The following is a 110025-nucleotide window of genomic DNA, read 5'->3' on the forward strand; positions in this document are numbered from 1 at the left end:
CGGCCGCGCGGATCGCATTGTCCAGCTCGCCGCGACGGGCGGTGGCGGCGGCCACCGCGTCGGTCGCTTCCTTGCGGGCGGCGGTCTGGCGGGTGATGTCGGCCTGGAGCTGCTGCAGCTCCTGCCGGCGCTGCGCCAGCGTGGCCTCCTCGCGGGTCAGGTTCTCCCGCACGCCATCAGCCCGCTGGCGCAGGTCGTTCAGGCGCTGCTCCTGCTGCGAGGCCTGCCCGGTCAGCTCGGTCCACTGGCGCTCCAGCGCCTGCAGGCGGGTGGTGGACTGCTCGATCTGCCGCGTCGCCTCTTGCAGCTTGTTCTGCGCCTCACCGACCGAGGCGGTGCGACGGCTCAGCTCCGCCTGGGCGGCCTCGGCGGATTGTTGCGCCTGCCGCAGCCGCGCCTCGATCTGCGACAGCGCGTCACGGCGGCTGGCCAGGTCCGACTCGGCGCGCGAGCGGTCCTCGCCCAGGCGCTGCAGGCGGCCCTGCTCGGTTTCGCTGCCCTGGGAAAGGGTGCTGAGCCGCTGCTCCGTCGCGGCGATCTCCGCGCGGAGCGAGGCAACCCGCTGCGCCGCATCGGCGCGGGCGCGCTCGGTGGCGCTGCGCGCGTTGCGGACCTGGGCGAGCTGCGCGTTCAGCGCGTCGAGATCCTGCGCCGCCTGCCGCTGCGCCGCCAGCGTGGACTCCATCTCGGCCACGCGCTGCTCCAGCGTGGCAACGCGGCGCTCCGCCGTCGCCAGCGCCTGCTCGCGCGCATTGACGGTGGCGGTCCGCTCGATGGTGATGCCGCAGCCGGCGGTGGCGAGCGAAAGAGAAAGCGCAAGTGTCAGGGAAAGAGGCTTTCGCAGCCACTGAGCCGTCATCGTTGTTGCATCCCCCATCATCGGCGCTCGAAGCCCAAGCCGCAGGACCCGGTCGCTGGTTATCGGCCGCTCGACCGTAGACGCCTTCCTCCGGCTCGGGAATGCCAGTCATGCGTCTTGGGCAGGAGCATTGGGGGGAGGAGCGAGGAATACCGGCCAGGCGCGATGTCCTGGCCCTCGATCTTTCTTCCTCAAGTTGCATTTCCGGTGGAAGCCACCGGGAAAGACGAGAAGCGGAAGGCGGAATCAATCTGCAGGTTCTGCCGCGCGATCTCCCTCATCGGCCCTTCTAGGACAGCCCGGCCAAGGCCAGCCCTTCGGCGTAGTGGGCGCGGTCAGCCTCGCCGCGAACCGGGGTGCGCCGCAGGGCCTTGGCGACGGTGAAGTCCGGCTCGATCGCCATCAGCCGCGCATGCAGGCTCGCCGCCTCCTCCCGTTCACCGAGATGGCCGAGGGCGGAAAGATAGGTCTTGTAGGGGTAGCTGAACTCCGGGCGCAGCGCGACGCAGGCGCGGCCCACCGCCGCCGCCTCCGCGTGGCGCCCGAGCAGCAGCAGCGGGATGCCGCGCGCGGCGTCGAAGAAGAAGGCATGCGGATGGCAGGGCGAGAGCGCCGCGTAGCGGTCGAGCTGCACCAGCGCCGCCGCGTGGCGGCCAAGATAGCTTTCCGCCATGCCGGAGAAGACCCACGCCATGGCGAGGTTGGGGTTCAGCGTCAGGGCGCGGGCATGCAGCTCGGCCGCCTCCTGCACTTGGTGGTGCAGGAAGGCCCGTACATGGCCGTGGATGGTGAGGGCCTGCGCGTCCATCGGGTCGAGCGCGCTGGCATGGCGCGCCAGCCGCTCCGCCGCCTGCATGCTGGCGGCCTCGTCCGCCGCCCAGCCCTGCCCGACCAGGAAGAGGTGCCAGTAGGCGTGCCAGGCATGCGCCTGCGCGTAGTCCGGCTCGATCGCCGTGGCCTCGGCAAGCCACTGCCCGGCGGCCAGGAAGTCCTGGCGGTCGAGCCGGTGGATCGCCGGGATGGCGCGCAGCAGCAGGTCGTAGGCGCCGCTGCGGGTAGGGCGGGCGGCAGCGCGGTTGGCCTCGATGAGCAGGATTTCGGGGTCGATCCGCGCCACCACGGCGGCGGCCACCTCGTCCTGCAGCGCCAGCAGGTCGCCCGCCGGGCGGTCAAAGCGCTGGCTCCAGACCAGGCCAGGCGGGTCCCGCAGGTCAGACAGGCGCAGGGTCACGCGCAGCGTCTCGCCGCCCCGCTGCACCGTGCCGCTGAGCAGGTAGTCCAGCCGCAGGCCACGCGCCGCCGCCTCGGTCCCTTCGCGCGCGGCCTGCCCGGCGAGGGAAACGCTGTCCGCCACGAACACCCAGCGAAAGCGGGACAGCGCCGCGCCGATCTCCTCCGCCAGGCCGATTCCAAGATGGGCGGCGACCCCTTCGCCAAGCAGCGTCAGGGGCGCCACGCCAAGCCGCGCGCCACGCTGTGCCGGCTGGCGCCGGGCAGGAGGAGCGGCGAGGGGCGGGCCGGCCTCGGCGCGGAGGGCATGGGCCAGCGCCTCGGTCTGCGGCGAGGGAGGCGCGCCGAACCGGCTGATCAGCAGCGCGCGGCAGGATTCGTAGGCGGCGAGGGCGGCGCCGCGGTCGCCCTGGGCCAGCCGCAGCCGGATCAGCGCCTGCCAGCCGACCTCCCGCGTGGAGTCGATGCGCAGCAGGCGCTCGGCGGCTTCCAGCTCGGCTTCCGGAGTGAGGGCGGTCGCCAGCAGGACGGCGGCGCGAGCGGCGGCGCTCTCCTGCAGGCCCGTGCGCTGCTGCGCCAGCCAGGCGTCGAAGGCGGGGTCGAGTCCGTCGAGATCCGGCAGCAGCGTGCCCGAGAGCAGGTCGAGCGCGGCAGGTTCCGCCTCGGCGCGCAGCACGGCCAGGGCATCCACCCAGACCTGCTCGCCGCGCAGGACCAGCGTGTCCCGCCCCGGCTGCAGCAAGGGGGCGCCTTCTGCCGTGGCAAGGCCGGACAGCGCCGCCTGCAGCTCGTGCAGCGCCTGGCGCAGCGAGCCACGCTGCTGGTCCTCGCCGCGGCGGGACCACAGCAGCTCGGCAAGGCGACTGCGCGGAACCGGCTGGCCCAGCGCCATGCCAAGCACGGCGAGCAGGGCGCGCGCCTTGCGCGAGCGCGGCAGCACGGCGCGGCTGGACAGGGTCCATGCCTCCATCGGGCCGATCAGCCCCAGCCGCAGAAGCGGACCTGCCGGGCGCGCCGCAGCCCAGGGCCCTGCCGGCGCCGGCGCCGCCCCATGCCCGTTCTCAACCAGCGTGCCGGAAACCATGCACGCGAGAGTAGCGGATGAGAGCCTTCTGTCACGTCAGGAAACGCGCCCGGCCTGGCGGCACGCGGTGTGGCCGCGGATCTTCCCGGCGCCGCGCGAGACTTCGGCCGAATGAACCGCGGCGGACAGGGCGCGCTCCGCATCCTCCAGCTCGAAGGCGATGAAATCACGCTCGATCGCTTCGGCCAGGCTCTCCGGAGCCTCCTGGCTGCGCGACTGCAACGCATGGGCCCGTTCGCGGCAAAGCACATAGTGGCGGGCGTGGGTGTAGACGGCCAGCAGGCTTTCCAGGTTTTGCCGGATGGCGGGAGGGGTGAGGTTTTCGGTCATGGTCGGGAGGTCCGCTTGGCCTTGGTGGTCTGGCGGGAGCCTATCGGCGACGGTGCGCAGAGGCGCGTCATTCCGGCGGGGCAAGCGTCAAAGCAGCGTCAAATCGCGGGAGCTCCGCAGGAAGAGGGAGAAATAAGAAAAAAATCCTTGCAGCCGGAAAATATGCGTATACAGTTCTTCACGCCAAGGGCGAACTGCGCCTTGGTGATCCCCTCCCCTCCCCTCCCCTCCCCTCCACGGCCTTCCTTTGTCCGCCCTGCCCTTCCGGGGCGGGAAGGAAAGCCCATGACCATGGAAGAACCGCATGCAGAAGCTTTCCTCCACCGACCTCCACGATGCGGGCCGGGTGCGCTTCGGCGCTGGCATGCGCGCCTCCTCCGGCCCGGCGACGGGCCTGCCGGCTCTGCCGACCGCGAGCCGGCGGCCGGCTTCCGGCTCCTCCGCCCTGCGGCTGCCGCCGGCGGCGGTGGCGGATGCGGGCCGCGTGCGCCTTGGCGCAGGAATGCGCCGCGGCTGAGCCCCGCCTGACCTGAATGGGCCGGGGCATGCTGTCCCCGGCCCTTTGCGCCGCCTCGCCGCAGGGTTTTCCGCCATGAGCTTCGCCACTCCGTGCGTCACCTTCCACCGCATGATCGAGGCCGCCCCCTTGCCGGTGCGGGCCGACCGTTCCGGCCTGGGCAGCCTGCCCATCCGCGCCATGCGGCACTGTGATGCCCTCGCCAGCGCTTCCGGGTTCGGCTGGCACCTGCACGCGCCGATGGATTTCCGGCTGCTCTGGGATGGGGCGCAGATCTGGTGGCATTGCGACGGGCTGGAGGACTGGCTGCCGCTTGGCGCCGCGCAGTTCCCGCATTTCGCCGCACAGTTCGATGCCGCCGCGCCGGAAGCGGTGCGCGGCTATGCGCCGCCCTTCCTGACCGCCTTGCAGGAGCCGGGCCTGGTGCAACTCTGGACCGGGCTGGCCGCGCGCACCGCGCCGGGCTGGAGCCTGCTGCTGCGGCCGCTCGCCAATGTGCCGCGCCATCCCTGCTACGAGCCGTATGAGGGGCTGGTCGAGGCCGACCACTGGTTCGGGCCGCTTTTCACCAATCTGCGCCTGACCCGAACGGGCATCCCGATCGAGTTCCGCCGCGCCGAGCCGCTGTTGCAGGCGCAGCCGGTGCCGCAAATGGCCTATTCCGAAACCGTGTTGGGCGGTGCCGGCGTGACGGTTGCGATGGACGCCCTCACGGACACCGACTGGGCCGACTACCACCGCGCCATCGTGGCGCCGAACCAGGATCCCGCGCACCGCTTTGGCGGCTATGCCGCCGAGGCGCGGCGGCGGCGGCGCGGCGGCTGCCCGCATCTCGCGCGCATGGCGGCCGAGGCGCTGCCCGTCGCCCCCTAATGTTCTGATCGCAAAGTCCCCGGACTTCGGGATCAAGGCATTAGGTTTATTTTCAGGGGCCTGCTGGTCCGCTGCGTTTGCGGGCAGGACACCAAGTCCTGCGGCCGGAGCCGATCAGGAGGGCGGCGGGGATCCCAAGCCCGCACGGCCCCGATGGACCTCGGCGCGACGGGCGGGGGCGCTGCGCGCCCGCCTCTGAGCGGCGGCGTCCTGGGCGGCGCTGGCGGTGAACGCCATGCCGCCCCGCCCGCGCCCGCCACACCCCGCGAGGCGCGGGAAACGCCTTCGCGGCCCCCTCCCTCGCAGGATCTGCCCGTCACCCCTCCAGGCGCACATTCGCGTCCTGGGCGACGCCGCGCCATTTGGCGATCTCGCCGCGAATGAAGCTGGCGAACTCTTCCGGCGTGCCGGGGGCGGGGAAGCCGCCCATCTCCACCATGCGGGCGGCAACGGCGGGATCGCGCAGGATGGCGACCGCATCGCCGTTGATGCGGCGGATGATGGCGGCTGGCGTCGCGGCCGGCGCCACCAGTCCGGACCAGCCCAGCGCCTCGTAGCCGGCGAGGCCGCTCTCGGCGACGGTGGGCGTGTCGGGCAGCTGCTTCACCCGTTCGCGCCCGGTGATCGCCAGGGCCCGCACCCGGCCGGACTGCACATGCGGCAGCGCGCTGGCCAGGCTGTCCATCATCAGCGGCACGTTGCCGGCGATCAGGTCGGCCATGGCCGGGCCGCTGCCGCGATAGGGCACATGCGTCATGCGCACCCCGGCGCGGTGCGTCAGCATCTCCATCGCCAGGTGCTGCGCCGTGCCCGGTCCGGCGGAGGCATAGTTCAGCCGCCCCGGCGCTTCCTTCGCGCGCGACAGCACGGTGCCCAGGCTGTCCAGCCCGGCGCCCGGATGCGCCGCCAGCACCAGCGGCAGGGTGAAGATGTTGGTGATGGCCGCGAAATCGCGCTCCGCGTCATAGGGCAGGTTCGGCATGACCGAGGGATTGATGCCGAGCGTGCCGGAGGTGCCGACCACCAGCGTATAGCCGTCCGGTGCCGCGCGCGCGCCCGCCTCCATGCCGATGGCGCCGGCGCCGCCCGCCCGGTTCTCGACCACCACGCGCTGCGGCCAGCGCTTCGAGAGCTCATCGGCCATCAGGCGCGCGAAGAGGTCCGCCGCCTGCCCGGGGGGGAAGGGCACGATGAACCGCACGGGACGGTCGGGGTAGCTCGCGGCCTCCGACTGCGCCGCCGCGAGCCGCGGCGCCAGCCCGGCCAGGGCGGCAGCGCCCAGCAGGCCGCGTCGGGTTGCTCCTTCACATTCCTGTCGTCCTCCCATCGGCGCGGCGCTTGCGGCCGCCTTCCCTCTTGACGGCGGCATCCTCGCACCCTCAACAATGCATACGCAAACGAATTCCTAAAGGCGGATTTGACCCTGATCCGGTCGGCCGCCGGTGTCAGGGAGGCGCCGTGAATTCCGCTCCGACATCCCGCCCGCCGGAGGCCGCGCGCGCCCCGAGCGCCGCCGAGCAGGCGCACGCGCAGCTCAAGGCGCTGATCCTGGACAATGCCCTTCCGCCTGGCGCGCAGCGGCTGGAAAGCGAGCTGGCGCTGCAGCTCGGCCTCTCGCGGACGCCGGTGCGCGAGGCGCTGGTGCGGCTGCAGCAGGAAGGGCTGGTGGAGATCACGCCGCGCCACGGCATGCGCGTGCAGCCGATCGCCGCCGCCGACATGCGCGAGATCTATGAGGTGCTGAACAGCCTGGAGCCGGCGGCGGCCGAGCTGCTGGCGCGACGGGCCGATCCCGCCGCCGGGCTGGAGCGGCTGGACGCGGCCTGCACCGCCATGGAGCAGGCGCTCGCCGCGCAGGACCGCCGCGCCTGGGCCGCCGCCGACGAAGCCTTCCATCGCGGGCTCGTGGAACTGTGCGGCAACCGGCGGCTGGCCGCCATGGTGATGCAGGTCTGGGACCAGTCGCACCGCGCCCGCATGTTCACGCTGCAGCAGCGCCCGCTGCCGGCGCGCAGCACCGCCGAACACCGCCGCGTGCTGCAGGCCATCGCCGCGGGCGAGCCGGAGCGCGCGCGCGAGCTGTACCGCCGCCACCGCCATCGCAGCGGGGCGGAACTCGTCTCCCTCATTGAACGGAGTGGCGTGGCATGGCTGTGAGCCGCAACGCGATGCACATCGCCCTGATGCCCGGCGACGGCATCGGCACGGAAGTCACCGAGGCCTGTGTCGCGGTGCTGCAGCCGCTGGCGCGGCGGCACGGGCTGGGGCTCGACTTCGAGATGCTGCGGGCCGGCGCCATCGCCTATCGCGACACCGGCTCCGCCATGGACGAGGCGACCTTCGGACGCGCCCGCGCCGCCGACGCCATCCTGCTCGGCGCCATGGGCTGGCCCGGCATCCGCTATCCCGACGGCACCGAGATCGCGCCGCAGCTCGACCTGCGCTTCCGCCTCGGCCTCTATGCCGGGGTGCGGCCGATCCGCGCGCTGCCCGGCGTGCCGGTGGCGCTGGCCGATCCGCGCGCCGCGGGGATCGACATGGTGATCCTGCGCGAGAGCACCGAGGGGCTGTTCGCCGCGCGTGGCAAGGGCGAGGTGATCGAGGACCGCGAGGCGCGCGACACCATGGTGATCACCCGCGCCACCACCGAGCGCCTTTCCCACTTCGCCTTCGACCTGGCGCGGCGGCGCGCGGCGAAGCGCGGCCGCCGCGGCCTGGTCACGCTGGTGGACAAGGCCAACGTCTTCACCGGCTTCGCCTTCATGCGGAAGGTGTTCCACGAGGTGGCGGCGCATCACCCGGACGTGACGGCGGCGCACCACTACATCGACGCCATGGCGCTCGACATGGTCCGCCGCCCCTGGGACTTCGACGTGCTGCCGACCGAGAACATGTTCGGCGACATTCTTTCCGACCTCGGCGCCGGGCTGATCGGCGGCATGGGCTTCGCGCCCTCGGCCGATATCGGCGATGGCCATGCCGTGTTCCAGCCGAGCCACGGCACCGCGCCGGACATTGCCGGCAAAGGAGTCGCCAACCCGACGGCGATGCTGCTCTCCGCGGCCATGATGCTGGACTGGCTCGGCACGCGCGGCGCGGGCGAGGCGTGGTGCGAAGCGGCGGCGGAGCTGGAAGCTGCCGTGGACGCGGCCTTCGCCGCCGGCCTGCGCACGCCCGACATCGGCGGGCGCGCCGGAACGGCCGAAGTTGCGCGGGTGGTCGCCGGCAACATCGGGGCACGGCTCCACGCCGGCCGCACGGCCTGAGCGCGGGCGTTCCGCGCCCCCGCACGGCGCGGCGCCGAACGGCCCGGCGGACGTTGGAGGGATTTTCTCCGGCGGCTCCTTTCCCTCGCGCCGCCAAGGGAACCCCGCTCAGGGGATGCCGGTTAATCCAGGGCGGCGCGGCCGGTGCTCCACATCGTGGTTCATCATGGCAGTCCCGGGCAGGTGGTGGATGCGCTGCGGAGAAGCTGCGCGCATCGTGGCGTGGCGCCGCTGCGGTTATGGCCCGAGGCGCACCGCATCAGCAGAAATGGGAGGCCGAGGATGAAGGTGAGTGACAGGATGACACGCACCGTTCGGCTCGCCGGTCCGGACGACACCCTCCAGCAGGCGGCCCGCAGCATGGCCGAATGCGATGCCGGCGCGCTGCCGGTGACGGACGGCGAGCGGCTGCTCGGCATGGTGACCGACCGCGACATCGTGCTGCGCGGGGTGGCCGAGGGCAAAGGGCCCGACACCCGGCTGCGCGAGGTGATGACCCCCGAGGTGAAGTACTGCTTCGAGGACGAGGATCTCGACCACGTGGCGCGCAACATGGGTGAGCAGCGGCTGCGCCGCCTTCCCGTGCTGAACCGCGAGAAGCGGCTGGTCGGCATCCTGTCGCTGGGTGACATCGCCCTGGGCGTGGCGCCGATGCCCGCCGGCGCCGCGCTCGCGGGCATCTCGCAGCCGGGTGGCATCCCCTCGCAAACAGGCGCTCCAAGGCCCTGAGCGACGGCGGGGCAGGCACACGCCACCGACGTGCCCGCCCCGTGCTCCTGCGGCACGGCGAACCGAGGCCATGGAGGCATGCCTGCGATGAACCGGACATCCCGCACCGTCGCCATTCCGCCATTGGGGCTGCGCGGCATCCTCATGCCGCCGGCGGCGGGGCGGGGCGTTGTCGTTTTCGCGCATGGCAGCGGCAGCAGCCGGCTCAGCCCACGCAACACCGCCGTTGCCGCCACGCTGTGGCAGCGTGGCCTCGGCGCCTTGCTGTTCGACCTGCTGCTGCCGGAGGAAGGGGAGGACCGGAGCAAGGTCTTCGACATCGCCCTGCTTGCACGGCGCCTGGTCCAGGCCACCGACTGGCTGCTCTCTCCCGCCGGGGTGGGAGGTGCGGTGCCGGTCGGCTATTTCGGCGCGAGCACGGGGAGCGCGGCCGCGCTGGTTGCCGCCGGAGAGCGGGCGCAGGTGGTGCGGGCGGTGGTCTCGCGGGGCGGCCGTCCTGACCTCGCCCGGCCCGAGGCCCTGCGCCGCGTCACCATGCCGACCCTGCTGCTTGTCGGCAGGCTGGACGGCGAGGTGCTGGCGCTCAACCGTGCGGCGGCGGCCGAGCTCGGCGGCGAGCACCATGTCGCGGTGGTGGAGGGCGCCAGCCATCTTTTCGCGGAGCCAGGCACGCTGGAGACGGTGGCGCGGCTGGCGGCGGATTGGTTCGACGCCCGGCTGCAACGGGAGGAGCAGGCATGATCTTCCGGGACCGCGCGCAGGCGGGCCGCGCGCTGGCGCAGCGCCTGATGCATCTGCGCAGCGCCAGGCCTGTCGTGCTGGCGCTGCCGCGCGGCGGCGTGCCGGTCGCGGCGGAGATCGCGGAGGCGCTCGCCGCGCCGCTTGATCTCCTGCTTGTCCGCAAGATCGGCGCGCCCGGCATGCCGGAATTCGCCCTGGGCGCCGTGGTGGAAGGCACCACGCCCGAGATGGTGCTCAACGAGGAGGCCGTGCGCCGGCTCGGCGTTCCCCGCGAATACCTGGAGGGCGAGGCGGCCCGGCAGTATGCGGAGATCGGGCGGCAGCGGGAGCTTTATCTGCGCGGGCGCCCCTTTCCCGGCTTGCAAGGCCATACCGCCATTGTTGTGGATGACGGCATCGCCACCGGCGCCACGATGCGCGCCGCCTTGCGGGGGCTGGCACAGGCCGGCGCGGCACGCAGCATCGTGCTGGCAGCCCCGGTGGCGCCGCCCGAAACCGCTGCGGCCTTGCGGGACGCCTGCGACGAAGCGGTATTCCTTGAGGCGCCGGAGAACTTCGCCGCCGTCGGCGCCTTTTACGCCGATTTCAAGCAGGTCGAGGACAACACGGTGATGGCGCTGCTTGAGCGCGCGGCATCGCGCGGCATGCCATGGCCGGGGGAATGAATTCCCCGAACGCCCTTCGCCTATCTTCCGGTTCGCCGCCCGGCTTCGCCGCGCAGCCGCGCTGACAGAAAGAAAGTGGGGCTTCGGCGGGAACCCTTCCCCTGGCCTTTCCTGCAAGCCGAAGCCGATCAGCGCCGCGGCCGCGCCGAAGCGCTGGCGGCAGAGCTGGCCGGTGGCCAGCTCGTCCCGCGATCCGCCCGTCTCGGTCCTGGAGGCGTCGCCGATATGCGCGTTATGCGCCCGGACCACTGCCTTCGCCTCCGGTTCCCGCGCCTCCAGCAAGGCGCAGAGGCTCTCGAACATGTGGGCGCCGCGCAGGCTCCAGCTCTCCGGCTGCGGGATGGCCGCGCCGCTGCCGGGGATCAGGATCGCCGCGAAAGGCCTGGCGCGGCGGCACGGGCGGAACCCGGGTGCTGACCACGGCGGCTTGCGCGGGTTCGGCATCGGAGCGAGGCGATGTGCAACCGCGAGCGTGGCGCTGTGTTGGCTGCACGTGGACATTCAGCCCCTCCGGCCGCTGCGTGGCGGCCCTGCCTCCGCCCTGCCGTCGCCCCCCGACGCGGCGGCGGAGGTCGCGCGCCTGGCCCGTGGGCGCGGCGCCCTGCTCGACGTGGACGAGGCCTTTCCCGAAGCCGAGCTGATCGCGCTGGCCGAGACCGGCCTGCTGCGTGCACCGCTGCCCCTGGCGCTGGGCGGGGCGGATCTCGGCCGGGGAGGGGAAGGCGCGGCGGCGCTCGCCGAGGTGCTGACGCGGATCGGCGCCGGCAGCCTGCCGCTGGGCCGGCTCTACGAAGGCCATGTCAACGCGCTTGGCCTGATCCTGGCCTACGGCAACCCGGCGCAGCAGGCGCGCGCGGCGGAGGATACCCGCGCCGGGCGCCTGTTCGGCGTCTGGAACACCGATGACCGCGCGGATCCGCTGCGGATCGAGGAGGGCACGGAGGGACCGGTGCTGCGCGGCCGCAAGGTGCTGGCCTCCGGCGCCGGATGGGTGGAGCGGCCGCTGGTGACCACCGCCACGCCGGAGGGGCCGCAGATGCTGGTGCCGGCGCTGGCGCGGGGCGAGCGGGCCGATCTCTCGGGCTGGCGCGCGCAGGGAATGCGTGCCTCGGCCACCGGCGCCGTGGCGCTGGACGGATTGCCCGCCGGCCCGGCGGAACGGATTGGCGCGCCCGGCGACTACCATCGCGAGCCGCTCTTCTCCGGCGGCGCCTGGCGCTTCCTGGCGGTGCAGACGGGCGGCGCGGCGGAACTGTTCGACCTGCTCTGCCGCCATCTGCGCGAACTCGGCCGGGATGGCGACCCGCATCAGCGCGCCCGCGTCGGCGAGGCGGCGGTGGCGCTGGAAACCGCCCGGCTCTGGGTCGGGCAGGCAGCGCGCCGCCTGGCGGACGGGGAGATGGAGCCGGAGGCCACGGTCGCCTATGTGAACCTCGCCCGGCGGGCGGTGGAGCAGGCCGCGCTGGACATCCTGGCGCTGGCGCAGCGCAGCGTCGGGCTGGCGGCCTTCATCCGCCCGCATCCGCTGGAGCGCGTCGCGCGCGACCTCGCCACCTATCTGCGCCAGCCCGCGCCGGACCGGGCGCTCGATCTCGCCGCCGCGCACCTCCTGGGGCGGGAGGGATGGCCGTGGTGATCGAGGCCCGACGCTTCCTGGAGCAGGCCGAGGCACTTCCCTTCGCGCCGCTGGCGGAGATCGTCGGCGCCGGCGGCGTGGTGGTGCTGGCGCCGCATCCGGACGACGAGAGCCTGGGCTGCGGCGGCCTGCTCGCCATGGCGCGGGAGGCGGGCCGGGCGGTGGCGGTGGTCTTCGTCAGCGACGGTGCCGCCTCGCACCGCAACTCCCGCCGCTACCCGCCCCCGGCCTTGCGGGACCTGCGCGCCGCGGAGGCGCTGGCGGCGCTGGCGGCGCTCGGCCTGCCTGCCGACGCAGCGCATTTCCTTGGCCTGCCCGACGCCGCGGTGCCGGATCACGGGCCGGGCTTCGAGGCTGCGGTGGCCGCCATCCACGGCATCGCCCGGTCGGTGGGCGCCAGCGCGCTGCTCGCCACCTGGGCGCACGACCCGCATTGCGACCATCAGGCCACCCATGCCATGGCGGCCGTGGTGGCGCGGCAGCGCGGCGGGCTGCGGCACCGCGCCTATCCGGTCTGGGGCCATAGCCTGCCGGCGGGGGCGATGCTTCCCGGCGGGGCGCCGCGCGGCGCACGGCTCGACATCGCCGCGCAGCTTCCGGCCAAGCGCCGGGCGGTCGCGGCGCACCGCTCGCAGACCACGCCGCTGATCGACGATGACCCGGAGGGCTTCTGCCTGGACGCGGCGATGCTCGCCCGCTTTGACCGGCCCTTCGAAGTGTTTCTGGAGCCCGCCGCATGAACCGCGCCGTGCAATCCCTCCCGGCCGCCTATTTCGAGGCGCTCTACGCTGGCGATCCCGACCCCTGGAAGTTCCGCACCAGCCCTTACGAGGCGGAGAAATACGCCGCCACCCTGGCCGCGCTGCCGCGTGCGCGTTACGGCAGCGTGCTGGAGATCGGCTGCTCGATCGGCGTGCTGACGCGGATGCTGGCGGCCCGCTGCGAGCGGCTGGTGGCGCTGGACGGCTCCGCCCGCGCCATTGCCACGGCGCGCCGGCATTGCGCCGGCCTGCCGCAGGTGGAACTGTTGCAGCGCGAGGTGCCACGCCAGTGGCCGCGTGGCCGGCACGACCTGATCCTGCTTTCCGAGGTGGTCTATTACTGGGACGAGGCCGACCTCGCCGAGGTGGCGGCGCAGACGCTGCGCGCGCTGCGCCCGGATGGCGATGCGCTGCTGGTGCACTGGACCGGCACCACCGACTATCCCCTTTCCGGCGACGCCGCCGTGGAAGGCTTCATCAGGGCCACGACTCCAGGGCTTCAGGTGGTGCGGCAGGAACGCACGGAACGCTACCGGCTGGATCTGCTGCGCCGGGCCTGACCATCTCCGCCAGCAGGGCGCGCGCATGGGCGATTTCCTCCGGCAGTTGCGCCGGATGGAGCGGCCGCCGCATCAGCAGCAGGCTTTCCCTCTCCGCAGCCTCCCACAGGCTGCCGAAGGGGCGGCCGAGCCAGCTTTCCGCCTCCCGCCAGTGCAGCCGGAGGTGCCTTGCCATGGCCAGCAGGCCCAGGGCGTCACCCGCGGCATGATGCCGTCGCAGCGCGGCGCGGACCTGCCAGCGGCGTCGGGCCAGACCGGCCGGCTCCAGCATCGGATCGCAGGCCAGCCCAGGTTCCGCCAGTTGCCGCCGCAGCGTGTCGGCGGCTCCACCGGTGGCGCGTCCTTCGGTGCGGCAGGCGGTCCGCACGCGCACGGCGAGGGAATGGCGCAGGCGGATGTCCGCGGCGGCAAGGGCGGCGCAGAAGGCGCGGTCCTCGCCGGCCGGAACCCGCGGCAACCCGCCCACCCGGCGGAAGGTGGAGAGCCGCACCGCCAGGCTGGCGCCGGAGGACATGCGGTGGCGTGGCCACAGGTCGCCGGGCAGCGGGTCGAGGCGGGCCTCCAGTTCGGCCAGCAGGGCTTCGTAGGCATTCTCCAGCGCGATCCGGCCGGCCAGGGCAGGCGGAAGCCGCGCCGCTTCCTGGGGTTCATGCTCCACCCAACCCGCCACGGCTTCGGCGCCGGCGCTGATCTCGGCGCGGGTGGCGGCCAGCCAGTCGGGAGCGACCCGGCTGTCGGCATCCGTGGTCAGCAGCAGCCCCTCTCCGCAGCCGCCGCGCTCCAGCAGCGCCGCCGCGGCCTCCATGGCGCGCGCGCGCGCCTCGCCGGCATGCGCGTAGGTTGCGGGCAGCCGCGCGCGCCGCAGCACAAGGCGGAACGGCAGAGCCGCGGCGCGGGCGCGCACCACCGCCTCGGTGGTGTCGGTGCAACCATTCAGCAACAACAGCACGGCGAAAGGCCCCGCCTCCCGTTGCGCGGCAAGGGCATCGAGGCAGGCGCCGATGCGCTCGGCCTCGTTGCGCACCGGGATGGCCACCGCGGCCAGGCTGCCCAGAGCGGGAGGGAAGGGCAGGGAAGGGGGCCGCAGCGCGTTCATGCGGCCAAACAAACGCCGAGCGCGCGGCTCTGTTGCGCTCAAGCCGGAAAAATTATCACGGCTCTTCCGGGCGCACAACGGAAGCCCCGCCCCGGCGTTGTCCCGCCATGGCTGCCCCGCCGCTCCCCTGGCGGAGGCGGCGCTCGAGCATGGACGGAGACCTCCCTCGATGGCTGACAAGATGCACGCCGAGGAGTTGCGGAAGGCCCGCATCGGCGAAGACAGCATTCTGCGTGGACAGGGTGGCGAAACCCACCAGACGGCCGGCGGCGAAGTGCCGGTGCTGACCACCCAGCAGGGCGTGCCCGTCTCGGACGACCAGAACACGCTGAAGGTCGGCCCGCGCGGGCCCTCCCTGCTGGAGGACTTCCACTTCCGCGAGAAGATCTTCCACTTCGACCACGAGCGCATCCCCGAGCGTGTGGTGCATGCGCGCGGCTTCGGCGTGCACGGCTTCTTCGAGACCTACGAGTCGCTCTCCGACATCACCAGCGCCGACCTGTTCCAGCGCAAGGGCGAGCGGACGCCGGCCTTCGTGCGCTTCTCGACGGTGGCGGGCAACAAGGGCTCGCCCGACCTGGCGCGCGACGTGCGCGGCTTCGCGGTGAAGCTCTACACGAAGGAGGGCAACTGGGATCTCGTCGGCAACAACATCCCGGTCTTCTTCATCCAGGACGCCATCAAGTTCCCGGACCTGATCCACGCCGCCAAGCAGGAGCCGGATCGCGGCTTCCCGCAGGCGCAGACGGCGCATGACAACTTCTGGGACTTCATTTCGCTCTCACCAGAGGCCATGAACATGGCGCTCTGGATCATGTCCGACCGGACGATCCCGCGCTCCTTCCGGTTCATGGAAGGCTTCGGCGTGCACACCTTCCGGTTCGTCAACGCGGAGGGCAAGGCCACTTTCGTCAAGTTCCACTGGAAGCCGAAGCTCGGCATGCAGTCCGTGGTGTGGAACGAGGCGCTGAAGATCAACGGCGCCGACCCGGATTTCCATCGCCGCGACCTGTGGGACGCCATCCAGGCCGGCGACTACCCGGAATGGGAGCTGGGCCTGCAGCTCTTCGACGAGGACTTCGCGGACAAGTTCCCGTTCGACGTGCTGGACGCCACCAAGATCATCCCCGAGGAAGTGCTGCCGGTGCGGCGCATCGGACGGCTGGTGCTGGACCGCACGGTGGACAACTTCTTCGCCGAGACGGAGCAGGTGGCCTTCTGCACGCAGAACATCGTGCCCGGAATCGACTTCACCAACGACCCGCTGCTGCAGGGCCGCAACTTCTCCTATCTGGACACGCAGCTGAAGCGGCTCGGCAGCCCCAACTTCACGCACATCCCGGTCAACGCCCCGAAGACGGACGTCTGCAACTTCCAGCAGGATGGCCACATGGCCATGCGCAACCCGAAGGGACGCGCCAACTACGAGCCGAACTCCTGGGGCGGCGCGGCGGGTGGCCCGCGCGAGGCGCCGCAGCGCGGCTTCCGCAGCTACCCCGCCATGGAAAGCGGGCCGAAGCGCCGCATCCGGCCGGAACTGTTCGCCGACCACTACAGCCAGGCACGGCAGTTCTACCTGAGCCAGACGCCGACCGAGCAGATGCACATCCAGCGCGCCTTCACCTTCGAGCTGAGCAAGGTGGAGACGCCCGCCATCCGTGCCCGCATGGTCTCGCACCTGCGCAACGTGGATGAGACCCTCGCCAAGGCCGTGGGCGACGGCCTGGGCCTGAAGGCCATGCCGGAGGCGGCGGAGCCGGCGCGCCCGGTGCTGAAGGATCTGCCGGTCTCCCCCGCGCTCAGCATCCTCCAGAACGGGCCGAAGGACTTCGCGGGCCGCAAGATCGGCGTGCTGGTCACCGACGGCACCGATGCCAAGCTGTTGGCGGCGGTGGAGAAGGCGGCCAAGGCCGAAGGCGCCATGGTGGAGCTGGTGGCGCCCCGTGTCGGCGGCGTGACGCTGAGCGACGGCAAGGAGATGCCCGCGAAGCAGAAGATCAACGGCGGACCCTCGGTGCTCTACGACGCGGTGGTGCTGCTGCCCTCGGCGGAAGGCGCCACGCTGCTGGGCAAGGAAGCCACGGCGCATGACTTCGTGGCCGATGCCTTCGCGCATGCCAAGTTCATCGGCTATTGCGAGGCGGCGAAGCCGCTGTTCGACAAGGCGGGCGTGCCGGGGATGGATGGCGGCTTCATCGCGCTGAAGGCGCCCGACGACGCGACGGCCTTCGTGGAAGCCTGCCGCGCCGTGCGCTTCTGGGACCGCGAGCCGATGGTCCACGCGGTTTGAGGAAGAGGGCTGGGGGAAAGAATTCCCCCAGCCCCCCGTCTTCTTTCTTGGCACTACCCACGCGGGCGGAAAGCGCAGCCTGAAACGGACAGAAAGAAGATGGGGGCTCGGGGGAATTCGTTCCCCCGGCCTTTTTTCTACCTGTCGAGCCGAATCAGCGGCAGCCCGGTCTCCTTGTCCTGCACGCGCTGCAGGTGCGCCGGCGATTCCGTGATGATCACCTCCAGGGTGGGCCGGACATGGCCTTCCTTGAGGTCGCCGCCCAAGGCGGCGCCGTCGCGCCGCGCGAGCACGGTGTGGAGGTGAAGCATCGGCTTGCCATCCTCGCCGAGAGCGATGTCGCCGTTCAGCGAGACGACCTCCACCTGCTCCTCGATCGGGATCGGCTCGTACTGCTTGCTTTCCCAGTCGAAGAAACGGACCGTCGCGCGCTGGAAGGCGCCGATCGCCGAGACCTGACCGGCCGTCAGTCGGTTCTGCGCGGCGAAGGCCTCCAGGCTGGCGCGCACCTCGTCGCCGGTGCTCAGCACCACGACAAAGGTGCGCTGGCCATGCGCCTCGTGGATCAGCTTGCTCTTCATGATGGCTCTCCTGTGCTCACTCGGAGAAGGCGATGGTGCTCAACAGCGCCAGGGCCGGCTGACGGGAATCCAGCCGCGTGTGCTGCGCCACCACCGGAACGTCCGAGCGCAGCAGGCTGGCATAGTCGGTGTCACGCGGGACCGGCTCGGGGTCGGAGAGGTCGTTGAAGCGGAAATGCCGGGTGCGCCTGGCCGGGACGGTCAGCGCATAGGGACCGGCCGGCTCGCGGTCGGCGAAGAAGATGGTCAGTTCCATTCTCGCGTCCTGGTCGTTGGGGTTCAGGACGGAGATGGTCTCGTGGCTTTCGAGCGCGCGGCCCTCGCCGGTGCTCTGGCCGGGGATATAGCCCTCCGGTATGGCCCATGTGGTCTTGCCGATCATCGGTTCCTCCTTGCCTGCCAGGAGAACCGCCGTCGGAGATGCGCGTTTCCGCCAAGGCTGCCAAAGATCCGGGCAGCGGCGCCACCCTTCCTGAGGACAGCAACATGGCTTGGCTGGTGCAGCCCCGGCTCGTCAACGACCCGTTCTCCGACCCCACCCTGCTGCTCGACTTCGCCTTCGCGCGCCGGGCACTGCTGTTCGACCTGGGCGACCTCGCCGCCCTTTCCGCGCGCGAGATCATCCGGACGACGCATGTCTTTGTCTCGCACATGCACATGGATCATTTTTCAGGGTTCGACCGACTGCTGCGGCTGAACCTCTACCAGCCCCGCACGGTGCACCTGATCGGGCCGCCCGGCCTGTGCGACGCGGTGGCGGCCAAGCTCGCGGCCTATACCTGGAACCTGCTGGGCCCGAATTCGGCCGATTTCCGGCTCATCGCGGAGGAATGGCTGCCGGGCGCGCCGGGCGGCCGCAGCCTCTTCGCGGCACAGGAGGCGTTCCGGCGGCGGGAGCTTGCGCCGCCTGCGCGGACGGGCCGCATCCTGCTGGAGGAGGGGGACTTCACGGTCGAGGCCGCGCTGCTGGATCACGGCATCCCCTGCCTCGCCTTTGCCTTGCAGGAGACGCTGCGGGTGAACGTCCACCGGCCTGCCCTGGAGGCGGCGGGGCTGCCGGTCGGCCCCTGGCTGACGGCGGCCAAGCAGGCGATGCGGCGCGGCGCGGCGGAGGGGACGGAAATCGCCATCGATGCGGGCCGCGGCGTGAGGCTGGAATGGCTGCGGGAGCGGGGCGTGCTGCGGGCCGGGCCGGGCCAGCGCATCACCTATGCGACCGATCTCGGCGCCTCGCCAGGCAATGTCGAGGCGCTGGTGAGCCTCGCCCGGGGTTCGGACATGCTGTTCATCGAGGCCGGCTTCCTGGCGGAGGATGGCGCCATGGCGGCGCGCAAGAACCACCTCACCGCCGCGCAGGCCGGTGGCATCGCGCGCGCTGCCGGGGTGGTGCATGCCCGGCCGATGCATTTCTCCTCGCGCTACGCCGGGCGGGAGGAGGCGCTGCGGCAGGAGTTCGCGGCGGCCTTCGGAGCCGCCGCCTGAGCGCGAGGTGGCGCCGCTACTTGTTGTGCCGGCCGGTCTGGCCGGGATCCACCCCGCCCTGCGGCGTTGCGTCGTTCATCGTGTCGCCTTCATCCGTGTTCTCGCCGCGCAGCACGGCGGGATCGGTGCCGCGCCCGAAGGTGCCCTTGGAGGCGTTGATGCCGGGATCGCGCTGCAGGTCATCCGGCGGACGGGGGGTGTCCTGCATCAGCCCCTGCTCGCGATCCTTGCCGCCCTTGGCGTGTTTCGAGGCCGTCATCTGGCGTCTCCCGGTTGTACCCTCGCGTAACCGACAGGACCACCGCGGGGTTCCGCCGGGATGTCAGCGCGCCCGGATCAGGTCCGCGCCCTTCTCGGCGATCATCAGCACGGCGGCCTGGGTGTTGCCCGAAACCTCGGTGGGCATCACCGAGGCGTCCACCACGCGGAGGCCCTGCAAGCCATGCACGCGGAGCCGGTCGTCCACCACGGCGTCCGGCCCCTGGCCCATGCTGCAGGTGCCGACCGGATGGTAGATGGTCTGGCCGTTGCGCCGCGCGAAGTCGAGCCATTGCGCGTCGGTCTGCACCTCCGCGCCGGGGCTCAGCTCCCGCTCGACCAGGGGCGAAATGGCCGGTTGCGCCATGATGCGGCGGGCGACCTGCATGCCGCGCACCATGGTCTCCTGGTCCAGCGGGCTGGCCAGGAAGTTGGGGCGGATGGCGGGTGGCTGGCGCGGATCGGGCGAGCGGAGGTGGATGGTGCCGCGCGATTCCGGGCGAAGCTGGGTCACGCCGACCGTCATGCCCGGCAGCTTGTCGAGCACGCGGTCGGCGGCGTTGGCGTAGCTGGCATGCATGAAGAAGTACTGCACATCCGGCGTGGCGAGCTCCGGCCGGGTGCGGACGAAGCCGTGCGCCAGGCCGGTGCCCAGCGTCAGGATGCCCTTTCGCGTCAGGAAGTACTGCGCCACGGCCTTGGCCAGGCGCCAGCCGCGCGCCAGCTCGTTCAGCGTGATCGGCTGCGTCACGCGCCAGTTCATGCGCGTGCAGTAGTGGTCGCGGTAGTTGCGGCCGACGCCCGGCAGCGCGTGCGCGACCGGCACGCCGGCCGCCCCCAGCACTTCCGGATTGCCGATGCCGGACAGCTCCATCAGGTGCGGCGACTGCACCGCGCCGGCCGCCAGGATCACCTCGCCGCGCGCCGTGACCTGCTTCTCCGCCTCGCCCTGACGATAAACGACGCCGGTGACGCGGCTGCCCTCCAGCACCAGCCGGGTGGCGTGCACCTCCGTCCAGACGGCGAGGTTGGGGCGGGAGAGGACCGGGCGCAGATAGGCCTCGGCGGCGCTCCAGCGGCGGCCGTTCTTCTGGTTGACCTGGTAATAGCCGAAGCCTTCCTGCTCGGCGCCGTTGTAGTCCGGGTTGCGCGGGAAGCCCGCCTGTTCGCCGGCCTCGATGAAGGCCTCCGCCAGCGGGTTGCGCTCGGCGACGCGGACGATGTTCATCGGCCCCTCGCCGCCGCGCCATTCGTTGCCGCCGTCCTCGAAGCGCTCCAGCTTGCGGAAATACGGCAACACGTCGGCATAGCTCCAGCCGCGGTTGCCGAGCTGCGCCCAGTTGTCGAAGTCCATCGCCTGGCCGCGCACGAAGATCATGCCGTTGATCAGCGTGGAGCCGCCGAGCCCCTTGCCGCGCGGCACGACGATGCGGCGGTCGAGCGTGCCTGGTTCGGGATCGGTCTCGAAGCGCCAGTTGAAGCGCTCGTTCACCAGCAGCTTGCTGAAGCCGGCGGGGATCGGGATCCAGAAGCCGCTGTCCTTGCCGCCCGCCTCCATCAGCAGCACGCGGTTGCGCGGGTCCTCGGAGAGGCGGTTGGCCAGCACGCAGCCGGCGGTGCCGCCGCCGACGATGACGTAGTCGAAGCTTTCCATGGGCAGGGGTCCGATCACCGCGGCCCGGGGGCCGCGAGCCTTCTTGCGGTCAGGCGGTCATGCCGAGGTACTCGGCCATCAGGTTGAGCTGGCTGGTCAGCATCGGCATGCCGGGATGGGTGCGGCAGCCGCGCTTCGTGGCTTCCGCCAGCAGCGGCGTCACCGTGGGCTGCATGATGACTTCCGCGACGGTCTGGCTGGGGCCGATGTTCTCGACGGCGAAGGGCAGGGCGTCGCCTTCGGCCAGGCCGAGCGAGGTGCCGTTCACCAGCAGGTCATGCCCCGCCGGGTCGGCGCCGCCGACCTCCACGGGAACGCCCGGATAGGCCGCTGCCACGCGGTCGCGCAGCGCCTCGGCCTTGGCGCGGGTGCGGTTGGCGAGCGTCAGTCGCGCCACGCCCGCCTCGGCCAGGGCGAAGGCGATGGCGTTCGCCGCGCCGCCCGCCCCGGCCAGGTAGGCGCGCATCCCCCTGGGTTCGATGCCGCCCGCGCGCAGGCCGCCGACGAAGCCGGCGCCGTCGAGCATGGTGCCGGAAAGGCGGCCATCGGCGATCCGCACCGCATTCACCGCGCCGCTCTGCTTCGCGGCCGCGCTGGTCTCGTCGCAGAGGTCAAGCATGGCGGTCTTGTGCGGAACGGTGACGATCAGCCCGTGCAGGTTGCGCATTTGCCGGAGGCCGGCGACCAGCGCAGGGAGGTCCGCCGGGCCGACATGAATCGGCACCATCACGCCGTCCACGCCGCGCTCGCGCATCATCGCGTTCAGCGCCTGCGGCGTCTTCACGTGGTGGATCGGGTCGGCGAGGATGCCCCAGATCCGCGTCCGCCCGGTGATCTCGGTCATGCTCGCGCGCTCCCTCAGAGGCCCAGATAGGCGGTCTTGACGTGCGGGTCGGCCAGCAGGCCCGGCCCGGTGTTCTCGATCGAGATCTGGCCGTTCTCGATGACATAGGCGCGGGCGGCGATCTTCAGCGCGTGGAAGGCCTTCTGCTCGACCAGCAGCACCGTGGTGCCCATCGCCGCGATGCGCTCGACGATGCCGAACATCTGCTGCACGATGATCGGCGCGAGGCCGAGCGAGGGCTCGTCCAGCATCAGCAGCTTGGGGTTGGCCATCAGGCCGCGGGCGATCGCCACCATCTGCTGCTCGCCGCCCGAGAGGGAGCCCGCCATCTGCGAGAGCCGCTCGCGCACGCGGGGGAAAAGGTCGAGCACCTCCTCCATCCGCTGCGCCGCGCCCTCGCGCGCGGCGGGGTGGTAGCAGCCCATCAGCACGTTGTCGCGCACGGTCATCACCGGGAAGAGCTGGCGCGCCTCCGGCACCATGATCAGCCCGCGGCCGACGATCTCGGCCGGGCCGAGCCCCTCCAGCCGCTCGCCATTCAGCTCGACCTTGCCGGCGGTGGGCCGGATCAGGCCGGAGATGGCGCGCAGCAGGGTCGTCTTGCCCGCGCCGTTGGCGCCGATGATGGTGACGATCTCGCCCGCCTCCACATGCAGCGAGAGGCCCTGGAGGATGGTGGTGCGGCCGTAGCCCGCGGCGAGGTCAGTGACCCTGAGCATCGACGAAGTCCTCCCCGAGATAGGCCTCGATCACGGCGCGGTCCTGCACCACGGCGCGCGGCTCGCCCTCGGCGATGACGCGGCCGGAGTCGACCACGACGATGCGGTCCGAGATGCTCATGATGGCGTGCATGTTGTGCTCGATGGCGATGATGCTGACCCCGCTGTCGCGGATGGTGCGGATCAGCTGCACCATTCTTTGCGTGTCGGCCTGGCTCTGCCCGGCCATCACCTCGTCGAGCAGCAGGATGGAGGGCTCGGTGGCCAGGGTGCGCGCCACCTCCAGCCGCTTCAGCCCGCCGATCGGCAGGTTGCGCGCCTCCACCTCGGCGACGTCGTCCAGCCCCACCAGCTTCGCGGTGCGCAGCGCCACGGCGCGCGCCTCGGCGACGTCGGCGTGGCGCATGAAGGCGCCGATCATGATGTTCTCCAGCACCGTCAGCTTGCCGAAGGGCTGCACGATCTGGAAGGTGCGGCCGACGCCGAGCCGGGCGAAGGCGTCCGGCGCGCGCGGTTCGACCAGCTTGCCGTCCGGCCCGCGCACCGTCACCGTGCCGGAGGAGGGCGCGAGGAAGCCGGAGAGCTGGTTGAACAGCGTCGTCTTGCCGGCGCCGTTGGGGCCGATGACGCCGAGGATCTCGCCGCGCTTCAGCGTGATGGAGACGTTGTTGGTGGCGATGAGGCCGCCGAAGCGGCGCACCAGGTCGCGCCCCTCCAGCATGGTCTCGCCCGGCGTGCCTTGCGGCCTGGCCACCGGCGGCGGCGCCAGCGCCGGCGCGAGGTTGCCGCCCCCCGGCAGCCGGTCGAGCCAGCCGGTGACGCGCCGGCCGAAGGTGCCGACAAGGCCGGCCGGCATGGTGAGCGTGATGACCACCAGCGCCGTGCCGTAGACGAAGCCGTGCAGGCCGTTGGCGCTGGCGCCGAGCCAGACGCGCGCCGCCTCGGCCAGGGGCACTACCAGCAGCGCGCCGAAGACCGGGCCGGCGACGGTGCCGAGGCCGCCGATCAGCGCGTACATGGCGATCTCGATCGAGGTCGGCAGCGAGAACATCGTCGCCGGCTCCAGGAAGGTCAGGTACATCGCGTGGAAGGCGCCGACCACGGCAGTTAGGCCGGCCGAGACCATCACCGCGCGCAGCTTAACGCCGGTGTTGTCGATGCCGGCGGCCAGCGCCGCGTCCTCGCGTTCGCGCACCGCTGTCAGCGCATAGCCCAGCCGGCTGCCGCGGATCCACCAGGCGACCAGCACAGCGAAGACCAGCAGGCCGAAGGCAATGTAGAGGTAGTTCGTCTTGTCATAGAAGATCATCCAGGCCCAGCCCGGATTGAGCGGCACGATCAGCCCCGCCGAGCCGCCGGTGATCCAGTCGAAATGGATGAAGAGCAGCCGCGTCACTTCCAGGAAGGCGATGGTGGCCAGCGAGAAGAACGGACCGCGCAGGCGGAAGCAGGGGTAGCCGATGGCGGCACCGACCAGCGCCGCCAGCGCCGCCGCCGGCCACATGCCGATCCAGGGCGAGAGGCCGAAATGCTGGATCAGCAGCGCCGTGCCGTAGCCGCCGATGCCGTAGAACACGGCATGGCCCAGCGAAAGCTGCCCGGCATAGCCGCCCATGATGTTCCAGGCGGAGGAGAGCGCGGCGAAGACGCAGATGGTCACCGCCACATGGGTGAGGAAGGGCGAGTTGATGGCGAGCGGAACCACCAGCAGCAGCGCCATGCCCAGCGCGGCGCAGTAGAAGCGCGGGTGCAGCAGGCGCGTGGCGAGGCCAGGCTTGCGCGGCGAGGGGCTGGCGGTCGCGATGACGGAGGCGTCCATGCTCCTCACTCCGTGCCACGGCCGAGGCCGAACAGGCCGGTCGGCTTGAAGATCAGGATGGCGATGAAGATGGCGAAATAGACCACCTCCTTCAGGTCGGGCGCGATGTAGTAGCCGGAAAGGCTGTCCACCAGGCCGATGATCATGGCGCCGAGAAAGGCGCCGTAGAGGCTGCGCATGCCGCCCAGCACCACGACCACGAAGGCGGTGAGCACGAAGTAGCTGCCGATGCTCGGCGTCACCGGGATCAGCGGCATGATCAGCGCGCTGGCGAGGCCGACGCAGGCGGCGCCGAGCCCGAAGGCGAAGACGTAGATCCGTTCCACCGGCACGCCCATCAGCAGCGCGGCGTTGCGGTTCTGCGCGGTGGCGCGCACGGCGCGGCCGAGCGGCGTGGTCTGCATGAAGAGGTGCAACCCGCCCACTAAGGCGACGGCGCAGACCAGCATCACCGCCTGCCCGACCAGCAGCGAGTAGCCGCTGAAGCGCAGCGAGTGATGCACCGAGGGCACCTGCAGCGAATAGAGATCGGCGCCGAAGACCAGCAGCGCCAGGTTGATCAGCGCGATGGAGAGGCCGACGGTGGCGAAGATCTGGATGTGCTCCTCGGCGCCCAGCAGCGGCTGGATGACGAAGCGCTGGATCAGCGCGCCGATGACGAAGAGCAGCACCACCACCGGGACCGCGGCGACATAGGGATGCAGGCCGAGATGCGCGCCGAGCAGGTAGGTGGCATACATGCCCACCATCAGCAGTTCGCCATGCGCGAAATTGACGACGCGGACGATGCCGAAGATCAGCGTCAGGCCGACGCTGATGATGGCGTACATGCTGCCCAGCAGGATGCCGTTGATGATGAGCTGGACGAGAATGTCCATGCGCGGAAGTCCTTCAGGCGGTCGGAGGGCCGGGGTGGGGTGGAGGGGTGGCGCGGCCGGCCGGGGCGGGCGCCCGTGCCCGATCTGCAGCGTGGGCGCCCGCGCATCGGGCTCAGGTGCCGAGCACCGCCTTCAGCTCCTTCACCGCCGCCTTCTTCGGGAAGACGGTGACCAGCTCGCCGCCCTGCCACTGCATCAGGAAGGGATCGGCCCGCTGGTTCTGGCCGGCCTCATTGAACTTGGCGCCCCAGCCGGTGGCGGTGCTGCCGGCCGGCTTGTCCACCGCCAGGACGGCGGTGCGGATGGCGGCGGCGCTGAGGTCCTTCGCCGCCTCCATGGCGTCGAGGAAGACGAGGCCGCCCATGTAGTTCGCCAGGCTATGGCCCGAGCGCGGCGCGGTGCCGTACTTTGCCTGGTATTTCTTCAGGAAGTCCGGCATGCCCGGCGCCGCTTCCGGGTTGGTCTGGTACTGCGTGAAGTCGACGTCGAGCGCGCCCTCCATGGTCTCGGCGCCGATCGCCTGCATGGTGTCGCGCAGCGAGTAGCCGCCGCCGGCGCCGATCGCCGCCTTGGGCTTGTAGCCCTGCTCGCGCATCTGCCGGAAGAACAGCACCGTGTCGTTCTGGTAGGAGGTCTGAAGCACGACGTCCACCCCCGCCGACTTCAGGCGGAGCACAACCGGCGTCAGGTCCACCGATTTCGCGGAATAGGGCAGCGTCTCGACCAGGTTCAGCCCGATCTCCTGGATGCGCTTCTTCTGGTAGCCGGCGACGGTCTGCCCGTAGAGCGAATCCTCGTGGATGATGCCGAGCTTCAGGCTCTTGGGATCGGCGTTGAAGGCGGGGGCGATGGCGTCGTGCACCGCGTCCACCATGGCGGCGGCGAAGCTCGCCGCCGTCGGGTTGGTGCGGAAGATGTACTTGAAGCCGCGCTCGGTGATCGGGTCGGAGATCGCGCCCAACTCGAAATAGGGGATCTGCGCCAGCTCCGTCACCTGCGAGGCGGCGAGGCAGAGCGAGGAGGAATAGGTGCCGAAGACGCAGGTGACGCGCTCGACCGAGGTGAGGCGCCGCGCCTCGCCGACAGCCTGGTTGGGGTCCACCGCGTCGCCGCGCACGATCTGCAGCTTGCGGCCCTTCACGCCGCCGGCGGCGTTGCGCTCCTCGATGGCGATCTCGAGGCCGCGGAAGCTCTCGTCGCCCAGCAGCGCGAGGCCGCCGGAGAAGGGGTAGAGCGCGCCGACCTTGATCGGGCCGGACTGCGCCAGGCTGCGGGAGATGCCAAAGGGGGTTGCCGCCAGGGCGATGCCGCTGGCCAGCGCGCCACGCCGGGTGATGCCCGTCATCATTCCTCCTCGCGCCCCATTGGCGGGGCGTTGCTTGCTTTCGTGGACATGCGACGTCCGCTCCGGATGAAGCGGCGTCATTGCGGCAAGAATGCAGGCAACCAAGTTGCCTGACAAGTCCATCCTCGCTAGGAATCCGGCAAGGCGCCGTCACGCCGCGCCGCGCCATGAGGAAGACGCCCGATGCCTGCAAGCCACCGCCACAAACGCCTCGCCCTTCTCCAGGAGGGATGCCGATGAGCAGCCATGCCGGACGGGTGGCCGTCGTCACCGGCGCCGGGCGCGGGATCGGCCGCGCCATCGCCGATGCGCTGGCCGCGGCGGGTGCGGCCACCGCCTATCTCGACACCGAGGCCGCCCTCGCCGAGGCCGCCGCCGCCGCCGCGCAGGAACGCGGCCTGACGGCCATGGCGCGCGCTGTGGACGTTGCCGACGAGGCGGCGGTTGGCGCCGCCTTCGCCGCCGTCGCCGCCGCCTTCGGCCCGGTGGACGTGCTGGTGAACAATGCCGGCATCTCGCCCAAGAGCGGCGCCGATGGCCGCCGGGCCGAGGCCCGCGCCGTGAGCCTCGGCGAGTGGCAACGCGTGCTGGACGTCAACCTGACCGGCGCCTTCCTCTGCACCCGCGCCGTGTTGCCGGGCATGCAGACGCTGGGACGCGGGCAGATCGTCAACATGGCCTCGGTGGCGGGGCGCACCTACTGCGACATCGTGGCCGTGCACTACGCCGCCACCAAGGCGGCGCTGATCGGCATGACCAAGCACCTGGCGGGCGAGCAGGGGCCCTACGGCATCTCCGTCAACGCCATCGCGCCCGGCCGGATCGACACGCCGCTGATGCGCGGCTCGGCGCCGGAGGCCAATGAGGCGGCGCGCCTCGCCACGCCGCTGCGCCGGCTCGGCACCCCGGAGGATGTGGCGGCGGCCTGCCTCTTCCTCACCTCCCCGGCCGGCGCCTTCGTCACCGGCCAGGTCTGCGACGTGGCGGGCGGATGGCTGCTGACCTGAGCAACGCCCGCGGCGCCGCGGCGCGGCAGCGGGGCGCGCGGGAGGGGGACGCCCCCGGCCTGCTCGACCGCGCCCCCTCGCTCGCCGCCACCCTGGCGCAGCGCCTGCGCGAGGAGATCCTCTCCGGACGCTTCGCCATCGGCGACAAGCTGCCCACCGAGCAGAGCATGGCGGCCAGCTACGGCGTCAGCCGGCCGATCGTGCGTGAAGCCATCGGGCGCCTGAAGCACGATGGCCTGGTCACCACCCGCCAGGGCGCCGGCGCCTTCGTCGCCGAGCGGCGGGAGGTCGCCAGCTTCCGCCTCGACGTCACCGACTTCGGCAATGCGGAGGAGATCCGCAACATCGTCGAGCTGCTGATGGCGGTGGAGGCGGCCGCCACCGGCCATGCCGCCACCCGCCGCAGCGCTGCCGAGCTGGCCGCCATCAGGCGCAGCCTGCAGGCGATGCAGGCCGCCATCGACCGCGGCGAGCCGGGCGTGGACGAGGACGTGGCCTTCCACCGCGCCATTGTCGAGGCCAGCGGCAATCCCTTCTTCCGCGACCTTTCGGAGTTCCTCGACCGCCGTGTGCGCGCCTTCATCCGCGCCGCCCGCGCCAACACCGCGCGCCGGCACGGGCTGACGCAGGTGGTGCAGCGCGAGCATGAGGCGATCTTCGAGGCGGTTGCGGCGGGCGATGCGGTCGCCGCGCGCAAGGCGGCGGAGAACCATCTGGTGCAGGCGGCGGAACGGCTGGCCATCTATCTTTCCGGCAGCGAGGAAAGGCCGGGGGAATGAATTCCCCCAGACCCGCTTCTTTTTTCTTTGAATTGCCCGTGCTGGCCTGGCGCACGGCGCCGGACCGACAAAAGAAAGATGGGGGTTCGGGGGAATTCTTTCCCCCGACTTATTCAGACGTATCCGTAGGCGGTCCAGCCGCCATCCACGCCCAGCACATGCCCGGTGATGAAGGCGCTGCGCGGCTCGCAGAGATAGAGCACCGCGTCGGCGATCTCCTCGGCCGTGCCGAGCCGGCCCTGCGGCGTGCGGCGCGTCAGCGCGGCCAGGTCCACCTTGCCGATGGCCGCCAGCTCCTCCAAAAGCGCCGTGCGGATATAGCCCGGCGCCACCGCGTTGACGCGGATGCCGAAGCCGGCCCACTCCACGGCGAGCGACTTCGTCATCATCACCACGGCGGCCTTGGAGGCGGTGTAGGCGATCCGGTTCGGCGCGGCGACGACGCCGTACATCGACGCCATGTTGACGATGCAGCCGCTGCCCTGCGCCTGCATCCGCCGGCCGGCCTCGCGCGCGCACCAGAACACGCCGTCCAGGTTGATGCTCATGCCGCGGCGCCATTCCTCGTCCGTGACCTCCAGGGTGGGGCGGTTGGCGCTGATGCCGGCGTTGTTGATGAGGATGTCCAGCCGCCCGAGCCGTGCGTCCAGCGTGGCGAAGGCGCCGCGCACCGCGCCGGGATCGGCCACCGAGGCGATGACCGTCGTCGCCTGCGCGCCCTCGGCACGCAGCAGCGCGGCGGTTTCCTCCGCCGCGGCGGCATCGATGTCCCACACCGCGACATGCGCGCCAGCGCGGCCCAATGCGAGGCAACTGGCGCGGCCGATACCCGCACCCCCGCCGGTGACAACCGCCGTGCGGTCCTTGAGAACAGCCATCTCCATCTCCCTCAGCCGGCCATGTAGAGGCCGCCGTTCACCTGCATTACCTCGCCGGTGACGAAGCTGGCGGCGCCCGAGCACAGGAAGGCGATGACGGAGGCGACCTCTTCCGGCTGGCCGAGCCGCGCCAACGGCGTCTGCGCCAGGATGGCCTCGCCGCGCGCCGCCATCAGCTCGTTGATCATGGGCGTGTCGATGATGCCGGGAGAGACGGCGTTCACCCGCGTGCGCGGCGCGAGCTCCAGCGCCAGGCTGCGCGTCAGGCCGAGCAGCGCGCTCTTGCTGGCGGAGTAGTGCGCGTGGCTGTGGCTGCCGCGATGCGCCGCCAGCGAGGCGAGCAGCACGATGGCGGCCCTTTCGCGCAGCGCCGGCAGCACGGCGCGGCAGAGATGAAAGACGCCATCCAGGTTCACCGCCATCACCTGCCGCCAGGCGGCCTCATCCATCAGCTCGAAGCGGGTGCCGGGATAGATGCCGGCGGCGGGCACCAGGAAGTCCACCCCGCCGAAGCGCTCTTTCGCCAGGGCCACGGCGGCGGCGGCATCCGCGGGCTTCGTGGCGTCGTAGCGCAGGGTGGCGATGCGGTCGCCGCCGAGCTCCTTCGCCAGCGTTTCCATGGGCGCCTCCTGCAGGTCGGCGAGCACCAGCGCGGCGCCGGCGGCATGGAACAGCTTGGCGGCTTCGCGCGCGATGCCGCCGCCAGCGCCGGTCAGCAAGAGGCAGCGGCCGGTGAAGTCGGTGGTGAGCATGATGTTTCCTCCGTCCTTGTTCAGAAGATGTCGGTCCGCGTCGCCAGCTCGCGGCGGGTGCGGCGGATATGCAGACGCAACAGCTCCTCCGCGCCGTGCCGGTCGCGGCGTTGGATCGCCTCCATCAGCAGGCGGTGCTCGTGATGCACGGCCCAGCGCCCCTCGGTGCCGATCAGCACGGTATAGGCGCGGCGATACTGCTGCATGGTGTTCCAGAAGCGCTCGATCATCGCCATCAGCCGCGGCATGTTGGCGCGGCGGTAGCTGCGGAGATGAAATTCCCGATCCAGCCGCAGGAAGTCATCCACCTCGGGCGTCTGCTCGATGGCCTCCGCGAGCCCGGCCAGTTCGGCAATGTCTTCCTGCGTGAGGGCGCCGACGCTCTCGCCCAGCGCCATCGGCTCAAGCCGCTCACGGATGCGGTAGATCTCGACGCATTCGGCGCGGTCCAGCCGCGCCACCCATGCGCCGCTGTGCGGCACCAGCGTCACCAGCCCCTCGGCCTCAAGCTGCCGCAGCGCCTCGCGCACGGGGATGCGGCTGGTGGCGAAGCGCGTCGCCACCTCCTCCTGCCGGATGCGGCTGCCGGGGGCGAGGTCGCCCGTCAGGATTGCCCGGCGGAGCGCCTCGGCGACCCGCCCGCTGCTCAGCGAATCCCCGCCATCCATGGTTCATCCTCTCGCCACTTGATTGGATACAATTCAGCCGGAATCCGCCCGGCAGCTCCATAGTGCATGCGCTAGGATACCCTCCTTTGCTTGCGATTGGATACGATCCTCGCCAGAATGCCGGTCACGAGAAGGCTCGCCCCGGTATGCGCGGGCCAGGGAGAGATCCGTCATGCATCCAGCCGCGCCCCGCCAGCCATCCCGCGCCCGGTGCGGAGGCCATCATGCCTGAGCTGCGAAGCCTCTCGCCCGCCCAGCCCTGGGTTGAGCTGCGGGCCACGGAAGCGGACTGGGACACCGTGCCCGCAGGGGAGCTCGACCGGCTGCTGACCGGTCTGCACCTGATCCGCGCCTTCGAGGAGGAGGTGCTGCAACTGGCAGGCGAGGGGCTGGTGCATGGACCCGCGCATTCCTCGATCGGCCAGGAGGGCGGCGCGATGGGCGCCATCCTCCCCCTGCGCGGCAGCGATCAGGTGAACGGCTCGCATCGCGGCCACCACCACTTCCTGGCCAAGGCGTTGCTGCATGTTGCGGAGGCGCAGAAGCTCGCGCCCGGCGCCGCTTTCGACGGCGGCATCCACCGCACGCTGCATGGTGCCCTGGCGGAGATCATGGGGCTGACACCGGGCTTCTGCCGCGGGCGGGGCGGCTCCATGCACCTGCGCTGGCGCGAGGCCGGCGTGCTCGGCACCAATGCCATCGTCGGCGGCGGCGTGCCGCTGGCGGCCGGCGCCGCCTGGGCGCACAAGCGCGCCGGCACCGGCGATGTGGCCGTCAGCTTCTTCGGCGATGGCGCCACCAATATCGGCCCTGTGCTGGAGACGATGAACCTCGCCGCCGCCTGGAAGCTGCCGCTGGTCTTCTTCATCGAGAACAACCGCTACGCCGTCGCCACGGCCGTGGAGGAAGTGACGGCGGAGCCGCGCCTCTCCGCGCGCGGCCTCGGCTTCGGCATCCCGGCCTGGCGGGTGGACGGCATGGACCCGGTGGCGGTCTCCCTGGCCATGCGGCAGGCGCTGGCGCGCGCCCGGGCGGGGGAGGGGCCGGCCATCATCGAGGCCGAGCTGTACCGCTATTTCCACCAGAACGGCCCGCTGCCCGGCAGCGCCTTCGGCTATCGCAGCAAGCAGGAGGAAACGGCCTGGCGCGCGCGCGACCCGCTCGACCGCGTGGCCGCCGAGATGCAGCGGCGCGGCCTGATCGGTGCCGAGGAGGTCGCCGCGCTCCGCCGGCGCGCGGTGGAAACGATGGCCGCCATCGCCGGCGAGATGACGGAGCGGCAGGGCAACCGCCGCGCCGTGCGGCCTTCGCTCTGGCCCTCGCCGGGCTTTCGCGACGTCGGCATCCGCGGCGACCTTTCCGAGCTGTCCGGCCTGCGGGTGCTGGAAGGCGACGGGCCGCGGGGCGGGACCACGGAGCAGAAGTTCGTTGACGTGGTCGCCGATGTGATGGGCCGCCGCATGGAGCGGGACCCGCGCATCGTGCTGATGGGCGAGGACATCCACCGCCTGAAGGGCGGCACCAACGGCGCCACGCGCGGCCTCGCCGACCGCTTCCCCGGCCGCGTGCTGGGCACGCCGATCAGTGAGGCGGGTTTCTGCGGCCTCGGCGGCGGCATCGCCATGGACGGGCGCTTCCGCCCCGTCGTCGAGTTCATGTATCCGGACTTCATGTGGGTCGCCGCCGATCAGGTCTTCAACCAGATCGGCAAGGCGCGCCACATGTTCGGCGGCGACATCGACATGCCCTTCGTGCTGCGCACCAAGGTGGCGATGGGCACCGGCTACGGCTCGCAGCATTCCATGGACCCGGCCGGCATCTTCGCCACCGCGCCGGGCTGGCGCATCGTGGCGCCCTCCAACCCGGTCGACTATGTCGGGCTGATGAACGCCGCGCTGGCCTGCAACGATCCGGTGCTGGTGATCGAGCATGTGGACCTTTACCAGCGCAGCATGCCGGCGCCGGCGGAGGACCTCGACTACATCATTCCGCCCGGCCGCGCGGCGTTGCGGCGTGAGGGCAGGCGCGCCACGGTCATCACCTATCTCTCGATGGTGCATCGTGCGCTGGAGGCGGCGGAGCAGCGTGGCGCCGACGTGGACGTCATTGACCTGCGCTGGCTCGACCGCGCCAGCCTGGACTGGGAGACCATCGCCGCCAGCGTGCGCAAGACCAACAACGTGCTGATCGTCGAGCAGGGCGCCCAGGGCACCGCCTACGGCACCTGGCTGGCCGACGAGATCCAGCGCCGCCTCTTCGACTGGCTCGACCAGCCGGTGCAGCGCGTCGCCGGCGGCGAGGCCTCGCCCAGCATCTCCAAGGTGCTGGAGCGCGCCGCCTTCGCCGGCACCGAGGAGGTCGCCGAGGCGCTCGGCCGGCTGCTGCTGCACGCGGCCTGAAGGCGGCGGGGAGATGCGTCCCCCATGCCCCTTCTTCCTTGCTCAAGCCGCATGCCGCGCCCGCCCGTCACGGCCACGCGCAACGTGTGGCCGCCGGCGCGGTTGGGCACTCCATGGCGCCGTTCAGCTTGGACGTACTCCGCAAGCCGACCCGCTCCGACCTTTGGGCGGCTTCGCGCTTCACCCTCCAGACCGTGGCCGCCGTCCTGGTCTCCTACGGGCTTGCCAAAGCGCTGGGCCTGCCGGACGCGTCCTGGGCCGTGTTCTCCGCGCTCTTCGTCATCCAGGGCAGCATCGGCGGAACCGTGACCGCGGCCGCGGACCGTGTCCTCGGGGCGTGTCTCGGCGCGTCGCTGGCCCTGGCCTGCATCTTCGCGATCGGGCTCGGCGAATGGCGGACGGTGGCTTCGCTGGTGGCAGGCATCAGCGTCATGGGGATTGTTGCCGGCATTTGGCCCAGGTTCAGCTACGGCCTGGTTCCGGTCGCCATTCTGGTCCTCGCGCCCGGCATCGAGGTGGTGGAGGACGCCCTCCTCAAGGTGATCGCCATCGCGCTTGGCTCCGGGGCAGGCGCCCTGTCGAGCCTGCTGGTGCTGCCCCAACGGGCGCATCTGGCCGCCCAGCGGCAGCTGGGCCATGCCGTTGCGGACTGCGGGGCGCTGCTTTCGGCCTGCATGACGAAGATGCTGACTCGGGATGCGCCGGACCTGAGCGCCGCTCATGCCCGCATCTCCGATGCGCTGGCGCAGGCGGGGAAGATGGCGCGGCAGAGCCATCCATGGCTGCGCCGCGGCTCGCCGCCGCATCGTCCCGCCGAGATTCTCCGCCAGGTGGAGCGGCTGTGGTACACGCTGGCCATGGTGGACCGCCTGAGCGGCCAGCCCTTGTCGGAGCGGGCCGGCGCCTTTCTGGCCGAACCCGTCCACGACGCGGCGCGGGAAGCGGAGTGCTTCCTGCGCGAGACCGGAAAGGCGCTGGCGCGGATGCAGCCGCCGCCGTCGTCGGAGCAGTTCCATGCCTGCATCCACGCCATCACCGACGCGATGGACCGGCTGCACGCGGAGGGCGGCCTGACGCGGCCGGAGGCGGAGCGCACCTTTGGGCTTTCCTTTGCCTGGGAGCAGGTCAGCCACGGCGTCGATGAGCTGCTGGCGCTGCTGCCGGAGCGCGCCTGACGCGTCCGCCGCCGTGCCAGGGATCTTTCCTCGCGCATGGGGTCGCGATGCGGCGCTCGCCGGCCACGGGAGCGGCGGGGCCAGGAATCCGGCCCGCCCGCAGGCGAAGGACGCAAGGGGAAGGATGAGTTCTCCCGCAACCCCCCGCCTTTCCCCGCAGCTTCTTCCCGCATTCCGGTGCGGGCGTGCTCAAGCGGCGGGTCGAGGCCCGCAAGGCGGCTCACCGCCTCCCGGCCTACAGCTCGCCCCGCGTCGCCATCTGCTTGATGCGGTCACCCGTGCGGCAGGCGATCGCCTGGATCGTCAACGACGGGTTCACCCCGCCGACGGTCGGAAAGACCGAGCCGTCGCAGATCCAGAGGTTGCGGATGTCCCAGCTCCGGCAATCGGCATCCACGACGCTGGTGCGCGGATCACCGCCCATCCGCGCGCCGCCGTTCAGATGGCAAGTGTCATCCTCCTGGCGCCAGATGTCCGTGGCGTCGATGGCGCCGAGCGCCTTCTCCATGAAGCCGAGCGAGTGGGCGATCAGCGCCTTGTCGTTGTCGCACCAGGAATAGCTGACGCGCGGGACGGGCAGGCCATACTGGTCCTTGTCCTCCGCGAGCGTCACGCCGTTGCGCTCCTGCGGCAGCATCTCCCCCACGATCTTGAGGCCGACCTGATGGTTGTAGTCCTGCATCTCCTGCATCAGCGGCTCGCCCCAGAGGCCGTGAGCGTTGATCTGCGTGTTGGCCCAGAGCTGCGGCAGCGGGCCCTGGCTCATGTAGCAGTAGCCGCCGAAGAAATCCTTGTTGTCGTCATAGTTCCAGTGCTCGGTGATGGCGAGGGAGGGCGGCGCCTTGTAGGAGCGCACCTCCGCTTCCATCTTGCCCCAGACCGCCTGGTTGGCCTGCACCATCAGGTACTTGCCGACCAGCCCGGAGCTGTTGGCGAGGCCCTGCGGGTAGCGCGCGGTGGCGGAGTTCAGCAGCAGGCGGGGCGTCTCGATCGAATAGCCGGCGACAACCACGTTGCGCGCCTTCTGGAAGCGCCAGCGCCCCTCCCGGTGATAGTGCACGCCGGTGGCCAGGCCGTCAGGCCCGGTTTCCACCCGCCCCACCATGGCGAGGTCGCGGATCTCGGCGCCCGCGGCGATGGCGCGCGGGATCCAGGTGACCAGCGCGCTCTGCTTGGCGTTGGTGGAACAGCCGGTGACGCAGAAGCCCCGGTAAACGCAGGGATGCGCCAGCCCGCGCGGGGCGGAGAGGGTGGCGATGGGCGTTTCGGTCCAGGCGACGCCCATGGCCTCGCAGCCCTTGGCGAGCGCCATGGCGGCGGCGTTCAGCGGGTGCGCGCGGTAGGGATAGCGCGGCCTCGGCGGGCCCCAGGGATAGGTGATGGGGCCGGCGATCTTCAGCGCCTCCTCCACCTCGTGGTAGTAGTGCCACATCTCCTGCCAGTCGAGCGGCCAGTCGAAGCCGTAGCCCAGCAGCGTGCGGGACTTGAACCATTCCGGCCGGAAGCGCAGCGAAACCATGGCGAAGTGCACGGTGCTGCCGCCCACCGCCTTGCCGCTGTTGTTGCTGCCGAGCTGGATCGGGTTCTCGCCGGTGCTGATGCGGTCGTCGGTCCAGTAGAGCTTGCTCTGCTCCGCCTCGTCCGAGGCGAAGTCTTCCAGCGGGCGGAAATAGGGGCCGGCATCCATGGCGACAACGGAGAAGCCGTGCTCGGCCAGCTTGCAGGCAAGGGTGCCGCCCCCGGCACCGGTGCCGACAATGACGAAGTCCACCGCCTCGTCCTCGCCATACTCCCGCATTGGCACCCAGGCGCCGGGGCGGAACACGTCCGGCGCGCGGCCGTGCCCGGCACGCGGGGCGTGGCGCGGATCATCCGACATTGCGGTTCTTCCGCTGCGCGTCGCCGGCGTCGCCATCCCTGGCTTCCGCCGCCTCCCAGGGGTCGCGTTCGTCGTAGCCGAGGCGCACATAGCCGCGCGGGCTGGCCGGGCCGCCGAAGCCGATCTCGCTCCAGGCCGTCGGGTGCGCGTAGTAGGCGAAGACAATGTCCTTCGCCATGCGCTGCTTGAAGAAGGTCTTGCTGGGCATGCCGCCCCAGGCGGGCCCGCTCAGCCCACCCTGTTCCATCCGCTTCAGCAGCGCATCCTGCTGCGGACCGGGCAGGCCGGCGAAACCGGCGCCATGGCGCGCCCGCGCCTCGGCATCAAGCGCGGCCAGGCCCCGGCGCCAGGCCTCCCGTTCGCGCGGCATGCCGTCGCCGCGGAAGCCATCCTCATGGCCCTTGTGCAGCTTGTCGTCGATCAAGGCTGCCACGGGAACAGGCGGGCGGCTGCGGGGCTGCGGCACCAGCCGGTCGGCGATGGCGGTCACCATGGCCATCTCTTGCCCGGTGAAGAAGCGCGGCTCGCGCGGGACGGCCAGGCGCGCATCCACGACCTGGCGCGTCTTGTCGTTCCAGGAGGGCGTGTGGCGCTTGCGCAGGACGTCATAGCCGGGATAGCGGCCGGGGTCAGGCATCGGGCTCATCCTCCAGCAGGTCGAGGGCAGCGAGGCCGGCGAGCGCCAGGCCGGTGAAGGAGGGAGGCGCCGGCAGCGGCGGCCCGTTCAGCACGTTCTGGCTCCAGTTGCGCCAGCCGCCCATGTTCCGCTGCACGCCATAGGCATGGAAGCCGACGCCGGCGAAGCCGAGCAGGGCGGTCAGGCGCAGCCACCAGCGGGTCAGCCAGCGGTCGCGCCGGGCCGGGGCGGCGGCCGTGTTGAGCAGCAGCGCGGCGGCGACCGGCGGCATGGTGACCGGCAGGAACATGGCGGGGTTGTGGAAGGCGCCGCGGAAATGCAGCAGCCCGGCCTCGCCCACCGTGCCGAGGATGCCGCCTCCCGCCATCGCCGCCAGCATGCGCCCGGCAGGCAGGCCAAAGACGCGCGGCGCGGTGCCGGGCCGGTCGTCGCGGACATGCTCGGCCGCACTGCCCATCAGCCCGGCGAGCGAGATCGCCATCGGAGCGCCGAGCGGCGCGCCATAGAACAGGTTCTGCCACACGAACCCGCCAGGGCGGCGTGTGATGTTGTAGATGTGGAAGCCGGTGCCGACGATTCCGGTGACGGCGGCGGCGGCGTAGAGGGCGCTGCGGAACGGGTGCCGGCCCGAACGGGGATCGCCGGTGCCGTGCAGGCTCGCGGCGAGGCTGAGCGCCGAGACGCCGAGCGGCGTGTACATCGCGGGGTTGCGGAAGGAGCCACGGTAGTGCTCCAGGGCGCTGTCCAGCAGCACCGAAGTGGCCAGCAACCCGGCCGAGCGGTTCAGCCGGCGCGCCGCCCGCACCCGCGCCGCACGGCTGACGGCAGGGGAGGAAGGCAGTCCGAGCCAGCGCTGGAAGGGGCTGCGAGGCGTGTCGCCGCGGCGCAGGCCGCGCAGCCGTTCCGCCCCTCGCTGGTCCGGGAGCGGCAGGGCCAGCCTGTCCGGCAGTTGCCGCCGCGGCGGGAAGGCCTCCCGCTCGCGCCCGAACAGCGCGATGCCGATGGCTCCCAGGGCGAGGGAGCCGAGCAGCCCCAACCCCGCTTGCTTCGTCTTCATCCTGTGCGTCTCCTCAGGCGGCGTAGCGCTCCGCGTCCTGCCGCCTGAAGGCGATGCCCAGGCCGGGCCGGGACAGGTCGGGGCGGATCATGCCCTCGCGCGCGACGGGCGCGCCGTCGAACAGCATCTGCTCGATGCGGACATGGTCGTGGAACCATTCGAGGTGGCGGAAGCGCGGCGCGGCGCAGGCGGCATGCAGGTGCAGCGTCGGCGCGCAGTGGCCGGAGATGTCCACGTGGTGCGCGTCGCACAGCACGGCGGCGCGCAGGAAGCCGGTGATGCCGCCGCAGCGCGAGGCGTCGGCCTGCTGCACGTCCACCGCGCCGGCATTGAGCATCCGGCGGAAATAGTCGATCTCGTAGCCGTACTCGCCGGCCGCGATCTCCAGCGTGGCGGGGGCGTGCTGGCGCAGCAGCTGCAGCCCTTCGAGATCGTCGGAGGAGACCGGCTCCTCGTACCACATCACGCCGAAATCGCGTGCCAGCCAGCCGGCGGTGGCTAGTGCCTGCTTGGTGTTGAGCGCGCCGTTGCTGTCCACGAAGAGGCCGCGGTCGCCGACCGCCTTCCGCGCGACGGCGACGCGGTGCGGGTCCTGCCCGGGATGGGTGCTGATCTTCATCTTCACCCACCGGCAGCCATCGCGCTCCACCCAGCCGGCAAGCTGGTCGCGCAGCTGGGTGTCGGAATAGGTGGTGAAGCCGCCGCTGCCATAGACCGGCACGGATTCCCGCGCGCGGCCGAGCAGCAGAGCCAGCGGCAGGCCGAGCAGCTTGGCCTTCAAGTCCCAAAGCGCGGCATCCACCGCCGATATGGCGGTGGCGGCGAGGCCCTGGCGGCCGATGTTGCGCACGCGGCGCTGCATCTCCCGCCAGAGCGCCGGCACGTCCAGCGCATCCTGGCCCCCCACCGCCTCGGCCAGCATGCCCCGGATCAGCGGCACGGCCGAGGCATCGGTGTAGGTGTAGCCGAGCCCGGTCTGGCCGCCGCCATCCACCTCCACCACGATCAGCGTGGTGGAGGTCCAGTGCATGGTCCCGTCCGCCTCAGGAGCATCGGTCGGGATCACGAAGGCCTGCGCACGGACCGCCTGCACCGACGCGGCGTTTCCCGTGCCGGCCATGGTCAGTGGCTCCGGCCCGGCAGGACGCCGCTCAACACCTCGCGGGCGGTGTTGACCAGCACGCTGCCTTCCTCCGGGTCCGGGCTGAGCAGGCTGGAGGCGAAGCTCTTCATCTGCGCCAGCGTGATGTGTGGCGGCAGCGGCGGCACGTTCGGGTCCGCCTTGACCTCGACCACGACGGGGCGATCGGAGGCGAAGGCCTCGTCCCAGGCGCTGGCGAGGCGCTCGGGATCGTCCACATAGATGCCGCGCAGGCCCACCAGTTCGGCGAAGCGATGGTAAGGCACGTCGGGCAGGCTCTGCGAGCCCAGGAACTTGGGGTCGCCGGCCATCACGCGCTGCTCCCAGGTCACCTGGTTCAGGTCGCGGTTGTTGAGCACCAGCACCACAAGCCGCGGGTCGCGCCATTTCTGCCAGTACTTCGAGACCGTGATCAACTCGGCCATGCCGTTCATCTGCATCGCGCCGTCACCGCAGATCGCCAGCACCGGCCGGTCGGGATGGGCGAACTTGGCGCCGATCGCGTAGGGCATGCCGGAGCCCATGGTGGCCAGGCCGCCGGAAAGCGAGGCCATCATGCCGCGCCGCAACTTCACGTCGCGCGCATACCAGTTGGTGTGCGAGCCGCTGTCGCCGGCGATGATGCAGCGCTCCGGCAGGCGCGGCGAAAGCTCCCAGAAGATGCGCTGCGGGTTCACCGGGTCGGCCGCGTGCATGGCGCGCCCTTCCAGCGTCTTCCACCAGTCCGCGATGTTCTTCTCGATTCGCTCGCGCCAGGAACGGTCGGACTTGGGTTTGAGCAGCGGCAGCAACGCTTCCAGCGTGGCGCGGCTGTCGCCCTCCAGGCTCACCTCCATGGGATAGCGCAGGCTCAGCATGGCGGGCGAGAGGTCGATCTGCACGCCGCGCGCCTGGCCCTCCTTGGGCAGGAACTCGGAATAGGGGAAGCCGCTGCCCACCATCAGCAGCGTGTCGCACTCCATCATCATGTCCCAGCTCGGCTTGGTGCCGAGCAGGCCGATGGAGCCGGTGACGAAGGAAAGGTCGTCGGGCACCGCGGCCTTGCCGAGCAGCGCCTTGGCAACACCGGCGCCGAGCCGCTCCGCCACCGCGATCACCTCGTCGGTGGCCTGCAAGGCGCCGGCACCCACCAGCATGGCGACCTTCTTGCCCGCGTTCAGGACCTCGGCCGCCTGCTGCAACTGCTGCTGCGTGGGAATGACGACAGGGCGCGAATAGCCGATTCCCGAATGGATCGTGCCATGCTTGTGCGGCGGCTTCTCGACCGCCGGCAGTTCCTGCAGGTCGTTCGGCATGATGATGCAGGTGACCTTGCGTTCCGCCTTGGCGATGCGCATGGCGCGGTCGATCAGGTGGCGCACCTGGCCCGGAACGGAAGCCTGCTGCACGAAGGCGCCGGCGACGTCCTTGAACAGGGTCTGCAGGTCCACTTCCTGCTGGTAGTGGCCGCCAAGCGCAGCCCGCGCCTGCTGCCCGACAATGGCGAGCACCGGCATGTGGTCCAGCCGCGCGTCGTAGAGGCCGTTCAGCAGGTGGATGGCACCCGGCCCCGAGGTGGCGATGCAGACGCCCACCTCGCCTGTGAACTTGGCATGCGCGCCCGCCATGAAGGCGGCCATTTCCTCATGGCGTGCCTGCACGAAGTCGATCTTGTCCTGCGCCCGGTCCAGTGCGCCGATCAGGCCGTTGATGCCGTCGCCCGGATACCCGAAAACGCGGCGCACGCCCCAGTCATGGAGCCGCTGCCAGAAAAAATCGCTGACGGTTTCGGCCATCCCTCGTCCTCCTGCTCAGCCGCTGGCGGCGGCCGGATTCGCTCCGCTTCTGTCGGACCGAACGCGAGGGATGCGAAGCTGTTTCGGCAGATTGCGGCTTTTTCAGGCCGGAATCGCGGAGCGGCGGCACGACTTTGGCAGCTTGCCTTTGCGAAGCCGAAGCTTGCGAGGGCGGCTTCCTCCATCCTTCTTCCGCGCGAGGGCCGGCATCATGGGCGGCTGGCGAAAGCAGCTCCAGAGCTGCGGCGACGCATCGCCACCGCCGGGAAGCAGGAACCGCGCGCGACCGTGCGCCTCGTCCGCGGGGTCCCTGCCGCCGATCAGGACAGGTGGAAGTCGCGCGCGGTGAGGTGAGTCACGCCGAGCAAATCGATCTCGCCATCAATCGGGATAAACCAGGTATCGTTCACGGCGCTGCGGAACTGAACGATGGTGTGGCCGCCGATGATGTCGTAGCGGACCTGCAGGTCTCTGCCCTCCTCGAATGGCTGGGTGCCAAGGAAGATCGGATGGCCCGAGCCGTTGTAGAAGGTCTGGTAGCTTACAAGGTCGATCACGTCCTCGCCTTGCCGGAAGTCGAGGATCACGTCCCGGCTGCCTGCTCCGCGGCCGGTGGTGGGTGCCGGGGCCGGGCCGGTGATGCCGATGGAGAACTGGAAGACGTCATTTCCCTGGCCGCCGAGAAGGATGTCGCTGCCTTTGCGCCCGTCCAGCACGTCGTCGCCGGCCCCGCCGTTCAGGAAATCCCTTCCATGGTCGTATTCGAGGTCGCCGCCGAGCAGAACGTCGTTGCCCCTGCCGCCGTCAAGGAAGTCGTCGCCGGTCGAGCCGAACAGAAGGTCGTTGCCGTTGCCGCCGAACAGGTAGTTGGAGCTGAAGCTCACGCTTGTGCTGCTGCCCGACAGGGTGTCGTCGCCATCGCCGCCGAAGATGACGTCCTCGGCATCGCCTCCAGCGATCGTGTCGTCTCCACCGCCGCCCTGGATGAAATTGGGCGCCGTGTTGGAAGGGCTGCCGCTCACGCCGGCTGAAATCCGGAAGGGCGAAATCTCATCCCTTCCCTGCGTGCCGAAAACGACGGGCATCCTGCCGCCTCCCTTGGGGTCTCTGACGAGGCGCGAACTCAAGCTTCGCGACTTCAGCTCGCTATTTCGGCTTCTGACTCGCCCCACCACAAGCGCCACGACGCATTACTCCCCCGGAGCGATGTCGCCGGATGTGCGGATGAGCCGGCATCGCGCCTACCGGGCGGAAAGGCGGCGCTGTTCGACCTCTGGGGGGCGGAGACCTCTGGGGGGCGGAGAAAGGAATGAAGCGCCGGTGCCTGCGAGCGGGACCGCCGCACCCGCCACCGCCTCCTCCTGGCCGCGCGAGCCATGCCGGCCGTTCCGGCAAGAGGCGGCCGTCCGGTTGCCTCCCCGCCGGCGGAATGAGCGGTCCGCTCTGGCGTGCCGGAGCGGTATGCGGTCTTCTGGCGGGCCGGGAACGATGAAGGAGGCGACACCATGCCAATGCCCGCCCTGTTGCAGGGCCGACTTGCCCTGCCCGCCGTCGCGGCGCCGATGTTCCTGGTCTCCGGCCCCGACCTGGTGGTCGAGACCTGCCGCGCCGGGGTGGTGGGCACCTTCCCAAGCCTGAACCAGCGGGAGAGCGCGGGTTATGCGGGCTGGCTGGAGGAGATTGCCGCGCGGCTGGCGGAGCGCCCCGGCGCCGCGCCCTTCGGCGTCAACCTGATCGTTCACCGCAGCAACAGGCGGCTGGAGCCGGATCTCGCCGCCACCGTGGCGCAGCGCGTGCCGCTGGTGATCACCTCGCTGGGCGCCGTGAAGGAGGTGGTGCAGGCCGTGCACGGCTATGGCGGGCTGGTCTTTCACGACGTCATCAACATGCGCCACGCGGCCAAGGCCATCGAGGCCGGGGTGGACGGGCTGATCGCGGTCTGCAACGGCGCGGGCGGCCATGCCGGCACGCTGAACCCCTTTGCCTTCCTGACCGAGTTGCGGGAGGCCTTCGATGGCGCATTGCTGCTGGGAGGCTCGATCAACACCGGGCGGCAGGTGGCGGCGGCACGGCTGATGGGAGCGGACCTCGCCTATATCGGCACGCGCTTCGTCGCCACCCGCGAGAGCATGGCGCCTCCCGAATACCGCCGCATGATCCTGGAGGCCCGCGCGAGGGACGTGGTCTATACCTCCGCGATCAGCGGGGTGAAGGGAAACTTCCTGCGCGCCAGCATCGCCGCCGCCGGGCTCGACCCGGATGCGCTGGACGAGGCCGCGGCAATGAACGTCTCGGATCACGAGAGCCGCCCCTGGAAGAACATCTGGTCGGCCGGGCACGGGGTGGGCGGCATCAGCGACGTTCCGACCGCCGCCGAGCTTTGCGCCCGCCTGGCCACCGAATACCGCACCGCCACTCCTGCCTGAGCGCCGGGCGGAAACGCGCCTGCCTCAGCGCTGGCTTTGCAGCAGCCGCTCGCGCAGACGGATGACACTTTCGCGGAGAGCCTTGGCCTCCTCCGTGTTGCCGCCGAAAGCCTGCTCCAGCCAGCCGGGGGTGTGGTGGGCCTTCTCCCGCAGGGCGCGCCCTGCCTCCGTGAGGCGGACGCGCACCTGCCGCTCGTCGGTGGCGTCGCGCACCCGACGGACATAGCCCGCGGTCTCCAGGCGCTTCAGCAACGGGGTGAGAGTGCTGCTCTCCAGGAACAGCCGCTCGCCAATGCTGCCCACCGTCTGGTCATCCTGCATCCAGAGCACGACCATGACGAGGTACTGTGAGTAGGTGAGCCCCAGTGCCTCCAGTTGCGGCTTGTTGGCGCGCTGGATGGCATGCGCCGTCGAGTGGATGGCGAAGCAGAGAAACTCGTCGAGGTCGAGGCGCGCGTCGCGCATAAGGACTCCTGTGGGCGGGGTGGGGGCGTCCGCATTGTATCGTGGGCGATCGGGACGTGCTCGTTCAATTCGCATGGCGGGTATGTTGAAGATATGATCGCGCACGATCTAATCGCGGGCTATATGGGGATCAGCACCGGCGCCGACGCGGCGCCGAACCCTTTGAAAGGACCTCCCCATGATCCGCTCCCGCACCCTTCTGGCCACCGCCGCCCTGCTGGGCCTTTCCGGCGCCAGCGCCCTGGCGGCCCCGCTGACGGTCACCGGTCAGGGCGAGAACTTCGCCGTCGCCTATGCCGACGACTACACCGGCAACATCCTGGGTGGCGGCACCGTCCGGACCGAGGGCAACAGCCGCAACCTGCGGATCATCCATGACGATGCGCGGTTCGCGCAGCGCCCGGCCGGCCTTCCCGTCTTCCAGGGCGGTTCCGAGGGCGACGTGGCCTATCTGCCCGCCCCGGCCACGGCCGGCCTGAGGGCCGCCCGCTGAGCGGCAGCCGTCCCGCGGGCGGAAGGACCGGCCCGTGCCGCGCCATCCGCCCGAGGTTGGAGAAGCCGGCCGCCGCAAGGCGCGCCGGTTGCTGGCGCGGCGGCCTTATCCCCGGCCGTCGCCCATGCTGCCCGGCGCATCGCGGCGCCCTGCCGCCAGGCGGCGAAGCGAGGCCAGAAGGAGTTGCGCCGGCCGGGAAAGCCGCCTTTGCCGCGGCACCAGCGCCAGGGCATTCACCGGCACCCCCGGCCGGAGCGGCAGGCAGGCCACGCCGTGGCCGCGCGGCTCGCTGAGCAGGAAAGGGTCGATCACCGCGACGCCCGCGCCGGCACGCACCATGGCACAGGCGACCGAGGACTGGTTCACCTCGATGGCGATGCGGCGCTTCACGCCCGCCGCCTGGAAGCAGCCCTCGATCAGCTCGCCCAGCGGATGCACCCGGCTGAAGGAGATCAGGGGATGGGGGGCGAGGTCGGCCGGGGTGACGTGCGGCCGCCCGGCCAGCGGATGGTCCGGCGCCACCACCGCCACCAGGGTTCCGCCATAGAGCGGCAGCAGCCGCGCATCGGCATGGCCAATCGGCGCCAGGACCAGCCCGAAGTCCACGCGCTCCTGCGTCACCATCTCCGTCACGCCGAGGATGTCCAGGCTGTCGATGGCGACCTGGATGCCAGGACGGCTGTGCAGCAGCCGCGCCACGGCGCGGGGCAGCAGGCCTTCCGTCAGCGCCGGCGTCACCGCGACACGCACGGAGCCGACGCTGATGTCGCGCATCTCCTCGATCAGGCGGTTGATGCGCTCGACGCCTTCGAAGACGCGTTCCAGGTCGGTCAGCAGCGCGCCGGTCTCGGCGGTGGGCTGCAGGCGGCCCTGCTGCCGGCGGAACAGCGGGAAGCCCGCCTGCGCGCTGCATTCGCGCAGCATCATGCTGACGGCGGGCTGCGAGATGCCGAGCGCCATGGCGGCCATGGTGACCGAGCCGTGACGACTGACCGCCCGAACCACCTCAAGCTGCCGGAAGCTGAATGCCATAAGGTGATCTTATGATGTCTTAAGCGGCACGCAATTGAAGTTATCTTTCCCGGAGCCTAGCCTTCCCTTGGAAGCGCGGTGCCGCATGTCCCCGTAGGCCGGAACCAACCGGAAGGGCGCCGCCGGGAGGACTGTGCTTGCAGATCACCGCCATCGAAACCGTGGTCGTGTCGTTGCCCTTCACCATGGGCGGGCCGTATTCCAGCTTCGCCGGGCAGGTCTGGGACCACCTCGACATCCTGCTCGTGCGCGTCGAGACGGAGGATGGGCTGGTCGGCTGGGGCGAGGCCTTCGGCCATGTCGCCATCCCCGCGACCCGCGCCGCCATCGACAGCGTGCTGGCGCCGCTGCTGCTCGGGCGTGACGCGACCGACATCGAGGGCCTGTGGCGCAGGATCCCGCACGCGGTGCACCTGCTCGGGCGCAACGGCCCCTTCGTCTATGGCTTCTCCGGCATCGAGATCGCGTTGTGGGACCTCGCGGGCAAGCGTGCCGGGCAGCCGCTGCACCGCCTGCTCGGCGGGCGCGACCCCGGCCCGATGCCGGCCTATGCCAGCCTGCTGAACTACGGCGACCCCGAGCTGGTGGCCCGCAACTGCGCCGAGGCGGCGGCGCGCGGCTACCGCTCCCTCAAGCTGCACGAGACCACCGTCGAGGCGGTGCGGGCCGCCGCCCGCGCCGCGCCCGGCGCCGAGATCATGCTGGACGTGAACTGCGCCTGGTCGCCGGTCGAGGCGCGGGCCATGGCGCGCGCGCTGGCGGGCGAGGGGCTGCGCTGGCTGGAGGAGCCGGTCTGGCCGCCGGAGGACACCACCGGCCTGGCCAGCCTGCGCGAGATCGGCATTCCGCTCTCGGCGGGGGAGAACGTGGCCGGGCTGCACGGCTTCCGGCGGCTGATCGAGGCCGGCGCCATCGACATCGCGCAGCCCAGCGTCACCAAGATCGGCGGGGTGGCCGAGATGGTGCGCACCATCCATCTCTGCCAGGCGGCGGGGATCGAGGTGGCGCCGCACAGCCCCTATTTCGGCCCCGGCCTGATCGCCACCATGCAGATCGCCGCCGCGCTGGTCGAGAAGCCGCTGATCGAGATCCTCTGGCTCGACATGGAGGCCAACCCCTTCGACCCCTGGGTCCGCGCCGAGGGCGGCATGGTGCGCCTGCCGCCGGGGCCGGGCCTGGGCTGCGACCCCGATCCCGAGGTGCTCGCCCGCTACGGCCGCGGCGCGCCGAACCGGCAGGAGCTGAAGGCATGAAGGTCGAAAGCCTTTCCACCCGCGTCGTCCACCTGCCGCTCGACCCGCCGATCGGCAGCGCGCTGGGCCAGATCGGCGGCTTCGGCTGCGTGCTGGTCACGCTGCGCACCTCGGACGGCATCACCGGCGAGAACATCGTCTTCACCCTGAACAACCGCCGCACCGCGGTGCTGCGGCAGATGGTGGAGGAGCTGGGTGAGCTCGCCATCGGCCAGGATGCCGGCCAGATCGGCCGCTTCTGGGCGCGCGCCTGGAAGGACAACAACTTCCTCGGCCACAAGGGGGTGCCCGTGATGGGCATCTCCGCCATCGACGGCGCGCTGTGGGACGCGCTGGGCAAGGCCGCGAACATGCCGCTCTGGCGCATGCTCGGCGGCGCGCAGGACCGGGTGCCCGCCTATCACAGCGGCGGGCTCTGGCTTTCGCGCTCCACCGCCGAGCTGGTGGCCGAGGCGGAATCCTTCGCCGCGCAGGGCTTCACCGCGATGAAGATGCGCCTCGGCCTCGGCGCGGCGGAGGACCTGGCGCGCGTCGCCGCCGTGCGCCGCGCCATTGGCCCGAAGATCCGCCTGATGGCCGACGCCAACCAGGGCCTGACGGAGAACGAGGCCATCCGCCTCGGGCGCGGCCTGGAGGAATATGACCTCACCTGGTTCGAGGAGCCGCTGCCGGCCTGGGACATCGAGGGGTTGGCGCGCGTGGCCGCGGCGCTCGACACGCCGATTGCCAGCGGCGAGACGGAATACACCCGCTACGGCTTCCGCCAGATGATCGGCCTGCGCGCCGCCGACATCCTGATGCCCGACCTGCAGCGCGTCGGCGGCGTCAGCGAGTTCATGCGCGTCGGCCACCTGGCCGAGAGCCACGACATTCCCGTCTCCAGCCACCTCTTCCCGGAGACCAGCCTCTCGCTGCTCGGCGCGCTGAGCAACGCCACCTTCCTCGAATACATGCCCTGGTTCTCGCGCCTCTACCGCGAGCGGCTGGAATTCGCGGAGGGCTGCGCCCTGCCGCCCGAGCGGCCGGGCTGGGGCTTCACCTTCGACGTGGACGCCATCGCCCATCTCGACCGCTGAGGCGGCGCGCGCCCGCGGCAAGACGGGCCAGCCACCGGACATGACGCCATAACGGAGGAACCATCCATGACCCTGACCCGCCGCCAGCTCGGCCTCGGCGCCGCCGCCGCCGCCAGCCTTCCGCTCGGCCTCGCCCGCCCGGCGCTGGCGCAGAACGAACCCATCCGCATCGGCTGGCTGGCCGCCATGACCGGGCCCAGCTCGGCGCCGGCGGTCGGCTTCAACCGCGGCGTCGAGTTCGCCGCCAACGCCATCAACGCCGCGGGCGGGGTGAAGGGGCGCAAGATCGACATCATCACCCGCGACACCCAGGGCGATCCGACGAAATGCGTCAACGCGACGCAGGAGATGATCAGCCAGATCAAGACGCACGCGGTCTGGGGGCCGACCAATTCCGGTGAATCCCTCGCGGTGACGGCGATCATGGCGCGCGCCAAGATGCCGAACATCCATCCCTGCGTGGTGGACAGCCTGATCGACGAGAAGCGCTATCCCAACGCCTTCCGCCTGGCGCCGTCGAACACCCAGTGGGACGACGCGGTGCGTGGCTACTGCCTCAACGTGCTGAAGGCGAAGAAGGTCGCGGTGATCGGCGACACCACAGGCTATGGCGTCACCGCCGCCAAGGCCTCCGCTGCCGGCCTGCGCAAGGACGGCGCCGAGGTCGTCTATGAGGCCAACATCGACTACACCCAGCCCGACATGACGCCGGACATGCTGCGCGCGCGCAACGCCGGCGCCGAGGCCATCGTGGTCTGGAGCACCTCGACCGGCATGGATGCGCGGCTGTTCAACACCCGCGCCAGCATGGGCTGGGACGTGCCCTTTGTCGGCCATCCCTCGATGGCCTCGGGCGAGATCGCCAGCCTGGTGACAAAGCCGGAGAACTGGAAGAAGGTCTATGCCATCGGCTACCGCAGCTGCAGCTATGACGAGCAGGGCAAGCTGCCCGCGCATACGCAGGAGCTGGTGGACCGGCTGAAAGGCAAGGTCTCGCTGGACGATACGCTGCTCTGGTGGGTGGCCGGTGGCTATGACGCCGTGCAGCTCATCGCCGATGCGGTGAAGAACACCGGCTCCTCCGCCAACGCTGACATCATCGGCTACTGGAACTCGCTGAAGAACTATCCCGGATATTTCGGCACCTATACCTACTCGCCGACCGAGCACAACGGCTACCCGACCGAGGAGGTGGTGATGTCCGAGGCCAGCTCGGCCCGCAACGGCACCTTCGCCCTCGCGCCGGGCTACGGCTGAGGCGGGCGCGGCGCCATGCTGGCCTCCATCCTTGCAACGGGCCTGGCGATGGGCGCGGTCTACGCGCTCATCGGCATCACCTACAACACCATGTTCGCCACCTCGCGGGTGATGAGCTTCACCGCCGGGCAGCTCGGCATGCTGGGCGGCGTGTTCGGCTCGCTGCTGATGCTGCGATGGGGGCTGCCGCTGGTCGTCGCGCTGCCGTTGACGTTGCTGGCCGCCGCGCTGGTCGGCGTTGTCACCGAGTTCGTCGCGGTGCGGCCGGTGCTGAGAAGCCTGGAGCAGCACCTCTATGTGCTGACCACGCTGGCGGTGGCGCTGATCATCCAGCAGACCACCGCCATCGAATGGGGCACCGAGCCGGCGCCGTTTCCGCGCCTGCTCGGCCTCGGCGAGGGGGTCTGGCACGAGAAGTACTGGCTGCCGGTGGTGGCCTGCGCCATCACCATCGGCGGGCTGGAGTATCTCTACCGCCGCACCCTGCTCGGCCATGCCTTCATCGCCGTGGCGGAGGACAACTACGCCGCCCGCGCGCTCGGCCTGCCGGAGCGCAACCTGCGCATCGGCAGCTACGCGCTGGCCGGCGCGATCGGCGCGCTGGCGGGCTTCGCCGGCGGGCAGCTGCTGCTCGCCTTCTTCGCCAACGGGCCGCTGCTGAACTTCTACGGCTTCATCCCGGTGGCGCTGGGCGGCCTTGGCAACAACCGCGGCGCCGTGATCGGCGGCCTGGCACTGGGGCTGTTCCAGCAGGCGGCCAACTTCACGGTGGGCGGCATCTTCTCCTCGGTTGCCGTCTTCACCCTGTTCATCATCGTGCTGCTGGCGGCGCCGCAGGGCCTGTTCGGCGCCACCGCCAGCCGGAGGGTCTGAGATGGCCAGCGCAGACCACGGCGCCGCGGCCATGCCCGGCGCCGTCCCCGCCACCCGGCGAAAGCCGCTGCTGCCGGGCGGCCTGCTGCCCTTCCTGCTGCTGCTGGCACTCGCCATCGCCCTGCCCTTGACGGGCAACGAGTACTGGGCGCTGATCGCAACGCGCGCGGCGATCTACTGGGTTCTGGTGGCAGGGCTGAACCTGATCGTCGGCTTCGCCGGACAGCTTGCCATCGGCTATGTCGCGCTGCTGACGCTTGGTGCCTACACCACCAGCGTGCTGGCGGCCGGCAACGTGCTGCCGGAGATGCCACCCTTCCTGGCACTGGCCTGCGCGGCCGCGGTCGGCGCGGTGGCAGGACTGGTGGTCGGCCTGCCAGCGCTCCGCCTGCGCACCTTCTATTTCGCGATGACCACGCTCGGCTTCGCCACCATCGTGACGCAGGTGGCGTTGGCCTGGCAGGAGGTCACAGGCGGTGGCATCGGCATCTCCGGTCCATACTTTCCGGCGCCGTTCGACAACGCCTGGGGCTTCTACTATCTTTGCCTCGGCTTCGCCGTGATCGCCACCCTGCTGGCGGGCAATGTCGGGCGCAGCCGCTTCGGACGCGCGCTGATCGCCATCCGTGACGCCGAGGTGGCGGCGGAGGCGGCGGGCATCTCGAAGCCGGCCCTGCTGGCCTGCGTCTTTCTCTTCGCCGGCGCCATGGCGGCGGTGGCGGGCGGGCTCTTTGCCGGCCTGCAGACCTACATCACGCCCGAGGCCTTCACCTTCGAACTGTCCCTGCTGTTCTTCATCGCCGTGCTGATCGGCGGCCGCGGCTCGGTGCTGGGTCCGCTGCTGGGCACGGTGCTGCTGACGCTCCTGCCCGAGATCGCCGCGCCGCTCGCCGCCTGGTCCACGCTGCTCTATGCCGTCATGCTGCTGGCCATCGTGCTGGCCGTTCCCGGCGGCATCGCGGCGCTGATCGACATGGGGCGGCGGCGGCGCCTGCCGGCGGACCGCGCCATCCTGCCGCGCCCGGCCGCACTCGGCGCCCTGCTCGGCCAGCGGCCAGCCGCGCCGCCGCTGCGGCTGCGCGGCATCGCGCTGCATTTCGGCGGGTTGCGCGCGATTGACGGGTTGGACCTGGTGCTGCGCCCGGGCGAGGTGCACGGTCTGATCGGCCCGAACGGCAGCGGCAAGACGACGACGCTGAACGTCATCTCCGGCTATTACCAGCCGCAGCAGGGAAGCCTGGCACTGGGGGAGGCACCCCTGGCGATGGGGCGGCCGGAAAGCCGCGCCGGGCAGGGCATCGCCCGCACCTTCCAGACGCCGCGCATCATCGGCGAGGCGACCGTGCTGCAGAACGTGATGATCGGCGGCACCGTCGCCGGCCATGCGACCTTCGCCGAGGCGATGCTCTGGCTGCCGCGCCAGGCGGCCGACGAGGCGCGGCTCGAGGCCGATGCCCGCCTTGCCTTGCAGGCCGTCGGGCTGGAGGCGCTGGCCGGATTCCGCGCCGACCGCCTGCAGCACAGCGAGCTGCGCTTTGTCGAGATCGCCCGCGCGCTGATGCTGCGTCCCGCCTATCTGCTGCTCGATGAGCCGGCGGCGGGCCTTTCAGCCGAGGAGATCCGCCGCCTGGGCCAGCTCATCCGCGAGATCAGCGCGCATGGCACCGGCGTGCTGCTGGTGGAGCACCATGCCGACCTGATCTTCGACATCTGCGGCCATGTCACGGTGCTCAACCTCGGGCGCGTGCTGGCTGAGGGCAGGCCGGCCGAGGTCCGCGCGCATAAGGAGGTGATCAGTGCCTATCTCGGAGCCTGAGGCGATCCTCTCGGTGCAGGACCTGCATGCGGGCTATGGGCGCATCCGCGTTCTGCACGGTGTGGAGCTGGTGGTGCGCACCGGCGAGGTCGTCGCGCTGCTGGGGCCCAACGGTGCCGGCAAGACGACGCTTCTCTCCGCCATCTCCGGCCTGCTGCCACATGAGGCGGGCAGCATCCGCTTCGGCGGCCGCGACATGGCCGGCGCCGGGCCGCGCGAGACGGCGGCGGCGGGCCTGGTGCATGTCATCGAGGGGCACCGCGTCTTCACGCAGGTGACGGTGCTCGACAACCTGCTGCTCGCCGGATACGGCCTGCCGCGCGCCGAGCGGAACCAGTACGTCGAGGAGGCGCTGGAGTTCTTCCCGGAGATCGCCGCCAAGCGGCACGAGCGCGGCGGGGCCTTGAGCGGCGGGCAGCAGCAGATGCTCGCCGTGGCGCAGGGGCTGGTGCGCCGCCCCAAGCTGCTGATGCTGGATGAGCCTTCGGCCGGCCTTTCGCCTGTGCTGGTGGACCGGGTGCTTTCCGTGGTTGCCGCCCTGCGCCAGCGCGGCGTCTCGGTGCTGCTGGTCGAGCAGTTGATCGAGAAGGCCCTGGCCGTCTCTGACCGCGTCTACGCACTGGTGCAGGGAAAGGTGGCGCTGGCGGCGCCGACCGGCACGGAAGGCCTGGCGCGGAAGCTGGAGGCTGCCTACTTCGGCATGGAGCCGGCGAAGTAGAAAGGGTCAGGGGAAGTCATTCCCCTGACCTTTCGTAGAGCGCCCGTTCGAACCCTTCCAGCACGCGCAGTGCCGCGGGATCGGCGAAGGGGTGGAACTGCATCATCACGATGGCGGCCAGTTGGCGTGTCGGGTCCACCCAGCCATAGCAGTTGGTCAGGCCGGCCCAGCCGAAGCTGCCGGCGCGGCGCCGCCCCGGCACATCCGCCTCGTTGACCAGGAAGGCCAGGCTCCAGCGCAGCGGCGTGCCGGGAAAGAGGTCCACGTCGCAGGTGAGGGCGGGGATGGCGCTGCGCATCGGCGTGACCGGCAGTGCGCCGATCTGGTTGTGCGCCACCAGCGCCATGCTTTGCGGGGCGAGGATGCGGGCCTCGCCCCATGTGCCGCCGGCCAGCAGCATCCGCAGGAAGGTGAGGTAGTCCGGCGCGGTGGCGTACATCGCGCCGCCGCCGCGGTGGAACTCGGGCGGCGCGGCGGTGGGATTGGTGGGCTGCACGGCCCAGCCGCCCCCTTCCTCGCGCCGGTGCAGCGCCGCCAGCCGCGCCTGCCGTTCCGGCGGCAGCAGAAAGCCGCTGTCGCGCATTCCGAGCGGGCCAAGGATGTGCTGCTGGATATAGTCCTCCAGATCCATCCCGCTGGCGGCCTCCACCACCAGCCCCGCCCAGTCGGTGGCGATGCTGTAGTTCCAGCGCTCGCCGGGGTCGAAGAGCAACGGCGCCATCAGCGCGTCCTTGCGCGCCGTGCGGGTGGAGGGATGGCCGGTCGCCTCCTGGTGGCGCAGGATCTCCGCGTTCCACATGTCGTAGCCGAGGCCTGCGGTGTGGGTCAGCAGGTGGCGCAGCGTCACCGGCCGGGCGGGTGGACGCAGCCGGGGCGCGCCATCCGTGCCGAAGCCTTCCAGCACCTGAAGCCGGCCCAGGCCGGGCAGGAGGCCAGCCAGCGGCGCTTCCAGCGTGAGCACGCCGCGCTCGACCAGTTGCAACGCCGCGATGGACGTGACCGCCTTGGTCAGGGAGGCGATCCGGAACACCGTATCCTCCTGCATCGGCAGGCCTGCGCCGGCGTAACGCAACCCGGCGACGCCGCGATAAAGGAGGTCCTGCGGCCCGGCCGCCATCGCCACCACGCCTGGCACCAGGCCTTCCTTAATGGCGTCGCACAACACCGCGTCGCACCGCGCGGCAAGGCTCATGGCCTGCTCCCCCTCAGCTCCAGATCGTCGTCGGCGCGCATCCTATCCCGGAGAGCAAGGGCTGACGATGGCGGCGGCGCAGCCGTTCGTGGCGGGCGGGGCTGGCGCGCGGGTCGGCCTCATGCCACGCTGCGCGGACCTCACGATCATCGGGCGGCGGTTCCCCGGGCCTGGAGGGCAGGGGGACCGTCGCCCCATCAAGGAGCGGCCGGAATGAGTGAGCGTCGCATTCGCCTGGGCATCCTGACGCCGTCTTCCAACACCGTGCTGGAGCCGCTGACGCAGGCGATGCTCGCCGTCCTGCCCGGCGTTTCCGCGCACTTCGCGCGCTTCCGCGTGACGGAGATCGCGCTCTCCCCCGCCGCCCTGGCGCAGTTCGACGACAGCGCCATCCTGCGGGCCGCCGAGCTGCTGGCCGATGCGCGGGTGGACGTGATCGGCTGGAGCGGCACCTCCGGCGGCTGGCTCGGCTTCGAGGCCGATACGCGCCTGTGCCGCCGCATCACCGAGGCCACGGGCATTCCCGCCACCACTTCGATGCTTGCGCTCAACGAGATCCTGGCAGGCACCGGGGTGACACGGATGGGCCTGGTGACGCCCTACCGCGACGACCTGCAGGCAAAGATCGTCGCCAATTATGCGGGGATTGGCGTGGACTGCGTGGCGGAGAGGCATCTCGGCCTGCAGGAGAACTTCAGCTTCGCCGGAGTGGAGGAGCCGACGGTGCAGGGCATGGTGCGGGAAGTCGCCGGCGCGCGGCCGCAGGCGGTCGCCGTGGTCTGCACCAACCTGCGCGGGGCATTGCAGGTGGCACCGCTGGAGCAGGAGATCGGGCTGCCGATCTATGACACGATCGCGACCGTGCTGTGGAAGGCCCTGCACCTCGTCGGCGCCGACACGGCGCCGATGAAGCGCTGGGGTTCGCTCTTCTCCATCCCGGCGCAGGCCAGCCGCAGCTGAGCATCCGTTGGCGGGAGTTCCGGAATGACAGGAGATCGGCGAATGGCGCTTGCCGTCCTGGTAGGCGCCACGGGATCGCACATCGCCTCCTGGCTCCACCCGGAAACACAGGCGGACGCCTCCACCAGCATCGAATGGCATCGGGAGACGGCCGCGCTCGCCGAGCGCGGATTGTTCGACCTCTTCTTCATTGCCGATACGCCGGCGGCGCGCACCAGCAACCTTGCCGGCTTCAGCCGCATGCCACTTTACATGAACGTGCTGGAGCCGCTCACGCTGCTCTCCGCGCTGGCCGGCAGCACGCGGCATATCGGCCTCGGCGGCACCGCCAGCACCAGCTTCAGCGAGCCCTACAACATCGCACGGCAGTTCGCCTCGCTCGACCACATCAGCCATGGGCGCGCCGCCTGGAACGTCGTTACCTCGGCCAATGATTTCGCCGCGCGCAATTTCGGCCTTGAGCGCCTGCCTCCGCATGGCGAACGCTATGCGCGGGCGCGCGAGTTCGTCCGGCTTGTGCAGGCGCTATGGGACACATGGGAGGATGACGCCTTCGTCCGCGACCGTGAGGCCGGCCTGTTCTTCGACCCCGCCAAGCAGCACCCGGTCCATCACGAAGGCAAGCATTTCCGCGTTCATGGCGCGCTGAACATCGAGCGTACACCACAGGGGCAGCCGGTGATCATCCAGGCCGGTGCCTCGGAGGCCGGGCGGGAACTGGCGGCCGAGACGGCGGAGGTGGTCTTTTCCTCCGAGAGCACGCTGGAGGGCAGCCGCGCCTTCTACCGCGACCTCAAGGAGCGCATGGCGAAATACGGCCGCCAGCCGGATGATCTCAAGGTGCTGGCCGGCATGCCGCTGCTGGTCGCCGACAGCGCGCAGGAGGCGGAGGATCTGCACCGGACGTTGCAGCATCTCATCCATCCCGATGTTGGCCGCATGTATCTCGGCATGGATCTGGAGACAGACCTGTCCGACCTGCCGCTCGACGAACCCATCCCGGAGGAGCGCATCCCGAAGGACGCCAACCATCACAAGGCCTTCTTCGACCACATCGTGCATCTGGCCCGCGTGGAGAAGCTGACATTGCGCCAGCTCTACCTCCGTTACGAGCGGGGGCGGCAGACGCTGCGCGGCACCCCCATGCAGGTGGCCGACCGCCTGGAGGAATGGTTCTCCGGCGGCGCCTGCGACGGCTTCATGCTGACCTTCAGCCTGATGCCGGGCGGGCTCGCCTCCTTCGTCGGGAAGGTGGTGCCGGAACTGCAGCGGCGCGGGCTGATGCGGAGCCGCTACGAAGGGCGCACCCTGCGCGCGCATCTTGGCCTGCGGCGGCCGCCCAACCGCCATGTCGCCGCGCAGGGCGCCGCGGCCGACTAGGACCGCCATGCACGGACAGGTGCGCCCTCGCGCTGGCCGGGAGGCTTGCCACTGCCTGGAGGGGATGCGATCAAAGCCTCGCGGCCGGGCGAGATGCCAGGACCGGCTTCTCCACAGCAGCGGGACCCGCTTATGCCAGATCCCAAGCCACGCTTGCTCGGCATTTCCGGCAGCCTCCGGAAGGCTTCCTTCAACACCGCGATCCTGCACAGCCTCGCCGAGGCTGTTGCGGACCGCGCCACCCTGACCGTGTTCACGCTGAATGCGGTGCCGCCCTATGACGGCGACCTGGACAACGCCACCCCGCCCGAAGGCGTCGCCGCGCTGCGCCGCGCCATCGGCGAGGCGGACGGTCTGGTGATCGCCTCGCCGGAATACAATTACGGCATGCCCGGCGTGCTCAAGAACGCGCTCGACTGGGCCTCGCGGCCCTATGGCAAGGCGACGATCACCGGCAAGCCGGTGCTGACGCTGACGGCCTCGCCCGCCTTCACTGGCGGCGCGCGCGCGCAGGCGCAGCTCAATGAGGTGCTGGTCGCGGTCGCGGCCCAGCTGGTGCTGCGGCCGCAGGCGGTTGTTGCCTCCGTTCACGAGAAGATCCGCGACGGGCGGCTGGTGGACGAGGCGACGCTCACCTTCCTGAAGGCAGGCATTGACGACCTGCTGCGCAACATCGCACGCAACGCTTCGGCGATCCGCCAGGAAACCTGAGGACGGTCCAAAGGGGGGATGCTCCCTTTGGACCTCTCCCTTCCTGTTTTCTGCCCCTGCTCCGGGGTGGCGGAGCCGGGCCGCCCCGGAGCTGCCTCAGCCCCGGCGAAGCTGACGGCGGGAATGGCCTTTCGGAAGAACGAGCGGAACCGGCCGGAAAAAATGGCCGGGGAACCTGCTTCCGAGGGCTTTCAACGCAGGTACGCTTCCGCCGCGTAGCGCCGCATCATGCGCTGGCTGTGGAAGCGGGAACCGGTACGTGAGATCACCTGCTTCATCAGCGCGATCCAGCCTGCCCGGTCGTGGTGCCAAAGGGGGAGGACGGTGCTCCAGAGCTTGTCGTAGAGCTCTCCGGCGTGCTGCGCGGGCGGCCCGCCGTCGCTGCCGATGGCCCATCCGTTGGCGCCTTCCTCGCAGGCTTCCGCCCACCAGCCGTCGAGCACGCTGAGATGCGGCACGCCGTTCAGCGCCGCCTTCATGCCGCTGGTGCCCGAGGCTTCCATCGGCGGCAGGGGCGTGTTCAGCCAGATGTCGGCGCCGGCCACCATCTTCTTCGCCAGCCCCATCTCGTAGTTCGGCAGGAAAACCACGGGCAGAGTGTCGGCCAGCTCGCGCGCGTGCTCGTGCACCTGGCGGATCAGCGCCTTGCCGCCTTCGTCGCGCGGATGCGCCTTGCCCGCCATCACCACCTGGAAGGGGAACTCGCGCGCGACGCGCCGGAGCTGCGCCAGGTCTGAGAACAGCAGGTCGGCGCGCTTGTAGCCGGTCATGCGCCGCGCGAAGACGATCACCGGCAGGTCGGGGTCGAGCGCGGTGCTGCAGCGGTGCTGCACTTCCGCCAGCAGCTCGCCCTTGGCCTGCCTGTGCGCCGTCCAGACCGCCTCGTCCGCCAGATGGTCGGCGCCGCGCAGGGCGCCAGGGTCGTGCGCCCATTCCGGCGACACCGTCTGGAACAGCGCGGCGAAGGCGGGATGCGTCCAGGTCGGCACGTGCACGCCGTTGGTGACGGCATGGATATGGTAGCCCGGGAACATGCGCTGCGCGGTTTCCGCATGCCGCGTGGCCACGCCGTTCACCCAGCCGCTGAGGTTCAGCGCGAGGCGCGTCATGTTCAGCTCCTCCGCGCCGGCGATGTGCCTGAGCTGGCCGATCTCGAAGAAGTCGCCCATCATCCGCTGGACCAGGTCGTAGGAGAAGCGGTCGTGCCCCGCCTCCACCGGCGTGTGGGTGGTGAAGACGCAGCGTTCGCGCACCGGTTCCGCGTCGTAGCGCAAGGTGGTGGCGGCCGGCTCGTCCTTGCCGAGCGGATGGCGCCGCAGCAGTGAAAGGGGAAGCAGCGCCGCATGACCCTCGTTGAGATGCCAGGTGGTGATCTCGAAGCCCAGGGCGCGCAGGATGCGCTCGCCGCCGATGCCGAGCACGATCTCCTGCTTCAGGCGCAGGTCCGCGCCTTCCCCGTAGAGGCGATCGGTGATGCCGCGGTCGGCGGGGTCGTTCACCTCCAGATGCGTGTCGAGCAGGATGACCGGCGCGCAGCCGCCATGCGGGCAGGCATGCATGTAAAGCCAGGGCAGGATCCAGACCGGCCGTCCCTCGATGCGCACGGCAACCGCGGCGTCGAGTGGCTCCGCATGATCGGCCGGGTTCCAGGGATCGATGGATTCCTGCTGGCTGCCGTCGGGAGCGATGCTCTGGCGCAGGTAGCCTTTCCGGCTGACCAGCGTGACAAACACCATCGGCAGTTCCAGGTCAGCGCAGGAGCGCACCGTGTCGCCCGCCAGTACGCCAAGGCCGCCCGAATAGGTCGGTATCCCCGGCTCCAGCGCGATTTCCATGGAGAGATAGGCAATGCAGGTGTGCGGCAGGAAGCGATCGAGGGACGTCACGGGCGACCTCCGTCAGCGGGGTGTCGGCACGAGTAAAGACCGTCGTGGCAGGCGCACGCTATCATCGGCTTGGGGGATGATGGAAAGCGTGGTCACATCACTGGGAGGCTCTTCGGCGAGGCCTGCCGCGGCGCAACGATCGGCAGGGCTGGCGCGCCGGACGCCACTACGCCGACTCGGGGCGCCACCGTGCGACAGGGTGCGGGCGCCATGCCCCGCGCGGCGAGGTGGCCGGGCCCGGGCCGTCCAGTCAGGACGATCTGGCCGGCTGGAGCCTGCCAGCCGCACGACGGGAGTGCCGCGTCAGGCGGCCCGGTCCAGCCCTGAGCGCCGCACCAGCCGCTTGGGCCGCGGGTGCGGCTGGGAGGAGGGCGCCGAGCCATCCAGCAGCAGGCTGTAGAGCTCCCGGTACTGCTCGGCCGAGCGGGACCAGCTGAAGGTGCGCGCCATGGCGCGTCGCCGCATCCGCAGCAGCTCGGCCGGATGGGAGAACACCTCGAAGGCGCGGTGGCAGGCGCCGAGCAGACCTTCGACGTTCGCCTCTTCGAAGAGCAGCCCGGTGCCGCCATCCTCGATGGTGTCCACCAGCCCTCCGGTGGCATGCGCGATGGGCAGGGTGCCGCAATGCTGCGCCTGCAACTGGGTCAGCCCGCAGGGTTCGAAGCGGGAAGGCATCAGCAGGAAATCGCTGCCGGCGACGATCCGATGCGCCATCGGTTCGTTGAAGCCGACCAGCAGGCCGATCTGGTCCCGGTGGGCGCGCGACACGCGGTGCAGCAGATGCTCCACCGAGGGCTGCCCCATGCCGAGGATGGCGATCTGGCCGCCCCTGCGGACGATCTCCGGCGCCGCTTCCGCCACCAGGTCCAGCCCCTTCTGGTGAACGAGGCGCGACACGATGGCGAAGAGCGGCCCCTCGGAATGCTCCAGGCAGAGGCTGGTGCGCACCAGTTCGGCCAGCATCCGCTTGCCGTGAAGGTCCTCGGCCTGGAAGTGATAGGGCAGATAGGGATCGCGCGCCGGGTCCCAGCTCTCGTCGATGCCGTTGACGATGCCGGACAGGCGCCCCTGACCGGCCAGCCCGGCCAGCAGCCCGTGCAGCCCGCCGCCGAACGCCGGCGTGGTGATCTCCCGCGCATAGGTCTGGCTCACGGCGCAGGCATGGCTGGCATAGAACAGCCCGGCCTTCAGGAAAGCGATGTTGCCGTAGAACTCGACGCCTTCCATGGCGAAGGCGCTCTCCGGAATGCCCAGCGCGGCGCGGCGGCTGGCGGGAAAGACGCCCTGGTGCGCCACGTTGTGCGCGGTCAGCAGGCTTGGCACCGGGGCGCCGTCCCAATGCAGGTAGGCGGGGGCGAGGCTGCCGGGCCAATCGTTCACGTGCAGCAGGTCTGGCGCCCAGTTCAGGCCGCCGATGCCGCGGGCGATGTCCGCCGCTGCCAGGGAGAGGCGCCCGAAGCGCAGGTCCTGGTCGGGCCACTCCTCGCCGCCAGGCCCGCAATAAGGATTTCCCGGGCGGTCATAGAGCGAGGGCGCGATGAGCAGGTAGAGGACCAGCCCGTCCTCCAGCCGCACCCGACCGATGCTGCAGGAGGGGATCTCCGCCCGTCCGGGCAACTCGCCAACCACTTCCACGCCGGAGGTGCGCGCCAGCACGTCCGGATAGGCCGGCATCACCACGCGAACATCGACGCCTTGCCGGATCAGGGCGCGGGGCAGGGCGGCAGAGACGTCCCCAAGCCCCCCTGCCTTGGCGAGCCCCGCAAACTCGCTGGTGACGAAGAGCACCCTCATGGATGTCCGTTTCTCCGACAGGGAGGGCGGGCGGAGACAAGGCAGCGCCGGTATGGCCGCCAGTCCCTCAACCCGTGCCCAGATAGCCCGATTTCCTAAACCTGAAGCAAAGACTCTGAGCGACGCCCTGACCCACATCAAGCTGAGGCACGTTCACCTCCCCGGCAAATTCCACGCACCGTGAACGTGATGGCCTCCGGAGCTCCAGGCGGAGCGGAACGGAAGCCTGCGCCGGTGAGCGGGTCGCGAGGGAGCTTTTACAGCATAAGCGCGGCCGTGCCCAGGAGTTGCGCCATGGCCCAAATCTGCTTGGATGCTCGCGCAACGTTCTCGTGGCGCTCCGCCCGCCCGCCCTGGCCTTGCCGCGACGCCCGCCGCGCCGGGCCAGCGGGGCAGGAGCGGCGGCTTCGCCCCGGCAGCAGAGGAGCACCTGCCTTGCCTCGCCTCCGGTTTCCCCGTTCCGCGACGTTCCTCGTCCTGCTTGGCCTGGCGCTCGGCCTCGCCGCTCCGGCACGGGCGCAGCCGCTCACCGTCGGCGTGCAGGCGCCTTTCGGCATCGACCCGCACTTTCTCTTCGTCGGTCCCAACATGGCGGCCGCGCGCCACATCTATGACAGCCTGATCAACCGCGACCCGGAAAGCCGCATGGTGCCGGGGATCGTGCAGTCCTGGCAGGCCCTGGACGAGACCACCTGGGAGCTGAAGCTGCGGCGCGGCGTCACCTTCCAGGACGGCAGCCCCTTCACCGCCGAGGACGTCGCCTTCACCCTGGCACGCGTGCCGGAGGTGCCGAACAACCCCGGCCCCTATACATCCAACCTGCGGACCCTTCAGGACGTGCAGGTGGTGGACCCCTACACGGTGCGCCTGGTCACCGACCGGCCGAACCCGACCCTGATGGGGCAGCTCACCAACATCTTCGTCGTCTCGAAGCGTGCCGCCGAGGGCGCCAGCACCGCCGACTTCACCTCCGGCAAGGCGGCGATCGGTACCGGCCCCTTCCGGCTGGAGAACTTCCGCGGCGCCGAGGGCATGTCGCTTGCCCGCAACGAGGACTACTGGGGCGAGAAGGCGGCCTATGCGCAGGTCAGCCTGCGCGTCATCGGCAACGATGCCGCGCGGATCGCGGCGCTGCTCTCGGGCGACGTGGACCTGATCGAGGACGTCGCGCCCACCGATGCGGCGCGGCTGGAGCGCGAGGGGCAGGTGCGCGTGTTCAAGCGCAACTCTGACCGCATCATGTTCCTGATCCCGAATGTGGGCGCCGAGACGCTGCCGCTGCTGACCGACGCCCAAGGGCAGCCGCTCAAGGAGAACCCGCTGCGCGACCTGCGGGTGCGGCGCGCGCTCTCGCTGGCGATGGATCGCCAGGCCCTGGCCGAGCGCGCCATGGACGGGCAGGCCGTGGCCACCGGCCAGATGGTGCCGCAGCAGTTCGCCGGCTACGATCCGGACTTTCCCGCGCCCAGGGCGGATCTCGCTGAGGCGCGGCGCCTGCTGGCCGAGGCAGGCTATCCGGACGGCTTCGGCCTGACGGTGGGATGCTCCAACAACCGCTTCGTCAACGACGGCCGGGTCTGCCAGGTAGTAGGGCAGATGCTCGCGCGCCTCGGGCTGCAGGCCAAGGTGGAGACGCAGCCGGGCAGCGTGTTCTTTCCCCGCACCGTCCATGGCAAGAACGACCTGCCGCTGATGCTCTACGGCCTTTCGCTCTCCTCCTCGCGGGACCCGAGCTACATCCTCTCCACCTCCGTGCACACCCGCAACGTCGCCCAGGCCTTCGGGCAGGGCAACCGCGGCGCCTTCAGCGATCCGGCGATGGACCGCATCATCGACGCCGCCATCGTCCGGATGGATGAGGGGCGGGAGGCGGCGCTGCGCAGCGCCATGCACGCCGCCATCGGACGCTTTCCCATCATCCCGCTCTACAACCAGGTGACGATCGCCGCCGGGCGGAAGAGCGTCGAGTACACCCCACGCATGGATGAACAGATGGTCGCCTATCACGCCCACCCCGCGCAGGCCGCCCGCTGATGGCGACGCGGCCCCTCATCGCCGGCGCCCGGCACGCCGTCAGCGCCGGACATTATCTCGCCGCCAGCGCCGGCTTCGCCATCCTGGAGGCCGGCGGCAACGCCATCGACGCCGGCGTGGCCGCCGGGCTGGTGCTCGGCGTGGTGCAGCCGGACATCGTCAACATCGGCGGCGTGGCGCCCATCCTGATCCGCCGCGCCGACGGCACCATGGAGAGCATCGCCGGCCTCGGCCACTGGCCGCGCGCCCTGCCGGCCGACCTCTTCATGCGCGAGCATGGCGGCAGGATGCCGCAGGGCGTGCTGCGCACCGTGGTGCCGGCCGCGCCGGATGCCTGGATCACGGCGCTGGAGCGGCATGGCCGGCTTGGTTTCGCCCAGGTGGCGGAGCCCGCCATCCGCTGCGCCGAAGAAGGCTTCCGCGTCTACAAGCTGCTGGCCGACAGCATCGCCGAGCACGTGAAGGACTATGCCAGCTGGCCCAGCAACGCCGCCATCTTCCTGCCCGGCGGCGCGCCGCCGCCGGAGGGGGCGTTGTTCCGCCAGACCGAGCTGGCGGCCATGCTGCGCCACATGGCCGAGGAGGACCGGCGGGCGGCGGCAAGGAACGGCCGGCTCGCCGGATTGGCCGCCGCGCACCACGCCTTCTACCGCGGCGACATCGCCCAAACGATTGTCAGGTTCATCCGGTCCGAGGGCGGCTACCTCTCGGAAGAGGACATGGCCGGCTTCCACTCGCGGCTGGAGCCCGTCGTCACCCGCGGCTGGCGCGGCCATCAGGTCACCACTTGCGGCCCTTGGTGCCAGGGCCCGGCGCTGCTGGAGGCGCTGCTGCTGATGGAGCGCGCCGGGTTCCACGGCATGGCGCACAACAGCCCGGACTACCTGCACCTGATGGCCGAATGCCTGAAGGTGGCGATGGCCGACCGCGAGTACCACTTCGCCGACCCGGCCTTCGCCGAGGTGCCGATCGAGGCGCTGCTGGGCGAGGCGCATCTTGCCACGCGCCTTGCCGCGATTGACCCGGCGCGGGCGCATCCCGGCATGCCCGAGCCGCTGCTGGGGCAGGGGACGGAACTGCCGCCGCCCAGCAAGCGCCCGATCCCCGCCATCGAGCCCGACACCTCCTATGTCGCGGTGGTGGACGCCGAGGGCAACGCCTTCTCCGCCACGCCCTCGGACGGCACCTACAACGGGCCGGTCATTCCGGGCCTCGGCATCATCGCCTCCGGCCGGGGTACGCAGTCTCGCCCCGATCCCGCGCATCCCTGCGGCGTCGGTCCGGGGCGGCGCCCGCGCCTGACGCCCAATCCGGTCATGGTGGTGACGCGCGACGGTGGCGTGATGCCGCTCGGCACGCCGGGCGGCGACGTGCAGATCCAGGCCATGCTGCAGGTGCTGCTGAACCACCTGCATTTCGGCATGGACCTGCAGGAGGCGATCGAGGCGCCGCGCGTCGCCTCCTATTCCTTTCCTTCCTCCTTCGCGCCTTACGACTACTTCCCCGGGCGCCTGGCCGTGGAGGGGCGGATCGACACCGCCACGCGCGACGCCCTGCGCGCGCGCGGGCACGATGTGAAGGACTGGCCGGACTGGACTTGGCTGGCCGGCAGCGTCGAGGCGGTGTGCAGCGACCCGGCCACCGGGCTGCGCCTCGCGGGCGCCGACCCGCGCCGGCCGGCCTACGCCATAGCGCTTTGAAGTTCTGAGGAGAATTCACTCCCCAGGCCTCCTTCTTCTTTCTTCGAGTTTCCCGTGCCCCTCGTCTCGGGCGCAGGAAGTGAGAAGAAAAAAGAAGGGGGTTGGGGGACTTCATTCCCCCGGCCTTTTGCATCCCATCCGCCTGCCGGCCGTTTCCCCTGCGCATCCCCTCTGGGGTGCCGAAACAGGACTGGAGCCGGAGGATGAGCGACAAAGTTCCCCAGATTCGTGAGCATATGGAGGTCGTCGGCAGTGACGGCCAGCATGTCGGCACGGTGGACAAGGTCGAGGGTGACCGCATCAAGCTGACGCGGAAAGACGATCCGGACGGCAGCGGCCAGCATCATCACTACCTGCCGGTCAGCAGCGTGGATGCCGTTCAGGCCGACAAGGTCCGGCTCAACATGCCGGCGGACCGCGCGCGCGCGCTGGCGACGATGACCGGCGGCAGCCAGGCCGCGACAGGTATGGGCGGCGCCTCCGCGGGCTGATCACGAGTGCGGCGCACCGTTGGGTGCGCCGCACGGCCGCCCCACATGCCCGCGGCACAGGCGCACCCAGGCGGCAAGCAGGCGACGGCACGCCCATGAGCGATGCGGATCCCGAGGGCGTGCAGGTGCAGATTGCCACGCCCGCCCGGAAGACGTCGGCACAGGATCGCCCGCATCAGCCGCAAGGCCGTCCCGGCGCGCGACATGCGGCCGGGCGACGTGCTGGAGCTGATCGGGCAGCGGCATACCGCCGTGATCGCCGCGCCACCTTACCCGAAAGATGAGGACCTGGAGATCGTCCGTCTCGACGGGCTGCAGCGCGCCAATGCCGGCATGACCACGGGTGAGCGCATCGCGGTGAAGCGAGCGCAGGCGCGGCCTGCCACGCCTGTGACGGTGGCGCCGGCGCAGAAGAACCTGCGGCTCACCGGCTCCGGCGAGGCGATGCCGACGGCTTGCCGGACGCGTTCTTCCGGCAGTTTGCCAAGGCGAAGGGCGCCTGGGTCGCTACCACCGTCGCCGGAGAGGACGCCGCATTCGCGCGCTCGCTCAGCGCGGATCGGGTGATCGACTGCAAGGCGCAGCGCTTCAAGGAGGAGGTGCGGGATAGTGACCTCGTGCTGGACCTGATGGCCGGCGAGACGCAGGACCGCTCCTGGGCTGTGTCGAAGGAAGGCGGGCGAATGGTCTCCACCCTGGCGCCGCCCTCCGAGGAAAAGGCGCATCGGCACAAGGTCAGCGGCACCAACTTCATGGCGCAACCCAACCAGGCGCAACTCGGCGGGATCGGCCGGGTCATCGATGCCGGCCAGGTGCGGGGGGCGGTGGCGCGGAGCTTTCCGCTGTCTGAGGTGCGGGCGGCGCAGCGGCAGCTGGAGAACGACCATGTTCGCGGCACGGTCATGCTGACGATGGCGGATTAACCTCGAGTCGGACAGGAACCCGGGGAAAGTTCCTTTCCCCGGACTTTCAGCCCGGCTTACAGCAGGTGCTCCGGCCGGATCGGCAGTTCCCGCAGCCGCCGCCCCGTGGCATGGAACACGGCGTTGGCGATGGCGGCGTTCGTTCCGACGCAGCCCAGCTCGCCGATGCCTTTGATGCCGAGAGGGTTCACCAGCCTGTCCTCCTCGGGCACGATGATGACTTCAACCGCGGGAACGTCGGCGTTCACGGCGATCAGGTATTCCGAGAGGTTGTCGTTGACGTAGTGCGCATTGCGCCGATCGATCTCGGTGGCCTCCAGCAGGGCCGAGCCGATGCCCCAGATCATGCCGCCCATGAGCTGGCTGTGCGCCGTGCGCGGATTCATGATGCGCCCCGCCGCGAAGGCGCCGGTGATGCGGGGCACGCGCACCTCGCCGGTGCGGGCATGCACGCGCACCTCGACGAACTGCGCGCCGAAGCCGTACTGGATGCGGTCCGGCAGTTGCGCGCCGCCGGTGGTCATCGGGGTGCCCTGGCGCAGCTTATCGGGCGCGTCCGGCGGGTTTCCATGTGGGATATATTCGGCATAGGCATCCAGCGGGCCGGTGCGGGCGAAGGTGGCCGACAGCGGTTCCGCCACGCCGCCTGCGCCGCGCAGCGTGCCCCCCTCCAGGCGCAGCGCCGCCGGCTCTTGCCCGGCGAAGGGGCCGGCATTCTCCGTCGCGACGGCGAGGGCAAGGCGGTCCCGCAACTCGCGGCAGGCCAGCGCCACCGCGTTGCAGATGCTGGCGGTGTGACTGGAGCCGGCGGCCAGGCCCGCCGCGGGGAGGGTACTGTCGCCGAGATGCACCTCCACCTGTTCCGGCTCCAGGCCGAGCTGGTCGGCCGCCGTCATGGCCAGCACGGTCCAGGCGCCAGTGCCGATCTCGTGCGCGGCGATGTCCAGCCGCGCGCCGCCGGAGGTGAGCGTGACGCGGGCGCAGGCGGCGCTGATCTTGGCGGGATAGTAGGAGGCGGCGCAGCCCCAGCCGATGCGCCAGTCGCCCTCGCGCATGCTGCCCGGCCGCCTTTCGCGGCGGGACCAGCCGAAGGCCGAGCCGGCGGCGTCGAAGCACTCCAGCAGGCTGCGGCTGGTGTAGGGCAGCCCCTTGATGGGCTCGTTGCGTGCGTCGTTGATCCGCCGCAGCTCGACCGGGTCCATGTCGAGGGCGACGGCCAGTTCGTCCATCGCGCTTTCCAGGCCGAAGCCATAGGGCAGGTCGGGCGGCGCGCGCATGAAGCCCGGGGTGTTGCGGTCGGCATGGACCACGCTCACCCGCGTCCAGACATTCGGGCAGGCATAGATGCGCGCGGTCGTTTCGGTGCCCTGGACGTTGTAGTTCGAGGGACGGGAGCTGACCTCCCAGCCCTCATGCAGCAGCGCCTGCAGCCTGCCGTCATGCCCGGCGGCGAGGCGCACGCGCTGCCGCGTCTCGGCGCGATAGGTGGCGATGGTGAAGCCCTGGCTGCGGTTGGCCACCAGCTTCACCGGCCGGCCGAGCCGGCGCGCGGCCACGGCAACCCAGGACGTGCGGGCGGTGGCGCCGCCCTTGGAGCCGAAGGCGCCGCCGACCAGCGGCGAGATCACCCGCACCTTGTCCGGGCTGGTGCCGATCTGCTTCGCCACCGTGCTGGCCAGCCCCTGCACGAACTGGCTGGGCTCCAGGATGGTGAGCCGGTCACCTTCCCAGAAGCAGGTGGTGGTGAACAGCTCGATCGGATTGTGGTGTTGAATGGGCGTGCCGTAAGTGGCATCCACCGTCACGGTGCCGGCGGCGAAGGCGGCCGCGGCGTCGCCCACCTTGGGGTCCTCGTGCGCCTCCAGGGTCTCCTCCAGCACCTGGATCTCCACGCCTGGGCTGTCGAAGCTGGCGGCGGGAACTTCCTCGGCATAGTCCGCACGGACCTTGTGCGCCGCCTCGCGCGCCGCCTCGAAGCTCTCGGCGATCACCACCGCGATGATCTGGCCATCGTGCCAAACATGATCCGACTGCAAGGTGGTCGTGCTGCCGCCACCGCCCTTGGTGGGCGGAATGGGTGCCGAGTCCTGGGCTGCATTCTCGTGCGTCAAGATGTCCAGCACGCCCGGCACGGCCCGGCCCGCCTCGAGGTGCCATCGGAGAATGCGTCCGCGGCTGATGCCGCTGGTGACGAGGAAGGCATGGGCGACGCCTGGCAACGGGATATCCGAGGGGTACTGTGCTGCGCCGGTCACCTTGGCGCGGGCCTCCTGCCGTGCCGTGTCGCGGCCGATGACGCCGCCCGGGGTGATTGCATCGGGCATGTCAGATCTCCATCGCCGCTGCCTGTAACAGGGCGCGCACCAGGGTGCGGCGACCGAGCTCGGGCTTGAACGCATTGTCCTCCTGAGTCACGGCCCCGGCAAAGGCGGCCTCGGCGGCCTGGACTGCGCGCGTCTCCGTCAGCTTCTGGCCTTGCAGAACGCTTTCTGCCTCATGCGCGCGCCAGGGCACAGCAGCGACGCCGCCGAGGCCGATCCGCGCCGCATGCACCACGCCGTCGCGCAGGTCCAAGGCCACCGCGGCGGAAGCCAGCGCGAAGGCATAGGACTCGCGGTCCCGCACCTTGAGGTAGAGCGAGCGACGAGCCCAAGGCAGGGAGGGCAGGCGGAAGCCGGTGATCAGCTCGCCCGGCTGCAGCGTGGTTTCGACGTGGGGGGTGCCGCCCGGCGGACGGTGCAGGTCCGCGAAGGGAAAGCGGCGTGATCCGTCCGGCGCCAGCGTCTCCACCTCCGCGTCCAGTGCGATCAATGCCTGGGCGAAGTCACCGGGATAGCTGGCGATGCAATGCTCGCTGACGCCGAGCACCGCGAGCAGCCGCGTCACGCCTCCGATCGCGGCGCAGCCGGAGCCAGGCTCGCGCTTGTTGCAGGGGAAGGCGGTGTCGCGGAAGTAGGGGCAGCGGGTCCGTTGCAGCACATTGCCCCCCAGCGTCGCCATGTTGCGGAGCTGCGCGCTGGCTGCCTGCTGCAGAGACTCGGCGACCACGGGATAGTCCCGCCGCAATGCCGGATGTTCGGCGGCCTGCGCCATGCTGGCGACCGCGCTGAGCCATAGGCCGCCCTCCGCGCGAATCACTGGCTGGGCCGCGGGGCCGGGGCGGATATCCAGCACCCGATCGGGACGCATGACGTCGATCTTCATCAGGTCGAGCAGGGTGGTGCCGCCGGCGAGGTACTGCGCGTCAGGCCGAAGCTGCTGCAGTGCCGCCGGCGATACCGTGCCGGTGGCGAGTGCGGCCGCAAGCTCCGCCGCACGCTCATAGGCGAAGGGGCGCATGGCTCAATCTCCCGCCATCTCTGTCCGCGCCTGCTTGATGGCGGCAACGATCTTCGGATAGGCCGCGCAGCGGCAAAGATTGCCGCTCATGGATTCTCGGATCTCGGCGTCGCTGCCGGCGTGCCCCTCCTGAACACAGGCGACGGCGGAAACGATCTGCCCCGGCGTGCAGTATCCACACTGAAAGGCATCCTGGTCGATGAAGGCCTGCTGCATCGGGTGCAGCGCGCCGCCGGCGCCTGACAAGCCTTCGATCGTGGTGATCGCGCGCCCTTCGGCGGATGCCGCCAGCATCAGGCAGGACAGTTCCCGTCGCCCATCCACCAGCACCGTGCAGGCGCCGCACTGACCGTGGTCGCACCCCTTCTTGGTACCGGTCAGCCCCAGCGTCTCACGCAGCGCGTCGAGCAGCGCGACACGGGCATCCAGTTGCAAGGAATGCACATGCCCGTTGATTCGGAGCGTCAGGGCGCGCTGTTCGAGGCCGGCGGTCCCGACGGGAGTGACCCGGTGGCCCGGAGAGGGGATGGCCGCTTGGCCAGGGGGTGACACCATGATGCGCTCCGCAAGGGAGGAAGGAGAAGACACCGCGTTCGCCCAAGCCGATCCCGTAGGTGCCGGCTTTCCCGGCGCTACGCTTGCCATTACCGAAGAAGCCGGGGTGCAGCGGGAGAGATCATGAGAGACGCGCGGCTGCCCGCAGATCACCGCTGCACGGGAGAACGCCACGTCGCGGAAGCCAGTTGCGTGGCGGTGCTTCCCGGAACAGGTCACAGGTCGCACCGCCGAGGCTGCGAGCCTTCCCGCGCTCCGGATGCGCTCTGCTCGATGTCGAGGACGAGGGTTGGCATCAAGCTGCGTGGGCGAATACGAGGGGATGAATTGCGCGCGAACAGAATGTCTGCGGCGTGCCCCGGCGCAGCACCTGCTCTGCTGGCTGGCGCGGGGCTGTCCACAATGCGTCGGCGCTGCCGGTGCGTTCCGGCGCCCGGCACCGCAGAGGATCACAAAGGGTGAATGGCGGCGCTGACTTGAGGTGATGCCGACACCGGGTGGGAGATCTTCGCGAAGGGGCCGCCTCGCGCGTGCAGACCGCGCGAGGCGGGGATGATGCAGAGGCTCCTCCACTCCCTGGAGTCACCGGCGCGAGCGACAAGCTATTCCGGATTACCACTCCGGGCCGGATGATCCGGAGCGGCCTCTGCCTGTCGTCCTGCTGCGCAACACAATGGTGGTGCAGCGCGAAGCAAGCGTCGGAAGCGCGTGCATGCAACGTCCAGTCGATCGATTGAAGAGCGGCAGCTTCTCATCGGACGGCGTGAGCATGCGAAGAGGGGAGCGGCGTGGATGCAGGGTGTTGCGTGTCCTCAACGCACTTTGGCTCCCGCTTCCCTGTCGCTCCGGGCCCTGCGGCGAGCATGGCGTGATGCTCCTCGACGTATTCGTGGATCGCGGAAGCTACTCGCCAGCAAGGCAAAGCACGACAATGGTTGCGCCAACGCCATCAAACGAAATTCGAGAGTTGCTCACGCCCTGATTCAACCTCCGCCGGGGAAGCTGCAGCAGGGCCGGGTGTTGCCCTCTCCGATGGGACATCATCCCTTTGCTCTAGCGGAATGATCGAAGGCGGTCACCTATAACCGCGGCGCGGCATGCCTTCTCCTGCCGGGAGCTTCTGCAATGACGGTCAAGCCTAACCTGGTGACCGGCGTCAGCGGTTTCGTTGACTTCCGCGAGGTCACGACATGCTGCCCGCCCATGCACCGTCACTGTGTGGGCGAGGTACGAGGCGAGCCAATCTTTGCGTGGCGTCGGGCGGGCGTGAATGATTCTGCGTGGATGCCACGGAACATGCCGTGTCCGCGCAGCCGTGCCATGAGGCGCATCGTCACGCAGAAGGCTGCGCGCGCGCGCAGCGCGAGAGGAAGGCCTGTCCGGCTTTCCTGCGGTGATGAGGCCGACACGCAGACCAGAATCCGGCAGAACCTCGCTTGGTTCGATGCCGCCGCGAGCTTGAAGGGCGGTGGGCAGCGCAGGCAGGCCAGTCGCCCCAGGGCGCCAGAAGCTGTGGCTGGGCATCCGTTCGAACCCGCCTGCGTGTCCGCGGGCGCGGCGCATCGCGCCCGCGTGGCCTTCACCGCCTGTGGCGCCGGAACATGGTCATGAGCGACATCTTCACGAGCCTGCCTCGGAGCCGGACGGGACTTTTCGAAGCCGACGCGCCTCTCGCCGCTCTCGCCACCCTGCAGGACCACCCCGCGCGTGGCGCCTGGCATGTCATGCGTATGCCGGTGCTCCTGCTGGCCGATGTGCTTGCCGCTGGCCTTGCTGTTGTTGTTGCGAGCGCTTGTCTGGAGTTGCTGCCGGAATGGTTGAACTGGCCGGGCAAGGTGCTCGACATGCCGCTGATCCTGGCGGCCTCCTCGGGGCTCATCGCCGGTCATGCTTGGCTCGGCCTCTATGATACCGCGGGGCGAGGGCCGGTCGAGCGGCTCCGCCTTCGCGCACTTGCCGCCGTCGCGATGCCTTGCCTGGCCCTGGTTCCGATCACCGTTGCCGCACAGCCGACCCCCGCGGCAGTGCCGGTGCTCCTTCTGGCCGCGGGCCTGCTGGTCCTGCTCGGCTTCGTGGCCGAGGAACTGCTGCGCTGGCTCCTGATCGGTCGCGAGGCCTGGGGAGATCGGGCGGTGGTGGCCGGGGAAGGCGCCGAGCAGCTCGCATCCTTTCTCCTGGCGCACCCCGAGCTGGGCGTGCGCCCGGTCGGCGTTCTGGCGGAGCCGAAGCCTGGCGGGGAAAGCGGCGGCGTGCCCCGGCTGGGATCGGCGGGCCGGCTGGCGCAGTTCGGCGGATCGGCGGAAATCGCAGTTATCACCGGTCCGGAGGCAGCGGCGCTGGACATAGCGCAACTGCCTTTCCGGCGGGTGATCATCATGCACAACATGCAGGGCCTGCCGGCCTCGGCGGGAGCGGTGCGGCAGCTCGGCGACGCGCCCGGCCTCGAGTTCAGCAGCCGCTCCCGGCGGGCAGGCGCGTTGCGCCTGAAGCGCACCTTCGATCTTTGCGTTGCGGTTCCCGCCCTCTTGTTCATGCTGCCGCTGATCCTGCTGCTGGCGCTGGCGGTCTGGCTGAGCAGCCGCGGACCGGCCTTCTACACGCAGCGTCGCGTCGGCCACCACGGACGGCCGATCACCATCCTGAAGCTGCGCACCATGTATTGTGACGCGGAAGCCCGTCTCCAGGACCTGCTGCAACGGGATACGGCAGTCCGGGAGGAGTGGGAGCGGCATGTCAAGCTGAGCCGTGATCCCCGCGTGCTCCCGGGTATCGGGCCGTTCCTTCGGCGCACCAGCCTGGACGAACTGCCACAGCTCTGGAACGTCATTCGCGGCGACATCAGCCTGGTGGGACCGAGGCCCTTTCCCAATTACCACGTCGAGCGCTTCGGCGAGGACTTCCAGGTGCTGCGTGCCAGCGTCAAGCCCGGGCTGACCGGCCTGTGGCAGATCTCCGCGCGCAGCGATGCCGACCTCAGGCAGCAGCAGGAAATCGACAGCTTCTACATCCGCAACTGGTCGCTCTGGCTCGATCTCTACATCGTCCTGGGCACGATCCCGGCGGTGCTTGGTGCCCGGGGAGCCCATTGACGATGCAGACGCCGCCTTTCAGCGTTCCAATTGCCGCGCGCTTTCCCCTCGCCATCAGGAGGTCAGTATGAGCACGATCCGCAAGCGTGTTCTGGTTACCGGCGGGGCCGGGTTCCTCGGCTCGCACCTGTGCGAGAGGCTGCTGCGCGACGGGCACGACGTCCTCTGCGTCGACAACTACTTCACGGGGCGCAAGGAGAACATCGCTCACCTGCTGAGTGATCCGCATTTCGAGGCCATGCGGCACGACATCACCTTCCCGCTCTATGTCGAGGTTGACCGGATCTATAATCTCGCCTGTCCTGCCTCGCCTGTGCACTATCAGTATGACCCCGTGCAGACCACCAAGGTCAGCGTCATCGGGGCCATCAACATGCTCGGCCTGGCGAAGCGAACCGGGGCCCGCATCCTGCAGGCTTCGACCAGCGAGGTCTATGGTGATCCCTCGGTCAATCCGCAGACGGAGGACTACCGAGGCAACGTCAACATGCTCGGCCCACGCGCCTGTTACGATGAGGGCAAACGCTGCGCGGAAACCTTGTTCTTCGACTATGCCAGGCAGCACCGGGTGGCGATCCGGGTGGTACGCATCTTCAACACCTACGGCCCGCGGCTGCACCCGAGCGACGGACGTGTGGTGTCCAACTTCATCCTGCAGGCACTCCAGGGGCAGGACATCACCATCTATGGCGATGGCCAGCAAACGCGGTCCTTCTGCTACGTGGACGACCTGATCGACGGCTTCATCGCCATGATGGAGGCGGATGACGACATCACCGGGCCAATCAACCTCGGCAACCCGCACGAGATTTCCGTGCGCGAACTGGCCGAGCGAATCATCGCCCTGACCGGCTCCCGCTCCAAACTGATCTCTCGGCCGCTGCCCCAGGACGACCCGCTGCAGCGCTGTCCGGACATCACGCGCGCTGAGAAGCTTCTGGGCTGGCAGCCCTGTGTTCCGCTGGAGGAAGGGCTTCGCCGTACCATCGAGCATTTCGCGGAAATGCTGGGCGTTCAGGTCGCGCAGGGACGCGCACTCGCGTGACCCGTTGCGGGGCTCCAGGGAGACGACGCGGCCCTGAGGGTCGTTCAATCGGATGGGAGGTTGCACCCAGGGCGGCTTAGACCCGCCTTGCCAGGCTTTTCTCCTTTTGCGGCTCCGGTGCGGGCGAGGCTGCGAGGCGGCATGCCTGCCGCTTCCTGCCATCCGATGCCTGGCCGCAGCCGTTCCAGCCGGCAACGCCTTCCTGTGGCGCGGGAATAACGCGGAAGTGCGCTTCAGCCGCCCGTATGGGAGGCACCCTGCGGAAAGGGAGTGGACCCCGGCAGGCTGAGCACGCCAACATGTGCGCTGCGATACCGATCTCGGTCGAATATGGTCACTGCGCAGGTGATTTCTCCTCTTAGGGAGACGGCCGCGATGAAGATTGGAAAGGCTATGAAAATCGCCCGAGTTCCCGCGGTCGAGAACGGGAGCCCCTGGCCCAGCAACGCTTCCGAACCGGATCTGGATGAACCTGCGGCAGGCACTTGTACTTCAGGCGATGAACCTGGAAGGGGAAGGGGGGCCTTTCTTGCCGCTGGTCTGGCGGCGTTGGTGGCCGGCGGCCTGATGCTTGCAAACATGACGCCCCATTATACGGCGCGGAGCATCGTGCTCGCCGGGCTGGGTCCTCCACCGGGCGCAGTCATGCATGTCGGCGACACGCACGGAGAAGGGGATGCCGAAGCACCCCGGACACGACTTGAGACGGAAATCGAGATCATCCAGTCGGGGAGCGTGCTCGGCGAGCTGACCGAACGCTTGCGCCTGTTCGAAGACCCTGAATTCAATCTTGCGCTCGCGCCCGCACTTCCGGAGTGGGTTCCGCGCTGGCTGCAAAGTCGGGCAGGTGCCATCCGGGAGCGGCTGTGGCCCAGGGCTGACGCGCCAGGAAATCAGCAGATACAGGTGATCAGCACCGTTGGCCGCCACATTTCGGTGCAGCAGGCGGAGGCCTCCGGCGCACTCGCCATCTCGGCCTGGTCCAGCCATCCCGACCGCGCCGCGTTGCTGGCCAACACGCTGGCGGAGATCTATGTCCGGCGGGCGCTGGACGAACAGGTGGCCGCGACGGGCCGCACCCTGGCCCTCCTGCGCGGCCGCCTCGGTCAGCTGCAGCAGACCATCGGCAGTTCCGACCGCGCCCTGGAGCGTCGTCGCAACGAAGCTTCCCCGCCGGCTGGAACCGGGGAAGCGGCCGCGGAAGATGGAGCAGGACCGCGCCTTCAGGGCGGGCTGACGCGGTATGTGGCGGCCGCGGGGCCGGCCGATCCGAAGTCTGCCGCGCCGCAGAATGGGCCTGTTCCGCAGATCGCGGCCGCCGACAGGACGGCAGGCGAATGGAATGCGGCGTCTGCAGGCGGAGTTCCTCAAAGCTCAGGATCCGGCGCTGAGCAGCATTTCGCAAGCAGGCCTTTGAGGACCGCTCCGGCTGGCCCGGACCTCGTGGCGGCAGGCGAGGAGGGCGGCGCGCACGCTTCCCTGCAGGGGGAACTCCAGGCTGCTGCCGACCGCAGCCGGGCGCTGCGGCTTGAGCTCGCCGCCTTGAAGCGGCAGCTCGACCAACGCCATGAGGCGGTGGCCGGGCAAGGTGAAATGGGGGGAAAGGGCACGCTCTCGCCGCCGCCCTGGAGCACCAGCCTGGGGCCGGGGGAGGGCAGCCGGAACGGGAACCCGACCCCGAGCGGCACAAGAATCCTGCTCAAAGCCGAGCGGCCGGAGGCAGGCTTCTGGCCTCCAAGCCTTGCGCTTCTTGGCCTGACCGGTCTCGCCTCGACCGCCGCCGCGGGTGTCTTTCTGGTTGTTGCTCGCCGCCCACGAACAAGACGGGCGCAGGGTGGCGCGCGGCAGGAACCAGCCTCGGAGTCCCTGGAGGACATGACGGCCATGGATGGTGGGACCAGTCTCCCCTTGCCGGAGGAGAGTGCCCGGGGGCCAAGGCAGCCTGACGCTCGCCGGCAGGCGTTGCGCCAGGCCTTCACGCCTGCCAACCCGCAGCACAACGCGGTGCGCTTTGTTGGGCGGCGGGAGCAACTCGCACGGGTGCGGCAGGCGATCATGGAGGAGCAGGCGCATGTCTGCCTTTACGGCGAGCGAGGCCGCGGCAAGACGTCCCTGGCGAATCTGGCCACCGAAGCGGCCCGCGAGGCCGGCTTCACCATAGCACGCTATGCTTGCACGGCTTCGAGCAGCTTCGAGGATATCTTGCGCGGTTTGGCCCGGAGCCTTCCCGGCCAGTTGCTGGTATCCTCCTCCCGGCAGGCCGCCGGGCTGGTCGGTTGTGAGGCCGCATTTCCTGCCGGGCCGCTGCAGCCCTGGCATGTCCTGGCCTTGCCGGGCCAACTGGCGGAAAGCCATCTCATCCTTATGGTGGACGAGTTTGATCGGCTGCCGAACGATGCCACGCGCATGCGCATCGCCGACACCATCAAGCTCCTGTCGGAACATTCCGCCTCGGTATTTTTCCTTATCGTTGGCGCGTCGGACAGCCTGACGCAGCTGCTGGACCGGCACCCCTCCGTGCAGCGCAACGTCGTCGGCGTGCAACTGCCGCTGCTGACCAACGGGGAAGTCGAGGAGATTGTCCTGCGTGGAGGACGGCTTTCCGGCCTGGAGTTCTCCGCCCAGGTGCGGACCTGCATCGCGGCCCTGGCGCGTGGCGTGCCTTATCATGCACAGCTCCTGGCGCTGCGCGCGGGGCAGGCGGCACTGCACCGCGCCGACGCTTCCATCAGCGCCTCGGATCTGCGCCAGGCCATCGAACAGTCGATCGCAGAGGCGCCTCCACAGATCGCCGTTCTGTATGAGGGGCTGACACAGGGCGAGCGCGCCGGAGCGATGACATCCCTGCTGCGCGCGATGGCGGCCGGTGAGCAGGACCGCTTCGGCCGCTTCCGCGCGATCCCTATGCCTGATGGAAGGATTGCCGTCGCAGGTGCCGCGGCTGATCCGGCGCTGTGGTCTCACCTTCTCGATACGGGGACGGTGCGGTGCTGCATCGGAGCGGGCGCCGACACCTATGGTTTTGCCGAAGCCAACTTCGCGCACTACGTGTTGCTGCGCATGGTGCGACTGGTGCTCGGATTCGATCCTTCCCGCTGAAGGCGCAGAAGATTGCATCGCCGGCGATGCGCAAGGCTTGGCGTGCCGAACAAGCGAAGCCTACCTCAAAAGAGATGTTGCCCTACTACGTCGAGGAAGGCCTAAGCTTTGAAGCTTAGGAAAGAATTTCCGATGGGCAGAAGATGCGAAGTGAACCTTGTGGGCACGCGTGATGCGCCGTTCCGAGCGTGTGGCCCTGTTGGAAGTTCCTGCTTCTGCGCGCAAGCCGCGGTTCGGCGGCGAGCCTGACCGATGCGTTGCCGATCCCGGCCACGGGACCGCCGAGGCGAGAGAGGGCGGAGCTAGGGAGGCCTGATCTGCAGGTGCGGGCCGCCTCGTGCGGCCGCACCACCACCGGTTCCGTCGTGGATGGCCGGCGCCGACGGAGCCGAATATGTGTCCGGCCCGGTCCTGCCAAACATGGCGAGCGCATGCTGACATCTCGCGAATGGCCCTCCTGCAGTTCCGCTCCCCTGACGCGGATGATGTCGCTGGGGGACATTCTGCTGGAGGGCGCCTTGCAGCACGGTGAACGGACCGCGCTCTGGGCGGATGGTGTACGGCTGTCCTACCGGGAACTCGTCGAGCGCGCCGCGAGGCTGGCCGGCACTTTGGTCGCGGCGCAGCTTGCGGGGCCGGCTCGGCGATGTGCCGTGCTTGGCGCGCGAAGCATCGGCGCCTTTACCGGCGTCGCTGCAGCCGCGCTGGCGCGCTCCGCCTGGGTGCCCCTCAATCCGCGCCATCCGGCAGAGCGCCTTGCGCATGTCGCGCACGCCGCGGAGGTGGATGCCCTCGTGATCGACGAGCAGTCAGATGCACTGGCCGGCGAACTCCTGGCGCGGCTGGACCGGCCGCTGCACGTATTTCTGCCGGACCGTTCGAGCCCCCCTGACTGGGCGCGCCGCCTGCCACAGCATGTGTTTCTCTGCCGTGGAGACCTGGCGCCGCCCGTGCTCGATGGTCTCGGCGGCGGCAGGCCCGATGACGGGGCCTATCTGCTCTTCACTTCCGGCAGCACGGGGGCGCCGAAGGGCGTGCTGGTGCGCCAGGCCAACGTCATGGCCTATCTCGCCAGCGCGTTCGACCGCTACCGGCCTACCGCTGATGACCGGTTCACACAGCTCTTCGACCTGACCTTCGACCTGTCGGTCCACGACATGTTTCTTTGCTGGAAGTCCGGCGGCGCGCTGTTCTGCGTTCCTGACAGGGCCAGGATGGCGCCGGGGGAATTTGTTCGCCGCCATGACTTGAGCTTCTGGTTTTCGGTGCCTTCCGTCGCGATGATCATGGCCCGCCTGCGCATGCTGCAGCCAGATGCCCTTCCGAGCCTGCGCTGGAGCCTTTTCTGCGGTGAGGCGCTGCCGCGCCGCATCGCGGAGGTATGGGCCGAGGCCGCGCCGAATTCGGTGGTTGAAAACCTCTACGGGCCGACGGAGGCCACCATCGCGATCACAGCTTTTCGACTGCCGGCCAACCCTGCGGCCATCGCCCGCCTGCCGGAGATCGTGCCGATCGGGGCCCCGTTGCCCGGCCAGCAGGCCAGGGTGATCATGGCCGATGGCGCCCCCGCCGTCACCGGAATGGATGGCGAGCTTTACCTGGGGGGAAGCCAAGTGGCGGAGGGATACTGGCGCCGCCCGGATCTGACGGTTGAGCGCTTTTCTCCCCCCGCGGATGCGACAGAGCCGCCCCGCTGGTACCGCACCGGCGACAGGGCGATGGTGAGTGAGGAGCATGGCCTGATCTTTCTTGGCCGGCTGGACCGCCAGATCAAGCTCGGCGGGCATCGTGTGGAACTGCAGGAGGTGGAAGTGGCGCTGCGACGTGCGGCGGCCACCGACAGCGTCGCCGCAATCGCCTCGCCGCTCGATTCCCTCGGCCTGCCCAAGGGCATCACCGCCTTCGTCACCGAGGACAGTCTCGACAGCGAGGCCATTCTCGCAGCCTGCCGTGCAACCCTGCCGCCCTATATGGTGCCCTTCCGCGTCTACCGCGTCGCCGAATGGCCGGTGAACGACAATGGCAAGACCGACTACGCCGCCCTACGCAGAATGACGGAGTGATCAACGTGCAGCAGAACATCGCCGCTCTGGCCTCAAGCGAGGATGTTGTCCTTAACGCCCTCCGCGTGGCGGTTATGCGCAAGCTCGGCAGCGCCGGACGACGGGCACCGGCGATCGAGGACAGCAGCAATCTCCTCGAAGTCGGCGTGGTCGACTCCCAGGGATTGCTCGACCTGATCCTGGAGGTGGAGGAGGTCTGTGGACTGATGTTCGATCCGGGGCGCATCAACTTCGAAGACGGCGTCACGCTTCGCGCGCTCGCCCTCGCCTTTGCCTGAACCGGCCGGCGCAGTGCTGCACGCCACCAGGCGGCGGGGGAGGAATGCATGGCCATCAGCGTAGCGCGACTAGACGAGTCCACGCGACCGGGCCTTGAGCGGCTGCTGGTTCAGGCCTGGGAGGCGAACTGGGGGGGCGACCTCGGTCGCGCCCTGGTCCGCTGGCGCTACGACGAGAAGCCGCGCGGCGGCGATACCTGGCTGGCGTTCGACGGAGCGCAGTGTGTTGCGCTCCTGGATACCTTTGTCAGGCCCTACCTGCTTGACGGTGCGCCGCTGCGGGTGCGGGAAACCTGTGACTGGTTCTGCCTGCCCCGCTACCGGCCCCTTGGCGTGGGCATCTCCCTGATGCGCCGCGCCATGGCCTGCCCGGAGCCGCTGTTCCTGAGCGGCGGGTCCGCAGCCACCCTCGCGCTTGTGCCACGGCTGCGTTGGACGCGCATTCCCGAGGTGCAGAAGTGGGTGCTGCCGCTGCGCCTGCGCAGCCTGGTAGGGACTATCATCCGCATGCGCTGGCCAGGAAACGAGCAAAGGGTCAGAGCTATTCCCGAGGTGGTGCCGCTGCGTCGGCCCGCGCGATCTCCGCCGCCCCACGGGGCGGCGCACGTCCGGGAGTGGCTTCCCGGCAACCCTCCGCTGCTCCCGAGGCCGCAGCGCCCAGGATTGGTGCAGCTGCTCTCGACCGAAGATCTTGCCTGGTTCGCAGCTATGCCGCGGGACTTCGCGCAGCCGCTTGGCCTGGCTTTCTTGCTGGACGGCGAGACAGTCGGCTTCTCGCTGTCGCAACTCGAACCTGCGGCCTCCGGCTACGACGCCTGCATTGTTCACCTCCAGCTTGCCCGGGACGACCAACAGCTTGCTGACTGGGTCGTCTCGGAGACCGTTGCGCAACTGGCCGGGCGAGGGGCGGGCATCGTTCGTTGCTGCGCGTCGAGCGAGATGAAGGTGGCCGCTTTACGCAAGGCAGGCTTCTTCGCGCGAAAGCCGCATCCTGGTCACTGGTGGTCGAAGCAGGGGATTTCGCCGCCTGCAGTGATCGACACGGGCTACCTCAGGGCTGACGACTCGTTGCCTTTCCCGGCCCTGAGGGAACGTTATCTTGGCGCACGAGGCGAAAGCCTGCTCGCCGCGCCGGCCTGACAATGCTTGTACGGAGGCAAGCCGATGCTCAGCTTCGACGGGGCCATCGAGATTTTCACCACCTGTCCGCAGTCGCGAACAATGGCGGCAGCGGAATACCTGCGCGCGGCGCGTGAGGCAGCGGCCTGGAGCGATGAGGCGGGCTGCACCGGGATGCTCATCTACACGGACAACGGGATCGTTGATCCGTGGCTGGTGGCGCAGGCCATGTTGCAGTCCACACGGCAGCTCAGCCCGCTGGTGGCGGTGCAACCAATCTACATGCACCCCTATTCCGCCGCGAAGATGGTATCCTCCCTTGCCTTCCTGCATGGCCGCCGCATCCATCTCAACATGCTGGCGGGTGGATTTCGAAATGATCTCGCCGCGCTTGGCGACACCACCCCGCACGACCAGCGCTACGTGCGAACCATCGAGTACGCGCTCGTCCTGCGTCGCCTGCTGGAAGCAGAGGCCTCGGTCACCTTCCAAGGGCAGTACTATGAGGTACAGAACCTGCGGATGACGCCGCCGCTGCCGGCCGAACTTTTTCCAGGGCTGCTCATCTCCGGCTCCTCGGAAGCAGGGCAGCAGGCGGCCGCTGCGATCGGAGCGACCGCCGTGGAGTATCCGAAGCCACCCTTGGAAGCTCGGGCTGCGGAAAGCCTTGGCATCACTGGCAGAACGCCTCGCGGCATCCGCGTCGGCATCATCGCACGGAATGATCCAGAAGAGGCCTGGCGCATCGCCTTCCAGCGCTTCCCGGAAGACCGGCGCGGCCGTCTGGCCCATCAGCTGGCAATGAAAACCAGTGACTCGCTCTGGCACCGGCAACTCTCAGAACTGGCCAAACGAAAGGCAGACCAGCGGGACACGTATTGGCTCTGGCCCTTTGAGAACTATGGAACCTTCTGCCCCTACCTGGTTGGCGAATATGAAACGGTTTCCAATGAGATCGCAACCTATCTCCGTTCCGGAGCCACCTGCTTCATTCTCGACATTCCCCGCGAGGCCACGGATCTTGAAACCACCGGCATTGTGTTCCGCAAGGCACTCCAGAAGGCCGGCCGCGGCGCGGAAGGCACGACCCTGCCGGCAGCATGAGATGCGCTGGGGAAAGGCAGGAGAGCTCGGCCCGGAAGCATGGCCTGGCCGGACACCAGCGAGGGGGCGGCTTGTGGCCTTCCCTTCAAGCGGTTTGCCGCCTCCGCCTGCGGCGCAGGCCGCAACGCGCTGCACTGAACGCCATGGCGTGCTGCTCGGAAGGCCTTCTCCGCCCTTCGCAGCCTCTCCTGCGGCATGGCCCGAGCCATGCCGGAGCATCAAGCGCCGTCGACCCGATGCCCTTCTGAGCCACATCCGGCCCGCAGCGCATCAGCGCCTCGGGCGAGCGGAAAGCCCCCCGATGCGCAACACGTGGCTCCGCCGCCAGGCGACTCAGATCCCTCCCGAACGCCTTGCCGGCAGGTCGTATATCCTGCGACGCGGCAGCCATGCGCCACTGCCCGGAGGGAAGTGCATCCGGCCTGTCTTCAGCGCCGGATCGACAGAGGGAGGGTGGCCATGACCGTTCTTCGCGCACCGGCTGCAGCGCCGTCGGATGAGGCGGTATATCGTCCCGACAGCCAGACTGTCGCGCAGTCGCAGATGACGGCCTTCAGGCAGTGGTGCGCAGGCCGGGCGGGGCAGCCCCTCTCCGACGAAGCGGCGTTGGACCGCTTCTCCGTGGAAGAGTTCCGGAGCTTCTGGCGCCTGTTGCTGGAGTGGTCCGCCTTGCCTGTCGAAGGTGAGAGGGAACCCGTCTGCACCGACGGTGGTGGCGAGGCCGCTCAATTTTTCCCGAACCTGCGCCTCAACTATGCTGAATGCCTTCTTGCCGGCAGTGCGAAGCTGCCAGCCCTTACCGCATGTCACGCAGGCGGCCGTCGAGAGCAGTTCACCTATGAGGCTCTGCGGCTCGCTGTTGCCCGGCTGGCGGTGGCGTTGCGGCACCTGGGCGTCGGCCGTGGGGATCATGTCGCGGCGATCGCGCGGAACAACGCGGAGGCTGCGATCGCAGCCTTGGCCGCTGCCGCCATCGGGGCCACTTTCGCAAGTTGCGCGCCCGACATGGGCGCGCCCGCGATGCTCGCGCGCTTCGCTCCGCTCTGCCCCGCGGTGCTGTTCGCCTGCCTTCGTGCAGAGCCGTGGGACACCGGCATCCCGACGGGTGAGAAGGTGGCGGCCGTTGTTGCCGGGTTGCCTGGCCTCACGGCTGTCGTGGCGCTGGATGATGGTCCCGTGCCCGCAGGCGAGCTGCCGGTCGCTCTGCACAGGTTCGCCGAGCTCACCGAAGCTCCTGCAGACGAGCAGCCGCAGCTTGAATGGCCGCGCAATCCGTTCAACGCCGCCCTGTTCACACTGTTCTCCTCGGGCACGACGGGCGCGCCGAAGTGCATCCGGCATGGCGCCGGCGGCACTTTGCTCGAGCATATGAAGGAGCACCGCCTGCACTGCGACCTTCGGCCGGGCGACAAGCTGTTCTTCCAGACGTCCTGCGGCTGGATGATGTGGAATTGGCAGCTCTCCGCCCTGGCCTCCGGCGTGGAGATCGTGCTCTATGACGGACCGCTCGAGGGGCCGGAGACTTTCTGGCGGATCGCTGCTGACGAGCGCGTAACGGTCTTCGGAACCAATCCCGCATACCTCCAGTTCTGCGAGGCCGCAGGTTTCTCCCCGGGCCGGATGCATGATTTGTCCGGGCTGCGGGGAATTCTCTCAACGGGATCAATCTTGCAGCCGCGGCAGTACGATTGGGTGCGCGACCACGTCAAGGCAGAGGTTCCGCTGCAATCGATCTCAGGCGGCACCGACATCATCGGCTGCTTCGTGCTGGGGAATCCGAACCTGCCTGTTTATCGAGGTGAGGCGCAGTGCCGTAGCCTTGGCCTGGATGTCCGCGCACTTCTGCCGAGGGATGAGCCGGAGGCGCGCATCGGCGAGTTGATTTGCGCCAATCCCTTCCCGTCGCGTCCGCTGGGGCTGCATGGCGACGCGGACGGAACACGCTTCCACGCCGCCTATTTCAGCCAGCATCCCGGGGTATGGACGCATGGCGACCTCATCGAAGAGACATCGCATGGCGGCTGGAAGCTGCATGGTCGGTCCGACGGCGTCCTCAACGTGCGGGGCATCCGCGTCGGTACGGCGGAGATCTATCGTATCCTCGGGGAATTCGAGGAAATCGGCGAGGCGATGGCTGTTGAGCAGCAGGCTGAGAACGAGCCTGGCGGAACGCGCATGGTTCTTCTGGTTGTCTTGCGCGAGGGCGCCCTGGACGCCGCACTGATGAGGCGGATCCGTGAGGAGCTTGCGCGGTGCGGATCGCCCGCATTCGTGCCTGCCCGTATTCTGCAAGTGGAGGCGCTGCCGACCACCTTCAACGGCAAGCGATCTGAGACGGCTGCCCGCGACGCCGTGAACGGCCGCCCGGCCCGGAACCGCGAGGCGTTGCAGAATCCGGAATGCCTGGAGGCGATCGCCCGCCATCCCGCTCTTGGTTCAGCCGTGGCAGCAAAGGTTCCAGACCTCGCAAACTTGGGTCTTGGTGTCCTTCCTTCGATTGAGCGGATGCGGCACGACTTGCAGCTGATCGCCGAGCGCGTCCTTGATGTCTCGCCCATTGGCTGGTCGGACAATCTGCTCAACCTCGGCGCGGATTCGCTGGCGATGGTCAACCTCCTCGTCGAGGTTGAGCGCTATGCGGGGCGTGCCCTGCCGTTCCAGACCTTGCTCTCGGCCCCCTCCGTCGAAGGACTTTCGGCTGCGCTGTCCGCCGGCCCGGAGGCCGAGAAGTCCCCGCCGGACGAGAGGTCGAAACTTCGTTTCCGCGCGATGGTGCTTGAGGACCGCGAGCCCGTCTGCCGCTTCCTCGAATCGACTTTCCGTGGATCCGGCATCAAGGCGCCCACTTGGCAAAAGCTGTTCGAGCACCGTTGGTCAGAGCCTGCGCATGGGCTGGTGCTTCTGGATGGGAGCGAGGTTGTCGGCTTTCTCGGAATCGTGGCTGCTCGGCGCCAACTGGATGGCAGGTCGGTTGTGGTTCACAACATCACCTCCTGGGCGGTCGACGCCCGATATCGGGGTTGGGGCATGGCCTTGCTTGCTGCCGCGCTGCAGGATGAGGAGCTTACCTATACAGCGCTTACGCCTGGGCCGACCTCCTGGGCAGCGCTCCTGGCGCAGCGCTTCGTGCCGCGGGACACACACAGGGTCATCTTGCCGCCGCTGTGGTCGAGCCGAGGACTGTTCGGCGTTTCCAAGCCGGTCATTTGCTTTGATCCGGCTGCCGTGCGGGCGATGCTGACCCCAGAGCAAGGCCAGATCTTCGACGATCATGCACCCTATGATTGCCTGCAGCTCACGGTGAGGGATGGCAGTGACTACGCCTATCTGGTGGTGAAGCGGCGTACGCACAGAGTGGCGGCAAGGCGCCTGGAAAGAATCGTGCGGCTTCGCGTACCTTACTCGGACATTCTCCACTGCAGTGCGCCGGATCTCCTGTCGCGGCACCTGGAACGCGTCAAGTTGGCCATTCTGCGTCGCCAACGCACGGCGGCACTGGTTGCGGATGCCAGGCTCTTCGGGCGCCAACCGGCTGGAGTGCTGATCCCAGCGCGATCCTGCTACCGCTCGCCAGCAAGGACCGGGAGCATTCCCGATGCGCTGTACTCCGAGATCGTGCTTCTGCCGATCTGACTTGTCGTCCCGCGGCACACGGTTCGGAACAGCCTGATAGTGGCGCATGGGTCACACTGTGGCGGCAAGGCTTTGGACGGCGCGGGAATGGAGGACGCAGTCAAGCCGGGGGCGGGTGTCCGCAGCGCGCGATGGCTGCCCCACAAGGTGATCGATGAGGCAGGCGAGGGAGCGCAGCCTAGCGAGTGCTCCGTAGGCCGCAGACCAAGGCGCGAACGGGAGAGGTTTGCACAAGTCGGCCTGGTCGGCCGGGATGACTGTGGGCGTGCTGCGGAAAGGAAGCGCAGGGGGCCAGCTCTTGTCGGTGGGTCCGCGCGGAAGGCGACATCGCGGAACTCCCGTGAAGCACGCTGACCGGCCAGGCACCTACTCCCCCGGGGCTGGGCACGGTGGTGCGCCGCCGGATTCGCACGGGCAGAATCGGGGCTTGGCAAAGTATCCGTTGATTTCGACTGCGTCCCGTCAGCGACGACAGCGGCTGCGAATGACGAAAGGCTCTGTGGTAGCAGGCTGCATCGGTGATCCGCAAAACTGAGTTTTCTTCGGTTCTTAGCAGCAGCAAGATCAACGCGAACTTTCCCCTGCCGAAACTTGTCCCTTGGTGGTCGAAGCAGCACAGGATCCTGCTCGATCGTGCTGAGGACTCCAATCTGGCTTGACCAAGAGGATGATGGATGGCAATCGGGGGCGGCGACGGGGACAGTGTCGGCTCGCCCGTCGCGTGTAACGTCAACACCAGGGCTGCTTCCCGGCCCGGTGGTGCGCCGATAATCTTTCGATGGCCTCTCGCAGGTCGGAGTTGCTCGTAACCGCAGTTCGCTAGTCAGTTTGCCCTCCTCTGTCGTTCGCCATGCGCATCCATGGCGTGCAAGCTCGCTTTAGCCTCTGAGAGTTCCGGCACGCGACCAGTATCGCGGGTTCCTCCGCGCATGCGGCCGGCTGCTTTCGCCAGGACAAGGTTTTCGCCGACGCTTCGGAGCAGTCTGCACATGCATGCATGCAGGCCCGGGCACGGGAAGACTCTGTCCGGAGGCATATGCGGAAGGAATCAGGCCTATGCGCTTCTGAAGCTGCTTGTGCGGCAATGGTGGCTCACGCCCTTGCCGTACCCGGAAGCTCGGATTTCCGGACCAACTCGCAACCGCCCGGCGGGGTGTGGATATTGCGCTGAGTGAAGGCCGGTGGCCGCCTCTGCGTGCCGCCGGTGGTGGTTTGTCGCGTCGAGAATAGGAAAGAAATCCTATGACGCGATGGCGGCCGGTTCGCCGGCCGACCCTGAAGGTGCGCGTCGAGCGAAGAGCCGGCGGCACACCAGGTGTCAGCGCGAGTCAGTTCCCAACCCCCGGTTAATTTTTTGTTCGCAACGCTGATCGAAATTGGATCGCGCATGCGACACAACGCCGCAGGATAGATATGGCCAATCTTCTTATGTCCTCAGGTTTCGAGGGCAATCTCAGCTTGACCGCGCCTTACAATGTCTCGGGCGGCAACGCCTACCAGGACATTTCGGGGACGGACTCCTCGACGGGGTACAGCTGGCCAGGCAGCATCTGGGGTGGAAAGAGCACCATCCAGCTGCTGACCATGGGCGGTGACATGTCCAGTGTCATCTCGAACAGCATCGACACCGTTTCGGGGATGGATGGGGCCTCGACCCAGGCGCTGCACCTGGACGTCAACCAGAAGGTGAGCGACGCGACGCAGTCCCCCTTCATGATCAGCCCGCAGCAGAGCCCGGGCGAGTTCTATGTCAGCGAGTGGATCAAGCTGCCGTCGAACCTGGGCCAGCTGCTGGGGGCAGGGGGCTGGATGACCGCAGTTCCCGAATGGAAGTCCGCGGGCGATTTCCGGGTCGTCACCAACATCCAGGTGGACGGCAACGGCACGCCCTATTGGGCCATGAAGTGGGACACCAACGCCAACGGAAACGTCCCGCTGCAGACTTTCTGGCAGGGGGAGAACCACTCCGTCGCCGTGCCCCAGGGCGAGTGGGCGCATGTCGAGTTCTACACGAACCGCGACAATGCGAACGGCGAGGTGTGGCTGAAGATCAACGGCCAGACCGTCTTTGACCATGTCGGCGACAACATCGGCCAGAACAACGCGCCGATCGACCGGATCTTTCTGGCCAGCCCCTACAGCAACAAGCCGGTCGATATGCTGGTCGATAATGTCCAGGTGTGGGACGGCATTCCCGACTCGAATACCTCCGCACCCGTAGCTCCGACGACTCCGCCCGCCTCCTCCGGCACCGGCGCGTCCCCCGGCGCGTCCCCCGGCTCGTCTCCGGCGACGGCAACGGTCGGCAGCGGCTCGGACAGCCTGGTGCTCCAGATCAGCCAGGATGCGTACAACGGCAACGCGCAGTACACGGTGAGCGTCGACGGCAAGCAGGTCGGCGGCACCATGACCGCCTCCGCCTCGCATGCCGCAGGGCAGCACGACACCATCACGGTTAAAGGCGACTGGAGCGAAGGCGCCCATACCGTCGCGGTGAACTTCCTGAACGACGCTTATGGCGGGTCGGCGACGGCCGATCGCAACCTCCATGTGGACGGGGCGGCCTACAACGGCGCCGACGTGAGCGGGGCGAAGATGTCGCTCACCAGCAACGGCCCCGCGAGCTTCCAGGTTCATGACACGACCGGTTCCTCCAATGGCGCCTCCTCCGGCGGCACTTCCTCGTCGACCGCCGCGCTGCATGCGGTGAACGGCACGGCGGGCAACGACACGCTGGCCGGCACGTCCGGCGACGACCTCATCACCGGTGGCCAGGGCAACGACAAGCTGACCGGCGGCGCCGGGCATGATGTCTTCGCCTTCTCGAAGGGGGATGGCTTCGACTGGGTGTCCGACTTCAGCCGCGGCAACGACACGCTGAAGATGGCGGGCATGTCGCAGTCCGACATCTCCTGGCACGAGACCACCTGGAACGGTGTCGGCAGCGGCCTGGAGGTCGTCTTCAACAACGGCCAGAATGGCGGCGTCTTCCTGCCCAACGTCCACTCGCTGGACTGGAGCGACTTCAGCTTCGGCTGATCGACGCTGATCGGCCACGGCATCGGCGAGATGCCGTGGCCAGCTTGCTTTTCGCACGCCTGGCGGCTTTCGCCCCGCTGCGCCGGAACATCCCAGGTTTCGCTNAAGCAGCAACACGGGCTCCTCCGGCGGCACTTCCTCGTCGACCGCCGCGCTGCATGCGGTGAACGGCACGGCGGGCAACGACACGCTGGCCGGCACGTCGGGCGACGACCTCATCACCGGTGGCCGGGGCAACGACAAGCTGACCGGCGGCGCCGGGCATGATGTCTTCGCCTTCTCGAAGGGGGATGGCTTCGACTGGGTGTCCGACTTCAGCCACGGCAACGACACGCTGAAGATGGCGGGCATGTCGCAGTCCGACATCTCCTGGCACGAGACCACCTGGAACGGTGTCGGCAGCGGCCTGGAGGTCGTCTTCAACAACGGCCAGAATGGCGGCGTCTTCCTGCCCAACGTCCACTCGCTGGACTGGAGCGACTTCAGCTTCGGCTGATCGACGCTGATCGGCCACGGCATCGGCGAGATGCCGTGGCCAGCTTGCTTTTCGCACGCCTGGCGGCTTTCGCCCCGCTGCGCCGGAACATCCCAGGTTTCGCTCTGGAGGCGGGGAGCCCTTGCCGGGCTGCCGCCGCCCGTCTGCCAGGCCGGCGTCGCCCGCGCGTCAGGGTGAGCTGGTCAGGTCGTCCGTGGGTGACAGCGTGCCGTCCACGAACATGCGGTGCCAAAGTTCCAGCTGGTAGAGAATCCACAGCTTCCTGCCGTGATCGGCGCGGCCGGCGGCATGCTCCTCCATCAGGCGCCGGATGGCCGCTTCCTGGTACCAGCCGCGTGCCCTTGCTTGGCGTGAAAGCAGCGCGTCCCGCAAGGAGGCGCCGAGGGCGCCGCCACGGAACCATGCGCTGACAGGCACCTTGAAGCCCCATTTGGGGCGGTGGACGATGTCGGATGGCAACCCGGCATGTTCTTCGGCCACCCGCTTGAGGAGCCGCTTGCCCTGGCGGCCCCGCACCTTCATCCAGCGCGGCACGCGCCGCGCGGCGAATTCGACCACGCGCCAATCAAGGAACGGGCAGCGCAACTCCAGCGAATGCGCCATCGTCATCCGGTCCCCGCGCAGCAAGAGGTTCGCGGGCAGCCAGAGCCGGGTGTCGAGATAGAGCGCTTCCTCGACCGGGGATGGAAAGGCGAAGCTGTTCGCGCCACGGCCGTGCAGCACAAGCCCTGCCGCCGCATGCACGTGCTCCTCGGCCTCCGCGCTCAGGGCAGGAGAGAGAAGTTCCCGGCGCTCATCGGCCGAGAAGGCGCCGAACCAGGCGGCGTGATGCTCGAAGCGCCCCTGCAGTGCGAAGGCCTCCAGCATCGTTTGCGCCCGGCGCAGCGATGCCGGCAAGGCGCGCGCAACGGTGCCGAGCATGTTGCGGGCGCCCGGAAGGTTCAGAACCGTTCTCCCGGGGACGCTGTGGGCAGCCGCCTGCGCGGCGTATTTCGGATAGCCGGCGAAGGTCTCGTCGGCGCCTTCGCCGGACAGCACCACCGTCACCTTCTCCCGTGCCATGCGCGCCAGCAGGTAGATGGGCACGTCGCTTGGCTCGCTGATGGGCGTCTCACGGCTCCAAAGCGCCGCCGGGATCGCACGCACAAGATCCGCCGCGCCGACCGTCAGCGCGTGATGGTCGGTGCCCAGATGGCGGGCCACCCGCTCCGCCGGCCCTGTCTCGCTGAAGCCGGTGTCGAAGCCGATGGAGTAGGTCTTCACCGGCTCCGGATGCAGCTTGGTCATCAAGGACACGATCAGGGAGGAGTCGAGGCCGCCCGAGAGAAAGGCGCCGAACGGCACGTCGCTCAGCAACCTCAGCCGGACGGCGTCCTCCAGCAGCTCGTGCAGCAGGCCGGCCGCTTCCGCCTCGTCCGACAGGTAATCGGGGGAGAGATCGGCAGCATCCGCCGTCTCGGGCTGCGGCGTGGCGAGATCCTGCACGGCCTTGCGGCCGCGCGAGAAGTCGTAGTCATAGTAGGGCCTGGGAGCGGGCCGCGGCGCGGATGCGGACGTTGGGCCCGCCTCGATCTCCAGAATGCATCCGGGCGCCAGCGGCTCCACGCCGGCGAGCAGCGTCTCCTGGCCGGGAACGAAGCGGTAGCAAAGGAAGGCGGCGAGCCGGGTGTGGTCCATTTCCGGGCTGCGCTCCGCCAGCGGCCAGGCGGCACGGAGGGCGCGCAATTCGGACGCGAAGGCCAGGCCATTCTGCCCTTCCCAGGCGAGGAACAGCGGCTTCTTGCCGAAGCGGTCGCGTGCCAGGGTGAGCCGCTGCCCATTCCCGTCCCACCAGGCGAAGGCGAACATGCCATTCGCCGCCCGGCAGGCGCGGCTGGCGCCCCAGGCTGCGCAGGCATGCAGCAGGGTCTCGGTGTCGGAGCCCGACGCCCAGCCGCCTGCCGGCGCCGCTCCTTCGCTCTCGAGCCGGGCCCGCAGCTCAAGATGATTGTAGATTTCCCCGTTGAAGACGATCGCATGCCGGCCGTCAGCCGTGAGCATGGGCTGGTGCCCCAAGGCGGAAAGATCAAGGATGGCCAGGCGCCGGAACGCGAAGCCGAGGCGCCCGGTGCGGAAGAAGCCCTCGTCGTCCGGGCCGCGATGCTCCATCGCCGTGGCCATGGCGGCCAGTTCCGCCTGCGACGGCGCGGCGCCATCAAGGCGGAGAATTCCGGCGATGCCGCACATGTCTGGACATCCTTTCTTCGCCCGCCGCCCGGAAGCCCGGCGGGCGAATGGGAAAATTTGGGTTGGAGCGCGCCGGCAGGCACCGCGGCCCGATCCTAGCTCCCGCACCGCCCGGCCGCGCATATCTCTTTCGAAGTAGGTCGGCAGGGCCGGTGTGAAGCCTCCCGGTTGAGGCCTACACTTCGCGGGTGAAACCGCGCGAAGGCGGGGTCCACATGCGTGGGATGCGGCGGCGGAGGTGTTGAGAGGCTGGTGCGGATCCCCGTTGCCGGCTTTTCAGCGGTCATGTCACGAAACACGCCCAATCCGGTGTGGCCGGGCCTTACCTTGAGTCGGGGGTTGCATCCTGATGTGTGGTTTCGTGCTTTCCTACAGCAAAGTCGCGACCGACCCGGAGTCGGACCGGCGCTTCGCCGCGGCGGCTGCTTCGATCCGGCATCGGGGGCCCGACGCGTTCGGGGAATGCCGGATCGGACCCATCGCAATGGCACATTGCCGCTTGGCGATCATCGATCTCGATGGTGGCAAGCAGCCCATGTCCACTCGTGACGGACAGTTTTGGATCGCCTTCAACGGCGAGATCTACAATCATCGCGAGATCCGTGGCGAGCTCGAAGCGCTCGGCCACGTCTTCGCCGAACATTCGGACACGGAGGTACTCCTCCGCGCCTGGCAGCAGTGGGGCGAGGCCTGTCTGCATCGCCTCAACGGCATGTTCGTCTTCGTCGTCTTCGACCGTGAGCGCGAGACCATCACCGCGGCTCGCGACCGCTTCGGCGAGAAGCCTCTCTATATTTGCGAAACCGCCGAGGCGCTCTACCTGGCTTCGGAACTCAAGGCGCTCGCGGTCAGCGGCGTCGCGGAGAAGCGGCTCGATCCCCTTGCCTTGTACAGCTTTCTCACGCTTGGCTACGTGACGGGCGAACACTCCATCTTCCGTAATGTCGGTCGGCTGCTGCCCGGTCACGTGTTGACCTACGCACCGGGAACCGCCCTGGAGCAACGCCCCTGGTATCAGCCGCCGCTGCCCACGGACGAGATCGACGATCCGGAGGCGCTGGTCGAGCAAAGCCTGGACCTGCTGCGGGACTCGGTGCGGATGCGCCTGGTCGCGGACGTGCCCGTCGGCTGCTTTCTCTCCGGCGGCGTCGATTCAAGTGCCGTCCTGGCCCTTGCGGCCGAGGTGGCGGACCGGCCCCTGGAAGCCTTCTCGGTCGGCTTCGCCGATGCGCGGTACGACGAGCGGCCCTATGCGCGGATCGTCGCCCAGCGCTACGCAGCACGGCACCACGAGTTCGTGCTGCAGCCGCAGAGCGTCGAGGTGCTGGAGCGGATCGCCTGGCACGCCGACGAGCCTTTCGCCGACCAGGCGGCGCTGCCAACCTGGTTCCTGTCGGAACTCACCTCCCGCCATGTGAAGGTGGCGCTGTCGGGAGACGGGGGGGACGAGTTCTTCGCCGGCTACGACGTATACCGCAGCCATGCCCTGAGCGAGCGCGTGCGCCGCATGCCGGCGCCGCTGCGCTCGCTGGCGGTCATGGCCTTGCGCAAGGCCGCTGCCGCCGGCACCGTTCGCTCGCTTGCGCTGCTCCGCCTCGCCCGCAACATCGAGGATGCCGGCCTGGAGGCCGGCGAGCGCTTCATGGCCAAGCAGCAGACGGTGTTCCGCCAGGCCTTCCTTCGCCAGCATGTCGCTCCTCTCGCCTTGGCCGAGGTTCCGGACTGTGCCAACCCCCGCCTCCTGCGCGAGCCCGGCCTGCATCCATTGGGAGCCATAGCCGCCTGGCAACAGCGCGTCAGCCTGCCAGATGACATGCTGCACAAGGTGGACCGGATGAGCATGGCGCATGCGCTGGAGGTCAGGACGCCCTTCCTTGACCACCGCCTTGGCGAGTTGATGAACCGCGCCTCCTTCAACGCGAAGATGGTCGGTGGACGGCAGAAGTACATCCTGCGAAAGGCCCTTGAGCGTTACCTCCCGGCCGATTTCCTGTGGCGCCGCAAGCAGGGGTTCGTGGTGCCGCTCAGCCTGTGGTTCAAGGATGATCTCGCGGGCTTCCTCCGCGGGCGGCTGCTATCCCCGGGCGCCGCCGTCCAGGGCATCGTGCCGCGGCACACGCTGGAGCTGCTGCTCGGCGAGCATGCCCGCGGCACGCGCGACTGGGGATCTGCCCTCTGGGCCCTGCTCATGTTCGAGTTGTGGTGCGGCGCGCATGGCCTCACGCAGGAGAACCTGAGCCTTGAAGCCTAGGCTGAGGGTCATGCTCGTCGGCCCCTGGCCACCAACAACAGGCGGCGTGACGACCTTCATGCTGAACGTCGTGAATTCGATTCTGCTGGAGCGCAATGAGTTCATTCGCTTCACCACATCCCGCCCGCCGAAGAAGGACGTCACCAATAATTACGGCTACGCCTCGGTCCTCCGTGGCGGTGTTCGCCGCGTTTTGCTGGGCGGCCTCCTGACAATCTGGCACCTCGTGTCGTTCTCGTTCGTCGTTTGCGGGCGTCGGGCCGACATCGTTCAGATCCAGGCCTCGGACTTCCAGACCTTCTGGGAGGCAGCCCTCTATGTGCTGCTGAGCCGCATGTTGCGGCGACCAGTGCTCATGCGCCTCGGTGGCGCCTTCGACCACTTCTACGAAGTTTCGTCACCGCGGGCGCGCTCCCTTATCCGTCGGGTGCTGCGCCTGCCCGACAGGCTCGTCGTGCAGTCCGCCTATTGGCAGGACCTGGTGCACCGCCTTGGCCGCAAGGAGGGCGTCATTGTCCTGCCAAACTGGGTGCCGGACAATCTTGTGACGGCGTCGCGGCCTCCCTCTGCGGAAATTCCCACATGCCTTTTCGTCGCCGGCACTGAGGCGGTGCGCAAAGGGTTCGAGGAGGTTTTCGCTGCGATACGCCTGCTGAGGGATGCGGGGACGCCGGTCCGCTTCCGGCTCCTCGCGCTGCCGCCGAGCCTGCTCGCGCAGCTGCAGGCGGAGAATCTCGGAGACATGGTCACCGCCGAGGGCTATGTCGAACACGCGCGGATGCTGTCCATCATGCGGCAGGCCGACATATTCCTTCTGCCCTCGCGGGGAGAGGGGTTTCCGAACTCCTTGATCGAGGCGATGGCTTCGGGAGCAACTTGCCTGGCCACCTCGGTCGGGGCGGTGCCGGAAATCCTCGGCCGTGACAGCGAAGCGCTGATCCCGCTGCGCGATCCGCATGCGCTGGCGAAGGCCATAACCCGCCTCGCCCTCAGGCCGGATTTGCGCAGCAAGCTAGCCGCCGAGGGTCAGGCCATTGTCAGGAGCCGGTATGTCGCAAGCGCGGTGCTTCCAACGCTTGAGGCTGCTTGGCTGACGCTGGCCGGCCAGCAGCAGTCGGAACATCCGCACGGCAAGACGGCTCCCATGACGCAGCCGGCAGGCAAGCGGCATCCCTGAACTGCGGGCGCAGGCACAGCCCACGGCAGCCTGCGTCAGGGGGCCACAACGGCATAGAGGGGATCGATGGGGCGGCGCAGCGGATATAGCCCGTTCTGCGATGCGGCAGACCGCCGGGCCGCTTCGATCCGCAAAAAGACAAAGACCAGCGTGAACATGACGCAGTGCATATCGCCGGCGCGGAACAGAATGGTTTCGACCAGATTGGTGGCCGAGAAGCTCAGCGTATAGATGATTGCGAAGCTGAGCCAGGGGCGGGGTGCATCGTGCTGAAGGGCAAGGCCACGGTAAATGGCCTCGCCCAGCGCCCAGAGCACAAGGATCAGCCCGGGGAGGCCGAACTGGATCACCATCTCGATATAGGTGCTATGTGCCTCGTTGATCACCCAGCCGGCCAAGCCCGAGACCAGTTCGCTGTCGGGATTGCCATCGATGAAGAAGGCGCTGTAGCCGTAGCCGAGCCCAAGGCGATCGCTCGCCAGGTCCAGCAGCACCTTCCATACGGGAACGCGGCCGGTCAGGGAAGGATCCTTGCCAAGGCCCTCCATGATGTCCGTGAAGAACAGCGCCGTCATCGCCGCGCCGCAGACGGTGCCTGCGGCGAGCACAAAGCTTGCCCAGATCCGGGCGAGGCCAGGCAGGCGCAGGAGCGGCAGACAGACCGAGATGGTGATGATCAGCAGAATCGCGATCTGCGCCGTCTTGGAACTGGACATGACCGCTAGGCCCAGGCAAAGCAGCAGGGCGAGGCTGTGGCGCAGGCGGCGGTGCGGCTCATTCAGCCAGAGCCATCCGCTGCACAGGGCGGCTATCACCGTCGCGCCCCCCAGGCTGCTCTTGTGCGCAAAGACGCCACGCCATGTCCCGGCAACCTCGCCTTTGCTCATGATGCCGATGCTGGGAAAAGCCAGAGCAACCAGCAGCGATGCGAGCAGCGCAATGAAAAGCGCGGACGCCCAGAGGCGAATAATGCGATGCATCGGGAAGCTGGCGGCGAGATAGTAGCCGAAGAGGACGGTCTGCAGCAGCACCACGAAGCGCTTGAGCGAAATCACGGGGTAGTAGGACCAGGTTGCGGAAAGGAGGGCCAGGATGAGGAACAGGTTCACCGCGCCGCCATGCCGCGCGATGAAAAGGACCTTGCGCCACCGGATCGCGACCGCGACGATCGTCCCGCACAGCAGAAGCGCCATGGCAGCGGCATTGAGCGGGTTCGTCTCGCCCATCTTGTACTCGACGCCGCTGGCGGAGACTGGAAGAGGCGTGTACGCCCCGCTGTAGATGGAAAGGGCGAAGAGGCAGAACGCCGTCTCGGCGGCGCCGATGACCTGGCCTGCGACGGATCGTTGCCCGCCGCCCGCGAAAGCTCTTCCAACTATCATGGCGCTCGTCCAAACGCGCGCGCAAGGGCATCCCTGCGCACCAAGCCTTGCGACATCGCATACCAGAAAAAGGCACCGAGCACCGCGGCATAGGTGACCACGCCACCCATGATCTGCAGTGGCAGATGGAAGGCGCCGTGGCCAGCCAGTGATACCACCGCTACCGCCATCACAATGGTCGCGAAGGTGATGCAGGCTGTCTCGCGGCGCGGGAAGGGCAAGGGGCAATGGCGGCGTACCAGAAGAATGGCGTGGATGGTGGAAGCGGCGAAGGCGATGGTCATGGCCATCGCCGCGCCAAGATCGCCCCAGCGAGGGATCAGCACCACCGCGAGAACAAGGTTGAGCGCCGCCCCGACGCCGGTGACCTGGGCCAGGAGAGCGGTCCGGCGGCCGAGCTGGAAGGCGGCATCAAGGTAGGAGGAGCGCAGGGCGACCAGCACGGCGCAGGCGCTCAGCCAGGGTGATGTTCTGACGATGGCGTCCTGGTACTCCGGGTTGACGAAGAGCCTGCCCAGCTCGGGCGCCAGAAGCGCGAGGCCGGCACTGGCAGGCAACACGGCGCCCAGCAGCAAGGTGAAGTTGCTCCGGAGCTGGTGGTCCGAGGCGGCCGCATCGCCGCTTTCGATCGCCCGCACCGAGCGGGGCCAGGTGGCCATGCTGATGCCTTGGGTGATCGTCAGAACCGTCATCTGGACCAGCGTGAATGAAATCGTGAAGCCTCCGACGGCCGCCTTGCTGGCCAAGGTGCCGATCAGGACCGGCTGGATCGAGGTCATGAGGCTGCTGAACACCATCGCCAGGAACATCGGCGCGCCATACTCCATGAGCTGGCGCGCGAGCACCGGATCGAAGGCAAGGCGCATCGGCCGGGCCCAGCCCCGCATATAGAGCGACCCGGAGAAAAGCATGGCGGCGAAGGCGACCAGGAGGACCGCCTCGCCGGAACCCAACAGGCGGGCGGCCAAGATGCCGCCGACCAGGATCAGCCCGTTCCGCGCGATGCTCATGAAGAGGTAGTGCATGGGCTGGAAGCGGCAGGTCTGGATGCGCGAGGTGAACTCGAACCAGCCGTAGGCCCAGGTGCCGAACAGCAGGACCCAGGGGAGTGTTTGGCTGCCCTCCAGTAGCCCGAAGGTGACCGCGAGGATGGGCAGCAACAGAGAAAGCAGGCAGGAGACGGCGAACAGCGTCAGGACCGTCGGCATGAAGACCGGGTCATCCTGGTGCGATTCGTACCATCGCATCATGCCGTGCCCGAACCACTCGAACAACGCGTTGTTGCCCACGACCACGATGGCGATGCCAAAGCCGTAGAGGCCGTACTCGTGCGCCGGAAGGAGCCAGGTGAGCAGCATCGAGGTCGCGAAGGCCAGCACCCCCGGCACTGTTCTGCTGATGACGTAGATCGCTCCTTCACGGACCAGCATGGCGGTCAGGCCGAAGCTCCGCCGCGACTGCGGCCGGACGCGGCGAGGCGGCCGGGCTCCCGGAGTGCGAAGGCATGGTCGTAGGCGGCCATCAGCGGTGGCACCGAGTAAGCCCAGGCCAGCGCGGTCTGCACGCGCTGGCGCCCCGTTTGGCCCATGCGCTGCCGCGATGCGGGGTCGTCGAGCAGCCGCGCGATCCCCGTCGCCAGCGCCCGTTCGTCGTTGGCGGTCACGTAGTGCCCCGCTTCGCCGGCTGAAACGCGCGTCTCGTGCAGGTCGTAGGCGAGAACGGGAAGGCCGAAGAACATGTATTCCACGACCTTGTTCATGGTGCTGCGGTCGGACCACGGGTTCTTCGGGTCCGGATCTAGGCCGACATCGGCGGAGGAGAGGATGCGGCAGAGATCCTCGTCGCTGACGCGGCCCGTGAAGGTGCAGCAGTCCGCCACGCCGATCTCCTCGGCATAGCGGGCGACCTGCGGCTGATGCGGACCGCCGCCCATCAGGACGCAGTGAACGTCCTGTCGGCCAAGCTCGTCGCGCAGGATGCGTATGGCGCGAACCAGATGGTCCACGCCGTCCTGCTTGCAGATCTCGCCGAGATAGGCAACGAGAAAAGGCTTGCCTCTGGACCACTCGGGCGACCGGTCATGCAGCGTGAAGCGGGAAAGATCGGGACCGGAACGGACGACATAGACCTCCTCCGGAGACTTGCCGCCGCGCAGCAGCGCAACCGCCTTGTGGCTTTCGTTGGTGGTGATGACCACCTGCGCCACCTTGAAGGTCATGCGCTCCAGGAAGAGCAGCATCCGCAGCAGGATGCCGCCGTTCCGCTCGAACTTGGCGGCGTACATCTCGGGCGAGAGATCATGGTGGTCGAACAGAAAGACTTTGCCGAACAGCCGCCAGAACATGCCAAGCGGCCAGTAGATTTCCGGCGGGTTGCAGACATGCAGAACATCGAAGCCGCGCCCGAACACCGAGACCCTGAGGCTGAGCAGCGCCGTCATGACGAAGCACCAGGCGAACTCGGCGAAGAACCCGGCGGCGCCCTGCGCGTCAAAAGGCAGGGGGTAGCGGTAGATCTCCACACCCTCGAGTGTTTCGCGCGCGGCGTTGAAGCCCTTCATCCTGGGGCAGATCACGCTCACCTGGTAGCCTGAGCGGGCGAGTGTCGTCGCCTCGAGCCAGACTCGCCGGTCAAAAGGAACAGGCAGGTTCTGCACCACGATGAGGACGCGCCGTGCAGGGCCCGGAGGTCTGTCTTCTTGCATCGCCTTAGGCCTCCTGGGCCACTTTTCGCCGTGCCGCCCCCCAAGAGGGGGCCGATAGGAAGGTGATGCGGCTGCGGAGTTCCTGCCCCGGCATGACCTGGCCGTGGCCCAGCAGCAGCGTGGCTGGCTTTTTCCGCCCGAAGCCGTCGGAGTACCAGCCGAGAATGGGGGCCGTCTCGCCGCGGTGCACGGACCACCGCAATCCTTCTGGCAGCACGAGTTTGGCCAGCTCCACTCCCTCCGCGCCGGCCCATGACAGCTCGGCCACACCCTCGCGCATCCGGCACTCGACGTCCGGGTGCAGGTTGAAGGCGAGACGCGCCGGCACCGCCTCGCTGCCTTCCACCACGTCCAGGACCTCCAGGCTGCGCGCCGATCGGTCCAGCACCAGCCGGCGCCGGTGGAGGGCGCCGCCGGGTGAATTGCGGTAGGCGCCCTGCGACACTTCGATGGTGGCGCGCTCCCCCTCGTCCAGCCCGCTGGCCGCGTGCAGCCGCCCGGCCGGGTGGGAGAGCCAGAGGAAAGGGCCTCCCTCCTGAGCCTGATCCTGGCCGTGCAGCTCCAGCGTGTTGTGCGCGACCGTGGAGCGGAAGTACTGCCGCCACTCCGTCTCGCCATGGTAGCAGTAGGTTCCGGGATCGGTGAGGATCTGCTGGCCGCCAAAGCGCAGCTCGAAGGACAAGGCGTCGGCATGCGCATGGGCCGCGGTGCTGAGATAGCCGTGCGGGCCATGATCGAGCCGGCACCAGATTTCCTCGCGGCCTGGCTGCATGTCGCGCAGGATGGAGATGCCGGCATGCGGAAACAGATTTGGCCGGGCGGTTGGCCTGCCTTCGGGCAGGTGCCGGGAGCGTGCGAGGCCGCCAAGATACGCCGCTCCGGGTGTGCCTGCGGGAAGCCTGGGCCACCATGGCGCGACACCCAGGATCCGGCCGCAGGCCCCCAGGACTTCGGTGCTGGCCGAGTGGCCGGGCGGCGAGAGCAGCAGCGCACGGCCATCATCCGCGTCGCCCTGGCGGGCGCCTTGCAGCCGCGTGTCCAAGGTGGCGGCCAGCGCATCGGCCATGGATTGCAGCCTGCGCCAGAAGCCTTCACGCAGCGGTGCACCGGCGGCATCGGCCTCGCAGGCCGCGACCAGCAGAAGCTCCAGCGCGAAGACGTGGTAGCCGCCGGCCATCTCGCGGTTCAGGCCGTCGGCGAAAGTCTGCCGCTCGATCTCACGTTCAAGCTCCGCCGCTCCCAGGCGCGCCCAGGCGGCGCTTGCCTGGAAGAGGGGAAAGGCAAGGCTGCTGGCGAGCAGCCCCGCCATCTCCGCGAGCAGGTGGTTGTTCGCCGAGCTGCCGCGGCTGCGGAAGGTGGCCAGCCAGCACTGGTGCGCGTGAAGCTGTCGCTGGAAAAGGGGGTTATGCTCGAAAGCGCCGCCAATGCCCGGCAGGCCGTCGAGGAGGCGGCGCGTCCAGACCCAGGCGACCAGGCGCAGCCCCAGCTCGATGCCGCTGACCCAGTGCACGCCGCACAGGGGCGGGTTGTGCCGCCACCAGGATTGAAGATGCGCCACTGCCCGCTCCGCATAGCGCGCATCCCGCGTCTGGTGATAGGCGGCCGCCAGGAGGGTGATGTGGTGCTGCCGCGATACTTCCCAGAGCGCCTTCACGTTCCCGAGTTGCGCCTCGTCCCGATAGGGCACGTCCGTGAAGTACTGGCCGGCGCATGCGACACGACCGGTCATCGGGTCGCGGAACCAGTCCGGATCGGTGCCGCCGATCGCGGCCTGCGCGGAAAAGATGGGCCAGTTCCCTTCCAACACGGCATCGGCCTGCGCGACCAGCGCGGAGACCTGCCCTTCCGGCAAGCCCACTCCGCCTGGCAGGCTGCCGCCCGCCCAGCGCGGGGTGGCAACCGGGAGGGGCCACGCCTCGCCCCGTCGCGCGCGCCACGCCTGCTGCAGCGTCAGGCTGCGCAGGCGCCACAGCAACTCCGCCGGTGCCATGCTGCGCAGGCGGCGCAGGTACCAGAGTGGTGTCATGCCCTTGCCTCGATGCCGGCGGGCGGGACCTCCTCCGCACTGGCTTCCAGCATCTGCCGGCGGCCGGCCAGGCCAGCCATGGGTGGCAGCGTGACGAGGACCGGCACGCCCAGCATCCGCTCGGCGGTTTCGGTGGTGAGGAACCGCCGGCCGAAGGTCATCGCCACGAGCAAGGCGAAACAGCTCATGATGCCGCCCGCCACGATGCCGCCGGCGAGGAACAGCATCTTTTTGGGAGCGATGGGGCGGTCGGAGGCCTGCGGCTGCTCGATGACGCTGAGACCCGCGACCTGCGCGCGGTCGAGTTCCTCGTTGAACCGTGCATCCGTCTGGCGCTGCCGCAGTTCGCGAATGGCGCCTTCGACCTGCGCGATGCTTCGGTCGTAGGTCTGGAGCTGGATCTCGTCCAGGCCGATCTGCCGCAGCCGCGCCTCCTCGGTCGCGAGCGAACGCCCATAGGCGAGAACCTGGCCGGCGAGGGGCGCCAGCTCGGCCTCGGCCGATGCGAGCTGCGTCTTCAGCGTCGTCACCAGCGGGTTGATACCCAGCGAAATCGCGGTGGTTCGCGCGTTGGTCTGCGCGATGACCTGCTGTGTTGTCTGGATCGCGGCCCGTATGCCGCGCACGTTCGGATGCTCGGAGCCAAGGGTCCGGAGCATCTCCCGTTCGCGTTCCTGGAGTTCCCTGAGGCGGCGGAGCGCATCGGTGGCGAGGGGGGAGTCCTGACTGGTCGTCTGGACCGTGATGGTAGGAGGTTGCCGCTCCAGCTCGGAAGCCAGGAAGCGGATCTGCTCCTCCAGCAGGCTCTTGCGCATCTCGACGGCGCGCAACGCTTCCCTCTCCCGGCCATGGCGCTGGACCAGCAGGCTTCTCTGATCCGTCAGGGAGTAGAGCTCGTGCGAGGCCATGTATGCGGCGCGCTCCGACTGCACCTCCGTCAGATACCTCTGGTTTTCCTCGATCTGAGTCTCCAGCAGGGCGCTCCGACGCTGGCTGAAGGCGCGCACATAGCGCTCCTGGAAGCGGGTGAGCACCGTCTCCAGCCCTTGCACCGCGACTTGTGCGTCGGGGTTGCGCAAGCTGATCTCGATAACGTTGGTCAGCCGAACGGGCGCCGCGGAGATATCCCGGCCGAGCGCCAGGATTGCCGCATTCTCCGGCGTGAGGCCCTGCGACGACTCTTCCGCGAGCCTGGGGTAGAGCTTCTGGACGGAGACGTCGCCAACAACGTCGCGGAACAGGTCCACACTCTGCAGGATCTGGATGACGGTATCGACCATCTCGCGCATGGTCGTCTGCGGCGACTGGAGCATGCCCGGCGCGTCGACCTGTGGCGTGAACTCGCGGCCGCCCCGGACCAGCACGCGGGTGCGTGCCTCATAGATTGGCGTCAGCACAAAGGGCAGGGTGGCGCCCAGAAGAACCGGAAGCAGGGCCGCGAGCAGGATCCATCGGCGGTGCCTGAAGGCAACCGCCACGACTTCGCGCGGCGAGGGAAGGGAGGCGACAGGCTGCACGAGAAAGCTCCGCCCAAGCTGGAACAGGCCGTCGCGCTTACAGCACCATGCGGCCACTGCGCCGGCGTCCGGTAATGTAGCCTCAGCGGGTTCGCATGCGGCGGATACAACGGAGTACTCTTCCTGGCGAGGAGTACCATGCAGCCCTTCCTGTCGGTGGAGCAACTCGCGGCTTCATCAACTCCCAGCGGCTTGCCGCAGAACCAGGAACCCAGATGAAAACGCAACGGATCGAGGCGGCGCCCGCGCACAGCCTCGACGCCCGCCCGCAGGCGCACCTGCCGCGACAGGCGTACTCCTGCGGGGCAGTTCGGCATCCAGCATTCGCGGCGCCGGCGGAGTTACGCCGATCGAGCGGTATATTGTTGCTCCCTTTGGCCGATACCATGCCGGTCCTGTGAGGGAATACCGGCTTCCTCCAGCAAGCACTGGCGGTGCCGAGGATGGGGTGGGGACGGCTATGCGGGTTTCTGTCTTCGGCATCGGCTATGTCGGCGCCGTTTCGGCTGCCTGCCTCGCACGCGACGGCCACGATCTCGTGGCGGTGGATAGCAGCCAAGCCAAGGTCGACATCATCAACGCCGGGGAATCCCCGATCGTCGAGAAAGGCCTCGCCGCCCTGGTGCGACAGGCGGTGAGGACGGGACGCCTGCGGGCGACCACCGACGCGGCCGCCGCCGTTGCGGAGACCTCGCTGTCCCTGATCTGCGTGGGCACGCCCAGCCTGCCAAACGGCAGCCTTGACCTCGCTCAGATCAGGCGTGTCTGTGACGAGATCGGGCGCGCGGTCGCCCGCAAGCCCGGCTTCCATACGGTTGTTGTCCGTTCAACGATGTTGCCGGGCTCGATGTCCGGCGAGGTCGTGCCCATCCTGGAGGCATCCTCCGGCCGCAAGCTTGGCAACGATCTCGGGATCGCCATCTATCCGGAATTCCTCCGCGAAGGCAGCGCGATCCGGGATTATGACGAGGCGGAAACCGTTCTGCTTGGCGCCGACGACGAGCGTAGCCTTGCGCCCCTCCGGGAGCTCCTCGGCAAGGCCGCCGAACGGGCCATCGTGCTGAACACCGCCACGGCCGAGATGGTGAAATACACCAACAACGCCTGGCATGCCACGAAGATCACCTTCGCCAACGAGGTTGGCGCCATCTGCAAGCAGCTGGGCATCGACAGCCATCAGGTCATGACGGCGCTCTGCTCGGACACGCGCCTGAACATTTCTTCGGCCTATATGCGGCCGGGCTTTGCCTTCGGCGGCTCCTGCCTTCCAAAGGACCTCCGCGCGCTGATGTACAAGGCGAAGAGCCTCGACCTGCAATGCCCGATGCTGGGATCGCTGCTCCCGTCGAACGAGGAGCAGGTCCGTCGCGCCTTCGACATGGTGCAGGCAGCCGGAAACCGGCGCGTCGGCCTGATCGGCCTCGCCTTCAAGAACGGCACCGACGACCTGCGGGAAAGCCCCGCGGTCGAGCTTGCCGAGCGCCTCTTCGGCAAGGGTTACGACATCCGGATCTTCGACCAGAACGTCAGCTATGCCCGGCTGATGGGCGCAAACCTTGCCTTCATCCAGAGCCGCATCCCGCATCTTGCCTGCCTCTTGCGGGATGAGCTCCAGGATGTGGTCGAGCATGGGGAAACGCTGGTGCTGGCGCATTCCGAACTTGGTGAAGGCCACAGCCTGCCGGCGTTGCTTGCGGGGCGGCGGGTGATCGACCTGGTGCGAATGCCCGGTACGCAGGGTGCAAGCCGCGCACACTATGATGGCCTCTGCTGGTGAGCCCTTGCTCGCAACAATGAGGCATGATTCCGCCTGCCTTTGGCGCTGTGCGGAAAGGCGGCAGACAGGGGCGGCGCGTCCGCCGGCAGGGTGATCCATGGAGAAGTCGGTCGAAGATCTGGCTCTGCTGTTCTACAAGCTTAGCCAATCCGGGTTGCACAACCGGATGCATGGTGAGGCTGACACGGAGCACGCTTTTTCCGCACCCGAGCGGACGCCGACTTCCCTCGTGCATCCCACGGTCGCCATGCGGATAAACCTGCCGAGCGAGACCTTCGGGATGCGGCGCGAGATCGCGCCGCTCTTCCGGCGCGTGCGCAACGCGATGGCCGAGGGTGGGAGCCCGGTTCTGCATGTCACTGCCGCCGAGAGGGGCGCCGGCGCCTCAACAACGGCACGCGAGCTGGCCTTCGCCGCCAGCTCCGGGCAGTTCTTTCGTGTTCTCCTGATCGACTGCAACATCGGCGAGGATGACCAGAGTAGCGCTTTTGGGCAGGACCTCCCCGATCTTGTTGGTTCCTGCCTCAGCCGGGGCCATGCCGAGGTCGCGGCCATCGCGTCTGGCGGCAGCAGCTTCCATGCGGCGAAGCTGTCGCCTGACTTCGATCCCAGCGGTTCTCGCCAGGCGGCAAGGATCATTCCGAACCTCTACGAAACGCTGCGAAGCGCATACGAACTGATCGTGGTGGACTGTCCGCCGGTGCTGGAAGTTCCCTACTTCGTGCGCATCGCGCAGGAAGCGCCAGAGGTCATCATGGTCATGCAGACCGGCAGGACACGGATCTACTCCGCTCTCCGCGCCAAGGCTGAAATCATGCAGGCGGGCGGCCGCCTGGCCGGCGTGGTCATGAACCAACATCGCCGGTACGTTCCGCGCTTCATCGCCGATCGCCTCTGAGAGGCCGCCACGCCTGTTATGGATCCGTCTGCCGCGAGATGCGCGCCCCGGCGATGTAGAGGGCATCGATACCCATCTCCACAAAGGTGGTGACCGCCTCCTCCTCCGTGCAGACAATCGGCTGATGATTGACGTTGTAGCTGGTGTTGAGCACCACCGGAACGCCGGTGCGCTCGCCAAGCTGGGTTAGCAAGTAATAGAAGCTGGGATTGTGCTCGCGGTCGACGGTTTGTACGCGGGCGGTTCCGTCAACATGCGTGATCGCCGGCAGGCGCCCGATATGCTCGGGGCGAACATGCGTCAGCATTGTCATATAGGGATAAGTCTCGCCGGCGGCGAGGTCGAAGTACAGATGGGCCGCTTCGGCTGTAACGGCCGGCGCGAACGGACGGTAGTTCTGCCGCTTCTTGATCGCGAGGTTGATGCGCTCCTTGTTCGCGGCGCTGGAGGGCAGCGCCAGCAAGCTCCTGTTCCCGAGTGCCCTCGCGCCATATTCCATCGGCCCGTTGCAGAGGGCCACAATCCTATCCTCCGCCACCTCGGCTGCAGCGGCCTGCAGCATGGCCCGCTCGGAGGCGAAGGTCGTCGCGCGCAGCCCGTGCCTCGACGCTGCGGTCATGGCGGGATCGAGTTGCGGGGCGGGCCCGAAGAACGGCATCCCCTGCGGAATGCGAACTGGCTGGCCCATCGCGAAGCTGCGGGCTGCCGCCGCGCCCAGCGCCGTGCCATCGTCGCCGGAGGCGTAACCGACATGAATCCTGCCAAAACGGCCATCTGTTCGCATGGCGCCAGCCGTCATGCAGTTCTCGGCGCAACCGCCACTCAGAAGGAGATCATGCAGGTTCTCGCGCTCGGCGAAATGGGCACAGATATGCATGACCGCCTGGGTGAATCGTCGCTGCAATGCGGCGCTGACATCCGCCTTCTGCTCGACCGGTGCTTCGGCGCCCCCGAAGCCTAGTCCCTTCTCGATGGCCCGCATGCTGGCGGTGAAGAACAGCCGCTCACCGAAGTCCGAGTTCATCTCGAGGCAAGGGATCTCGATGCGTCCCTCCGGGTGCAGGCGAATGGCGTCGGTGAAGAATTCGGCATAACGGTCGGCATCGCCGAAGCTTGCCAGTCCCATCACCTTGTACTCGTCTTCGTTGAAGGCGAAGCCGAGGAACTGTGTGATCAGGGAGTAGAACACGCCAAGCGATTGGTGGATCGGGTAGCGTGCAAGCCGCTGCGTGCTGCCGGCCTGGATCCTGAACACAGAAAGCGAGCCGATTTCGCCGGCCGCGTCCATGACCACGCCGAGGCCCTGGTCGAACGGTGCGCTGGCCAGGGCGCAATGCAGGTGAGCAAGGTGATGGTCCACCGGAACAAGGTTCGGTGGTGTTCCATACCGTCGAGTCAGATGAGCTGCGAGTGCGCGAGGCGATAGGCACTCCTCGAAGTATTGCCTGGCGAGCGGCTCCTGAAAGGCGATGGCGTAGCGCCCGAAATCGAAATTGCCACAGACAGAATCCAGATCGGAAAAGGAAACGCCTGCAGTCTGAAGGCAGAAGTCGATCGCCTCGAAGGGGAAGGCACCGCTCTTCTTCTCGCGGTCGAACCGCTCCTGCGCTGCGGCAGCGATGATTTGCCCGTCCTTGATAAGGGCGGCTGCGGAATCCAGCCCCTGTATGATCCGTGAGGAGCCAGCCATCTGCGCGGTGAAATGGGACTGCAAGAATGTCTCGGTCTGCACAAGGCCGCTGAACCCTAGAGTGAACATCGCCATGCCCTCTCCACAGAGATCTAACCGTAAGCCGTCGCATGAGTTGGGTGTGCCGTCGCGGAAACCGTCCGAAGCAACGCGGGCAATCATCCATCCTGTTCAGCGTTTCGTCCAGCAACATGGTAGCATCCTCGCTGCGAGAAGGGATCTCCGATCATGGATGGGAGTTGGCGGGAGTTCGCGCCGCGGCGTTCCTCAGTGGTCTTCCCGCACTTCACTCTCGCTCTCGCGACGCCGTCCGGCTCCTGGCTCTGGCACTTGCGAGCGGGCGCGGGTGCTCGTGCAGGTTCCATTCATGGAATGAACTGCATCGGTGGGCGGACAGCCCCGTCCGCTCGTCTTCTGGCTCAGCGTGCCGTGGGAGGAGAGGCCCGGAAGCCTTACCTCTTTGGCTCCGCGTCCTCCCGGAACGGCGAGCTGGCCGCTCAATGCTTGAGGGCACCACCAGCTCGTCAACCACGCCCAACGTGATGCCGTTTTGTCCGGTGAAATCAGCAGGGTGAGGGGCTTGGAGTTTTCTGGTCAACCGGCTCCTGCCGTGCTTTGCTGGCATGTATGGCTTCTGCCATGCGCGATGACCTGCCGGGCTGGAACGCGGCGGCCATCATGCCGCACAAGCATGGCACTGCGGCAGGGGTAGGCCTTTGGGCGAAAATCTGGATTCCAGCGCGTGAGGCTGCGACCTGCAGCCGAGCTGGTGTTGGCTTCGGGCATTGCCGTGGTCTGGAAGGGGAAATGCGCGTGCGGATCAGCTCGGAAGAGGGGACAGGGCAGACGTCCGAACCAATGACCCGGAGCGAGCGCAAGGCGCCCATACTCGGGCGAGGCGGACTGCCGTCCCGGCGCCGGTGCCTGCAAGCGCTCGGCGGCCTTCTCGCGCTCAGCCCTTCGGCACCGCCTCGGGCGAGCGAGGCGGTGCCTTCGCTGCCCAGTCTCCGCGACGCCGCAGCAAGCATCGGCCTTCGTTACGGTGCGGCGGCGCATGACTATCCTCCGGTTTTCACGCCCGAGTACGACCGCCTGGTTGTGCAGCAGTGCGGGCTGATCGTGCCGGTGCTGAACTGGTCCCAGTCCAGCCCGTCTCCTGACAGGTTTGAGGAGAACACGGACAAGGGTGTCGTGGCTTGGGCGCGGGCGAAGGGCCTGCCGCTGACGGGAAGCCATCTGCTGTGGCACGAGGCCGTGCCACGATGGTTTGCCGCGCTGTCCGATCCTCGCGAAGCCCGCCAGGCCGTCATCGCGCATATCCATCGCTCCAGCGCCAGGCTTGCGCGCGATACCTGGTCGGTCAACGTCATCAACGAGGCGCTGAACCCGGGCGACCGGCGGGAGGATGGCCTGCGCCGGGACGCCTTTTCGCGACTCTTCGGGAACTCCTACTGGGAGTTCGCCTTCCACGCGGCGCGAGAGGCCTTCCCGGACGCGGTCTTGGTCTACAACGACTATGGCATGGAGCAGGAATACGGAGACGCTCTCGCCAAGCGTGCCGCCCTGCTGCGACGCCTGGATGCGCTGCTCGCGGCGAGGGTTCCCGTCGATGCCATCGGGCTCCAGTCGCATCTCAGGCTCAGGGAGCGCTTCAACAGCCAAAGCTTTGCAGCATTCCTCGGGCAGATCGCGGCACGGGGCGTTCGTGTTATCATCACCGAGCTCGACGTTCTGGATATCGGGGCTCCCTCCGCTGCGGGCCCGCGCGATGCCGCGGTGGCAGATATGTACCGGAGGTACCTCGATGCGGTGCTGAGCGAGCGGGCCGTCACCGCGATTGTCACATGGGGATTATCCGACCGGTATAGCTGGCTGCGGCCGGACTTCTCGCCGGTCTTCTCGCGCCCGGACGGCCTCTCCACACGCCCTCTCCCCTTTGACTCGGAGCTGCGCCCGAAGCCGGCCTTCGATGCGATACTGGCGGCGTTCCGATCTGCGCCGCATCGGAACATCGAGGCACGGGGCGGCGGTTAACAGGAGAGGATCGGATCTTCGCCAGACGGGGCTGCGGCAGGCACCATCCAGGCGGGGTTGTTGCAGGCGCAGGCTCCCAGGCGCCGTCGGCTTGAGCTACTCGGCCGCCGCAGGTTGCCGCTGAGCCGGCACCCCCGGCGGCGGCACATCGCCGATCGGATACATGGCTGAGGTGGCGATCACCTGCGCGGAGACTTTCCGGGTAGGCGGATGCTGTGGCCGCATCAGGCCGCGCAGCATCCCGGCGGCGCAGACCTGCCATTGCAGCACCGCGTAACCGCCCTTCACCAGGCTCCGCTTCTTCAGAACCATGACCACCAAGGGCAGGCCAGCCAGAGCCAAAGCGAGGTACACGTTGACCTGCTGCCAGGCGACCAGCAGAACACAGAGCAGCAGGGCACCCCACCATGCCACGACGGCCAGGCTGATCCAGAAGGCGCGCAGGAGCACCGGGATGCGCGCAGTCCCGAATGCCGCACGAAGAACCTCGCCCTGCCCGTCGACATAGCGGGTCCGCCAGCGGCGCATCAGAAGCGTCAGCGCCGGCATTGTATGCCCGCTGTGGGAGACGGCGGGCACGCCGATCCGCCGCAATCGCCACCCGCTCTCTTGAAGCCGCAGCCCGAGGTCGAACTCTTCGAAGGAGTGGAGGTTCTGGTTGGTAAAGTATCCAAGCTGGTCGACGGCTTCCCGGCGGAACAGCCCTCCGCCTTCAAGCCGATTGACGTAGCCGGGCTGGAGATGCGGCATGCCGCGCTCGCGGCGCAGCCGGTATTCGAGGTTGGCAGCATCGAACTCGACGCCGCCGCCGACCCCCGCCAGGCAAGGATCTTCCTCCATGGCGTGGAGGGCCGCCGGCAGAAAGGCGGGATGCAACTGCATATCCCCGTCGAGCAGCAGGAGGTACTGCCCGGTCGCGTGCTGGTAGCCGAGTTGCGGCCCGACTCCACAACTCCGGGCCTCATCGGCAGCCAGTGTCACCACATTGACCCCGAAGCTTCGCGCGATCTCCGTCGTCGCGTCGTCTGAGCGGGAGTCGGCGACAATGACCTGCGTGGGATAGGCGTGCACCGCCTCAAGAACGGAAGCAAGGCAGGCGCCGATTTTCTCCGCTTCGTTCAGCGTCTTGATGATCACCGATAGAAGCGGTCGCGCCTCCTCCCCCTGCGGCGCCTTCGACTGCATGGCCGGCGCGTTGTCGCCGCGGTGGCGGTGGGATCGGTCCTGCGCAAGGCTCGAAAACGCGGTCTTCATGAGACAGGGGACGCCCTTGGCGGCATGGCGTGGCGCGCCATGCGCTCACGTTCGAAGGCAAAGATGCGTAAGTTTGGTGGTTGTTTGCCAGTAACATTTGCCTTGCCCGTAGTGCCTGGCTTCATGCGATCCGGGTCACCAAGGCGAAGGATTGTTTGCGGCGCCGTTCCGCAGCCGCGCCGCTCTTCCCGTTGCCGCCGGGCAGTTCGGCGCCGCAGAGCGGATCAGGCTAACCCTTCCGGCGAGTTGGCTCGCCGGCTTGAAGAGGGGAGGCCGCGACGAGCCTAAACTCTCGATAGCGTGATCCAACGGCGCTGTATCAGAGATTTAGACTGGATGTCATGGAGTTCATGAGGCGTGGGCTGAACGTGCCGGAGGATTTTCGCATGAAATCGTTCTTCTTGCGGTGGGGCGGTTAGATGCTGCGTGGATTGGCAAAGCGTATGTCGCCGGGAATGTCCCGCTTCCGTCTGTTTTCTGCGCATTGGCGGCCTGTGCTTCGCCGGCAGCCGCACGGGGTTACCGATGTTGCGCTGACCTTTGATGATGGGCCGTCGCCGGTCACAACGGTTGCCGTGCTGGAGATGCTCGCGCGTGCCAATGCGAAGGCCACCTTCTTTCTGACCGGCACGCGCGTGTTGGCCTATCCCGAACTGGTCCGGGCCATCATCGATGAAGGCCACGCCGTATACGGGCATGGCTGGGAACATGTTCATCTCGAGGAAGCCGGGCCGGCAGCGGCCCTTGAGGCGATGCAGCGCGTCGAAGGGCTGCTTGCGCAGTTCCGGCCGACACCATCGCTCTACCTGATTCGCCTGCCATACAATGATGGCTTCCGCCGCGCCTGGATGCACGAGGCCATGGCGCGGTTTCATCCCAATGCCTGCTTCGCCTGGTGGACGATCTCCACGCAGGATTATCGGTTGGCAGACGGCTGTGCGACGCTTGAGCAGCTTGAAGCGCGCTGCAAGGCGCTGGGCGAGCGTATGCGGCAGATCCGCCATCTTCCCGGCAGCATCGTGCTCTTGCATGAAGACCCGTTCGGCGCGCCAGGCGCCCTGGCGCCGCGCGTTTCGGAACTCATGCTGCCGCATGTTCTCAGTGCCATTGCCGCGCGGGGTGCCAAGTGCGGGCTGGTGCAGCCCGAGGCCTCCGCAATGCGGAACCGCTGGTTCTTCGCGCCCCTCAGGGGAGATCAGATGATCTAGACGCGGGCGCTGCGGTTCTGGGCAGACCCTGCCTTCTGTCACAGCCCGCCGCTCTCCCGTCCGGCAGGCGTTTCCGTAGGTTGATCAGCGGGAGGTAACGTCCTTCGCCCGCATGCACCAGTCAGTGCGGGCTGGCGGCATGCAGCCTGCGCCGTGCGTTGTGGGTTTCAGGTGTTTT

Annotated in this window: 87 protein-coding genes and 1 pseudogene (1 of these 88 cut by a window edge); 48 read left to right on the forward strand and 40 right to left on the reverse strand. The window is 69.0% G+C overall.

What is annotated here, in order from left to right:
- From E0493_RS06640 to E0493_RS06650, 3 genes are all read right to left on the reverse strand, one after another.
- A protein-coding gene (locus E0493_RS06640) for a coiled-coil domain-containing protein (RefSeq protein WP_160936141.1) crosses the window boundary here: on the reverse strand, positions 1-859 show its 5' portion. Its footprint begins 587 nt before the window's first position; the window shows 859 of its 1446 coding nt (coding positions 1-859); its start codon is at positions 857-859; its stop codon lies beyond the left edge, outside the window.
- 289 nt (positions 860-1148) lie between these two features.
- Positions 1149-3059, reverse strand: a complete 1911-nt coding sequence (locus E0493_RS06645; protein ID WP_160936142.1) for a BTAD domain-containing putative transcriptional regulator — start codon at positions 3057-3059, stop codon at positions 1149-1151.
- Positions 3060-3209: 150 nt separating this feature from the next.
- A complete protein-coding gene (locus E0493_RS06650; RefSeq protein WP_160936143.1) occupies positions 3210-3503 on the reverse strand; it encodes a hypothetical protein in 294 nt (97 codons plus the stop codon).
- A gap of 304 nt (positions 3504-3807) precedes the next feature.
- On the opposite strand from E0493_RS06650, the gene E0493_RS06655 reads away from it, so the two are divergent.
- Entirely contained in the window at positions 3808-4020 is a 213-nt protein-coding gene (locus E0493_RS06655; RefSeq protein ID WP_160936144.1) for a hypothetical protein, read from the forward strand.
- A gap of 75 nt (positions 4021-4095) precedes the next feature.
- A complete protein-coding gene (locus tag E0493_RS06660) occupies positions 4096-4893 on the forward strand; it encodes a DUF6065 family protein (protein ID WP_160936145.1) in 798 nt (265 codons plus the stop codon).
- A 316-nt stretch (positions 4894-5209) separates the two neighbouring features.
- Here E0493_RS06660 and E0493_RS06665 read toward each other — a convergent pair whose 3' ends face one another.
- Positions 5210-6220 carry a tripartite tricarboxylate transporter substrate binding protein gene (locus E0493_RS06665; RefSeq protein WP_160936146.1) on the reverse strand — a complete coding sequence of 337 codons (1011 nt, stop codon included), beginning with the start codon at positions 6218-6220 and terminating at the stop codon, positions 5210-5212.
- A gap of 131 nt (positions 6221-6351) precedes the next feature.
- Here E0493_RS06665 and E0493_RS06670 point away from each other — a divergent pair, with 131 nt between their 5' ends.
- From E0493_RS06670 to E0493_RS06690, 5 genes are all read left to right on the forward strand, one after another.
- A complete protein-coding gene (locus E0493_RS06670; RefSeq protein WP_160936147.1) occupies positions 6352-7050 on the forward strand; it encodes a GntR family transcriptional regulator in 699 nt (232 codons plus the stop codon).
- Positions 7041-8159 carry an isocitrate/isopropylmalate dehydrogenase family protein gene (locus E0493_RS06675; RefSeq protein ID WP_160936148.1) on the forward strand — a complete coding sequence of 373 codons (1119 nt, stop codon included), beginning with the start codon at positions 7041-7043 and terminating at the stop codon, positions 8157-8159. Before E0493_RS06670 ends, E0493_RS06675 begins: the two co-directional genes overlap by 10 nt.
- 300 nt (positions 8160-8459) lie before the next feature.
- Complete coding sequence (locus E0493_RS06680; protein ID WP_202396954.1) at positions 8460-8888, forward strand: CBS domain-containing protein; 429 nt, start codon at positions 8460-8462, stop codon at positions 8886-8888.
- Between the two features lie 87 nt (positions 8889-8975).
- Positions 8976-9629, forward strand: coding sequence for a dienelactone hydrolase family protein (locus tag E0493_RS06685; RefSeq protein WP_202396955.1), 654 nt, complete (start codon positions 8976-8978; stop codon positions 9627-9629).
- Positions 9626-10294: a phosphoribosyltransferase gene (locus E0493_RS06690; RefSeq protein ID WP_160936151.1), complete on the forward strand. Its 669-nt coding sequence runs from the start codon at positions 9626-9628 to the stop codon at positions 10292-10294. Before E0493_RS06685 ends, E0493_RS06690 begins: the two co-directional genes overlap by 4 nt.
- 120 nt (positions 10295-10414) lie before the next feature.
- Here the strand turns inward: E0493_RS06690 and E0493_RS23695 are convergent.
- Positions 10415-10795, reverse strand: a pseudogene (locus tag E0493_RS23695) (erythromycin esterase family protein); the annotation flags it as partial.
- Between E0493_RS23695 and E0493_RS06700 the strand changes: the two are divergent.
- Genes E0493_RS06700 through E0493_RS06710 form a run of 3 tightly spaced genes read left to right on the forward strand, consistent with a single transcriptional unit; the run spans position 10788 to position 13251 of the window.
- The gene (locus E0493_RS06700; RefSeq protein ID WP_202396973.1) at positions 10788-11930 is read left to right on the forward strand and encodes an acyl-CoA dehydrogenase family protein; all 1143 of its coding nucleotides are present in this window, start codon (positions 10788-10790) and stop codon (positions 11928-11930) included. The pseudogene E0493_RS23695 and the gene E0493_RS06700 sit on opposite strands and share 8 nt — an antisense overlap.
- Positions 11927-12670: a PIG-L deacetylase family protein gene (locus E0493_RS06705; RefSeq protein WP_367614463.1), complete on the forward strand. Its 744-nt coding sequence runs from the start codon at positions 11927-11929 to the stop codon at positions 12668-12670. The genes E0493_RS06700 and E0493_RS06705 overlap by 4 nt, the downstream gene beginning before the upstream one ends.
- The gene (locus E0493_RS06710; RefSeq protein ID WP_160936152.1) at positions 12667-13251 is read left to right on the forward strand and encodes a class I SAM-dependent DNA methyltransferase; all 585 of its coding nucleotides are present in this window, start codon (positions 12667-12669) and stop codon (positions 13249-13251) included. The genes E0493_RS06705 and E0493_RS06710 overlap by 4 nt, the downstream gene beginning before the upstream one ends.
- Here E0493_RS06710 and E0493_RS06715 read toward each other — a convergent pair.
- Positions 13169-14347, reverse strand: a complete 1179-nt coding sequence (locus E0493_RS06715; RefSeq protein ID WP_160936153.1) for a glycosyltransferase — start codon at positions 14345-14347, stop codon at positions 13169-13171. The two genes, E0493_RS06710 and E0493_RS06715, sit on opposite strands and share 83 nt — an antisense overlap.
- Positions 14348-14528: 181 nt before the next feature.
- Between E0493_RS06715 and E0493_RS06720 the strand changes: the two genes are divergently transcribed.
- Positions 14529-16637 (forward strand): catalase, encoded by a 2109-nt coding sequence (locus E0493_RS06720; RefSeq protein ID WP_408888579.1) that lies wholly within the window; start codon positions 14529-14531, stop codon positions 16635-16637.
- A 137-nt stretch (positions 16638-16774) separates the two neighbouring features.
- Here E0493_RS06720 and E0493_RS06725 read toward each other — a convergent pair whose 3' ends face one another.
- Positions 16775-17218 carry a PPC domain-containing DNA-binding protein gene (locus tag E0493_RS06725; RefSeq protein WP_160936155.1) on the reverse strand — a complete coding sequence of 148 codons (444 nt, stop codon included), beginning with the start codon at positions 17216-17218 and terminating at the stop codon, positions 16775-16777.
- A 16-nt stretch (positions 17219-17234) separates the two neighbouring features.
- A complete protein-coding gene (locus E0493_RS06730; protein ID WP_160936156.1) occupies positions 17235-17600 on the reverse strand; it encodes a sensory rhodopsin transducer in 366 nt (121 codons plus the stop codon).
- A 38-nt stretch (positions 17601-17638) separates the two neighbouring features.
- Here E0493_RS06730 and E0493_RS06735 point away from each other — a divergent pair, with 38 nt between their 5' ends.
- Positions 17639-18700, forward strand: coding sequence for a ribonuclease Z (locus E0493_RS06735; RefSeq protein WP_160936157.1), 1062 nt, complete (start codon positions 17639-17641; stop codon positions 18698-18700).
- A gap of 16 nt (positions 18701-18716) precedes the next feature.
- Here the strand turns inward: E0493_RS06735 and E0493_RS06740 are convergent, their stop codons facing one another.
- From E0493_RS06740 to E0493_RS06770, 7 genes are all read right to left on the reverse strand, one after another.
- Entirely contained in the window at positions 18717-18959 is a 243-nt protein-coding gene (locus tag E0493_RS06740) for a hypothetical protein (protein ID WP_202396957.1), read from the reverse strand.
- Between the two features lie 63 nt (positions 18960-19022).
- Positions 19023-20612, reverse strand: coding sequence for a GMC family oxidoreductase (locus E0493_RS06745; protein ID WP_160936158.1), 1590 nt, complete (start codon positions 20610-20612; stop codon positions 19023-19025).
- A 49-nt stretch (positions 20613-20661) separates the two neighbouring features.
- Positions 20662-21456 (reverse strand): shikimate dehydrogenase family protein, encoded by a 795-nt coding sequence (locus E0493_RS06750; protein ID WP_160936159.1) that lies wholly within the window; start codon positions 21454-21456, stop codon positions 20662-20664.
- A 14-nt stretch (positions 21457-21470) separates the two neighbouring features.
- Positions 21471-22175, reverse strand: a complete 705-nt coding sequence (locus E0493_RS06755; RefSeq protein WP_160936160.1) for an ABC transporter ATP-binding protein — start codon at positions 22173-22175, stop codon at positions 21471-21473.
- Complete coding sequence (locus E0493_RS06760; RefSeq protein WP_160936161.1) at positions 22159-23994, reverse strand: branched-chain amino acid ABC transporter ATP-binding protein/permease; 1836 nt, start codon at positions 23992-23994, stop codon at positions 22159-22161. The genes E0493_RS06755 and E0493_RS06760 overlap by 17 nt, the downstream gene beginning before the upstream one ends.
- Before the next feature lie 5 nt (positions 23995-23999).
- Entirely contained in the window at positions 24000-24872 is an 873-nt protein-coding gene (locus E0493_RS06765) for a branched-chain amino acid ABC transporter permease (RefSeq protein WP_160936162.1), read from the reverse strand.
- 112 nt (positions 24873-24984) lie between these two features.
- Positions 24985-26217, reverse strand: coding sequence for an ABC transporter substrate-binding protein (locus E0493_RS06770; protein ID WP_235913621.1), 1233 nt, complete (start codon positions 26215-26217; stop codon positions 24985-24987).
- A 236-nt stretch (positions 26218-26453) separates the two neighbouring features.
- On the opposite strand from E0493_RS06770, the gene E0493_RS06775 reads away from it, so the two are divergent.
- Positions 26454-27224, forward strand: coding sequence for an SDR family oxidoreductase (locus E0493_RS06775; protein WP_160936164.1), 771 nt, complete (start codon positions 26454-26456; stop codon positions 27222-27224).
- Positions 27209-28003, forward strand: a complete 795-nt coding sequence (locus tag E0493_RS06780; protein WP_160936165.1) for a FadR/GntR family transcriptional regulator — start codon at positions 27209-27211, stop codon at positions 28001-28003. The genes E0493_RS06775 and E0493_RS06780 overlap by 16 nt, the downstream gene beginning before the upstream one ends.
- A 113-nt stretch (positions 28004-28116) precedes the next feature.
- On the opposite strand, the gene E0493_RS06785 is transcribed toward E0493_RS06780, so the two are convergent.
- The 3 genes from E0493_RS06785 to E0493_RS06795 are packed head-to-tail and all read right to left on the reverse strand — an operon-like array spanning position 28117 to position 30301.
- Positions 28117-28881: an SDR family NAD(P)-dependent oxidoreductase gene (locus E0493_RS06785; RefSeq protein WP_202396958.1), complete on the reverse strand. Its 765-nt coding sequence runs from the start codon at positions 28879-28881 to the stop codon at positions 28117-28119.
- 11 nt (positions 28882-28892) lie between these two features.
- Positions 28893-29633 carry an SDR family NAD(P)-dependent oxidoreductase gene (locus tag E0493_RS06790; RefSeq protein WP_160936167.1) on the reverse strand — a complete coding sequence of 247 codons (741 nt, stop codon included), beginning with the start codon at positions 29631-29633 and terminating at the stop codon, positions 28893-28895.
- A gap of 20 nt (positions 29634-29653) precedes the next feature.
- Positions 29654-30301: a GntR family transcriptional regulator gene (locus E0493_RS06795; RefSeq protein WP_160936168.1), complete on the reverse strand. Its 648-nt coding sequence runs from the start codon at positions 30299-30301 to the stop codon at positions 29654-29656.
- 224 nt (positions 30302-30525) lie between these two features.
- Here E0493_RS06795 and E0493_RS06800 point away from each other — a divergent pair, with 224 nt between their 5' ends.
- Both E0493_RS06800 and E0493_RS06805 read left to right on the forward strand, forming a co-directional pair.
- Positions 30526-32700, forward strand: a complete 2175-nt coding sequence (locus E0493_RS06800) for an alpha-ketoacid dehydrogenase subunit alpha/beta (protein ID WP_160936169.1) — start codon at positions 30526-30528, stop codon at positions 32698-32700.
- A 128-nt stretch (positions 32701-32828) separates the two neighbouring features.
- Positions 32829-33875 carry an FUSC family protein gene (locus tag E0493_RS06805; protein ID WP_160936170.1) on the forward strand — a complete coding sequence of 349 codons (1047 nt, stop codon included), beginning with the start codon at positions 32829-32831 and terminating at the stop codon, positions 33873-33875.
- A gap of 235 nt (positions 33876-34110) precedes the next feature.
- On the opposite strand, the gene E0493_RS06810 is transcribed toward E0493_RS06805, so the two are convergent.
- The 6 genes from E0493_RS06810 to E0493_RS06835 all read right to left on the reverse strand — a co-directional run bounded on the left by E0493_RS06810 (position 34111) and on the right by E0493_RS06835 (position 41449).
- Positions 34111-35754, reverse strand: a complete 1644-nt coding sequence (locus tag E0493_RS06810) for a GMC family oxidoreductase (protein WP_160936171.1) — start codon at positions 35752-35754, stop codon at positions 34111-34113.
- Positions 35744-36391: a gluconate 2-dehydrogenase subunit 3 family protein gene (locus tag E0493_RS06815; RefSeq protein WP_160936172.1), complete on the reverse strand. Its 648-nt coding sequence runs from the start codon at positions 36389-36391 to the stop codon at positions 35744-35746. Before E0493_RS06815 ends, E0493_RS06810 begins: the two co-directional genes overlap by 11 nt.
- Positions 36384-37448 (reverse strand): hypothetical protein, encoded by a 1065-nt coding sequence (locus E0493_RS06820; protein WP_235913622.1) that lies wholly within the window; start codon positions 37446-37448, stop codon positions 36384-36386. The genes E0493_RS06815 and E0493_RS06820 overlap by 8 nt, the downstream gene beginning before the upstream one ends.
- 13 nt (positions 37449-37461) lie before the next feature.
- Complete coding sequence (locus E0493_RS06825; protein ID WP_160936173.1) at positions 37462-38568, reverse strand: enolase C-terminal domain-like protein; 1107 nt, start codon at positions 38566-38568, stop codon at positions 37462-37464.
- A 2-nt stretch (positions 38569-38570) separates the two neighbouring features.
- On the reverse strand, positions 38571-40364 hold the full coding sequence (locus E0493_RS06830; RefSeq protein WP_160936174.1) for a thiamine pyrophosphate-requiring protein: 1794 nt from the start codon (positions 40362-40364) through the stop codon (positions 38571-38573).
- Between the two features lie 320 nt (positions 40365-40684).
- Positions 40685-41449 carry a calcium-binding protein gene (locus E0493_RS06835; protein ID WP_160936175.1) on the reverse strand — a complete coding sequence of 255 codons (765 nt, stop codon included), beginning with the start codon at positions 41447-41449 and terminating at the stop codon, positions 40685-40687.
- Positions 41450-41869: 420 nt separating this feature from the next.
- On the opposite strand from E0493_RS06835, the gene E0493_RS06840 reads away from it, so the two are divergent.
- Entirely contained in the window at positions 41870-42790 is a 921-nt protein-coding gene (locus E0493_RS06840) for an NAD(P)H-dependent flavin oxidoreductase (RefSeq protein WP_160936176.1), read from the forward strand.
- 24 nt (positions 42791-42814) lie between these two features.
- Here E0493_RS06840 and E0493_RS06845 read toward each other — a convergent pair whose 3' ends face one another.
- A complete protein-coding gene (locus E0493_RS06845; RefSeq protein ID WP_160936177.1) occupies positions 42815-43255 on the reverse strand; it encodes a MarR family winged helix-turn-helix transcriptional regulator in 441 nt (146 codons plus the stop codon).
- 178 nt (positions 43256-43433) lie between these two features.
- On the opposite strand from E0493_RS06845, the gene E0493_RS06850 reads away from it, so the two are divergent.
- The gene (locus tag E0493_RS06850) at positions 43434-43748 is read left to right on the forward strand and encodes a hypothetical protein (protein WP_160936178.1); all 315 of its coding nucleotides are present in this window, start codon (positions 43434-43436) and stop codon (positions 43746-43748) included.
- Positions 43749-43853: 105 nt separating this feature from the next.
- Here the strand turns inward: E0493_RS06850 and E0493_RS06855 are convergent, their stop codons facing one another.
- A complete protein-coding gene (locus tag E0493_RS06855; protein WP_160936179.1) occupies positions 43854-44780 on the reverse strand; it encodes a LysR family transcriptional regulator in 927 nt (308 codons plus the stop codon).
- 137 nt (positions 44781-44917) lie between these two features.
- Between E0493_RS06855 and E0493_RS06860 the strand changes: the two genes are divergently transcribed.
- The 6 genes from E0493_RS06860 to E0493_RS06885 all read left to right on the forward strand — a co-directional run bounded on the left by E0493_RS06860 (position 44918) and on the right by E0493_RS06885 (position 51773).
- Positions 44918-46033 (forward strand): mandelate racemase/muconate lactonizing enzyme family protein, encoded by a 1116-nt coding sequence (locus E0493_RS06860; protein WP_160936180.1) that lies wholly within the window; start codon positions 44918-44920, stop codon positions 46031-46033.
- Positions 46030-47109 (forward strand): mandelate racemase/muconate lactonizing enzyme family protein, encoded by a 1080-nt coding sequence (locus E0493_RS06865; RefSeq protein WP_160936181.1) that lies wholly within the window; start codon positions 46030-46032, stop codon positions 47107-47109. The genes E0493_RS06860 and E0493_RS06865 overlap by 4 nt, the downstream gene beginning before the upstream one ends.
- 66 nt (positions 47110-47175) lie before the next feature.
- Positions 47176-48366, forward strand: coding sequence for an ABC transporter substrate-binding protein (locus E0493_RS06870; RefSeq protein WP_160936182.1), 1191 nt, complete (start codon positions 47176-47178; stop codon positions 48364-48366).
- Between the two features lie 15 nt (positions 48367-48381).
- Positions 48382-49239 (forward strand): branched-chain amino acid ABC transporter permease, encoded by an 858-nt coding sequence (locus E0493_RS06875; RefSeq protein WP_160936183.1) that lies wholly within the window; start codon positions 48382-48384, stop codon positions 49237-49239.
- 1 nt (position 49240) lies between these two features.
- Complete coding sequence (locus E0493_RS06880; RefSeq protein ID WP_202396959.1) at positions 49241-51055, forward strand: branched-chain amino acid ABC transporter ATP-binding protein/permease; 1815 nt, start codon at positions 49241-49243, stop codon at positions 51053-51055.
- Positions 51036-51773: an ABC transporter ATP-binding protein gene (locus E0493_RS06885; protein WP_160936184.1), complete on the forward strand. Its 738-nt coding sequence runs from the start codon at positions 51036-51038 to the stop codon at positions 51771-51773. Before E0493_RS06880 ends, E0493_RS06885 begins: the two co-directional genes overlap by 20 nt.
- A 16-nt stretch (positions 51774-51789) precedes the next feature.
- Here the strand turns inward: E0493_RS06885 and E0493_RS06890 are convergent, their stop codons facing one another.
- Positions 51790-52965, reverse strand: coding sequence for a serine hydrolase domain-containing protein (locus E0493_RS06890; protein WP_160936185.1), 1176 nt, complete (start codon positions 52963-52965; stop codon positions 51790-51792).
- A 213-nt stretch (positions 52966-53178) separates the two neighbouring features.
- On the opposite strand from E0493_RS06890, the gene E0493_RS06895 reads away from it, so the two are divergent.
- From E0493_RS06895 to E0493_RS06905, 3 genes are all read left to right on the forward strand, one after another.
- Complete coding sequence (locus tag E0493_RS06895) at positions 53179-53925, forward strand: maleate cis-trans isomerase family protein (RefSeq protein WP_160936186.1); 747 nt, start codon at positions 53179-53181, stop codon at positions 53923-53925.
- Positions 53926-53967: 42 nt separating this feature from the next.
- A complete protein-coding gene (locus E0493_RS06900; protein ID WP_160936187.1) occupies positions 53968-55305 on the forward strand; it encodes an LLM class flavin-dependent oxidoreductase in 1338 nt (445 codons plus the stop codon).
- A gap of 132 nt (positions 55306-55437) precedes the next feature.
- Positions 55438-56016 carry an NADPH-dependent FMN reductase gene (locus tag E0493_RS06905; RefSeq protein WP_160936188.1) on the forward strand — a complete coding sequence of 193 codons (579 nt, stop codon included), beginning with the start codon at positions 55438-55440 and terminating at the stop codon, positions 56014-56016.
- Positions 56017-56207: 191 nt separating this feature from the next.
- Here E0493_RS06905 and glgP read toward each other — a convergent pair whose 3' ends face one another.
- A complete protein-coding gene (gene glgP / locus E0493_RS06910; protein ID WP_202396961.1) occupies positions 56208-57902 on the reverse strand; it encodes an alpha-glucan family phosphorylase in 1695 nt (564 codons plus the stop codon).
- Between the two features lie 303 nt (positions 57903-58205).
- A complete protein-coding gene (gene glgA, locus E0493_RS06915; RefSeq protein WP_160936242.1) occupies positions 58206-59834 on the reverse strand; it encodes a glycogen synthase GlgA in 1629 nt (542 codons plus the stop codon).
- 297 nt (positions 59835-60131) lie between these two features.
- On the opposite strand from glgA, the gene E0493_RS06920 reads away from it, so the two are divergent.
- The 5 genes from E0493_RS06920 to E0493_RS06940 all read left to right on the forward strand — a co-directional run bounded on the left by E0493_RS06920 (position 60132) and on the right by E0493_RS06940 (position 64844).
- Complete coding sequence (locus E0493_RS06920) at positions 60132-61730, forward strand: ABC transporter substrate-binding protein (protein ID WP_160936189.1); 1599 nt, start codon at positions 60132-60134, stop codon at positions 61728-61730.
- Positions 61730-63430, forward strand: coding sequence for a gamma-glutamyltransferase family protein (locus E0493_RS06925; protein WP_160936190.1), 1701 nt, complete (start codon positions 61730-61732; stop codon positions 63428-63430). The genes E0493_RS06920 and E0493_RS06925 overlap by 1 nt, the downstream gene beginning before the upstream one ends.
- A gap of 203 nt (positions 63431-63633) precedes the next feature.
- Complete coding sequence (locus E0493_RS06930) at positions 63634-63921, forward strand: DUF2171 domain-containing protein (RefSeq protein WP_160936191.1); 288 nt, start codon at positions 63634-63636, stop codon at positions 63919-63921.
- A gap of 204 nt (positions 63922-64125) precedes the next feature.
- Positions 64126-64488 (forward strand): hypothetical protein, encoded by a 363-nt coding sequence (locus E0493_RS06935; RefSeq protein ID WP_235913623.1) that lies wholly within the window; start codon positions 64126-64128, stop codon positions 64486-64488.
- Positions 64485-64844, forward strand: a complete 360-nt coding sequence (locus tag E0493_RS06940; protein ID WP_160936193.1) for a zinc-binding dehydrogenase — start codon at positions 64485-64487, stop codon at positions 64842-64844. The genes E0493_RS06935 and E0493_RS06940 overlap by 4 nt, the downstream gene beginning before the upstream one ends.
- Before the next feature lie 56 nt (positions 64845-64900).
- On the opposite strand, the gene E0493_RS06945 is transcribed toward E0493_RS06940, so the two are convergent.
- From E0493_RS06945 to E0493_RS06955, 3 genes are read right to left on the reverse strand one after another with little or no spacing between them, the layout of a single operon-like run.
- Positions 64901-67168, reverse strand: a complete 2268-nt coding sequence (locus E0493_RS06945) for a xanthine dehydrogenase family protein molybdopterin-binding subunit (RefSeq protein WP_160936194.1) — start codon at positions 67166-67168, stop codon at positions 64901-64903.
- Position 67169: 1 nt separating this feature from the next.
- Entirely contained in the window at positions 67170-68183 is a 1014-nt protein-coding gene (locus E0493_RS06950; RefSeq protein WP_160936195.1) for an FAD binding domain-containing protein, read from the reverse strand.
- A gap of 3 nt (positions 68184-68186) precedes the next feature.
- Positions 68187-68738, reverse strand: a complete 552-nt coding sequence (locus E0493_RS06955) for a (2Fe-2S)-binding protein (protein WP_160936196.1) — start codon at positions 68736-68738, stop codon at positions 68187-68189.
- A 1607-nt stretch (positions 68739-70345) separates the two neighbouring features.
- Between E0493_RS06955 and E0493_RS06960 the strand changes: the two genes are divergently transcribed.
- From E0493_RS06960 to E0493_RS23705, 10 genes are all read left to right on the forward strand, one after another.
- A complete protein-coding gene (locus tag E0493_RS06960) occupies positions 70346-71827 on the forward strand; it encodes an exopolysaccharide biosynthesis polyprenyl glycosylphosphotransferase (protein WP_160936197.1) in 1482 nt (493 codons plus the stop codon).
- Between the two features lie 67 nt (positions 71828-71894).
- Complete coding sequence (locus tag E0493_RS06965) at positions 71895-72872, forward strand: UDP-glucuronic acid decarboxylase family protein (RefSeq protein ID WP_160936198.1); 978 nt, start codon at positions 71895-71897, stop codon at positions 72870-72872.
- 375 nt (positions 72873-73247) lie between these two features.
- Positions 73248-75971: an AAA family ATPase gene (locus E0493_RS06970; RefSeq protein ID WP_160936199.1), complete on the forward strand. Its 2724-nt coding sequence runs from the start codon at positions 73248-73250 to the stop codon at positions 75969-75971.
- Between the two features lie 485 nt (positions 75972-76456).
- Positions 76457-78034: an amino acid adenylation domain-containing protein gene (locus E0493_RS06975; protein ID WP_160936200.1), complete on the forward strand. Its 1578-nt coding sequence runs from the start codon at positions 76457-76459 to the stop codon at positions 78032-78034.
- Entirely contained in the window at positions 78031-78312 is a 282-nt protein-coding gene (locus E0493_RS06980; RefSeq protein WP_160936201.1) for a phosphopantetheine-binding protein, read from the forward strand. Before E0493_RS06975 ends, E0493_RS06980 begins: the two co-directional genes overlap by 4 nt.
- Positions 78313-78360: 48 nt before the next feature.
- On the forward strand, positions 78361-79452 hold the full coding sequence (locus E0493_RS06985) for a hypothetical protein (protein WP_160936202.1): 1092 nt from the start codon (positions 78361-78363) through the stop codon (positions 79450-79452).
- Between the two features lie 24 nt (positions 79453-79476).
- Positions 79477-80535, forward strand: a complete 1059-nt coding sequence (locus E0493_RS06990) for an LLM class flavin-dependent oxidoreductase (RefSeq protein WP_160936203.1) — start codon at positions 79477-79479, stop codon at positions 80533-80535.
- Positions 80536-80994: 459 nt separating this feature from the next.
- Positions 80995-84168 carry an acetoacetate--CoA ligase gene (locus E0493_RS06995; RefSeq protein ID WP_160936204.1) on the forward strand — a complete coding sequence of 1058 codons (3174 nt, stop codon included), beginning with the start codon at positions 80995-80997 and terminating at the stop codon, positions 84166-84168.
- A gap of 1596 nt (positions 84169-85764) precedes the next feature.
- Positions 85765-87207: a carbohydrate-binding domain-containing protein gene (locus tag E0493_RS23700; protein WP_202396963.1), complete on the forward strand. Its 1443-nt coding sequence runs from the start codon at positions 85765-85767 to the stop codon at positions 87205-87207.
- A gap of 163 nt (positions 87208-87370) precedes the next feature.
- The gene (locus E0493_RS23705) at positions 87371-87703 is read left to right on the forward strand and encodes a M10 family metallopeptidase C-terminal domain-containing protein (RefSeq protein ID WP_160936205.1); all 333 of its coding nucleotides are present in this window, start codon (positions 87371-87373) and stop codon (positions 87701-87703) included.
- 168 nt (positions 87704-87871) lie between these two features.
- Here E0493_RS23705 and asnB (E0493_RS07010) read toward each other — a convergent pair whose 3' ends face one another.
- On the reverse strand, positions 87872-89929 hold the full coding sequence (asnB, locus tag E0493_RS07010; RefSeq protein WP_160936206.1) for an asparagine synthase (glutamine-hydrolyzing): 2058 nt from the start codon (positions 89927-89929) through the stop codon (positions 87872-87874).
- Positions 89930-90278: 349 nt separating this feature from the next.
- Between asnB (E0493_RS07010) and asnB (E0493_RS07015) the strand changes: the two genes are divergently transcribed.
- Positions 90279-92180, forward strand: coding sequence for an asparagine synthase (glutamine-hydrolyzing) (gene asnB / locus E0493_RS07015; protein WP_160936207.1), 1902 nt, complete (start codon positions 90279-90281; stop codon positions 92178-92180).
- 10 nt (positions 92181-92190) lie between these two features.
- Entirely contained in the window at positions 92191-93357 is a 1167-nt protein-coding gene (locus E0493_RS07020; protein WP_160936208.1) for a glycosyltransferase family 4 protein, read from the forward strand.
- Between the two features lie 35 nt (positions 93358-93392).
- Here E0493_RS07020 and E0493_RS07025 read toward each other — a convergent pair whose 3' ends face one another.
- Genes E0493_RS07025 through E0493_RS07045 form a run of 5 tightly spaced genes read right to left on the reverse strand, consistent with a single transcriptional unit; the run spans position 93393 to position 100986 of the window.
- On the reverse strand, positions 93393-94739 hold the full coding sequence (locus tag E0493_RS07025; RefSeq protein ID WP_160936209.1) for an O-antigen ligase family protein: 1347 nt from the start codon (positions 94737-94739) through the stop codon (positions 93393-93395).
- Positions 94736-96169: a lipopolysaccharide biosynthesis protein gene (locus tag E0493_RS07030; protein ID WP_160936210.1), complete on the reverse strand. Its 1434-nt coding sequence runs from the start codon at positions 96167-96169 to the stop codon at positions 94736-94738. The genes E0493_RS07025 and E0493_RS07030 overlap by 4 nt, the downstream gene beginning before the upstream one ends.
- A gap of 5 nt (positions 96170-96174) precedes the next feature.
- A complete protein-coding gene (locus E0493_RS07035; protein WP_160936211.1) occupies positions 96175-97443 on the reverse strand; it encodes a glycosyltransferase family 4 protein in 1269 nt (422 codons plus the stop codon).
- 4 nt (positions 97444-97447) lie between these two features.
- Positions 97448-99469 carry a heparinase II/III family protein gene (locus E0493_RS07040; protein ID WP_160936212.1) on the reverse strand — a complete coding sequence of 674 codons (2022 nt, stop codon included), beginning with the start codon at positions 99467-99469 and terminating at the stop codon, positions 97448-97450.
- A complete protein-coding gene (locus tag E0493_RS07045) occupies positions 99466-100986 on the reverse strand; it encodes a GumC family protein (protein ID WP_160936213.1) in 1521 nt (506 codons plus the stop codon). Before E0493_RS07045 ends, E0493_RS07040 begins: the two co-directional genes overlap by 4 nt.
- Before the next feature lie 397 nt (positions 100987-101383).
- On the opposite strand from E0493_RS07045, the gene E0493_RS07050 reads away from it, so the two are divergent.
- Both E0493_RS07050 and E0493_RS07055 read left to right on the forward strand, forming a co-directional pair.
- Complete coding sequence (locus E0493_RS07050) at positions 101384-102763, forward strand: nucleotide sugar dehydrogenase (protein ID WP_367614464.1); 1380 nt, start codon at positions 101384-101386, stop codon at positions 102761-102763.
- 97 nt (positions 102764-102860) lie between these two features.
- Complete coding sequence (locus E0493_RS07055; RefSeq protein ID WP_160936214.1) at positions 102861-103661, forward strand: P-loop NTPase family protein; 801 nt, start codon at positions 102861-102863, stop codon at positions 103659-103661.
- A 16-nt stretch (positions 103662-103677) separates the two neighbouring features.
- Here E0493_RS07055 and E0493_RS07060 read toward each other — a convergent pair whose 3' ends face one another.
- Positions 103678-105426: a carbamoyltransferase family protein gene (locus E0493_RS07060; RefSeq protein WP_160936215.1), complete on the reverse strand. Its 1749-nt coding sequence runs from the start codon at positions 105424-105426 to the stop codon at positions 103678-103680.
- 564 nt (positions 105427-105990) lie between these two features.
- Here E0493_RS07060 and E0493_RS07065 point away from each other — a divergent pair.
- Entirely contained in the window at positions 105991-107385 is a 1395-nt protein-coding gene (locus E0493_RS07065) for an endo-1,4-beta-xylanase (RefSeq protein ID WP_160936216.1), read from the forward strand.
- 96 nt (positions 107386-107481) lie between these two features.
- Here E0493_RS07065 and E0493_RS07070 read toward each other — a convergent pair whose 3' ends face one another.
- Positions 107482-108639: a glycosyltransferase family 2 protein gene (locus tag E0493_RS07070; protein ID WP_160936217.1), complete on the reverse strand. Its 1158-nt coding sequence runs from the start codon at positions 108637-108639 to the stop codon at positions 107482-107484.
- Between the two features lie 419 nt (positions 108640-109058).
- Here E0493_RS07070 and E0493_RS07075 point away from each other — a divergent pair, with 419 nt between their 5' ends.
- Complete coding sequence (locus tag E0493_RS07075) at positions 109059-109847, forward strand: polysaccharide deacetylase family protein (RefSeq protein WP_160936218.1); 789 nt, start codon at positions 109059-109061, stop codon at positions 109845-109847.
- The last annotated feature ends 178 nt before the right edge of the window (positions 109848-110025 follow it).

Source organism: Teichococcus coralli, from assembly GCF_009829925.1.
Classification (GTDB): domain Bacteria; phylum Pseudomonadota; class Alphaproteobacteria; order Acetobacterales; family Acetobacteraceae; genus Pseudoroseomonas; species Pseudoroseomonas coralli.

Bases quoted from the DNA above. Each gene is read 5' to 3' on its own strand.
- E0493_RS06645 (WP_160936142.1), bottom strand. From the start codon at position 3,059: ATGGAGGCATGGACCCTGTCCAGCCGCGCCGTGCTGCCGCGCTCGCGC.
- E0493_RS06650 (WP_160936143.1), bottom strand. From the start codon at position 3,503: ATGACCGAAAACCTCACCCCTCCCGCCATCCGGCAAAACCTGGAAAGC.
- E0493_RS06655 (WP_160936144.1), top strand. From the start codon at position 3,808: ATGCAGAAGCTTTCCTCCACCGACCTCCACGATGCGGGCCGGGTGCGC.
- E0493_RS06660 (WP_160936145.1), top strand. From the start codon at position 4,096: ATGAGCTTCGCCACTCCGTGCGTCACCTTCCACCGCATGATCGAGGCC.
- E0493_RS06665 (WP_160936146.1), bottom strand. From the start codon at position 6,220: ATGGGAGGACGACAGGAATGTGAAGGAGCAACCCGACGCGGCCTGCTG.
- E0493_RS06675 (WP_160936148.1), top strand. From the start codon at position 7,041: ATGGCTGTGAGCCGCAACGCGATGCACATCGCCCTGATGCCCGGCGAC.
- E0493_RS06680 (WP_202396954.1), top strand. From the start codon at position 8,460: ATGACACGCACCGTTCGGCTCGCCGGTCCGGACGACACCCTCCAGCAG.
- E0493_RS06685 (WP_202396955.1), top strand. From the start codon at position 8,976: ATGAACCGGACATCCCGCACCGTCGCCATTCCGCCATTGGGGCTGCGC.
- E0493_RS06690 (WP_160936151.1), top strand. From the start codon at position 9,626: ATGATCTTCCGGGACCGCGCGCAGGCGGGCCGCGCGCTGGCGCAGCGC.
- E0493_RS06710 (WP_160936152.1), top strand. From the start codon at position 12,667: ATGAACCGCGCCGTGCAATCCCTCCCGGCCGCCTATTTCGAGGCGCTC.
- E0493_RS06715 (WP_160936153.1), bottom strand. From the start codon at position 14,347: ATGAACGCGCTGCGGCCCCCTTCCCTGCCCTTCCCTCCCGCTCTGGGC.
- E0493_RS06720 (WP_408888579.1), top strand. From the start codon at position 14,529: ATGCACGCCGAGGAGTTGCGGAAGGCCCGCATCGGCGAAGACAGCATT.
- E0493_RS06725 (WP_160936155.1), bottom strand. From the start codon at position 17,218: ATGAAGAGCAAGCTGATCCACGAGGCGCATGGCCAGCGCACCTTTGTC.
- E0493_RS06730 (WP_160936156.1), bottom strand. From the start codon at position 17,600: ATGATCGGCAAGACCACATGGGCCATACCGGAGGGCTATATCCCCGGC.
- E0493_RS06735 (WP_160936157.1), top strand. From the start codon at position 17,639: ATGCGCGTTTCCGCCAAGGCTGCCAAAGATCCGGGCAGCGGCGCCACC.
- E0493_RS06740 (WP_202396957.1), bottom strand. From the start codon at position 18,959: ATGACGGCCTCGAAACACGCCAAGGGCGGCAAGGATCGCGAGCAGGGG.
- E0493_RS06745 (WP_160936158.1), bottom strand. From the start codon at position 20,612: ATGGAAAGCTTCGACTACGTCATCGTCGGCGGCGGCACCGCCGGCTGC.
- E0493_RS06750 (WP_160936159.1), bottom strand. From the start codon at position 21,456: ATGACCGAGATCACCGGGCGGACGCGGATCTGGGGCATCCTCGCCGAC.
- E0493_RS06755 (WP_160936160.1), bottom strand. From the start codon at position 22,175: ATGCTCAGGGTCACTGACCTCGCCGCGGGCTACGGCCGCACCACCATC.
- E0493_RS06760 (WP_160936161.1), bottom strand. From the start codon at position 23,994: ATGGACGCCTCCGTCATCGCGACCGCCAGCCCCTCGCCGCGCAAGCCT.
- E0493_RS06765 (WP_160936162.1), bottom strand. From the start codon at position 24,872: ATGGACATTCTCGTCCAGCTCATCATCAACGGCATCCTGCTGGGCAGC.
- E0493_RS06770 (WP_235913621.1), bottom strand. From the start codon at position 26,217: ATGACGGGCATCACCCGGCGTGGCGCGCTGGCCAGCGGCATCGCCCTG.
- E0493_RS06775 (WP_160936164.1), top strand. From the start codon at position 26,454: ATGAGCAGCCATGCCGGACGGGTGGCCGTCGTCACCGGCGCCGGGCGC.
- E0493_RS06780 (WP_160936165.1), top strand. From the start codon at position 27,209: ATGGCTGCTGACCTGAGCAACGCCCGCGGCGCCGCGGCGCGGCAGCGG.
- E0493_RS06785 (WP_202396958.1), bottom strand. From the start codon at position 28,881: ATGGCTGTTCTCAAGGACCGCACGGCGGTTGTCACCGGCGGGGGTGCG.
- E0493_RS06790 (WP_160936167.1), bottom strand. From the start codon at position 29,633: ATGCTCACCACCGACTTCACCGGCCGCTGCCTCTTGCTGACCGGCGCT.
- E0493_RS06795 (WP_160936168.1), bottom strand. From the start codon at position 30,301: ATGGATGGCGGGGATTCGCTGAGCAGCGGGCGGGTCGCCGAGGCGCTC.
- E0493_RS06800 (WP_160936169.1), top strand. From the start codon at position 30,526: ATGCCTGAGCTGCGAAGCCTCTCGCCCGCCCAGCCCTGGGTTGAGCTG.
- E0493_RS06810 (WP_160936171.1), bottom strand. From the start codon at position 35,754: ATGTCGGATGATCCGCGCCACGCCCCGCGTGCCGGGCACGGCCGCGCG.
- E0493_RS06815 (WP_160936172.1), bottom strand. From the start codon at position 36,391: ATGCCTGACCCCGGCCGCTATCCCGGCTATGACGTCCTGCGCAAGCGC.
- E0493_RS06820 (WP_235913622.1), bottom strand. From the start codon at position 37,448: ATGAAGACGAAGCAAGCGGGGTTGGGGCTGCTCGGCTCCCTCGCCCTG.
- E0493_RS06825 (WP_160936173.1), bottom strand. From the start codon at position 38,568: ATGGCCGGCACGGGAAACGCCGCGTCGGTGCAGGCGGTCCGTGCGCAG.
- E0493_RS06830 (WP_160936174.1), bottom strand. From the start codon at position 40,364: ATGGCCGAAACCGTCAGCGATTTTTTCTGGCAGCGGCTCCATGACTGG.
- E0493_RS06835 (WP_160936175.1), bottom strand. From the start codon at position 41,449: ATGCCCGTCGTTTTCGGCACGCAGGGAAGGGATGAGATTTCGCCCTTC.
- E0493_RS06840 (WP_160936176.1), top strand. From the start codon at position 41,870: ATGCCAATGCCCGCCCTGTTGCAGGGCCGACTTGCCCTGCCCGCCGTC.
- E0493_RS06845 (WP_160936177.1), bottom strand. From the start codon at position 43,255: ATGCGCGACGCGCGCCTCGACCTCGACGAGTTTCTCTGCTTCGCCATC.
- E0493_RS06850 (WP_160936178.1), top strand. From the start codon at position 43,434: ATGATCCGCTCCCGCACCCTTCTGGCCACCGCCGCCCTGCTGGGCCTT.
- E0493_RS06855 (WP_160936179.1), bottom strand. From the start codon at position 44,780: ATGGCATTCAGCTTCCGGCAGCTTGAGGTGGTTCGGGCGGTCAGTCGT.
- E0493_RS06865 (WP_160936181.1), top strand. From the start codon at position 46,030: ATGAAGGTCGAAAGCCTTTCCACCCGCGTCGTCCACCTGCCGCTCGAC.
- E0493_RS06870 (WP_160936182.1), top strand. From the start codon at position 47,176: ATGACCCTGACCCGCCGCCAGCTCGGCCTCGGCGCCGCCGCCGCCGCC.
- E0493_RS06875 (WP_160936183.1), top strand. From the start codon at position 48,382: ATGCTGGCCTCCATCCTTGCAACGGGCCTGGCGATGGGCGCGGTCTAC.
- E0493_RS06880 (WP_202396959.1), top strand. From the start codon at position 49,241: ATGGCCAGCGCAGACCACGGCGCCGCGGCCATGCCCGGCGCCGTCCCC.
- E0493_RS06890 (WP_160936185.1), bottom strand. From the start codon at position 52,965: ATGAGCCTTGCCGCGCGGTGCGACGCGGTGTTGTGCGACGCCATTAAG.
- E0493_RS06895 (WP_160936186.1), top strand. From the start codon at position 53,179: ATGAGTGAGCGTCGCATTCGCCTGGGCATCCTGACGCCGTCTTCCAAC.
- E0493_RS06900 (WP_160936187.1), top strand. From the start codon at position 53,968: ATGGCGCTTGCCGTCCTGGTAGGCGCCACGGGATCGCACATCGCCTCC.
- E0493_RS06905 (WP_160936188.1), top strand. From the start codon at position 55,438: ATGCCAGATCCCAAGCCACGCTTGCTCGGCATTTCCGGCAGCCTCCGG.
- glgA (WP_160936242.1), bottom strand. From the start codon at position 59,834: ATGTGGGTCAGGGCGTCGCTCAGAGTCTTTGCTTCAGGTTTAGGAAAT.
- E0493_RS06925 (WP_160936190.1), top strand. From the start codon at position 61,730: ATGGCGACGCGGCCCCTCATCGCCGGCGCCCGGCACGCCGTCAGCGCC.
- E0493_RS06930 (WP_160936191.1), top strand. From the start codon at position 63,634: ATGAGCGACAAAGTTCCCCAGATTCGTGAGCATATGGAGGTCGTCGGC.
- E0493_RS06935 (WP_235913623.1), top strand. From the start codon at position 64,126: ATGCGGCCGGGCGACGTGCTGGAGCTGATCGGGCAGCGGCATACCGCC.
- E0493_RS06945 (WP_160936194.1), bottom strand. From the start codon at position 67,168: ATGCCCGATGCAATCACCCCGGGCGGCGTCATCGGCCGCGACACGGCA.
- E0493_RS06950 (WP_160936195.1), bottom strand. From the start codon at position 68,183: ATGCGCCCCTTCGCCTATGAGCGTGCGGCGGAGCTTGCGGCCGCACTC.
- E0493_RS06955 (WP_160936196.1), bottom strand. From the start codon at position 68,738: ATGGTGTCACCCCCTGGCCAAGCGGCCATCCCCTCTCCGGGCCACCGG.
- E0493_RS06960 (WP_160936197.1), top strand. From the start codon at position 70,346: ATGAGCGACATCTTCACGAGCCTGCCTCGGAGCCGGACGGGACTTTTC.
- E0493_RS06965 (WP_160936198.1), top strand. From the start codon at position 71,895: ATGAGCACGATCCGCAAGCGTGTTCTGGTTACCGGCGGGGCCGGGTTC.
- E0493_RS06970 (WP_160936199.1), top strand. From the start codon at position 73,248: ATGAAGATTGGAAAGGCTATGAAAATCGCCCGAGTTCCCGCGGTCGAG.
- E0493_RS06975 (WP_160936200.1), top strand. From the start codon at position 76,457: ATGTCGCTGGGGGACATTCTGCTGGAGGGCGCCTTGCAGCACGGTGAA.
- E0493_RS06985 (WP_160936202.1), top strand. From the start codon at position 78,361: ATGGCCATCAGCGTAGCGCGACTAGACGAGTCCACGCGACCGGGCCTT.
- E0493_RS06990 (WP_160936203.1), top strand. From the start codon at position 79,477: ATGCTCAGCTTCGACGGGGCCATCGAGATTTTCACCACCTGTCCGCAG.
- E0493_RS06995 (WP_160936204.1), top strand. From the start codon at position 80,995: ATGACCGTTCTTCGCGCACCGGCTGCAGCGCCGTCGGATGAGGCGGTA.
- E0493_RS23700 (WP_202396963.1), top strand. From the start codon at position 85,765: ATGTCCAGTGTCATCTCGAACAGCATCGACACCGTTTCGGGGATGGAT.
- asnB (WP_160936206.1), bottom strand. From the start codon at position 89,929: ATGTGCGGCATCGCCGGAATTCTCCGCCTTGATGGCGCCGCGCCGTCG.
- asnB (WP_160936207.1), top strand. From the start codon at position 90,279: ATGTGTGGTTTCGTGCTTTCCTACAGCAAAGTCGCGACCGACCCGGAG.
- E0493_RS07020 (WP_160936208.1), top strand. From the start codon at position 92,191: ATGCTCGTCGGCCCCTGGCCACCAACAACAGGCGGCGTGACGACCTTC.
- E0493_RS07025 (WP_160936209.1), bottom strand. From the start codon at position 94,739: ATGATAGTTGGAAGAGCTTTCGCGGGCGGCGGGCAACGATCCGTCGCA.
- E0493_RS07030 (WP_160936210.1), bottom strand. From the start codon at position 96,169: ATGCTGGTCCGTGAAGGAGCGATCTACGTCATCAGCAGAACAGTGCCG.
- E0493_RS07035 (WP_160936211.1), bottom strand. From the start codon at position 97,443: ATGCAAGAAGACAGACCTCCGGGCCCTGCACGGCGCGTCCTCATCGTG.
- E0493_RS07040 (WP_160936212.1), bottom strand. From the start codon at position 99,469: ATGACACCACTCTGGTACCTGCGCCGCCTGCGCAGCATGGCACCGGCG.
- E0493_RS07055 (WP_160936214.1), top strand. From the start codon at position 102,861: ATGGAGAAGTCGGTCGAAGATCTGGCTCTGCTGTTCTACAAGCTTAGC.
- E0493_RS07060 (WP_160936215.1), bottom strand. From the start codon at position 105,426: ATGGCGATGTTCACTCTAGGGTTCAGCGGCCTTGTGCAGACCGAGACA.
- E0493_RS07065 (WP_160936216.1), top strand. From the start codon at position 105,991: ATGCGCGATGACCTGCCGGGCTGGAACGCGGCGGCCATCATGCCGCAC.
- E0493_RS07070 (WP_160936217.1), bottom strand. From the start codon at position 108,639: ATGAAGACCGCGTTTTCGAGCCTTGCGCAGGACCGATCCCACCGCCAC.
- E0493_RS07075 (WP_160936218.1), top strand. From the start codon at position 109,059: ATGCTGCGTGGATTGGCAAAGCGTATGTCGCCGGGAATGTCCCGCTTC.